At 51.4% G+C, this 111,983-nt stretch carries 118 protein-coding genes, 1 tRNA gene, 1 other RNA gene and 1 riboswitch (2 of these 121 running past the window's edge); of the genes, 87 read left to right on the forward strand and 33 right to left on the reverse strand.

Annotation, left to right across the window (positions count from 1 at the left end):
- The 7 genes in view from J1836_RS12015 to J1836_RS12045 are tightly spaced (at most 25 nt apart) and all read right to left on the reverse strand, a layout consistent with a single transcriptional unit that may run on beyond the window.
- Window positions 1–1,026, reverse strand: the 5' portion of a protein-coding gene (locus J1836_RS12015; protein WP_207251304.1) for an LbtU family siderophore porin. Its footprint begins 3 nt before the window's first position; the window shows 1,026 of its 1,029 coding nt (coding positions 1–1,026); the start codon lies at window positions 1,024–1,026; its stop codon lies beyond the left edge, outside the window.
- Window positions 1,027–1,051: 25 nt separating this feature from the next.
- Window positions 1,052–1,780: a DUF1513 domain-containing protein gene (locus J1836_RS12020; RefSeq protein WP_207251305.1), complete on the reverse strand. Its 729-nt coding sequence runs from the start codon at window positions 1,778–1,780 to the stop codon at window positions 1,052–1,054.
- A gap of 16 nt (window positions 1,781–1,796) precedes the next feature.
- Window positions 1,797–2,375, reverse strand: coding sequence for an imelysin family protein (locus J1836_RS12025; RefSeq protein WP_207251306.1), 579 nt, complete (start codon window positions 2,373–2,375; stop codon window positions 1,797–1,799).
- A 5-nt stretch (window positions 2,376–2,380) separates the two neighbouring features.
- Entirely contained in the window at window positions 2,381–3,670 is a 1,290-nt protein-coding gene (locus J1836_RS12030; RefSeq protein WP_207251307.1) for a di-heme oxidoreductase family protein, read from the reverse strand.
- Window positions 3,671–4,912, reverse strand: a complete 1,242-nt coding sequence (locus J1836_RS12035; RefSeq protein WP_207251308.1) for an imelysin family protein — start codon at window positions 4,910–4,912, stop codon at window positions 3,671–3,673.
- The gene (gene hemP / locus J1836_RS12040; RefSeq protein ID WP_207251309.1) at window positions 4,909–5,094 is read right to left on the reverse strand and encodes a hemin uptake protein HemP; all 186 of its coding nucleotides are present in this window, start codon (window positions 5,092–5,094) and stop codon (window positions 4,909–4,911) included. The genes J1836_RS12035 and hemP overlap by 4 nt, the downstream gene beginning before the upstream one ends.
- Complete coding sequence (locus J1836_RS12045; RefSeq protein ID WP_207251310.1) at window positions 5,091–5,303, reverse strand: (2Fe-2S)-binding protein; 213 nt, start codon at window positions 5,301–5,303, stop codon at window positions 5,091–5,093. Before J1836_RS12045 ends, hemP begins: the two co-directional genes overlap by 4 nt.
- A gap of 272 nt (window positions 5,304–5,575) precedes the next feature.
- Here J1836_RS12045 and J1836_RS12050 point away from each other — a divergent pair, with 272 nt between their 5' ends.
- Window positions 5,576–5,908, forward strand: a complete 333-nt coding sequence (locus J1836_RS12050; protein WP_207251311.1) for a hypothetical protein — start codon at window positions 5,576–5,578, stop codon at window positions 5,906–5,908.
- Window positions 5,909–6,111: 203 nt separating this feature from the next.
- Entirely contained in the window at window positions 6,112–7,257 is a 1,146-nt protein-coding gene (locus J1836_RS12055) for a cytochrome-c peroxidase (RefSeq protein ID WP_207251312.1), read from the forward strand.
- Window positions 7,258–7,296: 39 nt separating this feature from the next.
- Here the strand turns inward: J1836_RS12055 and J1836_RS12060 are convergent, their stop codons facing one another.
- Entirely contained in the window at window positions 7,297–8,508 is a 1,212-nt protein-coding gene (locus J1836_RS12060; protein WP_207251313.1) for an RNA-guided endonuclease InsQ/TnpB family protein, read from the reverse strand.
- Window positions 8,509–8,688: 180 nt separating this feature from the next.
- Between J1836_RS12060 and J1836_RS12065 the strand changes: the two genes are divergently transcribed.
- The 4 genes from J1836_RS12065 to J1836_RS12080 all read left to right on the forward strand — a co-directional run bounded on the left by J1836_RS12065 (window position 8,689) and on the right by J1836_RS12080 (window position 13,344).
- The gene (locus J1836_RS12065) at window positions 8,689–9,150 is read left to right on the forward strand and encodes a rhodanese-like domain-containing protein (protein ID WP_207251314.1); all 462 of its coding nucleotides are present in this window, start codon (window positions 8,689–8,691) and stop codon (window positions 9,148–9,150) included.
- A 261-nt stretch (window positions 9,151–9,411) separates the two neighbouring features.
- A complete protein-coding gene (locus J1836_RS12070) occupies window positions 9,412–9,975 on the forward strand; it encodes a TMEM165/GDT1 family protein (RefSeq protein WP_207251315.1) in 564 nt (187 codons plus the stop codon).
- Between the two features lie 333 nt (window positions 9,976–10,308).
- Window positions 10,309–12,489, forward strand: coding sequence for a catalase/peroxidase HPI (gene katG, locus J1836_RS12075; RefSeq protein WP_207251316.1), 2,181 nt, complete (start codon window positions 10,309–10,311; stop codon window positions 12,487–12,489).
- A gap of 6 nt (window positions 12,490–12,495) precedes the next feature.
- Complete coding sequence (locus J1836_RS12080; RefSeq protein WP_242632808.1) at window positions 12,496–13,344, forward strand: cytochrome-c peroxidase; 849 nt, start codon at window positions 12,496–12,498, stop codon at window positions 13,342–13,344.
- 67 nt (window positions 13,345–13,411) lie between these two features.
- Here the strand turns inward: J1836_RS12080 and J1836_RS12085 are convergent, their stop codons facing one another.
- The gene (locus J1836_RS12085; RefSeq protein ID WP_207251317.1) at window positions 13,412–15,589 is read right to left on the reverse strand and encodes a hypothetical protein; all 2,178 of its coding nucleotides are present in this window, start codon (window positions 15,587–15,589) and stop codon (window positions 13,412–13,414) included.
- Between the two features lie 209 nt (window positions 15,590–15,798).
- Between J1836_RS12085 and J1836_RS12090 the strand changes: the two genes are divergently transcribed.
- From J1836_RS12090 to J1836_RS12115, 6 genes are read left to right on the forward strand one after another with little or no spacing between them, the layout of a single operon-like run.
- Entirely contained in the window at window positions 15,799–16,854 is a 1,056-nt protein-coding gene (locus tag J1836_RS12090; protein ID WP_207251318.1) for a DUF6174 domain-containing protein, read from the forward strand.
- Window positions 16,851–17,744 (forward strand): ATP-grasp domain-containing protein, encoded by an 894-nt coding sequence (locus J1836_RS12095; protein WP_207251319.1) that lies wholly within the window; start codon window positions 16,851–16,853, stop codon window positions 17,742–17,744. The genes J1836_RS12090 and J1836_RS12095 overlap by 4 nt, the downstream gene beginning before the upstream one ends.
- Before the next feature lie 40 nt (window positions 17,745–17,784).
- Window positions 17,785–18,405 (forward strand): paraquat-inducible protein A, encoded by a 621-nt coding sequence (locus tag J1836_RS12100; RefSeq protein ID WP_207251320.1) that lies wholly within the window; start codon window positions 17,785–17,787, stop codon window positions 18,403–18,405.
- Window positions 18,402–19,028 carry a paraquat-inducible protein A gene (locus J1836_RS12105; RefSeq protein WP_242632809.1) on the forward strand — a complete coding sequence of 209 codons (627 nt, stop codon included), beginning with the start codon at window positions 18,402–18,404 and terminating at the stop codon, window positions 19,026–19,028. Before J1836_RS12100 ends, J1836_RS12105 begins: the two co-directional genes overlap by 4 nt.
- A complete protein-coding gene (locus J1836_RS12110; protein WP_207251321.1) occupies window positions 19,025–20,692 on the forward strand; it encodes a PqiB family protein in 1,668 nt (555 codons plus the stop codon). Before J1836_RS12105 ends, J1836_RS12110 begins: the two co-directional genes overlap by 4 nt.
- Before the next feature lie 2 nt (window positions 20,693–20,694).
- On the forward strand, window positions 20,695–21,276 hold the full coding sequence (locus tag J1836_RS12115; RefSeq protein ID WP_207251322.1) for a PqiC family protein: 582 nt from the start codon (window positions 20,695–20,697) through the stop codon (window positions 21,274–21,276).
- Here the strand turns inward: J1836_RS12115 and J1836_RS12120 are convergent.
- Window positions 21,273–21,848: a YceI family protein gene (locus tag J1836_RS12120; RefSeq protein ID WP_207251323.1), complete on the reverse strand. Its 576-nt coding sequence runs from the start codon at window positions 21,846–21,848 to the stop codon at window positions 21,273–21,275. The genes J1836_RS12115 and J1836_RS12120 overlap by 4 nt on opposite strands.
- A 107-nt stretch (window positions 21,849–21,955) precedes the next feature.
- A riboswitch (glycine riboswitch) is annotated at window positions 21,956–22,056 on the forward strand.
- Window positions 22,057–22,199: 143 nt separating this feature from the next.
- Between J1836_RS12120 and gcvT the strand changes: the two genes are divergently transcribed.
- From gcvT to J1836_RS12160, 8 genes are all read left to right on the forward strand, one after another.
- The gene (gene gcvT, locus J1836_RS12125) at window positions 22,200–23,282 is read left to right on the forward strand and encodes a glycine cleavage system aminomethyltransferase GcvT (protein ID WP_207251324.1); all 1,083 of its coding nucleotides are present in this window, start codon (window positions 22,200–22,202) and stop codon (window positions 23,280–23,282) included.
- A 17-nt stretch (window positions 23,283–23,299) separates the two neighbouring features.
- On the forward strand, window positions 23,300–23,686 hold the full coding sequence (gcvH, locus tag J1836_RS12130; protein WP_207251325.1) for a glycine cleavage system protein GcvH: 387 nt from the start codon (window positions 23,300–23,302) through the stop codon (window positions 23,684–23,686).
- Between the two features lie 17 nt (window positions 23,687–23,703).
- Entirely contained in the window at window positions 23,704–26,652 is a 2,949-nt protein-coding gene (gene gcvP, locus J1836_RS12135) for an aminomethyl-transferring glycine dehydrogenase (protein ID WP_207251326.1), read from the forward strand.
- Between the two features lie 151 nt (window positions 26,653–26,803).
- A complete protein-coding gene (locus J1836_RS12140) occupies window positions 26,804–27,130 on the forward strand; it encodes a hypothetical protein (RefSeq protein WP_207251327.1) in 327 nt (108 codons plus the stop codon).
- A complete protein-coding gene (locus J1836_RS12145) occupies window positions 27,093–27,713 on the forward strand; it encodes a nucleotidyl transferase AbiEii/AbiGii toxin family protein (RefSeq protein ID WP_207251328.1) in 621 nt (206 codons plus the stop codon). The genes J1836_RS12140 and J1836_RS12145 overlap by 38 nt, the downstream gene beginning before the upstream one ends.
- Window positions 27,713–28,030, forward strand: coding sequence for a hypothetical protein (locus J1836_RS12150; RefSeq protein WP_242632810.1), 318 nt, complete (start codon window positions 27,713–27,715; stop codon window positions 28,028–28,030). The genes J1836_RS12145 and J1836_RS12150 overlap by 1 nt, the downstream gene beginning before the upstream one ends.
- A gap of 574 nt (window positions 28,031–28,604) precedes the next feature.
- Entirely contained in the window at window positions 28,605–30,041 is a 1,437-nt protein-coding gene (locus J1836_RS12155; RefSeq protein ID WP_207251329.1) for a hypothetical protein, read from the forward strand.
- Between the two features lie 12 nt (window positions 30,042–30,053).
- Window positions 30,054–30,839: a hypothetical protein gene (locus J1836_RS12160; RefSeq protein ID WP_207251330.1), complete on the forward strand. Its 786-nt coding sequence runs from the start codon at window positions 30,054–30,056 to the stop codon at window positions 30,837–30,839.
- 167 nt (window positions 30,840–31,006) lie between these two features.
- Here the strand turns inward: J1836_RS12160 and J1836_RS12165 are convergent, their stop codons facing one another.
- The gene (locus J1836_RS12165) at window positions 31,007–31,339 is read right to left on the reverse strand and encodes a hypothetical protein (protein ID WP_207251331.1); all 333 of its coding nucleotides are present in this window, start codon (window positions 31,337–31,339) and stop codon (window positions 31,007–31,009) included.
- 229 nt (window positions 31,340–31,568) lie between these two features.
- On the opposite strand from J1836_RS12165, the gene J1836_RS12170 reads away from it, so the two are divergent.
- The 6 genes from J1836_RS12170 (at window position 31,569) to J1836_RS12195 (ending at window position 34,670) form a co-directional block, all read left to right on the forward strand.
- A complete protein-coding gene (locus J1836_RS12170) occupies window positions 31,569–31,730 on the forward strand; it encodes a hypothetical protein (RefSeq protein WP_207251332.1) in 162 nt (53 codons plus the stop codon).
- A complete protein-coding gene (locus J1836_RS12175) occupies window positions 31,715–31,966 on the forward strand; it encodes a UPF0175 family protein (RefSeq protein ID WP_207251333.1) in 252 nt (83 codons plus the stop codon). The genes J1836_RS12170 and J1836_RS12175 overlap by 16 nt, the downstream gene beginning before the upstream one ends.
- A 3-nt stretch (window positions 31,967–31,969) precedes the next feature.
- On the forward strand, window positions 31,970–32,431 hold the full coding sequence (locus tag J1836_RS12180; RefSeq protein WP_207251334.1) for a PIN domain-containing protein: 462 nt from the start codon (window positions 31,970–31,972) through the stop codon (window positions 32,429–32,431).
- A gap of 60 nt (window positions 32,432–32,491) precedes the next feature.
- Window positions 32,492–33,142: a YhfG family protein gene (locus J1836_RS12185; protein ID WP_207251335.1), complete on the forward strand. Its 651-nt coding sequence runs from the start codon at window positions 32,492–32,494 to the stop codon at window positions 33,140–33,142.
- 387 nt (window positions 33,143–33,529) lie between these two features.
- Window positions 33,530–34,096 (forward strand): putative adenosine monophosphate-protein transferase Fic, encoded by a 567-nt coding sequence (locus J1836_RS12190; RefSeq protein ID WP_207251532.1) that lies wholly within the window; start codon window positions 33,530–33,532, stop codon window positions 34,094–34,096.
- 37 nt (window positions 34,097–34,133) lie between these two features.
- Window positions 34,134–34,670, forward strand: coding sequence for a hypothetical protein (locus J1836_RS12195; RefSeq protein WP_207251336.1), 537 nt, complete (start codon window positions 34,134–34,136; stop codon window positions 34,668–34,670).
- Window positions 34,671–35,082: 412 nt separating this feature from the next.
- On the opposite strand, the gene J1836_RS12200 is transcribed toward J1836_RS12195, so the two are convergent.
- Window positions 35,083–35,751, reverse strand: a complete 669-nt coding sequence (locus tag J1836_RS12200; RefSeq protein WP_242632812.1) for an alpha/beta hydrolase — start codon at window positions 35,749–35,751, stop codon at window positions 35,083–35,085.
- Between the two features lie 142 nt (window positions 35,752–35,893).
- On the opposite strand from J1836_RS12200, the gene prfB reads away from it, so the two are divergent.
- From prfB to J1836_RS12220, 4 genes are all read left to right on the forward strand, one after another.
- A protein-coding gene (gene prfB, locus J1836_RS12205) for a peptide chain release factor 2 (RefSeq protein ID WP_207251337.1) occupies window positions 35,894–36,989 on the forward strand; the annotation gives its coding sequence in 2 pieces (ribosomal slippage) (window positions 35,894–35,965 and window positions 35,967–36,989; 1,095 coding nt in all).
- Between the two features lie 13 nt (window positions 36,990–37,002).
- Window positions 37,003–38,514: a lysine--tRNA ligase gene (lysS, locus tag J1836_RS12210; RefSeq protein WP_207251338.1), complete on the forward strand. Its 1,512-nt coding sequence runs from the start codon at window positions 37,003–37,005 to the stop codon at window positions 38,512–38,514.
- A complete protein-coding gene (locus tag J1836_RS12215) occupies window positions 38,514–39,578 on the forward strand; it encodes an alkene reductase (protein ID WP_207251339.1) in 1,065 nt (354 codons plus the stop codon). Before lysS ends, J1836_RS12215 begins: the two co-directional genes overlap by 1 nt.
- A 110-nt stretch (window positions 39,579–39,688) precedes the next feature.
- Entirely contained in the window at window positions 39,689–40,510 is an 822-nt protein-coding gene (locus tag J1836_RS12220) for a hypothetical protein (protein WP_207251340.1), read from the forward strand.
- A 50-nt stretch (window positions 40,511–40,560) separates the two neighbouring features.
- Here the strand turns inward: J1836_RS12220 and moeA are convergent, their stop codons facing one another.
- Genes moeA through trxB form a run of 4 tightly spaced genes read right to left on the reverse strand, consistent with a single transcriptional unit; the run spans window position 40,561 to window position 44,194 of the window.
- Window positions 40,561–41,766, reverse strand: a complete 1,206-nt coding sequence (gene moeA, locus J1836_RS12225; protein ID WP_207251341.1) for a molybdopterin molybdotransferase MoeA — start codon at window positions 41,764–41,766, stop codon at window positions 40,561–40,563.
- 24 nt (window positions 41,767–41,790) lie between these two features.
- A complete protein-coding gene (locus J1836_RS12230; protein WP_207251342.1) occupies window positions 41,791–42,447 on the reverse strand; it encodes a YceH family protein in 657 nt (218 codons plus the stop codon).
- A 25-nt stretch (window positions 42,448–42,472) separates the two neighbouring features.
- Window positions 42,473–43,222: a leucyl/phenylalanyl-tRNA--protein transferase gene (gene aat / locus J1836_RS12235; protein WP_207251343.1), complete on the reverse strand. Its 750-nt coding sequence runs from the start codon at window positions 43,220–43,222 to the stop codon at window positions 42,473–42,475.
- 9 nt (window positions 43,223–43,231) lie between these two features.
- Window positions 43,232–44,194: a thioredoxin-disulfide reductase gene (gene trxB, locus J1836_RS12240; RefSeq protein ID WP_207251344.1), complete on the reverse strand. Its 963-nt coding sequence runs from the start codon at window positions 44,192–44,194 to the stop codon at window positions 43,232–43,234.
- 117 nt (window positions 44,195–44,311) lie between these two features.
- Between trxB and J1836_RS12245 the strand changes: the two genes are divergently transcribed.
- Genes J1836_RS12245 through J1836_RS12260 form a run of 4 tightly spaced genes read left to right on the forward strand, consistent with a single transcriptional unit; the run spans window position 44,312 to window position 49,624 of the window.
- Window positions 44,312–46,861: a DNA translocase FtsK gene (locus tag J1836_RS12245; RefSeq protein WP_207251345.1), complete on the forward strand. Its 2,550-nt coding sequence runs from the start codon at window positions 44,312–44,314 to the stop codon at window positions 46,859–46,861.
- A 17-nt stretch (window positions 46,862–46,878) separates the two neighbouring features.
- The gene (lolA, locus tag J1836_RS12250) at window positions 46,879–47,526 is read left to right on the forward strand and encodes an outer membrane lipoprotein periplasmic chaperone LolA (RefSeq protein ID WP_207251346.1); all 648 of its coding nucleotides are present in this window, start codon (window positions 46,879–46,881) and stop codon (window positions 47,524–47,526) included.
- Window positions 47,527–47,543: 17 nt separating this feature from the next.
- The gene (locus J1836_RS12255; RefSeq protein WP_207251347.1) at window positions 47,544–48,803 is read left to right on the forward strand and encodes a replication-associated recombination protein A; all 1,260 of its coding nucleotides are present in this window, start codon (window positions 47,544–47,546) and stop codon (window positions 48,801–48,803) included.
- A gap of 53 nt (window positions 48,804–48,856) precedes the next feature.
- Window positions 48,857–49,624, forward strand: coding sequence for a hypothetical protein (locus J1836_RS12260; protein ID WP_207251348.1), 768 nt, complete (start codon window positions 48,857–48,859; stop codon window positions 49,622–49,624).
- On the opposite strand, the gene lepB is transcribed toward J1836_RS12260, so the two are convergent.
- Window positions 49,621–50,529 (reverse strand): signal peptidase I, encoded by a 909-nt coding sequence (lepB, locus tag J1836_RS12265; protein ID WP_207251349.1) that lies wholly within the window; start codon window positions 50,527–50,529, stop codon window positions 49,621–49,623. The two genes, J1836_RS12260 and lepB, sit on opposite strands and share 4 nt — an antisense overlap.
- Window positions 50,530–50,693: 164 nt before the next feature.
- Here lepB and J1836_RS12270 point away from each other — a divergent pair, with 164 nt between their 5' ends.
- From J1836_RS12270 to mnmC1, 4 genes are all read left to right on the forward strand, one after another.
- A complete protein-coding gene (locus J1836_RS12270) occupies window positions 50,694–50,813 on the forward strand; it encodes an HD domain-containing protein (RefSeq protein WP_207251350.1) in 120 nt (39 codons plus the stop codon).
- Window positions 50,814–50,890: 77 nt separating this feature from the next.
- The gene (locus J1836_RS12275; RefSeq protein WP_207251351.1) at window positions 50,891–51,121 is read left to right on the forward strand and encodes a DUF2281 domain-containing protein; all 231 of its coding nucleotides are present in this window, start codon (window positions 50,891–50,893) and stop codon (window positions 51,119–51,121) included.
- Window positions 51,106–51,357 carry a ParE family toxin-like protein gene (locus J1836_RS12280; RefSeq protein WP_207251352.1) on the forward strand — a complete coding sequence of 84 codons (252 nt, stop codon included), beginning with the start codon at window positions 51,106–51,108 and terminating at the stop codon, window positions 51,355–51,357. Before J1836_RS12275 ends, J1836_RS12280 begins: the two co-directional genes overlap by 16 nt.
- Before the next feature lie 27 nt (window positions 51,358–51,384).
- Window positions 51,385–52,587, forward strand: coding sequence for an FAD-dependent 5-carboxymethylaminomethyl-2-thiouridine(34) oxidoreductase MnmC1 (gene mnmC1 / locus J1836_RS12285; protein ID WP_242632813.1), 1,203 nt, complete (start codon window positions 51,385–51,387; stop codon window positions 52,585–52,587).
- On the opposite strand, the gene J1836_RS12290 is transcribed toward mnmC1, so the two are convergent.
- Together J1836_RS12290 and J1836_RS12295 are read right to left on the reverse strand one after the other, a co-directional pair.
- Complete coding sequence (locus J1836_RS12290) at window positions 52,584–53,048, reverse strand: hypothetical protein (protein ID WP_207251354.1); 465 nt, start codon at window positions 53,046–53,048, stop codon at window positions 52,584–52,586. The two genes, mnmC1 and J1836_RS12290, sit on opposite strands and share 4 nt — an antisense overlap.
- Window positions 53,038–53,481 carry a hypothetical protein gene (locus J1836_RS12295; protein WP_207251355.1) on the reverse strand — a complete coding sequence of 148 codons (444 nt, stop codon included), beginning with the start codon at window positions 53,479–53,481 and terminating at the stop codon, window positions 53,038–53,040. Before J1836_RS12295 ends, J1836_RS12290 begins: the two co-directional genes overlap by 11 nt.
- A 184-nt stretch (window positions 53,482–53,665) precedes the next feature.
- Between J1836_RS12295 and J1836_RS12300 the strand changes: the two genes are divergently transcribed.
- The 18 genes from J1836_RS12300 (at window position 53,666) to J1836_RS12385 (ending at window position 68,232) form a co-directional block, all read left to right on the forward strand.
- Window positions 53,666–54,358, forward strand: coding sequence for a c-type cytochrome (locus J1836_RS12300; protein ID WP_207251356.1), 693 nt, complete (start codon window positions 53,666–53,668; stop codon window positions 54,356–54,358).
- A gap of 397 nt (window positions 54,359–54,755) precedes the next feature.
- Window positions 54,756–55,120: a transfer-messenger RNA gene (gene ssrA / locus J1836_RS12305) on the forward strand.
- Between the two features lie 162 nt (window positions 55,121–55,282).
- Window positions 55,283–56,503: a tyrosine-type recombinase/integrase gene (locus J1836_RS12310; protein ID WP_207251357.1), complete on the forward strand. Its 1,221-nt coding sequence runs from the start codon at window positions 55,283–55,285 to the stop codon at window positions 56,501–56,503.
- A gap of 413 nt (window positions 56,504–56,916) precedes the next feature.
- Entirely contained in the window at window positions 56,917–57,108 is a 192-nt protein-coding gene (locus tag J1836_RS12315; protein WP_207251358.1) for a helix-turn-helix transcriptional regulator, read from the forward strand.
- Window positions 57,086–57,346 carry a hypothetical protein gene (locus J1836_RS12320; RefSeq protein WP_207251359.1) on the forward strand — a complete coding sequence of 87 codons (261 nt, stop codon included), beginning with the start codon at window positions 57,086–57,088 and terminating at the stop codon, window positions 57,344–57,346. The genes J1836_RS12315 and J1836_RS12320 overlap by 23 nt, the downstream gene beginning before the upstream one ends.
- Window positions 57,327–57,731, forward strand: a complete 405-nt coding sequence (locus J1836_RS12325) for a hypothetical protein (RefSeq protein WP_207251360.1) — start codon at window positions 57,327–57,329, stop codon at window positions 57,729–57,731. The genes J1836_RS12320 and J1836_RS12325 overlap by 20 nt, the downstream gene beginning before the upstream one ends.
- Window positions 57,732–57,904: 173 nt before the next feature.
- A complete protein-coding gene (locus J1836_RS12330) occupies window positions 57,905–58,477 on the forward strand; it encodes a hypothetical protein (protein ID WP_207251361.1) in 573 nt (190 codons plus the stop codon).
- Between the two features lie 679 nt (window positions 58,478–59,156).
- Window positions 59,157–59,324, forward strand: coding sequence for an Arc family DNA-binding protein (locus J1836_RS12335; RefSeq protein WP_207251362.1), 168 nt, complete (start codon window positions 59,157–59,159; stop codon window positions 59,322–59,324).
- A gap of 96 nt (window positions 59,325–59,420) precedes the next feature.
- Window positions 59,421–59,858, forward strand: coding sequence for a hypothetical protein (locus J1836_RS12340; protein ID WP_207251363.1), 438 nt, complete (start codon window positions 59,421–59,423; stop codon window positions 59,856–59,858).
- The gene (locus J1836_RS12345) at window positions 59,855–60,787 is read left to right on the forward strand and encodes a hypothetical protein (RefSeq protein ID WP_207251364.1); all 933 of its coding nucleotides are present in this window, start codon (window positions 59,855–59,857) and stop codon (window positions 60,785–60,787) included. Before J1836_RS12340 ends, J1836_RS12345 begins: the two co-directional genes overlap by 4 nt.
- Window positions 60,784–61,293: a hypothetical protein gene (locus J1836_RS12350; protein ID WP_207251365.1), complete on the forward strand. Its 510-nt coding sequence runs from the start codon at window positions 60,784–60,786 to the stop codon at window positions 61,291–61,293. The genes J1836_RS12345 and J1836_RS12350 overlap by 4 nt, the downstream gene beginning before the upstream one ends.
- The gene (locus tag J1836_RS12355; protein WP_207251366.1) at window positions 61,293–61,850 is read left to right on the forward strand and encodes a M23 family metallopeptidase; all 558 of its coding nucleotides are present in this window, start codon (window positions 61,293–61,295) and stop codon (window positions 61,848–61,850) included. The genes J1836_RS12350 and J1836_RS12355 overlap by 1 nt, the downstream gene beginning before the upstream one ends.
- Before the next feature lie 3 nt (window positions 61,851–61,853).
- Complete coding sequence (locus J1836_RS12360) at window positions 61,854–62,735, forward strand: hypothetical protein (RefSeq protein WP_207251367.1); 882 nt, start codon at window positions 61,854–61,856, stop codon at window positions 62,733–62,735.
- A gap of 95 nt (window positions 62,736–62,830) precedes the next feature.
- On the forward strand, window positions 62,831–63,622 hold the full coding sequence (locus J1836_RS12365) for a hypothetical protein (protein ID WP_207251368.1): 792 nt from the start codon (window positions 62,831–62,833) through the stop codon (window positions 63,620–63,622).
- Window positions 63,623–63,625: 3 nt separating this feature from the next.
- A complete protein-coding gene (locus J1836_RS12370) occupies window positions 63,626–64,867 on the forward strand; it encodes an FtsK/SpoIIIE domain-containing protein (RefSeq protein WP_207251369.1) in 1,242 nt (413 codons plus the stop codon).
- A gap of 130 nt (window positions 64,868–64,997) precedes the next feature.
- A complete protein-coding gene (locus J1836_RS12375) occupies window positions 64,998–65,198 on the forward strand; it encodes a helix-turn-helix transcriptional regulator (RefSeq protein WP_207251370.1) in 201 nt (66 codons plus the stop codon).
- A gap of 53 nt (window positions 65,199–65,251) precedes the next feature.
- On the forward strand, window positions 65,252–66,298 hold the full coding sequence (locus tag J1836_RS12380; protein WP_207251371.1) for a hypothetical protein: 1,047 nt from the start codon (window positions 65,252–65,254) through the stop codon (window positions 66,296–66,298).
- Window positions 66,295–68,232 (forward strand): DUF927 domain-containing protein, encoded by a 1,938-nt coding sequence (locus J1836_RS12385; protein ID WP_207251372.1) that lies wholly within the window; start codon window positions 66,295–66,297, stop codon window positions 68,230–68,232. Before J1836_RS12380 ends, J1836_RS12385 begins: the two co-directional genes overlap by 4 nt.
- 546 nt (window positions 68,233–68,778) lie before the next feature.
- Here the strand turns inward: J1836_RS12385 and J1836_RS12390 are convergent.
- Window positions 68,779–69,735 (reverse strand): hydrolase, encoded by a 957-nt coding sequence (locus J1836_RS12390; RefSeq protein ID WP_207251373.1) that lies wholly within the window; start codon window positions 69,733–69,735, stop codon window positions 68,779–68,781.
- A gap of 42 nt (window positions 69,736–69,777) precedes the next feature.
- Between J1836_RS12390 and hisC the strand changes: the two genes are divergently transcribed.
- The 9 genes from hisC (at window position 69,778) to J1836_RS12435 (ending at window position 77,672) form a co-directional block, all read left to right on the forward strand.
- Window positions 69,778–70,839: a histidinol-phosphate transaminase gene (gene hisC, locus J1836_RS12395; protein WP_207251374.1), complete on the forward strand. Its 1,062-nt coding sequence runs from the start codon at window positions 69,778–69,780 to the stop codon at window positions 70,837–70,839.
- Complete coding sequence (locus J1836_RS12400) at window positions 70,836–71,591, forward strand: Nif3-like dinuclear metal center hexameric protein (RefSeq protein ID WP_207251375.1); 756 nt, start codon at window positions 70,836–70,838, stop codon at window positions 71,589–71,591. The genes hisC and J1836_RS12400 overlap by 4 nt, the downstream gene beginning before the upstream one ends.
- Window positions 71,592–71,785: 194 nt before the next feature.
- A complete protein-coding gene (gene petA / locus J1836_RS12405; protein WP_207251376.1) occupies window positions 71,786–72,388 on the forward strand; it encodes a ubiquinol-cytochrome c reductase iron-sulfur subunit in 603 nt (200 codons plus the stop codon).
- Window positions 72,388–73,815, forward strand: a complete 1,428-nt coding sequence (locus J1836_RS12410; protein ID WP_207251377.1) for a cytochrome b — start codon at window positions 72,388–72,390, stop codon at window positions 73,813–73,815. Before petA ends, J1836_RS12410 begins: the two co-directional genes overlap by 1 nt.
- Before the next feature lie 11 nt (window positions 73,816–73,826).
- Complete coding sequence (locus J1836_RS12415) at window positions 73,827–74,591, forward strand: cytochrome c1 (RefSeq protein WP_207251378.1); 765 nt, start codon at window positions 73,827–73,829, stop codon at window positions 74,589–74,591.
- A gap of 84 nt (window positions 74,592–74,675) precedes the next feature.
- The gene (locus tag J1836_RS12420; RefSeq protein ID WP_207251379.1) at window positions 74,676–75,305 is read left to right on the forward strand and encodes a glutathione S-transferase N-terminal domain-containing protein; all 630 of its coding nucleotides are present in this window, start codon (window positions 74,676–74,678) and stop codon (window positions 75,303–75,305) included.
- Entirely contained in the window at window positions 75,302–75,823 is a 522-nt protein-coding gene (locus tag J1836_RS12425) for a ClpXP protease specificity-enhancing factor (RefSeq protein ID WP_207251380.1), read from the forward strand. Before J1836_RS12420 ends, J1836_RS12425 begins: the two co-directional genes overlap by 4 nt.
- A 5-nt stretch (window positions 75,824–75,828) precedes the next feature.
- Window positions 75,829–76,314 (forward strand): type 3 dihydrofolate reductase, encoded by a 486-nt coding sequence (gene folA / locus J1836_RS12430; RefSeq protein ID WP_207251381.1) that lies wholly within the window; start codon window positions 75,829–75,831, stop codon window positions 76,312–76,314.
- A 20-nt stretch (window positions 76,315–76,334) separates the two neighbouring features.
- Window positions 76,335–77,672: a dihydroorotase gene (locus J1836_RS12435; RefSeq protein ID WP_207251382.1), complete on the forward strand. Its 1,338-nt coding sequence runs from the start codon at window positions 76,335–76,337 to the stop codon at window positions 77,670–77,672.
- A 10-nt stretch (window positions 77,673–77,682) separates the two neighbouring features.
- On the opposite strand, the gene J1836_RS12440 is transcribed toward J1836_RS12435, so the two are convergent.
- On the reverse strand, window positions 77,683–78,567 hold the full coding sequence (locus tag J1836_RS12440) for a formylglycine-generating enzyme family protein (protein ID WP_207251383.1): 885 nt from the start codon (window positions 78,565–78,567) through the stop codon (window positions 77,683–77,685).
- A 591-nt stretch (window positions 78,568–79,158) separates the two neighbouring features.
- On the opposite strand from J1836_RS12440, the gene pilV reads away from it, so the two are divergent.
- From pilV to J1836_RS12470, 6 genes are read left to right on the forward strand one after another with little or no spacing between them, the layout of a single operon-like run.
- Window positions 79,159–79,701: a type IV pilus modification protein PilV gene (gene pilV / locus J1836_RS12445; protein ID WP_207251384.1), complete on the forward strand. Its 543-nt coding sequence runs from the start codon at window positions 79,159–79,161 to the stop codon at window positions 79,699–79,701.
- A gap of 9 nt (window positions 79,702–79,710) precedes the next feature.
- Entirely contained in the window at window positions 79,711–80,577 is an 867-nt protein-coding gene (locus J1836_RS12450; protein ID WP_207251385.1) for a PilW family protein, read from the forward strand.
- 10 nt (window positions 80,578–80,587) lie between these two features.
- A complete protein-coding gene (locus J1836_RS12455) occupies window positions 80,588–81,115 on the forward strand; it encodes a pilus assembly PilX family protein (protein WP_207251386.1) in 528 nt (175 codons plus the stop codon).
- A 30-nt stretch (window positions 81,116–81,145) separates the two neighbouring features.
- Entirely contained in the window at window positions 81,146–81,559 is a 414-nt protein-coding gene (locus J1836_RS21805; protein ID WP_207251387.1) for a type IV pilin protein, read from the forward strand.
- 22 nt (window positions 81,560–81,581) lie between these two features.
- Entirely contained in the window at window positions 81,582–85,556 is a 3,975-nt protein-coding gene (locus J1836_RS12465) for a PilC/PilY family type IV pilus protein (protein ID WP_207251388.1), read from the forward strand.
- 54 nt (window positions 85,557–85,610) lie between these two features.
- Window positions 85,611–89,510: a PilC/PilY family type IV pilus protein gene (locus tag J1836_RS12470; protein ID WP_207251389.1), complete on the forward strand. Its 3,900-nt coding sequence runs from the start codon at window positions 85,611–85,613 to the stop codon at window positions 89,508–89,510.
- Here J1836_RS12470 and prmC read toward each other — a convergent pair.
- The 3 genes from prmC to hemA are packed head-to-tail and all read right to left on the reverse strand — an operon-like array spanning window position 89,507 to window position 92,840.
- On the reverse strand, window positions 89,507–90,496 hold the full coding sequence (gene prmC / locus J1836_RS12475; RefSeq protein WP_242632814.1) for a peptide chain release factor N(5)-glutamine methyltransferase: 990 nt from the start codon (window positions 90,494–90,496) through the stop codon (window positions 89,507–89,509). The genes J1836_RS12470 and prmC overlap by 4 nt on opposite strands.
- The gene (gene prfA, locus J1836_RS12480; RefSeq protein WP_207251390.1) at window positions 90,489–91,568 is read right to left on the reverse strand and encodes a peptide chain release factor 1; all 1,080 of its coding nucleotides are present in this window, start codon (window positions 91,566–91,568) and stop codon (window positions 90,489–90,491) included. Before prfA ends, prmC begins: the two co-directional genes overlap by 8 nt.
- A gap of 6 nt (window positions 91,569–91,574) precedes the next feature.
- Entirely contained in the window at window positions 91,575–92,840 is a 1,266-nt protein-coding gene (gene hemA, locus J1836_RS12485; protein WP_207251391.1) for a glutamyl-tRNA reductase, read from the reverse strand.
- A gap of 25 nt (window positions 92,841–92,865) precedes the next feature.
- On the opposite strand from hemA, the gene J1836_RS21565 reads away from it, so the two are divergent.
- The gene (locus J1836_RS21565; RefSeq protein ID WP_242632815.1) at window positions 92,866–93,069 is read left to right on the forward strand and encodes a hypothetical protein; all 204 of its coding nucleotides are present in this window, start codon (window positions 92,866–92,868) and stop codon (window positions 93,067–93,069) included.
- Window positions 93,070–93,087: 18 nt separating this feature from the next.
- Here the strand turns inward: J1836_RS21565 and J1836_RS12495 are convergent, their stop codons facing one another.
- Window positions 93,088–93,666, reverse strand: a complete 579-nt coding sequence (locus J1836_RS12495; RefSeq protein ID WP_207251393.1) for an IS607 family transposase — start codon at window positions 93,664–93,666, stop codon at window positions 93,088–93,090.
- A gap of 176 nt (window positions 93,667–93,842) precedes the next feature.
- Between J1836_RS12495 and J1836_RS12500 the strand changes: the two genes are divergently transcribed.
- The 9 genes from J1836_RS12500 to ychF all read left to right on the forward strand — a co-directional run bounded on the left by J1836_RS12500 (window position 93,843) and on the right by ychF (window position 101,694).
- Window positions 93,843–94,943, forward strand: a complete 1,101-nt coding sequence (locus J1836_RS12500; RefSeq protein ID WP_207251394.1) for an RNA-guided endonuclease InsQ/TnpB family protein — start codon at window positions 93,843–93,845, stop codon at window positions 94,941–94,943.
- Window positions 94,944–95,038: 95 nt separating this feature from the next.
- Window positions 95,039–96,757, forward strand: coding sequence for a tetratricopeptide repeat protein (locus J1836_RS12505; protein WP_207251395.1), 1,719 nt, complete (start codon window positions 95,039–95,041; stop codon window positions 96,755–96,757).
- 27 nt (window positions 96,758–96,784) lie between these two features.
- The gene (gene lolB, locus J1836_RS12510; RefSeq protein WP_207251396.1) at window positions 96,785–97,420 is read left to right on the forward strand and encodes a lipoprotein insertase outer membrane protein LolB; all 636 of its coding nucleotides are present in this window, start codon (window positions 96,785–96,787) and stop codon (window positions 97,418–97,420) included.
- Entirely contained in the window at window positions 97,402–98,283 is an 882-nt protein-coding gene (gene ispE / locus J1836_RS12515) for a 4-(cytidine 5'-diphospho)-2-C-methyl-D-erythritol kinase (RefSeq protein ID WP_372447676.1), read from the forward strand. Before lolB ends, ispE begins: the two co-directional genes overlap by 19 nt.
- A 7-nt stretch (window positions 98,284–98,290) precedes the next feature.
- Window positions 98,291–98,365 (forward strand) — tRNA-Gln (locus J1836_RS12520).
- A gap of 32 nt (window positions 98,366–98,397) precedes the next feature.
- Complete coding sequence (locus tag J1836_RS12525) at window positions 98,398–99,354, forward strand: ribose-phosphate pyrophosphokinase (RefSeq protein WP_207251397.1); 957 nt, start codon at window positions 98,398–98,400, stop codon at window positions 99,352–99,354.
- Window positions 99,355–99,428: 74 nt separating this feature from the next.
- Complete coding sequence (locus J1836_RS12530; RefSeq protein WP_207251398.1) at window positions 99,429–100,001, forward strand: 50S ribosomal protein L25/general stress protein Ctc; 573 nt, start codon at window positions 99,429–99,431, stop codon at window positions 99,999–100,001.
- Window positions 100,002–100,012: 11 nt separating this feature from the next.
- Window positions 100,013–100,588, forward strand: a complete 576-nt coding sequence (pth, locus tag J1836_RS12535) for an aminoacyl-tRNA hydrolase (protein ID WP_207251399.1) — start codon at window positions 100,013–100,015, stop codon at window positions 100,586–100,588.
- An 11-nt stretch (window positions 100,589–100,599) separates the two neighbouring features.
- On the forward strand, window positions 100,600–101,694 hold the full coding sequence (gene ychF, locus J1836_RS12540) for a redox-regulated ATPase YchF (RefSeq protein WP_207251400.1): 1,095 nt from the start codon (window positions 100,600–100,602) through the stop codon (window positions 101,692–101,694).
- Here ychF and J1836_RS12545 read toward each other — a convergent pair.
- Both J1836_RS12545 and J1836_RS12550 read right to left on the reverse strand, forming a co-directional pair.
- Window positions 101,684–102,868, reverse strand: a complete 1,185-nt coding sequence (locus J1836_RS12545; protein WP_207251401.1) for a multidrug effflux MFS transporter — start codon at window positions 102,866–102,868, stop codon at window positions 101,684–101,686. The two genes, ychF and J1836_RS12545, sit on opposite strands and share 11 nt — an antisense overlap.
- Before the next feature lie 13 nt (window positions 102,869–102,881).
- A complete protein-coding gene (locus J1836_RS12550) occupies window positions 102,882–103,046 on the reverse strand; it encodes an oxidoreductase-like domain-containing protein (protein WP_207251402.1) in 165 nt (54 codons plus the stop codon).
- A gap of 83 nt (window positions 103,047–103,129) precedes the next feature.
- Between J1836_RS12550 and J1836_RS12555 the strand changes: the two genes are divergently transcribed.
- Window positions 103,130–103,729: a DUF938 domain-containing protein gene (locus J1836_RS12555; RefSeq protein WP_242632816.1), complete on the forward strand. Its 600-nt coding sequence runs from the start codon at window positions 103,130–103,132 to the stop codon at window positions 103,727–103,729.
- Between the two features lie 10 nt (window positions 103,730–103,739).
- Here the strand turns inward: J1836_RS12555 and J1836_RS12560 are convergent, their stop codons facing one another.
- Complete coding sequence (locus J1836_RS12560) at window positions 103,740–104,828, reverse strand: calcium:cation antiporter (RefSeq protein ID WP_207251403.1); 1,089 nt, start codon at window positions 104,826–104,828, stop codon at window positions 103,740–103,742.
- Between the two features lie 15 nt (window positions 104,829–104,843).
- Window positions 104,844–105,170: a heavy metal-binding domain-containing protein gene (locus J1836_RS12565; RefSeq protein WP_207251404.1), complete on the reverse strand. Its 327-nt coding sequence runs from the start codon at window positions 105,168–105,170 to the stop codon at window positions 104,844–104,846.
- A gap of 142 nt (window positions 105,171–105,312) precedes the next feature.
- Here J1836_RS12565 and J1836_RS12570 point away from each other — a divergent pair, with 142 nt between their 5' ends.
- On the forward strand, window positions 105,313–105,588 hold the full coding sequence (locus J1836_RS12570; protein ID WP_207251405.1) for a hypothetical protein: 276 nt from the start codon (window positions 105,313–105,315) through the stop codon (window positions 105,586–105,588).
- 74 nt (window positions 105,589–105,662) lie between these two features.
- Entirely contained in the window at window positions 105,663–105,917 is a 255-nt protein-coding gene (locus J1836_RS12575) for a UPF0175 family protein (protein WP_207251406.1), read from the forward strand.
- A gap of 103 nt (window positions 105,918–106,020) precedes the next feature.
- Here J1836_RS12575 and J1836_RS12580 read toward each other — a convergent pair whose 3' ends face one another.
- Window positions 106,021–106,191: a hypothetical protein gene (locus J1836_RS12580; RefSeq protein WP_207251407.1), complete on the reverse strand. Its 171-nt coding sequence runs from the start codon at window positions 106,189–106,191 to the stop codon at window positions 106,021–106,023.
- Between the two features lie 98 nt (window positions 106,192–106,289).
- On the opposite strand from J1836_RS12580, the gene J1836_RS12585 reads away from it, so the two are divergent.
- From J1836_RS12585 to J1836_RS12595, 3 genes are all read left to right on the forward strand, one after another.
- Entirely contained in the window at window positions 106,290–106,460 is a 171-nt protein-coding gene (locus J1836_RS12585) for a hypothetical protein (protein ID WP_207251408.1), read from the forward strand.
- A gap of 13 nt (window positions 106,461–106,473) precedes the next feature.
- A complete protein-coding gene (locus J1836_RS12590) occupies window positions 106,474–106,791 on the forward strand; it encodes an element excision factor XisI family protein (protein ID WP_207251409.1) in 318 nt (105 codons plus the stop codon).
- 94 nt (window positions 106,792–106,885) lie between these two features.
- Window positions 106,886–107,413 carry a hypothetical protein gene (locus tag J1836_RS12595; RefSeq protein ID WP_207251410.1) on the forward strand — a complete coding sequence of 176 codons (528 nt, stop codon included), beginning with the start codon at window positions 106,886–106,888 and terminating at the stop codon, window positions 107,411–107,413.
- A 37-nt stretch (window positions 107,414–107,450) separates the two neighbouring features.
- Here J1836_RS12595 and J1836_RS12600 read toward each other — a convergent pair whose 3' ends face one another.
- The 3 genes from J1836_RS12600 to J1836_RS12610 all read right to left on the reverse strand — a co-directional run.
- Window positions 107,451–109,703: a nitric oxide reductase activation protein NorD gene (locus tag J1836_RS12600; protein ID WP_207251411.1), complete on the reverse strand. Its 2,253-nt coding sequence runs from the start codon at window positions 109,701–109,703 to the stop codon at window positions 107,451–107,453.
- A 157-nt stretch (window positions 109,704–109,860) separates the two neighbouring features.
- Window positions 109,861–110,664, reverse strand: coding sequence for a CbbQ/NirQ/NorQ/GpvN family protein (locus J1836_RS12605; protein WP_207251412.1), 804 nt, complete (start codon window positions 110,662–110,664; stop codon window positions 109,861–109,863).
- Between the two features lie 80 nt (window positions 110,665–110,744).
- A protein-coding gene (locus J1836_RS12610) for a ribulose-bisphosphate carboxylase (protein WP_207251413.1) crosses the window boundary here: on the reverse strand, window positions 110,745–111,983 show its 3' portion. The gene runs 141 nt beyond the window's last position; the window shows 1,239 of its 1,380 coding nt (coding positions 142–1,380); its start codon lies beyond the right edge, outside the window — the gene reads right to left on this strand; the stop codon is at window positions 110,745–110,747.

A 111,983-nucleotide genomic window follows, 5' to 3' on the forward strand; every position in this document is an offset into this window, starting at 1 on the left:
AAATTCGTAAGCGATTTGTGCGGTGACGCTTTTACTCTTCAGGTCGTCGTAATCTGTTGCCTGCATCAGTTCCACCGCGCCTTCGATGCCTTTCATGATGGGTTGGCGGTAGGTGATGCCGTAAGATTTTTCAGCTAAATCCAGTTGGGTATCGGCATCCTTGGTTTTATTCCATGACATCGCTAGCGTGCGGTCATTATTCAGATCAATATCCGCTTCGATATGGGTGGCAGAGGGTTTCGCCGCAGCGGTCAGGCTACCGCCGTCCGCATCCGCCAAATCGCCTGTTTGGAAGGATTTGGTTGCCATGATGTGTTCACCCAATACCGTTACGCGCCCCAGTTTGGCACTGCCATGCACGGCTACACCGGGTACTACGTCGGTGGAATTATTTACATCAGCAAAGCCACCTGATTCCCCTAAGTTATTGATGTAATCAACGCCAGCGTGAGCCGTTTCGGTGTCGTAGCTGATGCCTATGCCGTAGCCTTGATCGTGTTTGCTGCCATCAGCCGTTTGGGTGGCTTCGGCGGCAAATGCAAAACCTGTGGCGGTGAGATTGCTTTGTTTGCTGGTCGCGGTGAGGGTTTTGTCGCGCCAGCCTTCGCCTAAATCCAACGTGAGCGGGTCGTGTACCATTGCTGTTTCGTATTTGCCGAAGGGTAAGTATTGATTACCCGCAGAAATATCGAGCTTGTCATCGGGTCGGGCGTGCCATGTGACGAAGGCTTGGTCGATTTCGGGATCGGTGACGACGCCATCAATCTCTTCTTCGTAGAGCGCGGAAATAGTGGCATCGACGTGTTCATTGGGCTTGTAAACTGCGCCCAAGGTGACGGCTTGGGCAGCGAAACCATCGACTTTTTCATTGCTGATATTGCCAGCGCCATCCTCTACTTCGCTATCGCGTGTGCCGTAGATGAGCTGAACGCCACCCGTGATTTCCATTTGCTCGTTGATATTGACTGCCCACGCGGGGTTGGTGAGGGCGGTTGTGATCAATAGTGCTAATACGGTTTTTTTCATGAGGTAAACTCCGATGTAGTAAAAATTAAGCTAAAACCAAGTGATTATCCCATAATGTCGCGGACATGTATTGCAACTTGGTTGCGCTAATTTCCGTCGGGCTTGCTGTAACCGTATGCAGTTCCCCTGTTGCACCGGAGACTAGGAATGTCTCAGTATTCGGCATGAACTGGATGCCGCTAGGTTCAGTCAGGCTGCTGGCAGACAAAAAGGTTTGTGTTTCAATGTTCCAGAAGGTGATGTGATTGCCGCGTGGTGAGGTGACGGCGAGAATTTTCTGGTGTGGATCATACGCAAGATCTGCCATATAACCGTTGAAGAGCTGAATGGCAGTTGGCTTAATGCCAAGTAGTTGCAAATCTTTACCGTGGGTTTGCCAGGCTACTAACGATTGCGGTTGACGTTGATACAGATCACCTTCGTATTGCAATGCCACCCCGACATCGCCCGTGGCGGTGACAAGTAAGTGGCGGATGCTCAAATGATGGTCGGGCAAACGGTATTCGTCGATTTTCTTGCCGCTGGCTGCGTCGACATACACCAAAGACGGCTGCATGGTGTCGAGGTTGAGCTTGCGCCGCCCGAAATCGGGGTGTTGTTCGGGTACGGCGCAAGATTGGACTTGCCCGCTTGCCATATCTAAGCGGGTTAGGAAGTGTCCGCCAGTGGGGTTGGCGCTGGCGGAGTAGAGGGTGGTGGAAGAGGGCGTATGCAATACGCCCCTACGGGATTCGGATTCGGTGGCGAGTTTCATGGCTTAATCCCCATCATTATCGTTGAAACCAAGTTGCACGCCGAGTGCTTTGATTGGCGCGGATGACTTGGATGGCATAGCCACTACGCCATGCTTCCAACTGATAGGCATTGGAGGTGTTCAGCACCTCTTGCTTGCCTTCTGTATTGAGGTCAATACCTTTGCCGAGCGCATTGCCGATGCGGTTTTTACTGAGTTTTTCGGCGGATTGGAATAACTTGCCGACCAGCAAATCCACCGCTTGGCGTGAGCTGGCGAAGGTGGTATTGCCTTTGTCAGCCGTGCGGAACGCGGTGGCGTAGCCGTTTTTGTCGTTGACCCAAGCTTCGGCAATGCTGTGCAGCGTGGTTTGCAATAGCTCGCTGGCGGCTTGCACGTAAGCACAGCGGCGTTTGCCGGTGTCACCCTGAAAGGCGGCAAGCTGGTCAGCATCGCTGTTATCGCGGTAGAGCGGGATGATTGCGCCATCGACGACTTGCACCAGCAATTTGTCAGCATCCGGCAGCGGGCTAGCAGGCGCAACAGTGGTTGTTTCTGCGCACAGCGTTATGGGGAACAGCAGCAGGCAGCATAAAATCTGTTTAAACATCATCATTCTCGTTACAGCGAGTTGAGGAAGCGTAGCAAGGCTTCCCGCTCTGGTTGGTGCAAGGCAAGCACGTGTTGCTTGGCGGGTTCGGCTTCGCCGCCGTGCCAGAGAATGGCTTCGAGCAAGTTGCGGGCGCGTCCGTCGTGCAAAAAGCGGGTATGTCCGCTGAGTGTTGCGGTGATACCGATGCCCCATAGCGGGGGCGTGCGCCATTCTTGTCCGCTGGCAGCAAATTCGGGGCGGTTGTCCGCCAAGCCTGCACCCATGTCATGCAGTAATAAGTCGCTGTACGGCTGGTGTGCTTGCGTGGCTAAGGCGGGGAAAGTGGGGACGTGGCAGCTCGCGCACCCGCTTTGCTTGAATAAACGTTCGCCTTGCAATACTTGCGGGTCGGTTACATCACGGCGTGGCGGTACGCTTTGCGCGTTAACGTGGAACACGACTTTATCCAGCAGGTCATCGGGGATTTCAGGTTTGCCGCCGTCGGGTAGGTGGTGGCAATCGGTTTGTGCTGCCGTGCAGGGCTGTTCGGGAAAACGGGTATTGGTAATGCCAATATCGTTACGGAAGGCATCCGCACTTTGCTGGGCAATATTGGGTTGGTTGGCTTTCCAGCTAAACCGCCCTAGCACGGTTTGCTGTTGCTCGATGTCCCACACCTGATTGGCTTTGCCAGAAATACCATCGCCGTTTTTATCGTCGGGGTCGGCATTGGCAAGGATCTCGGCAGCAGGGATGCTTGCTAGCAAGCCCATGCCAAATAAGGGCGGGGCAACGCGCACCGAATGCTGTACGTCGGGGTGGGTTGTGCCGTAATTCAACGCATCAAGGTGCAGCGTGGGTTGTTGCAGGGTGTAGGTTTCGCCATCGGCAAATTGCCCGTGGATGTCGGTGTAGCTAAAGCGCGGGGTGGCTTCGCCCTGCAAGCCTTTGTTGCCGAGCGGTTGCAGGTGGTCGCCGTAAGTGGGTTCGGGGGCAACGCCTAAGGTTTTGGCGACGGTCAATTGTTCGGCGGTGGTGGCGGGGATGCTGAGTTTCACCAGTGTGGACATGAACGGTTCGGTGGCGGTCAGCGGCGGATGCCCGCGCCCGTGTTGTACATGGCAGGCAATGCAGCTATTCGCTTTGAACAACGGACCCAGCCCATCGCGTGCGGTGGTGGACGTGGGCGCACTCACCCACGGTTGCTGGAAGAATGCGCCACCGATGGCGAAGTCTTCGTGCTGTTGTAAATTGTCATCGCTGTTGGCTAGTCCTGAGGTGAGTAATACACCAAGGGCAATGGCTAGGGTCGATTGCATTTATCCACCAAAGGAGTCGCTGCTCTCTGGGTTGAGGCTGTCCACACCGACGGCTTTGGCAGCCGCTTCGATGTCACCCGTTTGGCTACGCAATGCCGCAATCGTGGCTTTGATGCGTTTGTTACCGTCCTTGTTGTCGGGGGTAATTTGCTGGTCGAAATTTTCACCGTTTTTCGCCGCTTCTACAATGGCTTCGGCTTTTTGTTGGGTATCCGCGAGTTTGCTGACCAAGGTTTCGCTGGCTTTGGCATCTTTGGCGGCAACCAGTTGTGCGAGGCTTGCGCCTGCTACTTTTGTGCCATCGGTGCGGGTGTAGATGCCGTTGAAAATGTTTTGGATGCTGCGGGCATTTTCGGCAATGTCGTTGTGGGTGTTGTCGCTGAAGCAGGAATGTTTGTCTTCCTGTGAATGCGCCAGCAGTGCCACGTTCATGCGTTCGCCTGCGAGTTCGCCAAGGCTTAAGCTGCCCATGCCGAATAACATACGGCGTAAGGCTTCTTTTTTATCGAGTGCGAGGAAGGCACGGCGGTAGTTACCGGCTTTGCCATCCGCCCAGTCATCTGCCATTTTCTGCATGTCGGCAACCAGTAAATCGGTGGCGGCTTTCAGGTATTCAGCGCGGCGTTCGCAGTTGCCGTTGGTGCAAGCGTCACCTTTGGCGTAATCGGTGGGGGCGCGTGTGCCAGAATCTTTCGGGGTGGCATTGAAGTCTTGCCCCCATAACAGGAATTCGATGGCGTGGTAGCCGGTGGCAACGTTGGCTTCCGAACCGCCTTTTTCTTGCGAGGCTTTCAGCAGTTCTGCGTCGATTTTATCCTTGCCTGCAATGATATTGGCGGTGGCGAATTTATTGCCTTCTTCGCCTTCGTACACGTCGGTTTTGACGTAATCAATCAAGCCTTCGTCGAGCGGCCAGGCGTTAACTTGACCTTCCCACTCGTCTACATTGGGATTGCCGAAACGGAAGGCTTCGGTTTGGCTGTAAGGTTTGCGGGCGGCAAGCCATGCGTCTTTGGCAGCTTGTTGGGTGTCAGCCGTGGGGTTGGCAATGAAGTCATCGACTTTTTCCTGCAATACTTTGGCAGCGGCGAAGGTGTCGCTGAAATTGGCACTGGCAAGATTGACGTACTGTTCCATGACGGCTTTGGCTGTTACCGTGTCGGCGCTGGCAATCGTCGGTGTGGTGCAAAGTACCCCGCCCAGCAATAGGCTGCTGACAACTTGGCTGATGCGTTGTTTCATGGTTGTTTCCTTGGAGTAGTGGAGGTTGCGACGGGCTGTTTGTCTGCGTCATCATCTGCCGAGGTGAGGATCAAGTTGCCCCGGCGGGTAATGGTCAGGCAGTAGGGACGCTTGCCGTGCTGAAGGATGATTTTTTTGCAACCACGCATCAATTCTTCCAGATTGATAGCTCCAGTCATCATGCGAATGCACCTTGCATCAGGTTGAGGTTAAACAGGGAAGTTTCGGGGTTTAGTGTTTCTTCGATGACTTCGCAGGCATGACCTCGGCAGCGCCCACAGCATGTACCGACTTTCAACTCTTGCTGAATCGCTTCTAAGTTATCGTGACCTTGTTTCACGGCTTTCTTGATCGCTTTGTCGGTTACAGAGTGGCAAATACACACGTACATACGTCATCCCCTAAACAGTAATCATTCTTGATGTCAGGAGAATGATAACGATACGCATCTGTAAATACAAGTGGTTCTCAGTTATTTTTTGAAATGAGAAAAATTCTCAGAAAGTGCTTGACGATAAAAACAAGAATCATTAACATTTGTTGCATCTAACAGGTTCTTGCCCTCTCCTCAAAACGGCAACAAAGTAATCAAGCCAGTGTATGACTTTGTAACTCCGCACCAGCCAGATTATTTCTTATTTTCAAGGAATAATGAGGTGTGTTATGACGTTTTATGTAAACGCATGGCTGGATCGGGTTGACCCGTTTATCAGCTTGCACAATCGCCAGACGGGTGAACAAGTCGTCAGATTTGACAAGCAGGAGTTGCAGCAATGCCTTGAACAAGGCGATTTCTGTCTGAATGAGCTGTGTAACCCCTGTCAGCAAGTGCAGCACGAATTGGTAAAATGTTTGTTATTGGTTCGCTGTTCGCATGAGGTCAGCCAGCAATTGGAAAGCATTTACCACAGCTTTTTTCCGCGTCCACAGAGCGCCGACATTATTCCTTTCAGGTCAAAACTAACGGCTGTGCCAACACAGCGTGATTGTGCCTGAGTTAACGTGTGTACAACTTGTCGGGTTAGCCTTCATAAAAATAACTCTGGCCTGACAAGAATCCTGGTTCTTCTCTTGGAATTTTGAACCTTGCTAGGGGCGTAAGCCCCTTTATTTTTGCCTGTCTGTTGATCTATCTCAATTGTAATAGTAACTGTTCTCATTTATTCTTGGCAGCTTATTACTGGTTCAGAGAATTTGGCATGATTAAGGTTATCCTCCCACTTACGCTGTTGCTGTCAGGCATTGCACTTGCTGCTACGCCTGCGCCAACGCCGCTTTCCAGCAAGGAAATCTTGGGTGAAAAGCTATTTTCTGATGTTAATCTGTCGAAAAACCGCACTCAATTCTGTGCTACCTGCCACAATCCCGAACACGGCTTCGTGGATAATCGTGCAACCGTTGTGGGCAAGGCGGTATCGCTGGGGGACGATGGCAAATCGCTGGGGGACAGGAATGCGCCGACGGCGGCTTACGCCCAATTCAGCCCCGATTTTCACCAAAACAAGAAAACCCAGCGTTACGTCGGCGGGCAATTTTTCGATGGGCGCGAAAAGGATTTGCAAGGGCAAGCAGGCGGCCCACCCACCAATCCGGTCGAAATGGGAATGCCCGATAAAGCAACAGTCGTAGCGCGTTTGCAGGAAAATGCCGATTACGTGACCGGCTTCAAACAGCTTTTCGGGGAAAAGGTTTTCGAGACACCTGACAGCGCGTATGCCGCCATGACTGCCAGCCTTGGCGCGTTTGAAAAAACCGCACCATTTGCCCCGTTCGATTCCAAATACGACCGTTACCTCAAAGGCGAAGTCGAGCTGACCGATCAGGAATCACTGGGCGAATCGCTGTTTTTTTCCAATCAATTCACCAATTGTAACTGCTGCCACCAGTTGAAAACCTTTCCGGGCAGTGAGGGTGAAACGTTTTCCAATTACGAATACCACAACCTCGGCGTGCCACCCCATGAAGCGGTGCGGGCAGCCAATGGCAAGGGCAAAGCGTTTATCGACCACGGTTTGCTGGAACACCCTGACATCAGCGATGCCAAGGAAGATGGCAAGTTCAAAGTGCCCACCTTGCGCAATGTGGCGGTGACAGCACCGTACATGCACAACGGGGTGTTTGCTGATTTACGTACCGTTGTGTTGTTTTACGACAAATTTAATAATGCGCAACGCACGTTCAACCCGGAAACCGCTAAACTGTGGGCTGCGCCAGAGGTTGATAACAATCTGGCTTTGGAAACCGAGGAGTTTCAAGCATCTGCCTTGAAAGATTCAGAAGTGGATGCGTTAGTCGCCTTTATGAAAACGCTGACTGATCAGCGTTATGAGCATTTACTCAATTGACATCCTCCCCTCCCTGAAGGAAGGGGATTCCTACTGCCTTCAGCTAGATAGCTGATTTACTTCGGCGAGTTCCTGCTTCATCGAGGGGTGTAATACCCCATCTCCACAGGCTAATAAGCGGTGTCCCCGCTCTTTAACATTGATCGCGCCGACATGATCGGCGTGATTTTCGTAGCGACATTTCACACACACAAACCGCGCTTGCGTTTGGCGATTATCCGCTGAAACGTGATGGCATTCGGGGCATTCTTGACTGGTGTAATGCGGGGGAACGGCAAACAACATACCGCCATTCCATGCCAGTTTATAGTCGAGTTGCCGCCGGAACTCACCCCAGCCTTGGTCGATAATCGCTTTGTTTAAGCCGGATTTGGCTGCAACGTTCGTGCCGGGGTTTTCTGCCGTACCTGCCGCTGATTGGGACATATTCCGTACCTGCAAATCTTCGATGAACACGAGCGCGTGGTTTTGGCTGATCGTGGTCGTTGCTTTGTGCAGGAAATCGCGGCGAGCGTTGGCAATGGTGGTGTGGATTTTTTGAACTTTGGCTTTGGCTTTTTTCCAGTTATTGCTGAACTTCTGTTTGTGCGCCATACGCCGTTGATACATGGCGAGTTTCGCTTGTTGGGTTTTGAAGCTGTTGAGTGGGGCGATGTGGCTGCCGTCTGAGAACGTGGCAAAGCGGGCTATGCCTAAGTCGATACCGATGGCTGTCGTAACGGTGGATACGGGATGCTCTACTTCCCGTTGGGTTTGGATGCTGATGTACCACTTGCTGTTTTTGCCGGAGACGGTGACATTGCGCAATTCCCTCAACACCTCGCGGCTGTTGCGGTAGCGTATCCAACCCAGTTTTGGCAGGAAAATACGATTGTTACGTTGATCGAGTTTGATTTGCTTGGGATCAGGGTAACGAAAGCTGTCACCACTACCTTTGCGCTTAAAGCGTGGAAAATCGGTACGCTTGGCAAAGAAGTTTTTGTACGCTTTTTCCAAATCCTTCAGGGCATGTTGCAAGGCTTGTGAGGGCGTATCTTTTAACCATGCCAAACCTTGTTCCCGTTTCCAAACGGGAAGCCATGCCGCCATTGCCACATAGTTGATGAACTTTCCGTTGGCTGCATGATTGGCTTGTTGTAATGCGAGCGCCTTGTTGTAAACAAACCGACACGAACCCGCGTAACGGCGCAGGTTGCGCTGTTGTTCGCCGTTGGGCTTCAGTTCGTATTTATAGGCTTGAAATCGTTGCATGGTGCTAAGAATAGGCTAAAATCCCTGCTTTGTGTGCCTGAATCCACCGTAAATGTGGGTTTTAGCCGACAAATGGAAGAGAGGGGCGGCGATGCCACCCTCGCTCTGCATCCTCGCCCTGAAGGACGAGGTTTTACGCGAAAGAAGGATAAAACACGTTTACTTTGGAGCTTAGTAAGAATGTACGCAGTTAAATTTTTGGCATTGGCTATTGCCATTAGTACCGCAGCCAGTTTGGGGGCTTGCTCGAAGGCGGAGAGTCTTGGGACAAACAGTACGGTTGCGGCTGCCCAGCAGGGTGCGGTGAGTAATGTGTCGAATGCTGAATTGCAAACCTTGCTGGATCAAAAAGTCACGCTGGTGGATATTCGTTTACCGGAAGAATGGCAGGAAACCGGTATTGTGGCAGGTAGTCATCCGATTACGCTGTTTCAGAAAGATGGCTCGGTGGCAGCGGATTTTCTCGCAAAAATCCAGAAAGTTGCCCCGACTGACAAGCCAGTTGCGCTGATTTGCCGGACGGGCAACCGTACCCGTGCGGGGTCGGAAATGTTGGCGCAGGTGGGTTACAAGCAGGTGTATAACGTGACCCACGGGATTACTGGCTGGATCAAGGAAGGCAAGGCGGTTGTGAGCCAGTAAAGGGCAGACATCGGTGCGGGTGAGGGACAATCAAGCATAGGGAGTTATGCTAGACTGACCCCACCAGCACCATCATTAGCCTAATTTTTTATAAGATTGGCTTGCAAAACTATTTGCAGTCACAGATGTAACCATTTCCCTCAATCCTCTGTTCAGGCACACGCGGTCATTACGATGCAGCGCATTACCCAGGCAGGGATTTTTCACTAGACATCGCTTCTCGTCTTTGTTTGAATCAGCCGCTTTTACGGGATATTCGCTGTGGAAGCTTTTCTTGTCTCAACGGGCATTGTTGCCCTCGCTGAAATCGGCGATAAAACCCAACTGCTCTCGCTCGTTCTCGCGGCAAAATTTCGCCGCCCGATTCCCATTATCCTCGGTATTTTGGTTGCTACCTTGCTGAATCATGCAGGTGCGGGTGCAATTGGTGCATGGGTCATAACCTTGCTGGGTGAAAATGCCTTGCGCTGGATTCTGGGTTTGTCCTTTCTGGCAATGGCAGTGTGGATCATGATCCCCGACAAGCTGGATGACGACGATGTGAAGGTGGATGCTACGCACTACGGGATTTTCGGCGCAACGTTAGTGGCGTTTTTCCTCGCGGAAATGGGGGATAAAACCCAGATTGCGACGGTGGCATTGGCGGCGCAATACGCTTCTTTGTTTTGGGTCGTGGCTGGTACAACCTTGGGAATGATGATTGCTAACGTTCCGGCAGTATTGCTGGGGGATAAGATGGCAGGCAATTTGCCGCTGAAATTGGTGCATGGTATTGCCGCTGCGATTTTTGCCACGTTAGGTGTGGCGACGTTGTTGGCACTATAGGTATCGGGTAGAGACACAAGATTTTGTGTCTCTACGTCGGCTAACGCAATCGCTAATCGCCTGCCTGCCAGCGTTTGCGGGGCAGCAAAAGGCAATGCAAAATCCAGTTGCAAGCGTTGTTGTGTTGAAGTCATCTGCTGATTACCTCCAAGCGTTGATGGAAAAAGTGTAGCGTATTCCTGTGTTTTTATTGTCAACCCACCTTATCCATGATCTGTTCTCATTAAAAAAGCGATTGATACGTTCGTTTTAATCAACTGGATAGGTTGAAGCGAAAGGACTAAAACTATAAAGGAGAGTGAATAATACCAATTACCATAAGGAGATAACACCATGAGTGACATCAGCAAGTGTCCTGTTATGGGACATGCCACTATTCCCGCCGCGAGCCACGCGGGTCGTGGCACATCCAACCGCGACTGGTGGCCTAACCAGTTGAAACTCAACATCCTGCATCAGCACACCGCTAAATCTAACCCGTTGGGTGCGGATTTCAATTACGCCGCCGAATTCAAAAAACTCGATCTGGCAGCCATCAAACAAGACCTCTACGCCCTGATGACCGATTCGCAAGACTGGTGGCCTGCTGATTACGGTCACTACGGGCCAATGTTCATCCGTATGGCGTGGCATAGCGCAGGCACGTACCGGATTTCGGACGGGCGCGGTGGGGCAGGACATGGCAATCAGCGTTTCGCCCCGCTCAACAGTTGGCCGGATAACGTCAACCTCGACAAGGCACGGCGCTTGCTGTGGCCGATCAAACAAAAATACGGCAATCAGATTTCGTGGGCTGACCTGATGATCCTCACGGGCAACTGTGCGCTGGAGTCGATGGGTTTCAAAACCTTCGGCTTTGGCGGTGGACGCGAAGACATCTGGGAGCCTGAGGAAGACGTGTACTGGGGCAGTGAAGCCGAATGGCTGAGCGGCGACAAGCGTTACAGCGGCGAACGCGATTTGGAAAACCCGTTAGCAGCGGTGCAGATGGGCTTGATCTACGTGAACCCCGAAGGCCCCGACGGTAATCCTGACCCCCTCGGATCAGGGCGTGATGTGCGCGAAACGTTTGCTCGCATGGCAATGAACGACTACGAAACCGTTGCCCTCACCGCTGGCGGACATACTTTCGGCAAATGCCATGGCGCAGGCAGTGCCACCCACGTCGGTGCTGCACCCGAGGCCGCGTCCATTGAACAAATGGGCCTGGGCTGGAAAAACAGCTTTGGCAGCGGCAAAGGCGGCGACCAGATCGGCAGCGGTTTGGAGGGTTCATGGACACCAACCCCAACGCAGTGGGACAACAGCTATCTGGACATGCTCTTCAACAACGAGTGGGAGCTAACCAAAAGTCCGGCAGGTGCATGGCAATGGACACCCAAAACCGCAACTGAACAAAATCTCGCGCCAGCGGCGGCTGACTCCAGCAAGCGCGTGCCGATCATTATGACCACTGCTGACATGGCGATGCGCTTTGACCCGATTTACGAGCCGATTGCGCGGCATTTCCACCAGAATCCAGCGGAATTTGCCGATGCGTTTGCGCGTGCGTGGTTCAAATTGACCCACCGTGATTTGGGGCCACGTTCGCGTTACCTCGGTGCGGAAGTGCCAACGGAAACCTTGCTGTGGCAAGACCCGGTTCCGGCGGTTGATCATGTGTTGATTGATGCGCAGGACATTGCCGACCTCAAGGGTAAGTTGTTGGCATCGGGTTTGAGTATTGCCGAACTGGTGACTACCGCGTGGGCTTCGGCGGCTACTTTCCGGGGTTCGGACAAGCGTGGTGGGGCAAATGGGGCGCGTATCCGCCTTGCACCGCAAAAGGATTGGGCGGTGAATCAGCCTGCGCAACTCGCCAACGTGCTGAATGTTCTGGAAGGCGTTCAAAGCGCGTTCAATGCGGCGCAATCGGACGGCAAAAAAGTTTCACTGGCGGATCTGATCGTGCTAGGTGGTTGTGCGGCGGTCGAGCAGGCGGCAAAAAATGCCGGATTTGCCGTCGAAGTACCGTTTGCAGCGGGGCGCACCGATGCGACTCAAGAGCAAACCGATGTGGAAGCGTTTGCGGTGCTTGAACCCGTGGCCGATGGTTTCCGCAACTACCTCAAGGGCAAATACGCCGTTTTAGCCGAGGAAATGCTGCTTGACAAGGCGCAATTGCTGACGCTGACTGCCCCGGAAATGACCGTGTTGGTCGGTGGGATGCGGGTATTGAATGCTGCGTTTACCCAACGGCGTGACTCACTCACCACCGATTTCTTCGTGAATCTAATCGATATGAGTACGGACTGGCAGGCCACCGCCGATGACAATGTGTTTGAAGGGCGTGACCGTGCCACGGGTGCGGTGAAGTGGACGGGTTCGCGGGTTGACCTCGTATTTGGCTCGAATTCTCAGCTTCGCGCGGTGGCGGAAGTGTATGCGCAGAACGATGCCAAGGAAAAGTTCGTGCATGACTTTGTGGCAGCGTGGAACAAGGTGATGAACCTTGATCGGTTTGATTTAGCCTGATATTGCGTGAAAGCGGGGCGGTGTTACCTAGCAATTAACTTACAAACCTCCATCGGTGATCATTGGCAGCAAGGGCCGATCAATGCCCCAACTGTCCTCAATTCCAGTATGAACGTGGCTCAATTCTGGGATGGTCGCGCCAAAGACCTCAAAGCTCAAGCGGGTGGCCCGATTGCCAATCCCGGCGAAATGGCATTTACGCACGAACTGGCTATTCAGGTGCTGGATTCTATTCCGCAGTACAAAGAAGAGTTCAAAACCGTTTTCAGCAAAGATGCCATCGACATTGATATGGTGACGAATGCGATAGCTGCATTTGAAGAAACTTTGGTGACACCTGGTTCCAAATTTGACCAATGGCTGAAAGGGGACGACAAAGCCCTGAGCGAAAAAGAACTGACGGGTTACAAACTGTTTAAGGACAGTGGCTGCGTGGCTTGCCATAACGGTGCAGCGGTAGGCGGGGCAAGTTTCCAAAAAATGGGTGTGGTTGAACCTTACAAAACTGACAGCAAAGCAGAAGGTTTAGTTGCGGTGAGCAAACAGGATACTGATCGTTTCAAGTTCAAAGTGCCTACGTTGCGCAACGTAGAAATGACCTATCCTTACTTCCACGATGGTGCGGCGAAGACCCTAGAAGATGCGGTGCATACGATGGGGCAGATTCAGTTGGGCAAGAAGTTCAGCGATGATGAAACAGCCAATATCGTTGCCTTCCTGAAAACCTTGACTGGTAAGCAACCCGACATCAAGTTGCCAGTCATGGCACCATCCACTAACGATACCCCGCGCCCTGATCCGTTTGGCAAAGGTGATGCGCCTAAAACAGACGACGCTGCGAAAAAATCGTCATGAGTTGGTAAACCCATAAAAAAGCCCCTCTACCCTTGCGGGAGAGGGGTTGGGGTGAGGGGAATTCCCCTTACCAGTAAGTACCCTTACCACCCTGCTTCTGCGTTACCACTTGCGCCAGCGTGCTAACCACACCCGCTTTACGCATCAAATCCGCCAATTCGCGTTGCTGACTGGCATCCTGACACGCTGCGGTGGCTTTGGCATACAGACTTTCGGCTTTGCTGCCGTTGCCCCATTTTTGCGCCAGTTCTGCCATATACGCAAAGTGGAAATGATTTTGTGCTTTGGCTTCGCCTTTGTCCAAAATCATTTGGGCCTGAGCATCGTCATCCAAATGCTCTTTGACGGCTTTGGCGAGTTTGTTGTACTCGAAAGTGCTGGCGTTGCCGGAATCCAGCTTTGCCAGTTGCGCGGCATAGAATTGCTGCGTCCACGCTTTGCCAAACTCGGTGTCGCTGAGTTGCTTGCTGACGGTTTCGCCGAGGTTGCGCACTTGGGCAAAGGTATTGCTGTTGTTCGCGGCTAAGTCGAGCAAACGCGCTAACCAAGCCTTGTCTTTCACTAGATTGCCGACAGAGACGATCAACGGTTGGTAAGCGGCGAAGCTGAATGTACCTGCTGCCTGCATCTTTTCTTCTGCTGTCGTCAGCAATTGGCTGGCATAAGAGGTATCTTCCAATTCTTCCACTACCGCACCTGCCAGTGCAATGAACTGGTTGGGGCGTGTCAACGTTTTTTCCTGATTTTGGAATTCGGTGTAACGCGCTTGGCTGGCTTCGCGTTTGGTAAGTTTCGCACCGATACGCTCGTTGCGCTCGGCATCACCTGCCAGCAATTGCTTGGAAGCGTTCGCCAGTTTGCGCATTTCATCGAGTGAGCTAACGTTGGCTTCAGCTTTGTCGAGCGCTTGCACGACTACGGTGGTGTCGCCCGGTGTCAATTTTTGGGCGCGTTGTGCCACGTCCAATACTTGCGCGTTGGTATCGGTCAGCTCCAGTGCTTTTTGCAGGGCAGTGCCAGCCAATGCTGCATCGGTTGGGTTTTTCGCCAGTGCTTCGAGGATGCTGGTCGCGTCGGTGTAAACTTTGCAAGCATCAACCGCTTTGGTGTAGAGCGCATTGGTTTTGGCAGGGTCTTGCAACGCAGTATTCACTTCACCTGCGAGTGATACCAATGCCGCTGCCGTGGTCGCTTTGGCTTCGGCAGCTGCGTAAATGCTGGCAACGCGGTCTTTATCGCCGAGGTTGTCGTTGACGGCTTTTGCCAACATGGCCAAATCTGTGGGCGTATTGAGTTTGCTGGCGAGTTTGTCGTAAGCCTTGCCTGCAATGGTTTTGTCATCCATGTTGGCAGCAACCGCGCTAGCCAGTTTTAGCAAGTCTTCCTTGCCGCTGAATTCGTTCAGGGCAACGCCGTACATATCTTTGGCAGTAGCTTGGTCGTTCAGCAAGCTGGCATAACCCGTTGCCAAATCAAGGTTTTCTTCGCCACTCATCGCGAAGTTTTTGCCTTGTTCCAGCAAGTCTTCGGCTTTGTCTTTGTCGCCGAGCAGGTTCATGAAACCACCCGCGAGTACCACGAATTGCGCAGGGAACATGCAGTTACTTTCAGCGTCGGCAAGCGTTGCTGCGACTTCTTTATCATCGCCGAACAGGTCTTTCAAACCTTTAGCAAAGGTGACGACATCGGCCGTTTCGCTGCTGGATGGTGCAGCTTTTTTAAAGACCATCAGCGCGGTAGTGGGGTTACCGCTGTTTTTAATGTCGGTGGCAAGTTTTTGGTAATCGGCAATACTTTTACAGTTTGCAGTGACTTTGCTGAACAGTTTGTTGGCGAGCGCGTTATCTTGCAGCGCGTCTTGTACGTAGCCTGCGTAAGACAGCAATTCGGTGGTATTGGTGGTTTCGCTGATGGCTTCTTCCAATAACGCACGACCTTTGTCGCGGTCGCCGAGGAATTTGGCAATGCTGTAGCCGGTTTCAGCTTTTTCTTTGGCATCAAAGCACGCATTGGCAGCTTCGTCGTACAGGGCAGCGGCTTTGTCGTTATCACCTGCGGCAACATAGCCTTCCGCTACGCTGACGTAATGGGCAGGGAAAGAACAGTTGGATTCGCCTTTGGCTAGCAGCTCTTTGGCGTAATCCAGATCGGCTGGTTCGGCGGCTGCTTGTTTGGCAAGGGCTGCGTAAGAGGCTGCGTCGTTGCAGGCGGATGCTTGTGCGCTGAGTTCTTCCCGAGTGGCCATAGTTCCTCCAAAGGCGATTAATACAAAGTCATTAGGTAAGTGGTGTTGTAAAGCAAATCGGTGCTAGGTTCAAGTGTGCGGCTTGTCCTTTCCACTGATAAGGGAATATTGCCGTCTCGTCTGATGAATATCCATGTGTCTTGGAGACTTAGGGTAAAAATGCTTCGTGTCAAACTAGGTATAAACCCTATCAACAAGAGGATCTCAACATGACAGGCATAACACAAGGAAGTGGGTTTCGCGAAACCCAGACAAGTAGCCAGACAACATCTAGCAGTACAGCGTCGTCTGCGAGTACGGCTAGTACGACATTGCTCAAAAATGCCGTGGGCGGTATCCAAAATCAGTCTGGTCAATCATCGCTGGGTGGCAACAACACCGCATTGATTAATCTCATTCAACAATTAGTTGATCAAATCGGCAAGAATAAAGGCGGTTGTCAGCCACAACCGCAGCCGCTGACATTGAGCGCACAGCAGGATAAGGCGATTCGTGAGCGCTTCAATATTGGTGGTGCAATGAGCTATCAAGTCTTGGACAGCAAAAAGGATGGCAAGCTCAGCGCAGGTGATACGCTAGTGATGTCCGGTGGCATTACGGGCGGCGAAATTTCGCGCCAAAAACTGACTGCCAAAGACGTGAAAGCGATTAACAGCGGCAGTACTTCCACCCCGCAACAGCAATTGGATGCTAATCGCCAGAAATGGGATTCACTGGGGATCAGTGATTATTCATTTACTTTGCAGCGCAGTTGCTTCTGTACGCCAGATTCAACGCGTCCGATTACTATTCAAGTGCGTGGTGATAGCGTTACGTCGGCACGTTATGCCGATACTGGCGAGCTGATTCCTGATGATCGCCAAACCAATAAACAGTCCATTTATAATATGAATGCTGATGGCGTGTTCAATTTGATTGAGCAGGGTATCAAAAGTGGTGCGGCGCAAGTCGATGCGAAATATGACGCGCAATACGGTTTGCCCACGTCTATTTACATTGACCAGAATCAGCAGATGGCGGATGAGGAAATGGGTTACACGATCTCCAATTTCCAGCCTGAGCCGATGTTCACTACGATGATGATGGGTGAGGAAGATGGCGGTGGCCCGATTATTCAACCGCCGATTAAACCGCCCATTATGACTACGATGATGGTGGGTGAGGAAGACGGTGGGGTGCAACCATGCCCTGTTAAGCCGCCGATTGAGCCACCCATGATGACCACGATGGCATTGGGTGAAGAAGACGGTTGTGCCGCGATATGAGTCAACTTCCCCGCTTGTTATTAGCTGGTGGCGATACTGACCCACAGTTAGTACGCCTCTTGAAACGAGCCGCATTACACGGTATTCCGGTGCATTGCTTGCTCACGGGGCAAGCGGGGTCGCCGCGTTTGCATTGGGACATCCGCCAGCATCGTTTGTTGGATGATGCGGAAGAAGTCGCCGTTTCTGCCGCTTTCATCCGCCAAGACGTGTTTGCTTACCTCAAAAGCAATAACGCTCAGGACAATGCGAGTGCGCGTGAATGGTTCGTTAGCGTATCCGGCTGGCTACTAAGCTCGCCGGATATTCATGTCTGCAATCGCCCGTTTCTGGCGTGCGGTGGTGTCAACAAGCCGTATGTATTACGCTTGGCGCTGGAGCTGGGCTTTAACGTTGTCGATACCTATATCAGCAACGACATTCCCGCGATGGATGCGTTGGCGCAGACCGGAGAGTGGATTGTGAAACCCGTGACTGGGGGGGCGTATTGCACGCCGTTAACACCGCATGAAGGGCGTGGCAATAACATTCTGGCTTTCCCACAAACGGTGCAACAACGCTTGGAGCAACCGGAATTGCGTGTGTTCCGTGTCGGCGCGGCATGGTTTGGGTTTCAAGTGTTGTCTGATGTGTTGGATTATCGCACGTCATCAGCGACGCGTATGAAAGTGGTCGATGTACCGTCTGATTTGGTGGAAAAGCTCACGCTATTGTCGGATCGCCTTGGGCTGGATTTTGCGGCGGCTGATTTCAAGACCGATGTACACAGCGGTGAATTACAATTTCTAGAAATCAATACAAATCCGATGTTTGCAGGATTTGATCAAATGGCGGCTGGCGCATTAAGTGATGCAATATTGCGCCATTTAGGTGTATTAACTGCCGTGTGAAAACATACCGATGCGTGGGTGTGAGTGATACAATCACGTAATGTCTAACAGCGATTTTGAACCAATTGCTTGCCAAGAATGCGGTCAGTTGCACCGCTATCGTCCGGTTGCGTCCGGTAAAACCGCGTTGTGTAGCCGTTGTGGGGGCGTATTATACCGCAACCGTCCACAGATGTTGAATGAAGTGCTAGCACTCACGCTGGCGGGGCTGATGCTGTTCGTTTTAACCAATTTATTTCCACTATTAGGGCTGCGGGCGCAGGGAGCAGAGCAGGAGTTGCATTTATTCGGCGCAAGCGTGGCGTTTTGGGAGCAAGGTTATCATTTGGTGGCGGGGCTGGTGATCTTCACGATTGTGTTTTTCCCCTTGTTTGAATTACTGGCGGTGTTGACAGTGCTGTTGACGATTCGCTTTGGTTGGCAACCGCAACCAGCGATTTTTTTGTTTCGGTGGATGCGTGAATTCAAACCGTGGGGCATGTTGGAAGTCTTCATGCTCGGCGTATTGGTGGCGGTGGTGAAATTGGGCGATTTGGCAACCTTGATTGTGGGGACAGCGTTTTGGTCGTTTGCGGGCGTGGTAATTACGATGGCAGCGAGTACCGTGTTACTTGATCCGTTTGTGGTGTGGCGTGAATTGGGCAAGGGGTGTCTGCGGTGAGTGCGCGGCTGTTGCAATGCCGTACTTGTGGGTGTTTGAGCCATGCGCCGCCCACGTTAGCCCCTAGCGCGGCGCTGTTTTGCCCGCGTTGTGGGGGGCGGATACGCTTGCGGGAGCATTCTAATAGCATTGAGGTGACATGGGCATTGTTGATTGCGGCGATGATTTTGTATATCCCTGCGAATCTGATGCCCGTGATGAGCGTGTATATGTTGGGGGCGGGGCAGCCGGATACGATTCTCAGCGGGGTGTACCATTTGTTGGAAGCAGGGCAATGGCCGCTGGCGTTGATTGTGTTTGTGGCGAGTATTGTCGTGCCGTTGTTGAAGCTGTGTACCTTGAGTTTTTTACTGATCAGTATTCAGTGGCGCTCAACTTGGCGGCAAGCGGATCGGATGCGGCTGTATCGCATCACCGAATATGTGGGGCGTTGGTCAATGGTGGATGTGTTTGTGATTGCGATTCTGACGGGCTTGGTGCAGTTTGGTAATTTGGCGAGAGTGGATGCGAATGCGGGCAGCTTTTCGTTTGCGGCAGTGGTGGTATTGACTATGTTTGCAGCACGTACGTTGGATGAACACTTGATCTGGGATGTTTACCGCCAAGAGGAACATGGTGGATGAATAATAATACAGGGCTGGATGGCGATAGTTTGCCAGAGGTGACGGTGCGCGAACAACGCGGCCCGTCGGTGGTGTGGTTAATTCCTTTAGCCGCTTTACTGATTGGTATATGGTTATTGTTTCAAAACTGGTATCAGCAAGGTCCCACCATTACGGTACAATTTTCCAGCGCGGAAGGTATTGAGGCGGGCAAAACCGAAGTGCGTTACAAAGCCGTGACGGTTGGTAAAGTCAAAAAACTCAAACTTGATGATGAGCTGAAATACATTGAAGCGGTCATTGAGTTGAATAAAGAAATTGGGCGGCATTTGGGGAATGATGCGAGTTTTTGGGTGGTTCGTCCGCGTGTGAATCGTTCGGGCGTGTCAGGGTTAAGCACTTTATTTTCGGGGTCGTATATTGGCATGGATCCCGGTACGAATACGGATGATCAAAGTTTTTATGCGGGGGTCGAGCGTCCGCCTGTGCTTGCGCCTGCCGAAGATGGTAAACGCTTTTTCCTCGTGTCGGATTCGTTGGGGTCGGTGGATATGGGAGCACCGGTTTTTTACAAGCAATTGCAAGTAGGTGAGGTGATCAACTACGAATTGCTGCAAGATAAAGATCAGGTGCGTTTGGAAGTGTTTGTGCGTGCGCCGTATTTTCAGTATGTGCGTACCAATACCCGTTTTTGGAATGCCAGTGGGGTGGAACTCAATATGAATTCGGCGGGGGCGGAATTCCGCATGGAATCCTTGGTATCGGTATTAATCGGCGGGATTGCGTTTGAAACACCCAAAACGCTGGCGGCGGGGGATGTGAGCAAGGAAGGTGATGTCTTTACCTTGCACCGTAATTTTGCGGGGGCACAGGAAAAGCCTTACAAGGAAAAACTGTATTACGTGATGTATTTTGGTGGCTCAGTGCGCGGTATGGAAGTGGGGTCAGCCGTTGAGTTTAAAGGCATTCCGATTGGCAAGGTCGAAAAGATTGATATTACGTTGGATAAAGCCACTTTAGGCGTGCGCGTTCCAGTGCTGGTGTCGATTCAGCCGCAATATTTTAATGAAACGCTCACGGCTGCCGAAGGTGAGGTGGTGTTAAATAAACTGGTGGCAAAAGGAATGCGTGCCAAATTAGAAACCGTGAGTTTTTTGACGGGGCAAAAAGTGATTACCTTGAGCATGGAAAAAGACCCACCGCCTGCCACGATTAAAGTCACGCAGTTTTACAGTGAATTTCCGACCACGGGTTCAGCGTTTGAAGATTTGCCGTTAATGGCAACGGAAGTGATGGCGAGCTTGGATGAGGCGTTGGCAGGCATTAATAAGTTGGTGAATAGCGGCAAGCTGGATAAAACCGTGGATAATCTTAATGGCGTATTAGCGGAAGCCGAACAAGCCGTTAAAGCTGCGAAGGAAATGCTGAAAACGGTGGATGGCAAGACTTTACCCAGCGTGACGCAGGATGTGAATAAGATTACGGTGGAGTTGAGCCAAACCTTGCAGAAATTGCAAAGCTCGATGGGCAATGTTGACCGTCTGACTGCGCCGCATTCGCCGACGCAATTCCAATTGCAAGAAATGTTGGAAGAAGTGACCGCTGCCTCGCGGGCGGTGCGCAGTTTAACCGAAACCCTGCAACGTCAGCCTGCATCGTTGTTGCGTGGCAAACAAGGAGACTAACCATGCGTAAGGTGATGTTGTTGGGGGCGGTGGTGTTGGCGCTGTTGGGCTGTTCGAGCACGCCCACGGCGTATCATACGCTGGCGATGGATATGGGCAATCCGGCGGTCGCACCAGCGGTTTCGCAGCGTATTCGCAGCCTTGGGGTGGGGCCGATTACCTTGCCGACGCTGTTGGATCGCGAAGGGTTAGTAATTCGCCAAAATGCTACGACGTTAGCAGTGTCGGATACGCATTTGTGGGGTGGGCAGTTGGAAGATGAATTCCTCCATGCCCTCGCACAACACCTACAAACCCGCTTGCCGGTGACACGGGTGCAAACCATTCCGTGGGAACTGAGCCAAACGCCCCAGTATCAAGTGGTGGTGAAATTGGATCAGTTTGATGGCACGCCCCACGGCAAGGCGCAGTTACGCGGTTTGTGGCAGCTTCAAGCAGGGCAGGATGACAAAATTCTGAGCACTGAAGCCATCACGCTAACCCAGCAAACGACCACGCCGGACGTGGTAGGGCTGGTCACGGCGCAAAGTGTGTTGGTGGCGCAATTGGCGGATCACATCGTGCGTGGTCTGGCTACCCGTTAAGCTTTAGCCTTGGTAAACGTTAAGAAAAACGTGACGGGGACGGCATTGCTGATGCTGCTGAGCGAAGCAATTTCGCGTAGTGTCGTTAAACCGGCTGCCAGATTGAAGTCTTCCGCATTCAGCATGATGGGCGCAACGGTGGCGACGTGTACGCTATCGCCGACTTCAGTGACGGCCACGGTTGCCGCCAGTTCTTTTTTCATGCCGTGTAACCCGACGGCAACGTTGATGGTTTGAATGCCGGGTTTGATGCCTGTTTGCCCTAAATCCACGCTGACGTAGGCATTGGTAAAGGTTTGGGTTTCAAACAAATGATCACGAATACGTTGGTCACGAATATCAATATGGGTATCGACACTGGTGAGGTCAATGTTCAGTGAGCCTTGTCCTGCTGTGGTGATTAGCCCAGAAAGCGCTTTAAATGTGTGGGTTTCTGCGACGTGATCTTTCTTGATCGACACAAAATACAGGGCAGATTGACTGTTATCCAGCGTCCAATCCGCCCGTGCTATACCGGAGAGTAGCGCCAGTGCTAGCGCAGTTTTGCTGATAAACGTTAAGGTACGTTGCATGTTAGTCACTCCTCTTCATTGTGTGTTTATGGGGGCATTGTACCGCAACTCTGTGGGATTGGTGCTTTAGTTGTTGCACTGCATCGGCTACAATCGCCCGCATTCAGTAAACACTGGCAGGAGAGTGTTGCACACCGCAAGGTTGCTGCAACCGCCGAAGGCGCAATTCCGCCCGGAAACGCTCAGGCAAAAGGACTGGCAGTACTAGATCTGGCTCTGGAGAGTAGCGCGGCTGCGCTCACCGAAGGGTAGTAACCGGCAACGGGAATCTCTCAGGTAAACGGACAGAGGGGCGGCAAGCTTAGCGGCTTGCCGCCCTTTTTTTGTGCCTGTTAAACTGGAAGAACCCTAATGCAACGTACTGCACTCTACGCCAAGCACCTTGAATCCGGTGCGAAAATGGTTGACTTCGCGGGTTGGGAAATGCCCATTCACTACGGCTCACAACTGCAAGAACACCACCAAGTCCGCAACGACGCGGGCATGTTCGACGTATCGCACATGGTCATTCTCGACCTCGTGGGGGCGCAATCCAAAGCTTTCCTGCAATACCTGCTCGCCAATAACGTCGACAAGCTGAAAGATTCCGGCAAGGCGCTGTATAGCTGCATGTTGACCCCAGAAGGTACGGTGATTGACGATTTGATCGTGTATTTCATCACCGCCACCCAATGGCGCATCGTCGTCAATGCGGGCACACGCGACAAAGACATTGCGTGGATGCAAAAACAAATCGCCAACTTTGATGCCACTCTGACTGAACGGGACGACCTTTCCATGATCGCAGCACAAGGCCCGAATGCACGCGCCAAAGTGCTGGGCATTATGCCAGTGGATGAAGTGGCTATCGTCGAACCGCTGAAAACCTTTTACGGCGCATTCGTCAACGACTGGTTCATTGCCCGCACCGGTTACACTGGCGAAGACGGTTTTGAAATGATGTTCCCTAACGAGCAAGCACATAAAGTGTGGGATGCACTGTTGGAGGCGGGTATCAAGCCCATCGGCTTAGGTGCACGCGATACCCTGCGTTTGGAAGCAGGCATGAGCTTGTATGGCACGGATATGGATGAAACCATTTCCCCCCTCGTGGCTGGTTTGGGTTGGACAATTGGTTGGCAGCCGGAAGACCGCAACTTTATCGGGCGCAGCGCGTTAGAAGCACAGAAAGCCGCTGGTGTGCCGCAAAAATTTGTCGGGCTAGTGCTGGAAGGCAAAGGCGTATTGCGCAGTCACATGAAGGTGGTGTGTGCGGACGGTGACGGCGAAACCACCAGCGGTACTTTTTCGCCTACACTCGGCGTAGCGATTGCGCTGGCGCGAGTGCCTGCAAGCTGTGGTGAGACTTGCGAGGTCGATATTCGTGGCAAATTGCACCCCGCCAAAGTGGTGAAGCCTGTGTTCGCCCGCAATGGCAAATCTGTTTTGAATTAAGTTTTTAGGAGTTATTTATGAGCAATGTTCCATCCGATTTGAAATATACCAAATCCCACGAGTGGGTACGTGACAATGGTGACGGCACTGTCACCGTTGGGATTACTGACCACGCGCAAGAGTTGCTGGGTGATTTGGTACACATCGAATTGCCAGAAGTGGGTACTGAGTTTGGCGCGGAAGACGGTTGTGCAGTCGCAGAATCCGTGAAAGCAGCGTCGGATATTTACGCGCCCGTCCCCGGTGTGATTGTTGAAGCGAATGAAGCGGTGCAAGATTCGCCGGAACTGATCAATTCTGACCCTTACGGCGACGGCTGGATGTTCGTGATGCGCGTGGATGACGAAGACGCAATGGACGAACTGCTGGATGCAGACGCATACAAAGCGGAATGTGACGAGTAATTAAAGGCAGATACCGAATGACAACCTTGTACGAACTTGAACAACACGACGATTTTATTGCCCGCCACATTGGCCCCAACGCGGCGGATACCGCAGCAATGCTGCAAACCGTGGGCGCGGAATCGCTGGATGCGCTGATTGACAGCACCGTGCCTGCGAGCATCCGCCTGCCAGCACCGTTGGCAATCGACGGCAGCCGCACCGAAGCCGAAACCTTGGCTTACCTCAAGCAACTGGCGGGGCAAAACACCGTTGCCAAGTCGTACATCGGCATGGGCTATTACGATACGTTCGTGCCGCCTGTCATTTTACGTAATGTCTTGGAAAATCCCGGTTGGTACACCGCGTATACGCCGTATCAGCCGGAAATTTCCCAAGGGCGGCTGGAAGGCTTGCTCAATTACCAGCAAATGGTCATGGATTTGACGGGCATGGACATTGCCAATGCCTCCTTGTTGGATGAAGCGACCGCAGCAGCAGAAGCAATGACGCTGTGCAAGCGTTCCAATAAGCTCAAATCGGACAAGTTTTTTGTGGGTGACGATGTGCATCCGCAAACCATCGACGTGTTGAAAACACGGGCGGAACACTTCGGCTTTGAACTCGTGATCGGCAATCCATATAGCGAGTTGGCACAGCACGAAGTCTTCGGCGCGATGTTGCAATACCCCGGTACGACCGGCGAAGTGGGCGATCTGGAAGCCTTGATTAAGCAGGCGCACGCGCAAAAAGCGTTGGTGTGCGTGGCTTCTGATCTGATGGCGTTGGTGATGTTGAAAGCTCCCGGCGAAATGGGCGCGGATGTGGTCGTTGGCAACTCACAACGCTTCGGCGTACCGATGGGTTTCGGTGGCCCTCATGCGGCGTTTTTTGCGACTAAGGATGCGTTCAAGCGCACCATGCCGGGGCGTGTGATTGGGGTTTCCATCGACAGCCACGGCAAGCAGGCGTTGCGCATGGCGATGCAGACCCGTGAGCAGCATATTCGTCGTGAGAAGGCGACTTCCAATATTTGTACGGCGCAGGCGTTGCTGGCGAATATGGCGGGGTTTTATGCGGTGTATCACGGCGCGGCGGGCTTGAAGACGATTGCGGGGCGGATTCATCGGCTGACGAATATTTTTGCCAAAGGGTTGCAGCAGAAGGGTGTGACGCTGCTGAATGATACGTGGTTTGATACGGTGACTGTCGTCACCAACCCCCCATCCCCAGCCCTTCCCCCGCAAGGGGTGAAGGGGGCAAGACCCGTTAATTTCCGTCAGTTCGACAATGGCAACATCGGTATCAGTATTGACGAGCGCAAAACCCGCGCTGACATTGCCGAGCTGTTCGATGTGTTGTTGGGTGCTGGGCATGGCTTGGATGTGGATGCGCTGGATGCGGCGGTTGTCGCAGAAGGTTTCAGCGGTATCCCGTCTGGTTACAAACGTACCAGCGATTTCCTAACGCATCCGGTATTTAATTCGCATCATTCGGAATCGGAGATGTTGCGGTATTTGAAGCGCTTGGAGAATAAGGATTTCTCGCTGGCGCATGGCATGATTCCTCTGGGTTCTTGTACCATGAAGCTGAATGCGACCACGGAAATGCTGCCGGTTACTTGGGCAGAGTTTGCGGATATTCACCCGTTTGCGCCGCAGGAGCAGACCGTGGGTTATCGCGCCATGATCAAGGAACTGGAAGATTGGTTGGTGGAAATCACTGGCTATGATGCGATTTCGATGCAGCCGAATTCGGGGGCGCAGGGCGAATACGCGGGGTTGGTGGCGATCCGCCGTTATCAGGCGAGTATTGGGCAGGGGCATCGGGATGTGTGTTTGATTCCGAGTTCGGCGCATGGCACGAATCCGGCGTCGGCGGCAATGGTGAGCCTGAAAGTGGTGGTGGTCGAGTGCGACGCGAACGGTAACGTGGACGTGGCGGATTTGCGTGCCAAGGCGGAAAAACACGCGGCGAATTTATCGTGCTTGATGGTGACTTATCCGTCTACGCACGGGGTGTTTGAGCAAGACATCGTGGAAATTTGCGACATTGTGCATCAGTTCGGTGGGCAGGTGTACATGGATGGCGCGAACATGAACGCGCAAGTGGGCTTGTCGAAACCGGGCAAAATGGGGTCGGATGTGTCGCATTTGAACTTGCACAAGACCTTTGCGATTCCGCACGGCGGCGGTGGCCCTGGCATGGGGCCGATTGGGGTGAAGGCGCATTTGGCTCCGTTTTTGCCGGGGCATGTGGCGATTGGTGCTGATGCTTCCCTTCGGCTTCGCTCAGGGAACGGGCTTCGCTCAGGGAACGGGCTTCGCTCAGGGAACGGGCTTCGCTCAGGGAACGGGGCAGTGTCGGCAGCACCTTATGGGAGTGGGGCGATTTTGCCGATTTCGTGGGCGTATATTAAGTTGATGGGCGCGGCGGGTTTGCAGCGGGCGACGGAGATGGCGATATTGAACGCCAATTACATCATGCAACGCTTGGCTGAGCATTATCCGGTGCTGTTCCGGGGGGCGAACGGGCGGGTGGCGCATGAGTGCATTATCGACATTCGTCCGTTGAAGGCAGCTTCGGGGATTGATGAGTCGGACATCGCTAAACGCTTGATGGATTACGGTTTTCACGCGCCTACCATGTCGTTTCCGGTGGCGGGTACGCTGATGATTGAGCCGACCGAATCCGAGCCGAAAGAGGAGCTTGACCGTTTTTGCGATGCGATGATTGCGATTCGGGAAGAGATTCGCAAGGTGCAGGAGGGCGTGTGGCCTCTCGACAATAATCCGCTGGTGAATGCGCCGCATACGCTGGATGATTTGGTGAATGCTTGGGAACGCCCTTACAGCCAGACCGAGGCGGTGTTCCCGCAGGGTGTACACCCTACGGCAAAGTATTGGCCTACCGTGAACCGGATTGATAATGTGTATGGGGATCGGAATTTGGTGTGTTCTTGTCCGAGTGTGGATAGTTATCGGTAGATTCTTGTTCAATAGGCCGTTGATCCTGTTGGGTTAGCGGCCTTGCTCTTAAATTCTTGTTGTGACCACTTGAAGCAAAGATGGTAAAAAATGATTATAATTAAACACATTCATCCATGTGGCGGGGACGCAGATGATGACTGAAACAGCTATGAAACACCTGTTCTTTGGGCGTATTCGTAACAAGGGTTTGTTCTGGAGCTACGCGCCGGACATCACCTATGATGAAGGCAAAGACAATCTGCTGTGTGAAACTGTGTTGAAATACGGCGATATTGACGATATTCGTTACCTGTTGGTGCTGTACGGCGAAAGCAAAGTGCGTGAAGTGTGGGAACGCGATGTGAAGTCAGATGCCCGTTTCAAGCGCCTGAACTACTTCCTTGCCCGCGTATTTTTCCATCTGGATGTTGAAGCCAGCGACTTTGAGAATCTGCAACATGAACGACTCACCAAATTTAGACTACTTGCTGGTTAAGACCAAAGCCGTCTTGCTGGAGCTGATCAAGACCGCGCCATTCCTACAGGATTACGTACTGGTGGGTGGTTCTGCATTGGCTTTGCACCTGTGCCATCGGCAAAGCGAAGACCTTGATTTCTTCACTTATGCTGACAACTTCCAGAAACAAGACATCCTGCGTTGCCTCAAACATTTCAAGCAAGCCGAAGTGCTGAACGACAATGTTGACCAACTGGATTTGCTGGTTGAGGGTGTCAAGGTCACATTTTTCAATGCCAAGTGGGAATTCTTACGCCCTACCAACATCGGTGAGTTCAATGTAGCATCATTGCAAGCCATTGCCGCGATGAAGGCCAATACCTTATTCCTGCGTGCCAAATACCGCGATTACTATGACCTTTACTGTTTGGTCAAACATGGCATGAGTATCAAGGATATTTTTGCCGCAGCGCAAGGCGTGGTGGATGGGATTAGTTACAAGCTGCTGTGTATTGCGCTGCTCTATATTGACGATATTGAAGATGACAATATCGCCTATCTTCACCCCAAAGAGATGGTGAGCAAGCAGCAAATCAGGGCTTTTTTTGAGCAAAACCTATAATGCGGGCAGTGAATGTCGAATCCGAGCCGAAAGAGGAACTTGACCGTTTTTGCGATGCGATGATTGCGATTCGGGAAGAGATTCGCAAGGTGCAGGAGGGCGTGTGGCCTCTCGACAATAACCCGCTGGTGAATGCGCCGCATACGCTGGATGATTTGGTGAATGCTTGGGAACGCCCTTACAGCCAGACCGAGGCGGTGTTCCCGCAGGGTGTTAGCCCGACGGCGAAGTATTGGCCTACCGTGAACCGGATTGATAATGTGTATGGGGATCGGAATTTAGTGTGTTCTTGTCCGAGTGTGGATAGTTATCGGTAGATTCTTGTTCAATAGGCCGTTGATCCTGTTGGGTTTGCGGCCTTGCTCTTAAATTCTTGTTTCTTGATTTTCAAAGGGTTGCATACTTTTGAAAGTGTCCTGTGCCGCAAAAGTGCTAACTTGATGCAGTGTCGTTTTTTACAATAGAGGGTGGCGGATTTTTCTTTTCTGCTATGTTTCTGGTGAAGATATACACAACTTCTCTAAGTTTTTATATCACGCTTCGCGTAAGAAGAAATTATAACTCATTGATAATGAATAAAATAACCGGATGATGATGTTTCCTCTCTGGTGATGTTGTCGCTTGCCTGTAAGTTGACCTGAAAAGGAATGAATGGGGGAGGGATAGGAACGCACAGTGTTTTTTAAGTGATTGATAACGCTAAGGTAATTGTGGGACTACCTTACGCTTGGGTGTTGCTGATAGATAGAGAACGTATGCTGTTAAATTTCTTCTATGATTGTATGGTAATCCATCGGATGTTGGGTTAGGATTACTCTTGTTTGCATTGTCAAGAGATTAACGATGAATGGTTTAATCCCCAATTGCCTCATAGAGTCCAAGCTATCCTGTATGTCCAGACAGGAAGTTATCAGTAATTATATTAAATTTCTATCGGCAATTGTTATTCTTTTAAGTTTTACTTCTGGTTGTAAAGAAAGCATAGATTCTAATCAGTCTAAAATTAACTCATCTCAAACTACATTTCCACAATTACAAGAGAAAAGATACGGACATATTCAATGTTCTGGTAAAGAAGTTAAATATATAAAGCTATACGAAGTGGATGAAAACATCAACATACTGAAACTATATGGAGAGATGTATAGTGATTATAAAAAAATACATGTAGCCGTTGATATAAAAGAAATATTCTCTCCAAACTTATTAGCAGAGTGTTATGATAAAAATCTAAACATAACTAATAGAGCATTATTACATGTGGATAAAAATGAGCCTTGGGTAAGCCATAAACTTGATTTAATTCCCACGTATGTAGTATCTACGATGACTGATATTTATTATCGAGGATACAAAGCACTAGCATACACTAGTATAAGTGCTAATGAGAAACGGAATAAAGTTGAAAATGTTGTAAGAAAGATTTACAGTGATTTACCTAAAACATGGTATATAGGATATAACAATATACTAGATGATCAATATAACTCATATGTTGGAATATGGGAATCGCAAGTTGCCTTTATATATAATCATAAAGACTTGACATTGAAAGAAATCTTGAGCGGTATAGAAGATTTATTATTTTATAATAAAAGTGTAAATAATTATATAAAAGCCAATTACTCAGAAAACTCATTGAAGGTTATTGGAAATGAATATGATAAAAAATGGTATGAATCTAGATTCATTAATAGTAAGAATACAGGAGGGACTATTCAAGTAGTGAGGAAAGATAATAAAGAATATTTAATGATTGATTTTGAATCAAACCGAGAAAAAGATGGTGAGCAGTCAGCTATTTTTTTTAGTCAAGATATAGATATTGGAAATATTAGAAATAACATATATCTCGTGGCAAATATAGATAGAATTGAAGGATTAAGTGAGTTAACAACACTTGGAACCACAAACTGTAGTGCTGTTGCTGCAATATCTTTAACTTATCTTGATTATAATAATAACATGTTAGGGCATACAGTATTAGCTAATATGCAAGATTCTCTTGCATCAATAGTTGCATCAATAGGTGGTGTTTACGCAAATCCTAAATATTTAAGCAGCAATAATGAGCGGAATGTTATAAGATTAAATAACACAAGGTATAAAAGATTAATAGTTGATGTAAACCAAGAAATTGGAAAATTAAAAAGCATTAAAAGTTTAAGTCAAGTAAAAACAATATCACTGAAATTAGTTGTTGCAGATTTTTTTACTGATGGTGATTATTATCATTGGTTGGGATTTAGATTATCTACGCCATCTTGCAAGAAAGCGAAAGCATTTATGGAGGTTAGTGGTGTGGGTTTATATCAATTAACTAACTAGGAGATTTTTGAAATGTATAAAACAATACTGATTCTGTTAATTGTTTTTTTATCAAGTTGTAAGGAATTAGAATCCCAAACCAACCAAACCAACCAAACCAACCAAACCAACCAAACCAACCAAACCAACCAAACCAACCAAACCAATATGGAAACTAAGTTGGTCGTCTTATGCTCTAAAAGAGGTCTCGATGATTTAAAGATTTTCGGATTAAACTCTTTCTTCGAAAAAGTAAATTTATATGAAAATCAATACGAGAAAAATACTGTTTTTGGTAATTACAAATACAATGCTTTCTTTGAAATTTTTAAAATAAAGGAAGAGTATTTACTTGTTGAGTGTTATGAATATGCTGAAATAAAATACAGGGCATTATTCCATATGACTCACAAAGAATATTGGAACTATTGGTCTTATTATAAGAAGAATATAATTTATGCCAGTGACTATCAAAATCCAAGATTTAGAATATCATATCTTACTGAATTGTTTTTTAGAGGATACAAGTATCATATTTTACAAGGATACTCAATAGAAGAAGCTAAAAGAAAAACTACTGAAATTATAAAAAGATATTTCCCTCGCTATCCTTTTAACGAGATCGGATTCCATTCATCTGAGTCTGTTGAGCCTGAACTAATAGAAAATTATTTAAAGAAAATTGATGATAAATTTATATCAATAAAAAATGAAGGCAATGTATCGTCCGTTTATATACTAGATCAGTTAGAGCGATATTTTTTTTATAATGATCAATATATAGATGACAATATCAAAAGACATTTTTCATCTAATTAAACTAAATAATTTTCATAGAGTATATTCGATTGCGCCGTTGAATCGTTGGATTTTCAATTTATGAGTCATCAAGAGGTAAATGCGGTGATGATCCATATTTTTATTAAATTAAATCAATGATTTATAAAGCGAACCGGAAAAAGATTATTTTTAACAGGATTATGCTTCTATTGTTTCCTAAGGTAGTAGCTATAAGGTTTAGATACATCTATCCCTTTATCTTTTAGAGATTTCTTGTAGCGGTAATAAGTAGCTGCTGATAATTGTTGTTTCCATATATCAAGGCTTCCATCTTGCCAGTAAGCCAATAGTTCTTTTTCCCTTAAAGTAAGGTTGGGAATAATAGCTTCATTCAGTGGAGCATCACTAATGAGCTTATCCAGATGTGTCTTGAATATCTTTTCTAATAGGGTGCTATTCACTGTTGTCATGTCCCTTAGTCCTAGTTCTTTTGCTGCCTGATAGCGGAATCTAAATTCCACCCTTAGATGCTCAGGCATAAATTTGTGTTCCTCTGGCGTATACAAGTGGGCGGTATCTTTTGCCCAAACTTCTTCTTGCCTTTGGTATATCAGGCAAGATGTGCCTTTTCCCCTGTGGCGAATTTCACGATGATGACAGTCGTCTACTTGCTGGATGTAGGTTGATCAGGCGTTGCTTGCCAAAATATGGTAAAACTATTGCTATTCTGTTGCTTAACGCCTTGTCAGGCTATGCAGAGGTCTTATCATGGAACGTGCTTACGAAGAAGTCATTGATTTCATTGCTGGTGGCACGACACTCGCTGCAAGGAGTTCGACTTACATCAGTGCTGACCTGCGCCGAGAAGTCATGGTTCAAGTGTTGGCAAGAGATAATGAAGAGGAAAGAATGTCATGCAACTACAACTGAAGCCGGAATTTGAGGAAATACTCGAACCGTTGGGCGAGAACGCCGCCGTATTTTTCCTCGCTGCCAGTCTTTACTACGCCCACAAGGTCAGCTTTGCCGCTGCCGCCGCACTTGCCAACCTGAGTTTTAACGAATTTCTCTACCGTTTGAAAGAGCATTTCGGTGTGGGTTTCCAAGTGGCAGATGAGTCCGTGCTGGAAGACTTGCAGACTGTTGCTGATCTGACAGCAGGTTGACCCATGCAGATTGTAAGCAACACCAGTCCCTTGATATTTCTGTCAAAACTGGGCGCACTGGATTTGCTCCCCTTGTGTTTCGATGGCATCAGCATCCCGCAAGCCGTTCAGGAAGAACTGGGCGAATTCACACTGCCTGCTTTTGTGAATAGGGTCAGTATTTCGCCCTTTGGTAGCCGTCTTGTGGATGGAATGATCGGTAATTTACATCGGGGTGAATTGGAAGTGATGGTGTTGGCACAGGAAAGCCGTGCTGATCTTGTGTTGCTGGATGATCTTGCTGCCCGCAACAAAGCCAAGCGTCGTTTTGGTTTGAAAATCATGGGGACAGTCGGAGTAGTTCAACTGGCGTATGCCAAAGGGCATTTATCCCGCCAGCAAGCACATGACTACTACGATGAACTTGTGTTGCAACATGGGTTGTACTTGTCGCCAGAGATACTCCAGCATTTGAAGTCACTGTAAAACAAGGTGTTTCATACTGAATGACCATCGAACTGAAAGGTAACAAACCCGGAGTAAACGATGACCACGGTATTCCTGTCAGGCTCAATCACCATTACCCGTTTGAACAACGTCATACTGGCGCGTTTGCAAAACATCATTGATAAACAGTTTGTCATTGTGGTGGGTGATGCCAACGGCGCAGATAAGGCATTGCAAAAACACCTGACGACCTTGCAATATCCACATGTCACGGTATTTTGTGCCAGAAATGTTTGCCGCAATAATCTGGGTAACTGGTCTGTCAAACACATCAGTGTGGATGCCACTATAACCGGACGCGCCTTTTACACCCAAAAAGATAAAGCAATGGCGCAGCTTGCCGATTATGGTTTTGTGCTGTGGGATGGCAAAAGCCCCGGTTCATTCAATAATGTGCTGGCGTTTTTGAAACAGCGCAAAAAAGCCTTGGTCTATTTCGCTCCCGATAGCGCGTTTTACCCCGTTTCCAGCGTAGACGATGCCCGCACCTTATTGGACAAATGCGACCCGGCAGCCGTAACGGAAATAGACAAAAAGATCAAACTGACAGCCACCTTGCAAACATTGGATGGCATGGCACAAAACACCCTCAGCTTTGCTGCCCCATCGCCGGATGAGCGCAAACAGCGTTATTATGAGGCAACCCGCAACCACAATTACCGCGCCAGTTTGCGGCTGGAAGGGCTATAACAATTCGCATAGGACTTTATCATTTCAATCCAATCATCTCCAAAATAGACAGCTTCATCCCAATCACTCCTGAATTTTTCGTTAACATCGCCTACACTCTGGGCTGTGATTGACGGTGTTCTTGAACGTGTTTTGAGAAATAAGTCCGGTTGCTTCGGTACAATCACCTACGGCGAGTTACGCCGGATGTCAAGTCTGTGGAGAGGTCGTGAGACCTGGGGGAGCAAGCGGTCGCCTCATCAGCGTAAAGCCCCCCACTGAGGGGTTTTATTGGCGATAACCAAGCCGTTCCTCTGGGCAGCCTCCATGAAGCAGAAATTCAACACCAAATCTACTCTTGGGTAAGTTTGGATAGGTTTGAAATAACGGCTATCCTTACCGGATGACATTGACCCCGCCTGTTACAGCGGCACAAGCACGCTGGTCAACAAGCTGGGCTTGCAGGACAGCCGCACCTTGGCAGAGGCGGAAGCGGTGTTGAGCTACCTACGCGCTGAATCCTTCGAGACACGCTTGCAGGTATTTGATTTACCAGCCTTGCAAGCCATTCACCACCACCTGTTTCAAGACCTGTACCCGTGGGCAGGCGAATTGCGTTCCACCGACCTCAGCAAGGGCAATACCCGCTTTTGTGCTGCCGCTTACATTGAAACCGAAGCCAACAAGCTGCTGGGCAAACTGGCACAGGAAAACTGTCTGGTCGGTTTGCCACTACCCGAATTTGTGGAACGGCTGGCACATTACTACTGCGAACTGAACGTGATTCACCCTTTCCGCGAAGGCAACGGACGGTCGCAACGCCTGTTCTTCGATTTGCTGGCAATCAACGCCGGATTCGGGCTGGATTGGGCAAAGGTCGAGCGTAGCGAATGGGTGGAGGCGAATATCGTGGGGTATGCGGGTGATTTGCAGCCGTTACAAGCCTTGTTTGAACGGATTGCAGTGTCGGTGTGAATTTTTCACGGGGATTGGGTTTTTTGAGGACACACTCATGCCACTACAACTGAAGCTAGAATTTGAGGAAATACTCGAACCGCTAGGCGAAAATGCAGCCGCCTTCTTTCTCGCTGCTGGTTTGTATTTCGCACACAAAGTCAGCTTTGCCGCTGCTGCCGCGCTTGCCGATCTGAGTTTCAATGAATTCTTGTGCCGCCTACGAGAGCATTTCGGCGTAGGTTTTCAGGTATCGGATGACTCGGTGCTTGAAGATTTACAGACTGTAGCCGGACAACGTGTCGCGGATGATTTGGGAAAGGCACTACACGATAGAGCCACTCGCGGTTTGCCTCTATCAGACGAAGAACGAGCGCAGTTGCAACGCTGGTACGACGAACAAGATGCCGAAGAAGCTGCCATGTTGGGGCAGAGAGTCGGCGACTTAATCCAAAAGCTCAAAAACACGAGCCTTTCGCCCGAAGAACAAATGGAACTGGATTACTGCATGAAGTTGGAACACCAGATGCGCTTGTTTAAAGCCCACGCGCAACAACTCAAGTCGATATTCGATGATTGCCCTATAAAGCGTTAAGCCACCGCATACCCCGTATGCACCCGCACCGCAGGCGAACGGAAACCCAGCACAATATCCTTCCCGCGTCACCCCTGCCGCAGGTGTTGAATGGGCTAATTCTTGTCAGGTGTCATGGAAAGATACGGATATTTGTTAATTTTATATTAAGGTTGTTGAAACATGCGTAATTTTTGATATACAATCAGAAGTGTTAAGTAAACTTGTCTTGGCGAGGAATAAGTCATGGATTCTGTATCAACCAATACTGATGGGAAAACGGGAACATCCGTTCGCTGTCCTTATTGTGACAGCACGTTTATATTATTCCAGCATCGTTCATGGTGGCAAAAGCTCTTGCATCACAATAAAAGACTTTGTTATTGCCATGATTGCCAGAAAAAGTTCTATAAAGACTATCAGCACTGAATCATTATTGTTGCAACCACGCCCGCAAACACTGACCTATTGCCACAATCTCCGCCGCACACACATTATGCTCCATCGCGTATTCCGAATACGCCGCCGCATAGCCATGCTCACCCAACCAGCGCTGCGCCTTGTGTGCTAACACAATTTGCACCACCGTATCCTGCTTGCCGTGGAAAATATGGATCGGCAATGGCGCATTCGCCGCGCTCAATTCAAGCGTATCCGCCGTGGCAAAATACGTCGACAGCGCCAGCAAGCCCGCCAGCGGTTTGGGGTAGCTCAGTGCAGCTTGATACGCTACCGCGCCGCCTTGCGAAAAGCCTGCAATCACGATGCGTTCGCTGGGAATGCCGCGTGCGATTTCGCGCTCAATCAGTTTGCCCACTTCGCGTGCGGAGGCTTGCAATTGCACCACATCCACCTTGCGGTCGAGGCTCATTTCCAGAATGTCATACCACGCAGGCATGACATAACCACCGTTGATGGTCACGGGCATCTCAGGCGCGTGTGGAAAAATAAACCGAATCCCGTGGTCAGGCGGTAAACCCAATTCGGGGATAATCGACACAAAATCGTGCCCATCCGCGCCCAAGCCGTGCAGCCAGATGACCGCCGCCGTGGCGGGGGATTTGGGTTCAATTTCAACAGCAGGCAAATAATCCATCAGCATTCCTCGCACTTTTCGCGGTTAAGTGGGGGTGATGGTAGCACAAACGGGTGTGTACGCCGTGCTGCGTCGTGTATTTCACCGCTTTGAATATCCCCCGCTGGTTGCTATCATGGGCGGCTTTTCCCTGTGTTAGCGAAAGATCATGGAACTCAACCCCACTTATACCAAAATCAAAGATCTCCAAGGGCGCGTCGACGCTCTGAGGGGGTATCTTTGACTACGAAACCAAACACGAACGCCTAGAAGAAGTTACCCGCGAACTCGAAGACCCCAAAGTATGGGATAACCCACAGCGGGCGCAAGACTTAGGCAAGGAACGCGCCGTCCTCGAAGGCATTGTCGGCGGCATTGACAAGATCAGTTCTGGTCTTAGCGATGCGAAAGAATTGCTTGAACTCGCCGAAATGGAAGACGACGAAGACAGCGCAGAAGCCGTTATCGCTGATGTCGATGGCATCGAAAAGCACGTTGCCCAGCTCGAATTTGAACGCATGTTCTCCGGGCCGATGGATCGCAACAACGCTTTCCTCGACATCCAAGCCGGTTCGGGTGGCACGGAAGCGCAAGACTGGGCAGAAATCCTATTGCGCATGTATTTGCGTTGGGGTGAAGCCAAAGGTTTCAAAGTGGAATTGCTCGAAGCCAGCCCCGGCGACGTAGCGGGTATCAAAGGCGCGAGTATCAGCTTTGAGGGCCCTTATGCTTTCGGCTGGTTGCGTACCGAAACGGGCGTACACCGACTGGTGCGCAAATCGCCGTTCGACTCTGGCAACCGCCGCCACACCTCATTCAGTGGCGTTTTCGTGTCGCCGGAAGTCGATGACAATATTGAAATCGACATTAACCCTGCCGACTTGCGCATTGACGTATACCGCGCTTCCGGTGCGGGCGGTCAGCATATCAACAAAACCGAATCGGCGGTGCGGATTACCCATACGCCCACCAATACGGTGGTGCAATGCCAGAGCGGGCGTTCCCAGCACCAGAACAAAGACAACGCCATGAAGCAATTGCGTGCCAAACTCTATGAGCAGGAAATGCTCAAGCGCAATGCGGATAAGCAGGCGTTGGAAGACAGCAAATCCGACATTGGTTGGGGCAGTCAGATTCGGTCGTATGTTCTTGACCAGTCACGCATCAAGGATTTGCGCACGGGTGTCGAAACAGCCAATACTCAAGCGGTATTAGACGGCGATCTGGATAAATTTATTGAGGCAAGCCTGAAAAGCGGCCTGTGAGAGCGAGAATGTTATGAGCGAACACGAAACCCATCACGACCATCACGATGAAAACAAACTGATCACGCAACGCCGCGACAAGCTGGCAAAGCTGCGTGCACAGGGTAATGCTTTCCCCAATGACGTGGTGCGTGAACACAAAGCCGCTGATTTGCACAAAGAATACGGCGAACATGACAAGGAATGGTTTGAAGAACACGCCATCCCCGTGACCGTGGCGGGGCGCATGATGCTCCAGCGCGTCATGGGCAAGGCGAGTTTTGCGACGATTTCTGACGTGTCAGGGCGTATTCAGTTGTATACCCAGAAGAACGTGCTGGGTGATGAGATTTTCGACGATTATTGTCACTGGGATTTGGGCGACATTATCTGGGCATCTGGCATGTTGTTCAAAACCAAAACCGGCGAATTGTCGGTGAAGGTGCATGAAATTCGTTTGCTGACCAAATCGTTGCGCCCGTTGCCAGAAAAATTTCACGGCTTGACCGACCACGAACAGCGTTACCGCCAGCGTTACATCGACCTGATCATGAACCACGAGTCGCGGGAATCGTTCATGATGCGCTCCAAAATTGTCGGTTATATCCGCAATTTCTTCCTCCAGCGCGATTATCTGGAAGTGGAAACGCCGATGCTGCAAATCATCCCCGGTGGGGCAACCGCCCGTCCGTTTATCACGCACCACAACGCGCTGGATTTGCCGATGTATTTGCGGATTGCGCCAGAATTGTTTCTGAAGCGTTTGGTGGTGGGCGGTTTTGAACGTGTGTTTGAAATCAACCGCAATTTCCGCAACGAAGGGCTTTCCACGCGGCATAACCCTGAATTCACCATGATCGAATTCTATCAGGCGTATGCGACTTACCACGATTTGATGGATTTGACCGAAAGCCTGATGCGTGGCATTGCCAACGATGTCGTCGGTAGCAACGAAATTACCTACCAAGGTGAAGCCTTCGATTTCGACAAGCCATTTGCGCGGATGAGTGTGCGTAGCTCAATTTTGCACTTCAACCCCGAACTCTCAGCGGAACAGATTGATACGCTGGAAGGTGCGCGGGAAGTGGCGCGGAAACTGGGTATATTGCTCAAAGATGGCTACGGTTTAGGCAAGGTGCAGATCGAGATTTTCGAGAAAACTGTGGAACACCGTTTGATGCAACCGACCTTTATCACCGAATATCCGGCAGAAGTGTCGCCGTTGGCGCGTCGTAATGACAACAATCCGTTTATTACCGACCGTTTCGAGTTCTTCATTGGCGGACGTGAAATCGGTAATGGCTTCTCCGAGTTGAATGACGCGGAAGATCAGGCGGAACGTTTCATGCAGCAGGTGGCAGATAAAGATGCAGGCGATGATGAAGCCATGCACTTTGATGCCGATTACATCCGTGCGCTGGAATACGGAATGCCGCCGACAGCGGGTGAAGGGATTGGCATTGACCGCTTAGTGATGCTGTTTACGGATGCGCCTTCGATTCGTGACGTTATTTTGTTCCCGCATATGCGCCCGGAGTACGCTTGATGACTACCTTATTCGACAGCGCCCAATTGGGCGATCTCACCTTACGTAACCGCATTATTATGGCACCGCTCACCCGTTGCCGTGCGAGCGCGGGGCGTGTCCCGAATGCTTTAATGGCGCAGTATTACCAGCAACGTGCCAGCGCGGGTTTGATCTTGACCGAAGCCACGTCCGTCACGCCAATGGGGGTTGGCTACCCTGACACACCGGGGATTTGGTCGACGGAACAAGTCGAAGGCTGGAAATTGACCACGGATGCCGTACATCAAGCGGGCGGTTTGATCTTTTTGCAACTGTGGCACGTTGGGCGTATTTCCGATTCCAGCTATTTGAATGGCGAATTGCCGGTTGCACCGAGTGCGATGGCGGCGGAAGGGCACGTTAGTTTGGTGCGCCCGGAGAAAAATTACGAAGTGCCGCGTGCGCTGGCAACCGCCGAGATGGCGGGCATTGTCGCGGCGTACCGTTTGGGTGCTGAGAATGCCAAATTAGCAGGCTTCGATGGCGTGGAAGTTCACGGCGCGAACGGCTATTTACTCGACCAATTCCTGCAAGACAGCACTAATCAACGTACCGATGCTTATGGCGGTTCGCTGGAAAATCGGGCGCGTTTAATGCTCGAAGTGACCGATGCGGTGATTGACGTGTGGGGCGCAGGGCGTGTAGGAATGCACCTTGCGCCGCGTTGTGATTCGCACACCATGGGCGATTCCAACCCACTGGCGACGTTTGGCTATGTGGCGGAAGAGCTAGGTAAGCGCAAAATTGCCTTCATCTTCACCCGCGAAGCGCTGCAAGCAGACAGCATTAGCCCCGCGATGAAACAGCGTTTTGGGGGGTTCTTTATCGCTAACGAAGGTTTTGATGCCGACAGTGCGCAAACCGTGTTGGCAACCGGTACAGCGGATGCGGTGTCCTTTGGTAAAGCATTCATCACCAACCCCGATTTGCCACGCCGTTTGCAAGCAAATTTGCCACTGAATCCGCCCGATTTCAGCACGTTTTACGGTGTCGGTTTGGCAGATCCGGCGCAAGGCTATACTGACTATCCGTTTGCAGACTAAGCGATTGTGCGGAAACTTATTGCAATAAGAGGGATGCGGGGGCTACCATCGAAGCTGTTTTACACCGCAGTGCGGGATACCAATCGTTAGAGAGAGAAGAGGAAATAATCATGAAATACGCTAAAACAGCCTGTCTTATCGTAGGGCTTGCCATGTCTAGCTTGGCTTCTGCTGAGTTTACCGATGGCTTCGATAATGGCAGTGGCGCTGGGCAAGGCACGGGTTCTGGTCAAGCCAACACCAGTGGTTCAGGGCAAGGTTACGGCACAGGCGCAAGCGATGCCTCTGGCTTTGGGCGAGGTAAGGGTGATGCTGGTGGTGATGTTGACTTCACCATTACCATGAAAGGCAAAGGCAAAACCGATTTGGAAAGCGATGCTGCCGGAAATGGTCGCGGCAACGGTGCGAGCAATATGCAGGGCAACGGTTATGGGTATGGCGATGCGTACAACAATATGTACGGCTACAGCAATACCGCCAAAAACGGTTACGGTGGCAACAACGCTAACCCTTGGGGTGGGATGATGCCGAACATGATGCAGGCACAGCCGCCGATGCAGCAAGGACAAATGCCACAAATGCAACCGATGCAGCAGCCAATGGCAATGCAAGGTATGCCCCCGCAAATGATGATGCCGCCGATGCAACAAGCACCGAGTTTTGAGCAAATTTACCAAAAAATGTTGATGCAACGTGCGCAAGCCGATGCTTTCTTCAAGAAGGTCGATGAAATGCGTCAAGCCAGTGCTGCACGTCAAGCAGCTGCACAAGCAAATGCTGCACCGCCTGCACCCGCCGCTCCGGCTGCTGTGCCTACGGATACTGCCGCTGCTGCTACGCCAGCGAGTGCACCGTCCGCACCTGCCGTTGATATGCCACCCTCGCCGCCAGGTCCCGCAGCACCCATCGAGGCTGCACCCGCCGCTAAATAAGCACCGCAAGGTGTCTAGTTAAAAAGGGGCTGCTTTATGCAGCCTCTTTTTTACAGTAAACCATCAAACGGAATAATACTGACCATCGTTCCCGCCGCCACATTGCCCCATTCCTGTGGCAATACGATAAAGCAATTCGCCTGACTCATGGAACGTAAGACGTGCGACCCTTGCCCTCCCGTGCTGCTGACGCGCCATTGCCCGCTGGTATCACGCTCGCAAATGCCGCGTTGATAATCTTTGCGCCCAGCGGCTTTTGCCAGCGGGGTGTCGCAAATCGCGCTGTATTCGGGGGTTAGCGGGATGCTTTCGCCGCGCATCTGCAAAATTGCAGGGCGCACGAAGAGTAAGAATGTCGCCATCACCGACACCGGATTGCCCGGTAGTCCAAAGAAAAAGCCGTTGCCGAGTGTGCCGAAAGTCAGCGGTTTGCCCGGTTTCATGGCAATCTTCCAGAAGTTGACTTGCCCTAATTGTTTTAACGTGGTGGTGACATAATCGGCTTCACCCACGGAAACGCCGCCGCTGGTGATCAACATATCCGCGAGTTCCATCGCTTGCGTGAAGGCGTGTTCCACGGCGGTGGGGGTGTCGCGTACTATGCCGAGGTCGATGATTTCCACATCCAGTTTTTGCAGTAAGCCGTATAGGGTATAGCGGTTGCTGTCGTAAATATCGCCGGGTTGCAAAGTTTCGCCGATACTTTTGAGTTCATCGCCTGTGGAGCAGAAGGCAATGCGTGGGCGGCGCAATACTGTCACGTCACCAATTCCCAGCGAGGCGATTAAGCCTAGATCGGCTGCATTGAGTTTGCGCCCGCTGTCCAACACGTTATCGCCGATACGCATGTCTTCGCCGGGGTGGCGCACATTTTCACCCCGCGCAAGCGTGCTAGCAATGCGAATACTGTCACCCTCTCGCTGCACGTTTTCTTGCATGACCACGCTATCTGCGCCATCGGGTACAACTGCCCCCGTCATAATGCGCACGCATTCGCCCGCTTGCACGCTGCCAGCAAATGGATGCCCTGCAAACGCTGTGCCGATAACGCTTAATGCGGTGGCACTTGCCAGATCCGCGTGCCGCAGGGCGTAACCATCCATCGCGGAATTGCGGTGTGGTGGCACATCCAACGGTGCGGTGACAGGTTGCGCCAGAATGCGCCCTTGTGCTTGCCACACGCTGACCCGTTCTTGCGCTTGTAAGACAGGGATGCTGGCGAGGATGTGTGCTTGTGCCTGTTCAACAGTGATCATGTAACGCTCTCTTTGGTGCGATTTTTACAGTAATTGGCTTTCCAGCGAGGCGAGGCGCTGTTCCAGATCGGCTACCCGTGCTTCCAATTGGGCATACGCGTCTTGGCGCGGCGTGCTGCTGGAATGGCTAGGGGTATGGCTGGCAGGTTCGGTGGTTTGCAATTCGTCCAGCGTTTCTGTGCCGAGAGTGTGGAAATAGCGGTCTTCGCGACGTCCGCCACCGGCGGGTAAACGCACTGCCATGGGTTTGGTGGCAGCCATCCACGCCTCCAAAATGTCGCGAATTTCATCGGTGCTGGCAAAGTTTGCCATGCGTTCGGTGCGTATTTTGATTTCGTTCAAGGTTTGCGGGCGGCGTAGCAATAATACGCACAGAATCGCTTGTTGTTTGCGGTTTAACTTAAGGCAACGGTCGACTCTGTGTTCGACGCGTTGGGCGCGTTCGCTGTATTGAATCGCTGTCCAGCCGCCTTCGACCAGCACTTTGGCAGTATGCCCGACCACGCCTTCGGTCAGCGTCATCAGGGGTTCGCGGCTGCTTTTTTGGTTGCAAGCATTCATCAGTGAATTGAAAGTGAGTGGGTAGCTGGCGGGCGTGGTGAGTTGCTTTTCCATCAAACAGCCGAGGATGCGGAGTTCTTCGGCACTGAACGGTGGTCTAGGTTGTTCGTCGTCAAACATAATGTGTAGCCCTGTGTGTTGTTGTTTACGTTGGTTGTGGTTCCCAGCGTGACAGATCGACGTTAGGGTCAGCGACCCAATAGCGTGGCGGGGGAACGTGTAGATGGTTGTGTAAAATGTTCAGGTAAGCACTGCGCGGAATGTTTTCCGCGCCCATGCTCATTAAATGTGGGTTTTCGATTTGGCAGTCAATGACTTTGAAGCCCCAGTGTTGCACATGCCAAGCCAGTGCCACCATCGCAATTTTGGAAGTATCTGGTTCACGGCTGAACATGGATTCACCGCTGAATACACCGCCCGTGGCGACACCATACAAGCCACCAACCAACTCACCCGCCGGATTCCAAACCTCCAGCGAATGGGCAATGTCGTGGGCATGTAACATGCAGTACGCGGTGTGCATTTCGTGGGTAATCCACGTTTCGCTGGTGTACGCACGTGGCGCGGCACAGGCATCGACGACTTCCGCAAAGCAGGTATCAAACGTGATCCGATAACCCTTGTTACGCAGCGATTTGCGCAAACTGCGGGTCATGCGGACACGTTCGGGAAACAAGACCGTGCGTGGGTCGGGCGACCACCAGTAGATCGGTTCTCGCGGGCCAAACCACGGGAAGATGCCCGCACGGTAGGCATTTTTCAGGCGGGCAACGCTTAAATCACCGCCAACCGCCAGCAAACCGTTGGGTTCTACCCAAGCAATGTCTACAGGCGGAAAGGGTTCTTCCGACCACGTAGGGTTAAGTAAGGTTAGGCTCAGGGAGCGTGGTAACACACAGTTCCTTTATTTCGTTTTTGCCAATTGATCGAGGTATTTTTCCGCGTCGAGTGCCGCCATGCAACCCGTGCCAGCGGAGGTAATGGCTTGGCGGTAAACGTGATCCATCACATCACCCGCCGCAAACACGCCTTCGATGCTGGTTTGGGTGGCGTTGCCTTCCGTACCGCTTTGTACGCTCAGGTAGCCGCCTTTCATCGCCAATTGCCCTTCAAAAATACTGGTATTCGGCTTGTGGCCGATGGCAACGAATACACCGTGTACTGCCATGTCTTGGGTTTCGCCTGATTGGGTGTTTTTGACGCGCATTCCGGTTACGCCGGTTTTGTCGCCAAGGACTTCTTCAAGAGTGGTATTCCACAGGATTTTGACTTTGCCTTCTTCCACTTTCTCAAACAAATGTTTTTGCAAGATTTTTTCGGAACGCAAGGTGTCGCGGCGATGCACTAAGGTAACTTCGGAAGCGATATTGGCGAGATAAAGCGCTTCTTCCACTGCTGTATTACCGCCGCCGATGACCGCAACTTTTTGATTACGGTAGAAAAAACCGTCACAAGTGGCGCACGCGGAAACACCTTTGCCCTTGAATTTTTCCTCGGATTCAATGCCCAAGTACATCGCGGATGCACCCGTGGCGATAATCAGCGCGTCGCAAGTATATTGCCCACTATCGCCATTTAAGGTAAACGGACGGTTTTTCAGGTCTACACTATTAATGTGGTCGAAAATGATCTCAGTCTCGAAGCGTTCGGCGTGCTTTTGCATCCGTTCCATGAGCTGGGGACCCATAACACCGCTGTCGTCGCCCGGCCAGTTATCCACTTCGGTGGTGGTCATCAACTGACCGCCTTGCTGCATACCCGTGACCAATACAGGGTTTAGGTTAGCGCGTGCAGCATACACCGCAGCGGTGTAGCCCGCAGGCCCTGAGCCGAGGATGAGTAAACGGCAATGTTTCGTGGCATTCATGATATAATTCTCCATTTTCCGAATCGGGTAATGCTATGTGACATACCGAGCCGGGTAAAGTAGTAATCGGAAAAACAGGCCCTATAATCAGGGTATCAAACAGACAGGGATATTGGTTTGGCTAAGGTTATTCTCAATCAGAAAAAGCGTCTGGGCTTGCAACAAGCCAGTGTCATTATCTTCATGGGCATCGCTGCGGTTATTTTGTTAGCGTTGTTATCCTATAGTCCGGCAGATCCGGGGCCATTTCATTATAACGGAATGCACGTCGGCGCTTGTAAAAATCTGGCAGGCTGCAAAGGTGCGTGGCTCGCCGATTTCTTAATTGGGCTATTGGGCTATTTGGCGTATGCCTTGCCGCTGGTACTAGTAGTAATGGGGTTGACAGCGTTCCGTATAGGGCCGCATATGAAAAACCCCAATAACCCCGTGGGTGGTATCAACGACATTATTACCAGTGTCGGTGCATTGTTTACCTTGCTATCGGGCGCGGGGTTGGCGCATTTGCTGTTCGTGCCGTTCCCCGAAGGGATTGGTGGCGGTATGTTAGGGCAGGTGGTCGCTCGCTTGTTTACGGGCACATTCCTCGGCTTTTTCGGGTCGATTTTATTTTTGATGTCGTTGTTCTTAGGCAGTATCACCGTGGTGGCAGATATTTCATGGTCGCAAGTGACCGAGAAAGTCGGCGATTGGATGTTGCAACTGTTCAATAAATTGCAAGGCATTGAGATGCCCGCAGCGACAGGTGAGAGTGCTAGCAATAGCATTTTCGGGCGTTTTTCCGATGTCGTGAATCGCGGCAAAGGCTATGTGCAAGGCAGCGCAGGTGCGATGGACAAGGCGAGTGCGTGGATGAATCGTACCGTCGGCGGTGTGGGCGATGTTTTCGGTGGCAAACGTGCTGAGTCCGGCTTTGATGGCGTGGATGTAACCGATTTGCGGGCAAGCCGTTCCGCCGAGTCAACGCTGGCAACGCCGGATTTTGATGCTTTATCCCGTGGCATGTCAGCGACGACGGATGTGACTGCTCCTGTCGCGGCTGCTCCCGCTCCCGTTGCCGAACCCGTTAAAGTGGCGCAGCCAGAAGTGGTGAATGAGCCGAGCCGCAGTGTACCCGTTGCCGATGTGCATCCGCCCTTGAATAAAGTAAAAGGCAAGCCAGTTAGCCCGATTTTGCCGCCAATGAGTTTGCTGAGAGCGCCGCCGAAAGAGCGCGTGACGCAGCCGAAAGAACGTTTGAAAGAGCTTGCGGATAAGTTGATTGAGGCATTGGGTCATTACGGTGTCAGGGATAATGTGAGGGTGGTGGCGACCGAGCCGGGGCCGGTGATTACGCGTTTCGAGGTGCAATTGCCGGATGGCACGAAAGCGTCGAAGATTTCGGGTCTAGCCTCCGATTTAGCGCGAAATATGTGTGTTTCCAGCGTGCGCGTGGTCGAGGTTATCCCCGGTCGCCCGACCATTGGGATTGAAATACCCAACGATAACCGCGATGTGGTGATGATGAGCGAAATGCTGGCATCAGCAGTGTACCGCCACAATCCATCGCCGTTAACACTGGTGCTGGGTAAGGATATTGCGGGGCATCCGATTGTGGCTGACCTTGGGCGGATGCCGCATTTGCTGGTCGCGGGGACGACAGGTTCGGGTAAATCGGTGTTCATCAACGCGGTGCTCATGAGCTTGCTGTATAAAGCCACGCCTAATGACGTGCGCATGATTATGATCGATCCGAAAATGCTGGAATTGAGCAGCTATGAAGACATTCCGCATTTGCTTGCACCAGTTGTGACTGACATGAAGCACGCGGCGAATGCGTTGCGCTGGTGTGTGGCAGAGATGGAACGGCGTTATTTGCTGATGTCCAAGCTCAAGGTACGCAATATTGCGGGCTTCAATGAAAAAATCCGTGAGGCACACGACCGTGGTGAGGTGATTCTTGATCCGCTATTTGACCCGCTTACGTCGGTGGCGGGGCATCCTGAGCCATTGAAAACGCTGCCTTATATCGTGGTCATTGTTGACGAATTCGCTGATATGATGATGGTGGTCGGCAAGAAGGTGGAAGAGCTGATTGCGCGGCTGGCACAGAAAGCGCGGGCTTCTGGTATCCATTTGATTTTGGCGACGCAACGCCCATCCGTGGATGTGATTACGGGTTTGATTAAGGCGAATATCCCGACGCGGATTGCGTTCCAAGTCTCGACGAAGATCGACTCGCGCACCATTTTGGATCAAGGCGGCGCGGAACAATTGCTGGGTTATGGCGATATGTTGTATATGCCACCAGGGACATCACTGCCGCAACGTGTCCACGGCGCATTGGTGACAGACCGCGAAGTGGAAGATGTGGCAAATTACCTGAAGCTGCAAGGTGAACCAGATTATATTTTCGATGTCTTAGCTGATACATCGTCTGCTGCCGAGAGTGGTACAGGGACGGATATGATGGAACGGGATGGCGAATCTGACCCGCTGTACGATGAGGCAGTGGCGGTGGTGATCGAATCCCGGCGTGCATCGATCTCTTATCTGCAACGCCGCCTCAAAGTGGGCTACAACCGTGCGGCGCGGATGATCGAAGATATGGAAAGTGCAGGTGTGGTCAGCCCCGTGTTGAGCAATGGTTCACGCGATGTGCTGGTGAATGCGCCTGCGAAGGATTGAATGACATGAGGTTAACGATGAAAACAACGTTCAAAAAAACGTTCAAGAACACACTGGCGGTATGGGTGGCGACGGGCTTAATGAGTACCAGTGCTTGGGCAGGGGGGCGTGACAAGCTCGATGAATTTTTCACGCAGATCAATACGATGCAATCAGCGTTTACCCAGCAAGTGATTGATGACAAAGGCGCATTGCGTCAGTCCTCTAGCGGCAATGTTTACCTGTCACGCCCCGGCAAATTCCGCTGGGAATACGCCGCACCGGATAAGCACGAGATCGTGGCTGACGGCAAAAACGTGTGGGTGTATGACGTGGAACTCGATCAAGTCACCGTCAAACCGATGACACAAGCCTTGTCTGCTGCGCCTGTGGGAATGCTGACGCAGAAGCAGTCGGTCGATAAGCAGTTCAATGTGCAAGAAATGGAAGCCGATGGCAGCAAGTTGGAGTGGTTTCGGTTAACCCCGAAGAAAAAAGATTCGGATTTCACCACGATGGATTTGGGCGTTAGCACCACGGGCGTGGAAGAAATGATCTTAGGTGATAAGTTCGGGCAGCAAACGTACATCAAGTTTGAAGGCTTGCGTACCGATATTGACATCGACAGCAGCCGCTTTAGCTTCACCCCACCCAAAGGGGCAGACGTGATCGGCAAGGCTTCTTGATCCCACTCGCTGAACGTATGCGCCCAGCCACACTCGATGAGTACGCTGGGCAGCTTCACCTCCTCGCCGTTGGCAAACCGCTGCGGCGAGCGATCGAAGAATCCCGCCCACATTCGATGCTGTTCTGGGGGCCACCCGGCACAGGTAAAACCACGCTGGCGCGGCTGATTACGCATTATTGGAAGGCTGAGTTTCTCACCTTGTCGGCAGTGTTGGCAGGGGTGAAAGAGATTCGTGCGTCTGTGGAAGTGGCGCGCCAAAACCGCGCTCAATTCGGCAGTAAAACCGTGCTGTTTGTGGATGAAGTGCACCGTTTCAATAAGGCGCAACAGGATGCATTTTTGCCGCATATCGAGGACGGCACGCTGCTATTCATTGGTGCGACCACCGAAAATCCGTCGTTTGAGTTAAATAATGCGCTGTTGTCGCGGGTGCGGACGTATGTGCTGCGGGCGTTGACGGTGGCTGATATTACGGCGGTATTGCAACGGGCGCTGCTGGATAGCAGCAACGGCTTGGGTGAATTGCACTTGCAGGTGGGCGAGGGCGTATTGCCTGCGCTGGCGGCGGCGGCGGATGGTGATGCCCGCCGCGCTTTGAATTGGTTGGAGATTGCTGCTGATTTGGCGGAGGAAACCCCGACCGGTTTGCAGATTACTGATGCCACAGTGCAGGAAGTGGTGGCGGAATCGCTACGGCGCTTTGATAAGGGCGGGGATTTGTTTTACGAGCAGATTTCAGCCTTGCATAAATCGGTGCGCGGTACTGACCCCGATGCGGCGTTGTATTGGTTGTGTCGGATGTTGGATGGCGGTTGTGACCCGCTGTACATTGCGCGGCGCGTGGTGCGCATGGCGAGTGAGGATATTGGCAATGCTGATCCGCGAGGTTTGCAACTGGCGTTGAATGCGTGGGATGCATTTGAACGGCTGGGTAGCCCCGAAGGCGAGCTGATGATTGCGCAAGCGGTGGTGTATTTGGCGTGTGCGCCCAAAAGTAATGCGGTGTACACGGCTTATAAACTGGCGCGAGCCGATGCGCAGCAATCAGGTTCGCTGGATGTGCCGATGCACTTACGCAATGCCCCGACTAAGTTGATGAAGGCGTTGGATTACGGTAAGGGTTATCGCTACGCGCATGATGAAAAGGATGCGGTGGCGGTGGGGGAAAACTATTTTCCCGATGGGTTGAAGGGGCGGCGTTATTACGAGCCGGTCGAGCGTGGGCTGGAAATTAAGATTCGTGAGAAGCTGCGGGTGTTGCGCGGGTTGGTCTAAATTCGCCCGTTCTGTTGCTTGTATGTATCAGAATGCACTTATATACTCATGGTATGAAACATAATACTAAAAGCGCATTAGCGCACCAAGTGAATGTGGGATTGGATGTATTTGGTAATGCGATCCCCGAAGTTAGCCTTGCTGGTGTGGAAGGCACGGGCAAAACGTTACGGATTGTGAAACGCCATAACATGATCCTCAGACCTAGCCCTAAGCGGGTGCGAGCGGCTTCGCGCCTCAAAGGTACGACCTCTACCGCCTTGGTTGCTACTGCGCCACAGCTTTTAAAGCGTTTGTTGCCGTGGTGGGTTGCACCGAAAACCGCTCCCCCCGTGGAAGTCGTCAACGAACGTTTGGAATACGCATTCAAACGCTTGCACCAAGAATTCAACGCTCGCGAACAAGAACTCGATGCCAAAATGCAGGTGTTGCAGCAGGTACAGCAGAGTCTAGCTGTTGCAAAACCCAAGCGGCGGTTGTGGTTGGTGCCGCTGGTACTGGTTGCGGGCGCAGCAGGTGGCTATATGATGGTCATTATGAGCAGTATGCAGGCATCAATGATCAATATGTCGGGCAATATCAATACGATGAATGGGCACATCGGTACGATGGCAACCGATACGCAGACAATGGCGCAAAGCACTCAGTCGATGAATCAATCATTGTATTACATGAATAATAATGTCGCGTACATGAGCGGCAATGTGGCGCAAATGAACCAAAAAGTGGGCACATTGGCGCAAGCGGCTGAACCGATGGGCGAGGCTGCGTCAACCATGAATCCGTTCATGAAAGCCTTCAAGTCGATCATGCCGTTTTAATGCAACAGTTTGCCGATGCGTTCCCAGCGCACGCTGTTGCCTTGGGCTGAAAACCACACCTGACGCGCTTTGCCGACCACATCCTGCAAGGGGACTGTGCCGAAAAAGCGCGAATCGTTGCTATCCGTGCGATTATCCCCCATCACGAACACTTGCCCAGCGGGGACGCGTAGCTCCGTTTGCGGCAGTTGCAATTTGCTATTGTTCCAGAAGGTTTGCCAGCGGGTTTTGCCGTCGGTTTCGGTGACGAGTAAGCCGTTGCTGACGGGTGTGGTTTGCAGCATTAGCGGCTTGCCGTTGATAGACACGCTTGCGCCTTTGATGCTGATTTTATCCCCCGGTAGCCCGATGATGCGTTTGATGTAATACGTCGAGCGGTCGTTGGGGTAGATGAAAACGGCAATGTCCCCGCGTTGCACCGCCTGTTTTGCACCCACGCGGTTGTAGCGTTTGTCGGTGAAGATCAGGTCGTATTTCATGACGTTGGGTTCCATGCTAGAGGAGGGTACGAGCATTCCTTCCACTAGATGTTGGCGGATGTAGGCGGTGAGCAAGGGCAGGGCGGTGACACTGCATACCAGCAGTGCCAGTAGGTAGATGCCGCCGTTTTGCCAGTTTTTCGGCACGTAATCTTGTTGACAGCGAGCGGTGCGAAATGCGTTTGTCACGCCGTATAACCAAAGTATTACCAGTAATAATAAACCGCTGATTAGGGCGGGAAATGTCCAACTGATGGGCAAGTAGAGAGCGACGACCGCGATGGCGGGGACGGTAAGCAGCGCAAAACTTAAGATTAGCCAAAGGGCTTTGTGCCAATCGCCGTTATAGAGTTGCCCTAATCCGGGGAGGATGGCGGACATGAGCGCGGCTAGTAGGGGCTTGCGGGGTTTGGCATCGGTTTGCATGGTGGCTTCCTGTTATATTGGGCGTAAGTGTATACAGGGTTGGCGGGGAGGGTTATAAATTTTTGGTTAGAAGGCAATGCGTGGTTAATTTTTGTTGAAGGTGCAGTATTTAAGGTGAATAATCCATTTTCTTGGCATATTTCTATCGTTAATTGGGGCTGCGAATGGATGCTGAATTGCCGTATTTCAAGTATTGGGGTAAAGCCAAGCCGGGGCTGGATGAGGCGGGGGCGCAATGGCATTTGTTGCCGTATCATTCGCTGGATGTGGCGGCAGTGGGCTAATATTGTCCACCTACTGACTCATAAAGAGGCAGTTGCTATACTGATTTAGACAACACCATCGCAACAGGAGCAATCGCATGGGCATCATGACCACCGCCGAACTTCTAGCAGAACGAGTACGGCAATTACCGGAAGACCTCGCCTGCGAAGTTTTAGACTTCGTAGAATTTCTCAGCCTTAAACGCCAAAAAATCGCAGACGATGCATGGGATAACCAAATCCAAGCAGACGCAGAAAGCGGCAAGCTAGACGCGATCTTTGCCGCTGACATTCAGGCGTATGAGGCAGGTCAATGCCAACGGATCTAACCCACTACGCCCTGCCAGAAGCCATTCAACAGCTTGCCAAAAAACAATACCAGCTCCTCAAAGCCAACCCGCACCATCATTCCCTTCGCTTCCAACCCAAAACCGGCACACCCTACTGGGCGGCGCGAGTCAGCCAAGACTACCGCGCATTGGCACGCTACCAAGGCAACGGTAACTACTTGTGGCTATGGATAGGCACACACAGCGAGTACGAACGCCTCCTCTCCGGTAAATAACACAGTCCAGTTTGGGAGATGCTGCGAATGTTTGAGGTTGACCCTATTCCATCATGGTTTGCGCTACCGCAACCTTACCCCGTCGACCACGCCACCGTCATTGGCGGCGGCATCGCCGGTTGCCAAATCGCCCACGCCTTAGCAATACGTGGCTGGCAAATCACCCTGCTGGAACGCCATGCCCGCCTCGCCACCGAAGCCTCCGGCAATCGCGCTGGTGTGCTCACCCCGAAAATGACGGCAGAAGCCAGTTGGGGCGAAACCTTTTACCGCGAAGCCTTCTTGTACGCCATCCAGCAAATCCGCCAATTGGAAGCGGCAGGGCAGCGCATCGACTGGGCGCAATGTGGCGCGTTACAACTTGCCCACGAACCGCGTGAAGCAGCGCGTCAGCAAGCCCTACAAGCACGCGGTTTTCCGGAGGATTTCATCCAAATCCTCGACCGTGCCGCCGCCTCTGCGATTGCGGGAATTTCCCTGCCTACGGGTGCAAGTTATTTCCCGCAAGCCGGTTGGGTCAACCCCGCCAGCTTGTGCGCGGCATTGGTGACCCATGAGCGCATTGACGTGCAAACCCTGACGGATGTCACGCAATTGCCAACTTCCGGCATTACGATTATTGCCAGCGGGCGCGAAGCCAATCGGTTGGCGCAAAGCGCTTTCCTGCCATTTTTACCCGTGCTGGGGCAAACCAGCGTTGCGCAAGCCACACCCGCCAGTACCGCTTTGCGAACCACCTTGGGACATGAAGGTTATCTGACCCCCGCGATTCAGGGGCAGCACATTTTCGGGGCGACGTTTGTGCGCAATGTGCGTGAAGCGGTGGTGGATGCCGCTGCTGATCAGCTTAATGTGCAACAGCTTACCGAGCATTTACCCGCATTTGCGCAAACCTTAGGGACGGTTGCCAGTAGCCACGCGGCGATTCGCATGACCACTCCCGACCGTTATCCCATCGTGGGCGCATTGCCGGATGTGGCGTTTTTTCAGGAAGCCTACACCGCGTTACGGCATGGTAATAGTCGTGTGCAACAGGCGCTTCCCGCTGCGCAATACCAACCCAGTGTGTTTATCTTGGCTGGCTTCGGCTCACGCGGTTTAACCACCAGCGGTTTATGTGCAGCAATGCTGGCGGCGCTGATCAGTGGGGAGGCACTGCCCGTTGCGGCAACGTTGTACGCTAATCTGCATCCTGCCCGCTTTTTGATTCGCCAGCTTAAACGCGGTTAAGGCATGGGTGGTTTGGGCGGGCGCAGTTTGTTGATTTCGGTATTCAATTGCTGAGCAGTGGCATCGCCGGATTCGAGCGTGTGTTGTAAATGCGTGTTTTCCTGTTCGAGGGTTTGCACTTGTTGTAACACGTTTTGCAGGGATTGGCGCATCGCTTCGTAACGGCGGCGTTCGGCGGGGCTAAGTTTCGCGAGATCAGCATCACTTAAAGCGGGGACTAAGGTGGGCAACGGTAAGGTGTCGATAATGACCGATAGCAAGGGCGGCACGGGTTTTGGTGTAGCAGGTGTCGGCGGGGGCGCAGGTTTAACGGGCGGCAATTCCTTGAACGGGTTGATGATGACCGCTTCCTGAGGTTGCACGGGTTGAGGTGCAGGGGTTAAGTACAGCATCGCCCCGCCTGCACTTAATAAGACGGTCGCTAATACGCCTACTACCGTAATCGGGTCTTTAGTGGACATGGCTAAACAGTTTTTGCCACCAGCGACGGCGGTTATTCGGTTGCGGGAGCGCTGCCGGTAAGTTAATGGGCGGCATGTGCGAGAGAATCCAACCCGGCAGGGGTGGATTGCCACTAGAGCCGCAACTTGAACCTAAATTATTTGGGTCAAAGACCTTAATATAAGTCGGGTGTTGCAGGCTGTCCGCGTAGACGATACCGCAGTAATCTTCATCGTGTTCGTGGCGCAATAAGTCATCCAGCTCTTGCACGATCTTACGTAAAGCAGCGCTGTTGTGTGGTGTGGCGGGCGGCTCTTCGCCCACAGCGTAGACGTACCAGTTACTGGTGGGGTCGGCGAGTACTTGTTCCCACAGGGCATCCAGTTGATGCCAGCGTAGTACGCCAGAGAATGTGCCACGAAAGGCGTGTAGAAAAGGGTGTTCGGCGCTCATAAACACTTAGGATGATGATAAAAGTCGCCAGCATAATTCGCGTCTCAACGATACTCAAGGGCTGAGTGTTTTTTAGCGGGTGTAATTGACATGCTTATAGGTGTCCATTACGATATTTGCCCATTGATATTCCTTACACAATAATCAAGTACATTCCATCATTTTAAATCTAGGAGAATTAGTCATGAATAAAATCACCATCAGTATGTCGGCTCTGTTTCTGTCATTGGGTCTGCTGAGCGGCTGTGGCGAGAAGAAAGAAGAATCGCCGAAAGCTGAAGCGCCTGCTGCTGAGCAAAAACCTGCTGAACAAGCGGTTGCACCTGCTGCGCCAGCAAGCGCTCCAGTAGCGGCGGTGACTGATGCGGCTAACAGCGCTGTCGCGGCGGTGGGTGATGCGGCTAAAGCAGCCGGTGATGCAGCCACGAAAGCGGCTGATTCTGCGACGCAAGCGGTGGGTGATGCAGCTAAGGCTACGAGTGATGCAGCAGCGAAAGCGGCTGATACAGCGACTCAGGCAGTTGGCGATGCGGCTAAAGCTACTGGTGATGTCGCAGCGAAAGCGGCTGATGCAACCACTGCTGCTGCGACAGGTGCAGCCGCTGCGGTAGCGGGTGCTGCTGCCGGTGCAACGGGTGCTGTAGATGGCGAGAAAACTTACAAAGGTTTGTGCTTTAGCTGCCATGATATGGGCATTGCTGGCGCACCTAAATTGGGTGATAAAGCGGCATGGGCACCCCGTGTCGCTACAGGTGATGCACTTTATGTGTCTGCGTTGAATGGTAAAAATGCCATGCCAGCGAAAGGTGGCAACCCTGCATTGTCTGAAGCAGAAGTGAAAGCGTCTGTTGATTGGATGGTTGCTCAATCGAAGTAATATTGTTCACGCCTTGCGTTGACGTGAAAGAGCCCCTTAACGGGGCTTTTTCGTTGGCTGGTCTGATGCTTAGATCAAATGATATGCCATCGCGAGATTCAACATAGAAAGTGAAATAAGCAGCAAAATGAATTTATATTCAATATCCATCAGTCGTTCCTCCATTGTTTGTTTTTATTGATTAGCTTTATTTGCTGGTGTTTATTTATGACGTGTCCGATGTGTTTTGTCACCAGCGCGTTTGAGTGTATCGTTTGTTTAATTAATAATCGCTTAATAGTGGCAAATTTTACAGCTTGCCGTTGATCAGCTAAATTCGCTTCATCTCATGGAACTGCATGACAGTTGGACGTTCAAACGGTATACTGGGTCATTCAGCAGGTTTTGCAGAAACTTCGGGGGCGACTTGGCTTCGACGTGGATTACAAAGTCTGGGGAGCATGTAGTGGATGTGGTGACCACTTAAACACTAGTCACAAACAATAGTCGCAAACGACGACTCTTACGCTCTCGCCGCTTAATAACCGGTAGATAGCTGTCTGATCGCTACTGTGCTTATGCAGTACGAATATTCAGGCATCATCCAATCATAAGATCGTGCGGGAGGCTCGCCCAAGGCCAAACCACTAAACAGTATTGGGACAGCCTGTGAGCAGCCTGTCAGTTGGCGGCAATCGGGTTAAACAAATGACTGACTAAACATGTAGTAGCCTTCAGATGGAGGATTTGCGGACGCGGGTTCAATTCCCGCCGCCTCCACCAAATACCAATTTCATGCAGTATCATGAAGACTCACAACCCCTTACAGGCGGCAATCTGTAAGGGGTTTTTTGTTGCATGGTGTATCAATGGGTGTCATGACATCTTACGAATTTGTGGGTATTGTTGCGGGTATACCCGACTTTCAGAAAATGGATACCCACAATGAAGCGCAAACTTACCGACACAGCCGCAAAGAATGCCAAACCAACGCCAGACGGCAAGCCGAAGAAATACAGCGACGGGGGCGGGCTGTTACTGTTGGTAAATCCCAACGGTTTGAAGTACTGGCGATATGTCTACAGGATGGATGGCAAAGAAAAAACGCTATCCATTGGCAGTTATCCAGAAATCAGCCTGAAGGATGCACGGTTACTGCACGAAGAGGCACGCGCCTTGCTTGCCCGTGGTGTTGACCCATCGCAGCACAAGCAAGCCACCAAGGGCGCTAGGGTGGCAGAATCGGCTAACACCTTTCAAGCCGTGGCTACTGAATGGCTTGTGAAGTTCACAGCAGACCAAGTGCCAGAACACACCGACCGGCAGAAACGGCGGCTAGAACGTCACGTTTTCCCGTGGATAGGCGGGCGCATCATTGGGGAAATTGAGCCACCGGATATTTTAGCCGTGCTGCGACGTATCGAAGCGGCTGGAACGCTGGAAACCGCACACAGGGTTAAAACTATCATAGGGCAGGTGTTCCGCTATGCCGTGGCGACAGGTCGGGCGGTACGTGACCAAACCGCAGACCTGAAAGGCGCACTGCCACCCGCAAAAGGCAACCACTTTGCAGCGATCACAGACCCGAAGGAAATAGGGGAACTATTGCGGGCTATGGCTGGCTACCGTGGGGCTATTGAAACCTGCATAGCTTTGCAGTTGTCGGCTTACCTGTTCACCCGACCGGGCGAACTCAGACAAATGGAATGGGCAGAGATAGAAGGTGATGTGTGGACAATCCCAGCGGAAAAGATGAAGGCAGGGCGTGTGCATGTAGTGCCATTGTGCAAACAGGCATTAGCTTTGCTGGGAGAAATGCGACCGCTAACAGGTAAACGGCGCTATGTGTTCCCGTCCCGCACGGATACCAGCAAGCCAATGAGCGCTAATACAGTGAGGTCGGCACTGGTACGGCTAGGCTATGAAAGCGACACGATGACCGCACACGGATTTAGAGCGCTTGCTAGTACCCGACTGTATGAGATGGGCTTTCATTCCGACCTGATAGAAAAGCAACTAGCCCACAGTATTGGTTCTGAGGTTCGCAGGGCTTACGACCGCTCACAGCACCTAGACCAACGTACAGCCATGATGCAGCAATGGGCGGATTATCTGGACAGTTTGCGGGATGGTGCGCAGGTCATACCGATACGGCGGGCAAGTTAGCCAAGCTACATCAACAGAGAGCCGGGCATTGTTCCGGCTTTTTTTTGCCTGCAATTCAGTGAGTTAGCCAAGCTATGATGCAGCACACAAAAATATAAAATTAATTTTCTGTTGGGAACACTGAAATTCAGGGGTAACAGGGGTAACAGTAAGAAAAAGAGAGTTTGTATACATTCTTTTTCTTTTATATTCAGTGGTTTATCTTGTTACCCCTCTGTTACCCCGAAACGAAAAAAAGGGGTAACAGAGGGGTAACAGGGGTAACAGGCAAAGCAGCACACCAGCATGGCTAATCCTGAAAAGCAGGCATTCAACACCCAACGGCGAACCCTTCACAGTCAAAACCCATCTATTAATGTTTTGCATGGCGGAAATGCCGATTATGGCGCATCTCGTTTTTTAAGGATTCGCACATGCTGCCAATTAAGAAAGTTTCGGAAATGACCACCCTAGCGCCTGCATCAATCCGCAGGAAATACCGGGCTGGCACATTCCCTGCACCATTGAAACTGTCAGAACGGCGCTATGGATGGCGTGAAAGCGACGTACAAGGATGGCTCGACAAGTTGGAGGCTGTGACCAATGGCAACGAAATCCAGCCGTAAAAAAGCCGTCATTCAGGTACTAACTGCCTTGTTGCAACGTCCGCACAAGACAAGCGAACTCGACCAGCTTCTCAACTGGAGAAATTCACCACAAGCCGTGCTTGATTTGCGTCATCGCGGGTTTGAGATTTTGACCACTTACGATAGCGACAGACGCGGGATTTACAGCCTCCCGAACACCGAAAAACCCAAAGTTTACAAATTTCTAGGAGAACATCATGCCAGTTTTAAGCATTGAATTGACCGAAACCGAATACAGCCTTTTGTTGAATAAGGCGAACAGTTGCGATTTGCAGCAAGTCACCCGTGTTGCACTCGATCAATATTTTCACTCGCACCGCTTCACAGACGAAAACCTTCCGATCTTGGATTTGAGCGGGCATCGCAAGGCAGCAGCGGCGTTACAGGGTTCGCGTGTTGATCCTCGTTTGCCAGTCGCACCGAATCGCTACGAAACCGGGAATGACGGACGCTGTATTTACGAAGACGATGCAGCTTTTGACCGTGCGGTTTCCGCTCACCAGTGGATTCTCAAACGCCACAGCGCGGAAAAAGCCACATTTGCACGCAAGAGAAGCGAGGGCGTGGTTAACGCTTTCGGCGGCATTACTTGCACCCTATAACGTCAAATCGGCGGTAGTTTTGCCGAAACCTACCGTCAAAAACTACCGCTCCGTTTGCCACTCCAATTTCATGGTTAAGGCATTGTAAATTAATGGAAATTTACGATTATTTGCCGGAAAACCTTCCGATTTTTGACGTGTGGTTTCCTAATGATTTGTGCGAGTAAATGACAATGCGAAAAACGGGAAAAATCACCCTAGAAGACCTGTCAAAACGATCCATCAAGGGGCTTTCCAAAAAGATTGAAGCCGCCTTGAATGGGGCAACCGATGGCGCGTTTGAAGGCTTGCCCGTAGTGGCGACACGATGCAATTACGGCGGTTTGCGCTTCTGGTGGCAATGCCCGAAGTGTGGGCGGCGCGTTGGTGTCTTGTATGCGTTGCCTTGGAAGTTCAAGGAGTGGGCGTGTCGACATTGCCATGAAGCGGTTCATGCAAGCTCACGGGCTGGCAGGTACAAGCGCGAATATAACAAGGCGACAGGGCTTTATTTACGCTACAGCCGAAAGCGACCGGAAGAACTGCGACCCTTCGATTTCCTGAGCATGGATGACAAGCCAAGGCGAATGTCTTGGAAGCGTTGGCTAAAGATTTTCATCAAGCAGGCGACGGCGCGGAACAAGGCGCTCACATTTCATTTGAGTGCGCTGGATTGGGCGCATAGGGGCTGCATGAGCCATGAAGAAGTCATTCGGGAACTGAATCGCATCAGTGCAGCGCAGAGGGCGGCAACTCAGGGCGGATAAGCACCCCAAACCCGTGTTTTTGGGGTTTTGAGGCTTTCCGCGAATTCTCCCCGACCTTTCCCGACCTGAAAACTTAGGCGCGTGGTGGCGGATTGCAGCAAATCACCATTTAAGCCTCTGATGGTACTTGCATTATGGTGGTGACGAACCCCGAAACTGGGGCGCGTTTCTGCAAACGACACCTCTGAATATTAGAAAAAACTTATCTAGTTCCTGGACTAAATCACGCATCCTCATTTTGAGGAAATGGGCGAATCTTTGGGGCGATTGCCCGCGCAACTCTCAAAGAATCACGCACGTTTGCTAACTGTAAAAATCAGTCAAACTTTATTCAGGCTTTTTTTTATTGCCGTGTCTAGTTCCAGTCGTATCAATTCAATCACACGCGATTCAGTAAGGGGTGATTCATTCCCGCTTGTGCCTGCAAGCCATTCATCAAGCATCAAGACTATCTGAGCATTCAGCGACCTACCGTTAGCCTTGGCTAAGGTCTCAATCCTTGTCCGTGTTTCGGGTTCAAGGCGCAATGGGTAAGGTGTTGGTCGGGTTTCTGCATTCATTTTTAGATCATATCAATAGGACTTGTTTAGAGTCACTAAGTCAATGTGAGTCCATTGGACTCTTCAGTAAAAGAGTGTTATCATAAGGAATCAAAACAAGTCCATATTAGGAATATTACATGAGCAACCAAGCTAATAGACCAACGCCTTACCCGCTACGCCTTGAACCCGGACTTTCCGAATGGGTGAAGGCACGGGCAAAGGACAACGATAGAAGCATTAACGCAGAGCTTAACAGATTGATTAAGCAAGCAAAGGAGGCGGAAAAACAGGCTTACATGCCGTAGAAACGAAAACGCCCCAATGAAGGGGCGCTTAAGGACTGCAAGGTGTTGGAAGCACCAAACAGCCAATTACTGACCCACAATCAATAGGTAACAGCAATGTTAAATACTACCTCAAAACCGCCCAAAATGGGCAATATTCCACTTGCAGCAGTTCAGCAATGGATTGAAGCCGACGCGGAAAACACCCCTGAGTCATGGGGCTATGTTTCCGGCTTGTTAAGCGGCATTCTGATTTTCCGCCCTGACATCAGCGAAGAACTGATGTTTTTGCATCAAATCGCCACACAGCGCGGATTGATGGCAAGTCAGGCAACCGGCGGCAAATACTCGCTTCTCACCCCGAAAGAACGCATCGACGCTCTTTCTGACACCCTGAGCCGCATGAAGGCGCATTCGGTCATCTTGTCGCAATTCTTCACCCGACCGGCAACGAAACAAGCCGCGATTTCTGGCATGAATGCCGAAGTTGAAAACATGCTGGTTCTTTGGGAAAAGATCAAAGCAGACGTTGAAGAAATGGAGGTGCAGCAATGAGCAAATACGCACCTCTCACCCTACGCGCCATTGCAGCAATCACGTCTGCAACTTCGGCAGCAGCAGCATACCCAGCAGCGTCTAATCTGTTCGGCATGTTGCCCGGTGGCGTTATGGTCGCATCAAGCGCGGCGGTAATTTTTGGAGGCTGGCACATCGTCGCCACCTCAGGGGATACCGATCACCGCATTGTGTCCGGTGTTACAGCGGCGCTATTCGCTGGCGTGATGACCGTGGGCATTCATAGCAGTGGTCAACTGAAAACCGCAACACAAGCCACCAGCACGGCGGAACAAGCCGACACGCTATACATGAATCAGGAATCAACCCGCATGGCAACGCTGGCAACCGTGGCGGCTGAATTGCGGGCGACGCAGAAAAGCAAATACCCGGCGGAATATGCCGCGTTACAAGCGCAAGTCGACAAGCTTTCAACCCCAGCGGTTCGCACTCCTACCGCAAGCCAAGAGGCAACCGCAACAACTGGCAGCATTCAGCAATGGATTGCAGCGAGTGTGTTTGAAATCGTCACACCTGCATTGCTGCTATTGGCTGGCATGTTTTCGCACCGTAAACAGCGTGACAACACCGCGTTAACACCTGTTAACAGTGCGTTAACACAAGAAAAACAAGAGGTTGTAATTTCAGCGTTAACAGACCCGTTAACAGCGTTAACAGACGATAACACCGCGTTAACAGCCGCCGACAACGAGTTAACAGACCCGTTAACAGCGTTAACACGTCGCTCTATTGAGCCAACATCTGAGGGTTTCATCACCGCAAAACAGGTTATCAGTGCGACAAATTGCACCGATAGACAGGCGCGTGACGCAATCAAGCAAGCAACTGATGACGGCATTTTAGAGAGTATCGGTTCTGGCAACGCTACCCGCTACCGCTACAGCAACAAACTGAGGATTGTAAAATGAGCTTAATCCGCGCAACTAATAGCAGTATGCCCAACCTTGTGGGGCTTGGTTTATTGATCGGGGGCGGTGCATCTGCCCTATCTGTAATGGTGGGCGGCAATCCGATTTTGAACTTTCCCGGTAGAGAAGTCGCTGATTTTGCATTCGGTGCAGCAACAGCCGTTACAGGCTTTTTTGTACTGAAAGAAGGTTCAGCGGTAGCGGCATGGTTAGCCGGTGCTTTGGTCGCTGGCGCAATGGTTTACGCGGGTTTGAGCGTGGACACCGACCAAGCGGGGCGAATGCTCACAGCAACAATGAGTGCAGCGAAATCAGGCGCAGCCAGTGCAGCGGATAGCGTAGCGAATGGCACTAGCAGCACAAGCCAATACCGCGCAATTCGCCAACTGACAGCCGCAGAATCCGCAGAATGTGACGCTAACCTAAAGTGGACTCGCACCGATCAAGGGCGACTCAATTGCTCAATTGCCAGTGACGGCAAGCGTTATGTGTGGAGCGCGAACTAATGAGCCTAGCCACCTATTTTAGCCCTGTTGCTACATGGTCGATTTCCATTGCCTTGGGCGTGGCAATCATCCCGCCAATGTATCAGGGCTTTGTGTTTGGTGGCGGTGAAAACTTTCTGGAACAAGCGCGTCAAGAGGTCGCTTACCTGTTTTCGTGGGCATCACCTAGCGCAATCCGCAAGCCATTAGAGGGTGATGCGGTCATCACATCACCTTACGGAATGCGTAAACACCCAGTAACAGGACTGCAAGCCATGCATAACGGCAAGGATTACCGTTGCAACGTTGGGAAACCCGTGGGCGCTATTGCCGATGGCGTTATCAATTTTGCAGGCATGGCGGGGCATTCCGGCTTGCTGGTAGCAGTCGACCATGCTGATGGTATGCAGTCGCTCTATGCACATCTAAACGCCACAGATATGCAAGCGGGCAAGCAAGTCAGAGCGGGCGATGTTATCGGCGCGTGTGGCAATACCGGGCGTTCTACAGCACCACACCTGCATTTAGGCATAAAACAACACGGGCAATTCATCGACCCGACCACTAAAGGACTCTAAGCAATGGAAAATGAAGCCATTTTCAACAGAATTGATGCACGTCTTGACCGTATCGAAAAGCTCACCCGCAAAACCTACCGCCAAACAATGCCGGAAATGCCGTGGTTATTCGCGGCAATCGCAGGCGTGGCAGTGGTTAGCCTTGGCTATGTGCTCTATCCGCAACTGCCCACAGAGATTAAAGACGTAATCGAACCACGGGTAGACGTGGCACAAAACAAGTTTTACAGCATCGGGCAATGGTTTGCTGATTACAGCGGCAATGTTGACCGTTCATACACGCTACCCAGTGGCACGTTAACGATTATTAGCCTAACGCCTTTGCAGTCATGCCGGTGGCGTTCTGCATTGCTGGCGCGGGAATCCAGCGGCAACTATCAGCACACAGGCAACCAGTTTGGCTATTTTGCAGGTTATGCAATGGGGGCTGAATCACTGGCAATCGTCGGACTGGTGAAGCAATCCGCTTTTGATGATGCACCCCGCCATGTTCGCAACGGTACAGATCAAACCGCATGGCTCAATAACCCGCAAAACTGGCAATTGCGCGGCGGCAAACAAGCGTTTCTGCATGACAACCTCTTGCAAGACCGTGCCGTAACCGTGCTGGCTAATACCAACATTGCCGACGGATTCAAGAGCCGCGTCCTTCTCGAATCCCAACAAGAGAAAATCGCAGGGTTCGCAGCGGCGGCGCATTTGAAAGGGCTGACAGCGGCAATTTCTTGGTACGCAAGAGGGAAGGACTCCCACGACGCGAACGGTACAAACACCAGCGACTATGCCGCGATGGGTGAAGCATCCATTAACAAACGCTCGAATTTATGCGCGGAAAATACCAGACAAGTACCTTCATGGCTGAAGTGGCTGGAAGTGAAGAATTGAAGGGCGAACACGCGGCATTTCCCGTGATTTGCTAAGAAACACTTAAGAAACACCTAAGAAACGCTTATAAATTAGTCAAAAAGGTATTATCACCCATGACAACAGACATTAATAAACCAGACGATACAGAGCTACTACTGCAAAACATGCAGAGAAAATTAACTGAATCATCCTATCGTGACAATAAAGGGCGGGCAGCAATAGCCAAACTGCTGACCTCTGACAACGCTATCAGATTGATCGAATCCACAGCCGACAAACTGGGCATTGAGCCTATCACCGTGGGGCGTGGCTTAGCCTTGGCTATGTGCCAGTACCGCACCGGCTCACAGATCAACGTGACCGACCTAGGCAACGCAATCAACCCGGATGGCGTAGGTGTGCGTTTTGGCAGAGAAACCATTATCCCGCTTGCCATTGAACTGGGCTTTATCGTCAAGACCGGCGAACGCTCTACCGCGTGGGCGGCATACGACAAGATCGGACACAAGCCCGGTTTGCTGGATGGCATCAAGTCAGCATTTACAGCAACACCCGAAAAGCTGGCAGCAAAAGCGGAATCAGAACGCGCCTACGCTGAAAAGTGCAAGCTCGACACAGCACGGAAGGCTGAAGCATTCGCCCAACGTCGCAAGGAGGCGTTAATGCGTACCGTAAACGCTGCACAAGAGGCTGAAAAGCTGGCAACAAGCCTACCGGGGCAACCTGAAACCATTGGCGACAAGATCAAAGCAAACCCAGCGGCGGCGGTACTAATCGGCTTTCTTGCCGTTGGCATTGGTGCAGCGGTGATGACCTCAGAACCACAGCAACAAGCCTTAGCCCCATTGATTGCCAATGTAAACGGCTCACCCACACTCGACCCGCGTATTCTGGAAGGAGAATAAACCATGAGAATCGGAACGTTTGACTTAGATCAATTTTACCCTGAAACCCATTTGCAGACAGTGACAGCCGCAACCCTATTGACCGTGCCAGCATTGGCTACAGGTAGCTTTGTGGCTGGCGTTAGCGCGTTAGGGCTGGCATGGGTAGCGCGGCAATCCATAACCGCGTGGAAGCGTGACAATTGCTTATTAGGTAGTGACCTTGATGCAGAGGATACCCGCGAACATGCAGCAGTCAACACCAATAACGACGTTACCGCACGGCTACGCAAAGCAACTGGCAACCAAGACTTAACCGCTATCGAAAGCCGTTCTGCACAATATCGCCTACTCAGTGTTGCCAATGATGACCCCGCACAAATTGCCAAGGTATTACCGCGTATTGCCAGCGTGTTAGGTGTTGCCCCTGATGCACTGGGCTGGATACCCACAGCAGGGCGTGACCTGTCTATCATCCTTGCCCCATTGGAGCGGGCAGAGTGGCTACCCGTGCCGTTTAATGAATCCGCACTGACACAGGGTAAGTTGATCGGATACGTTGGGCGCGATGTGTTGGGAAATCACGTCACTTACAGCCGCCAAGATGCACCACACATGCTGATTAGTGGCACAACCCGCAGCGGCAAAACTGAGGCAATCCGCGCTGATCTTCAATCCATGCGCTTATCTGGCTTGCGTCCTGAGATTCACATTATTGACGCGAAAGGCACACTATGCCGTGAACAATGCGCAACATTCACCACGGATATGGGCGAAGGACTGGCAACCCTGCAAGCCATTGTTGAGCGGGCGCGTGAACGTATCCGGGAAATCGTGGCGACTGGTTGCGATAACTGGTTTCAGTACCGTGCAAAATGCCCTGATGTTTGTCCCGCTCCCATCATGGTGTACGTGGATGAATACCCACAGTTACGCAAGCAAGACAAAGAGGCGGTGGAAACCGTAGTGGGTGAATTAACCCGTGTTCATGCCGCGTCTGGCGTGTTTGTCACGCTTGGCATTCAAAAGCCCAAAGCCGACACCTTGCCGACTGAAATCCGCGATATGTTTGATATTCGCCTAGCGATGCGCGTACCCGATAGCAAAGCGTCAATGGTGGCAATTGATGAACCCGGCGCGGAAGGCTTACCCGGTGCTGGCGCGTTTATGTTTCGCAACGGTGGGGATTCTGTTGTACGTGGGCGTGGTGCATTGATCGAAGGGGCTGATAAAGCTTCTGGTGCAGAACCAGCGTCAACCGCGTGAAGGCATGATTTTTCAGGCGATCAATAAGAGTTATATCTGATTTTCCATATGTTTCAAACCACTCTATTACGGCGGCAAGTTACGGGGTGATGCAGCATGGTTGCACTTAAAACAGAAAGGACAAACTCACATGACAATTGACATTACCAACTGGCAAAGCCGCAAGCTCACAGATAAAGAGATGGCGGCAATCTATGGCGTATCCCGCGCAACTATATGGCGTTGGGCGAAAGCTGGGGCAATACCCAAGGCTCAAAAGATCGGCGCAAATACCGCAAGATGGGACGGGGCGGAAGTCGCTAAAAGCATGGAAAAAACAGCCACCCCATAAACAGAAATGCCCGATAGGTGAATCAGACCGTACCGGGCAGAAAGGATTTAAAAATGAAGCTTGATTATACCATATTCGATAGCCTGCATAACCCGCAAGGCGCAAAAAATACCGCATCATGGGCGGATGTATGCCGGATGCTGCAAGACGTGCCAGCCTACGCAAGCAAGGCAGAACAGCCACTTATCAAGATGGGCGTTTTTGAAGGAGATTCACGCGGGGCAGGGCATGGCTTGACCAATATTAGCGGAATTGAAATTGATTATGACGCGGGCAAAGTGACCCCACACAGCGCGGCTAAGTTATTGCGTCAAGCCGGTATTGAATGCGTGGTATGTAGCACGTTCACCAGCTCACCCGATTGCCCAAAATGGCGCGTATTCGCCCCCACAAGCCGCGAATTACCCGCAGAATTACGCGCCTACCTTGTTGCTGCACTGGATAGCGTTCTGTTAGGGATTGCAGCGCGTGAGAGCTACACCGCAAAGCAAACATTTTTCTTTGGGCGCAACCCTGAAAGCAATTACGTGTTCATGCACTTGCGGGGTGAGTTTGTTGACGTGGCATTAAAGACCATAGCAAACGCGGCGTATACAAAGGACAAGCGCGAAAAGGCAGAGCGGGAACAGTTAGCCGCTACTACTTGCCTCCGTGCCGAAACCCAACGAAACCGCAAAGCAGCGGGGCGACTCACTGAGGGGCAAATATCCCCGATTACAGCCTTTAGTGATGCGCATGACGTGCGGTCTATCCTCAAAGCGCACGGATACCGGGAATCAGGAAAGAAGTTTGTATCTTCGGCATCATCCAGCGGCATGGCTGGCGTGGTGATCCTGCAAGGTGATGATGGGCGGGAACGGGCATTCTCACACCACAGCAATGACCCCATAGCAGACGGGCTTGCACATGATGCGTTTGACCTGTTTTGCATTCTCGACCACGGCGGCGACGAATGGGCGGCGATACAAGCAGCGGCTAAGTTACTCATCACCGCCAACGGCGAAAGCCTGCACTCACACAATCGCAACGCTTACCGCCAAGCGCAACAAGCCGCAAAAGCACAAGCAGCACTCGACAAACTTAAAGGGGTGGCAGTATGACCGCTACAGCACAAACAAACCCGGTGAATGAGCTACTGGCAGAACTCACCACACAAGCGCAAGGCGTAACGCTGGCAACCTATCAGGATTTTCTGCACACAGTCGCCTTGTTGGTAGTCGATGGCACAATTGACCCCATTCAGCGGGAATCTGTCATTAAAGCACTGACGGGCAACGGTCACGAACTTGGGGGTAAACGTTTAATCACCAATGCTTTGACGGCAGCGGAAAAGCAGATTAAGCGCGATATGGAAACCCCACAGGGCGGTATTAAAGGCGGGCGGGGTTTGTACTCACTGAGAGATAACGGCGTGTGGTACAGCAAACCGACGAAAGACGGCTATTCAGAACCCGTGTTTATTTCACCTCACCTGAAGGTTATTGCTGAAACTTACGATACAGCAGACGGCAATAATGGGCGCTTCATTGAATTCAAAGATACGCGGGGCAGGCTCAAAACGTGGGCAATGCCTGCCATATTCGCGGCTGGCGACGGTACAGAGATTGCTAAATACTTGCGTAACGCTGGCTTGAACTATGTTTATGGATTCGACAAAGAGGTTATTGACTACCTGCTATCCTCAGAGGTCACAGACTTGATGACATGCAGCGACCGCACCGGATGGGTGAATGATGTGTTTGTCACACCGAAGATAACCTACGGCGAAAATGCAGAGAGCTACACCTACCAGCCAACTAGCGCGATTGATAACAAGATCGGGCAAGCGGGAAAACTGGCAGACTGGCAAGCCAATGTTGCACGGTATGCGCAAGGCAACCCGTTGATGATGGTAAACACATCTCAGGCTTTTGCGGGTACGTTGCTCAAAAAGGCGGGAATGATGGGTTTCGGTTTGCATGATTGGAGTAGTTCCACAGATGGCAAGTCAACCACCCTGAAAATTGCTTGCAGCGTATGGGGTAGCGAATTCTGGCAACAGTGGCTATCTACCTCAGTCGGGATTGAGGGCAGCGCATACGCCCACAATGATTTGTTTCTGGCGCTTGATGAAATCGGCGAAGCTACCGCGCAAACGGTTAGCGCCACAGCCTACGCACTGGCAAACGGCGAAGGTAAGCGACGGGGCGGGCGTGACGGTAACGCCAAAATAACGAAGAAATGGCGCGTGGTGTTTTTGTCTACTGGTGAAAAGTCGCTAGATACACTGATGAAGGAAGCGGGCATGGTTACAAGGGCAGGGCAAGAGGTGCGCATGATTAACGTGCGTAGCGATGCATGGAAGCATGGCGCGTTTAATGATTTGCACGGTATGGAAAACGGTTCTGTTTTCGCTGAAATGCTGGAAGCCAACACTAAGCGGTATTACGGCACGGCGGGCGATGCGTGGCTTTATGCGATCACGCAACCGGGCGGGATACCTGATGACATTAGCCAATCTGTTGACGCAATCCGGGAGACAATGCTACCCGAAGGCGCAAGCGGGCAAGTACGGCGTGTGGCTCGACAATTCGCCCTAATTGCTTACGCTGGCGAACTGGCAACAAAGCACGGTATTACCGGATGGAAAGAGGGAGATGCAACAGCAGCGGCTAAAGAGTGCTTTGACTTGTGGGTAGATGACTTCGGCGGCGCAGATGGCAAGCGCGAACACCGCCAAGTGCTAGAAGCCGTTGAATCATTCCTGTTTGCCAGCATTTCACGGTTTCATGATTTGCGGGTTTCTGACAATTCGATTTATGCCGTTAAAGATCGTGTCGGGTTCGTGCGTAGCGGCGTGGATGGCGGGCATGAATACCTTGTGCCAGCAACAGAGTTAACAAAGCTTGCAGAGGGGTACAGTAGAGAGCAAATCATTACCGCGCTACGCATGGCAGGAATGCTTAACGAACCCGGCAAGGATGGCAAAAGCGCGATAGTGTTACCCCGTGCAGTCGGTAAACAGATGAAGGGCTTTATCATCACCCCAAAATAACGCCACACAAGCGACCACCACAGAGAGCCGGGCATGTTCCCGGCTTTTTTGTGCCTGTTACCCCTGTTACCCCGAAAACACCCCAAGGGGTAACAGGGGGTAACAGCTTAAGCTATTGATAAATAACAGATAAAAAAGCCTGTTACCCCTGTTACCCCTGTTACCCCGAAATCACAGCAATAGCCAAGGAAAACAATATATTTTTTTCTTGTGTGTGGCTTGCCAGAGGTTTGCTTTTTGTTCGCTTTTTGTGGGTACGACTTGCGGCATGTTCCCGCAATACCCGCAACCATACCCGCATCCACTAATTTCACAGAATTAGGGCTTACCCTAGGGTGTGGCGTAATGGCGTGTTTCGGGATGGCGATAGACTCGCTGAAAACAGGGTGAACCATGAAGATGTGGGTATAATTGCGGGTATAAGTGAAAACGTGGCGGGTATAAACAAAGTAATATCATGATGTTACGCGCTGAGTGTGGTAGTCGCCGCCTCCACCAAACTCTAACCCCTTGATTTTTAAAGAAAAATTAAGGGGTTTTTTGTTTTTAGCGTAACTGAATTTGTAACCATTCGACAATCCGCGCTTCCAACCAATACTCCGCCCGCCATCGCCCACCCACAAATCCGACATGCCCGCCATGCGTTGTCAACTCTAGCGTCACGCTGTCACTCAGCATGGCTTCCGTTGGTACGGTTGTTGGGTACATAAACGGATCATCTTGCGAATGAATAATTAACGTGGGCGTTTGGATACGTGCTAGAAATTGCGCGGAACTGCTGCGGTGGTAATAGTCTTCCGCCCCAGCAAAGCCATTCAGCGGTGCGGTAATCTGGTCATCGAAGTGGAAGAGCGTGGTCAACTTGCCCCAATTTACGGTCAACGGGCTTGCCATTTGGCTGAATTTGCGGCGGTAAGAGGCTTTAAGTTTGCTGACCAAGTAACGCCCGTATATCAGTGAAAAGCCGCGCTCCAGCTTCTGGGCGCATTCTTGCAGTTGAAAAGGTACGGAAACGGCTATGGCAGCTTGCAAACCCGAATGCTCAGCCGTTTCACCCAAGTATTTTAAGATCAGGTTGCCACCCAGCGAAAAGCCGACGGCAGCATCGGGCATTCGTTGCGTTTGCCGCAAATGCGCTAACACTTCTGCAATATCGGCGGTGCGTCCCGAATGGTAGCTGCTCGCCAGCCGATTGTGTTCACTGCTACAGCCGCGTAAGTGCATGAACACGCCTTCAAATCCTGCTTGATGCAACGCCAGTAGCAAGGTTTGCGCGTAATGCGAGTGCAGCGAACCTTCTAGCCCGTGGATCACCAATACCCGTGGCGCAGCAGGGCGCGGATACCACGCCAAGTCGATAAAATCGCCGTCAGCAAGTTCCACCCGTTCGTGTTGCAAGGTCAAAGACGGGCGGTGGCGGAAAAATACTGGCCACAGTGTTTGCAGGTGCGGCGAGGTGAGCCACCATAAAGGGCGAAAGGTAGATTGCTGGATTCGTTTCATCGCTATATGATCACACGTTTATATTCCTAAGCGGAAGCACGCATGAGCCAATATTGGAGCAAGCTGGTACACGATCTCGACCCGTATACACCCGGTGAACAGCCGAAAGACCAGCGTTATATTAAGCTGAACACCAATGAATGCCCGTATCCGCCATCCCCACAGGCATTGGCAGCGATTCATGCCGCCGCCGATGAGCGCTTGCGTTTGTATCCCGACCCGAATGCGGATGAGCTGAAAGACGCGATTGCGGCTTATTACGGTGATGATGGCGTACAGCGAGCCAATGTATTTGTGGGCAACGGTTCGGATGAGGTGTTGGCACATGTTTTCCACGGGCTGCTCAAACACGATGCGCCGATTTTGTACCCAGACATTAGCTACAGCTTTTATCCCGTGTATGCGAATTTGTATCAGCTTGAGGCACAGTTGATCCCGCTGCGGGAAGATTTTCGGCTGTGTCTGGGTGATTACACTTGCACTAACGGCGGTATTATTTTCCCCAATCCGAACGCGCCGACCAGCATGGCGGTGGGGCGTGATGTGATTGAGGCGTTGCTGCAAGCGAATCGCGACTCCGTGGTGGTAGTGGATGAGGCCTATGTCGATTTCGGTGCAGAAACTGCAATTCCCTTGATAACGCACTACCCGAATTTGTTGGTGGTGCAAACGTTCTCCAAATCACGCTCGTTGGCGGGTTTGCGCGTCGGTTTTGCAGTGGGGCATCCTGATTTGATTGCTGGGTTGGAGCGGGTGAAAAATTCCTTCAATTCTTATCCATTGGGGCGCATGGCGATTGCAGGCGCGGCGGCGGCCATGCGTGATCGTGATTATTTTGCGTCGACTTGCCAACAAATCATGACCACCCGTGACATGACGGTGCAAAAACTCACTGAGTTGGGTTTTAGCGTATTACCGTCGGCTGCCAATTTTGTGTTTGCCCGCCCACCGGCTGGGAACGCGGAAGCCTTGTATCTGGCGTTGAAACAGCGCGGGGTGTTGGTGCGTTATTTCAACAAGCCGCGCATTAACGAATACTTGCGGATCACCATCGGTACGGATGCGGAAATGCAAACGTTCCTGCACGTTCTGGCTGAACTATGAATCTCTACGCATTGGAAACGTATCTCAACCAATTGCTGAACGTGAGCAAGTTTCGCGATTATGCACCGAATGGCATTCAGGTTGAGGGCAGGGCAGAGATTAAGCGCATTGTGACGGGTGTTTCCGCGTCGCAAGCCTTGCTGGATGCGGCGGTAGAGCAGGGCGCAGATGCGATATTGGTGCATCACGGGTATTTCTGGAAAGGTGAGTCTCCGGTGATTCGCGGCATGAAAAAGCGGCGGCTCATGACTTTACTCAAACATGATATGAGTTTGCTGGGGTATCATCTGCCATTGGATGCACACCCTGAATTCGGTAATAATGTACAATTAGCGCAGTTATTGGGAATTCATGTTGACGGTGTGATGGATGCGCGTGAATTGCAAGGTGTCGGCAATATCGGCACAGTGGCGCAGCCGTTGTCGCTGGTTGCGTTTGGACAGCAGGTTGCTAGCGCATTGGTGCGTGAGCCGCTGTTGATTGCGGGGGGTGAACACCCCGTGCAACGGATTGCGTGGTGTACTGGTGGGGCGCAAGGGTATATCCAACAAGCATTTGAGTTGGGTGCAGATACGTATTTGAGCGGTGAGATTTCTGAGCATACCGTCCATTTTGCGCGTGAAAACGGTATTCACTATATTGCGGCAGGGCATCACGCCACGGAGCGTTACGGTATTCAGGCATTGGGTGAACATCTGGCACAACAGTTTGGCTTGGAACACCTTTTTCTGGATTTGAATAACCCGGCATAAGTCAGGTTATTGTGTGTTTTCGCTTGATTTTGTGTGGCGTTTGGGACATCCTACCGTGCGTTTTAGCCTGTGCTAATATAGGCTGCTGATTCGGGCAGCCATAGATAAAATTCAACATTTTTGCAACCTTTATGTTTTCTATCGTTTGCAGGGATGTATCAGTTATGTTTTGAATGATTGGGAGAGTGCAAGCGATGGTAGATACTGGAGTAGACAAAAACCGTCGCCGCGTCTTGATTGCAGCTACGTCAGTCGTGGGTGCAGCAGGTGTGGCAGCGATCGCAACGCCGTTCCTTTCCTCATGGTCTCCAAGTGCGCGGGCGTTAGCCGCAGGCGCACCCGTGGAAGTGCCAGTGGGTAAAGTAGAACCGGGTCAGCAGATTCGTGTTATCTGGCGGGGTAAGCCGGTATGGATTGTTAACCGTACTGAAGAGATGCTGGCGGGTTTGCCAAGCAATGATGGTAACTTGAAAGATCCAAATTCGGATGACATCAAGCAACAGCCTGAATATGCTAAAAACCCTGCGCGTACCCGCGAAGGTAAAGAGAAGTATTTGGTTCTGGTCGGCATCTGCACGCATCTCGGTTGCTCACCGACATACCGTCCAGAATTATCCCCGGCTGATCTGGGTGCTGATTGGAAGGGCGGTTGGTATTGCCCATGCCACGGTTCTAGGTTCGATTTGGCTGGACGTGTGTTCAAAAACGTTCCAGCTGGAGCTAACTTGCAAGTGCCGCCGTACTATTTCAAAGACGATAACACGGTGTTGATCGGTGAAGATGGAGGTAAAGCATAATGGCAGAGCGTCCCGCACATAATTACACGGGTTTCTTAGGGTGGGTCGAAGACCGCTTCCCGATGATGGAAACCTGGCAAGCGCATTTGGCTGGTTACTATGCGCCTAAAAACTTTAACTTCTGGTATTTCTTCGGTTCACTGGCGATGCTGGTGCTGGTTATCCAGATTGTGTCTGGCTTGTTCTTAGCCTTCCACTACAAACCGGATACCGCTCTGGCGTTTGCTTCGGTTGAATACATCATGCGTGACGTGCCGGGTGGTTGGTTTATTCGCTACATGCACTCCACGGGCGCGTCCGCGTTCTTTATCGTGGTTTACTTGCACATGTTCCGCGCCTTGATCTACGGATCTTACAAAGGTAAGCGCGAACTGATCTGGTTGATCGGTATGGCAATTTATCTGGCACTGATGGCAACGGCTTTCATGGGCTATTTGCTGCCTTGGGGTCAGATGTCTTATTGGGGTGCACAGGTTATTATCAACTTGTTTAACACCATTCCCGTGATTGGCGAAGGCTTGTCTACGTGGATTCGGGGTGACTTCGTATTGGGTGATGCAACCCTGAACCGTTTCTTTGCACTGCACTTCTTCCTGCCTTCTTTGGTTCTGCCTGCACTGGTGTTTGTTCACATCGTGGCACTGCACGCGGTTGGTTCCAATAACCCTGATGGTGTTGAAATCAAGCAAGGCCCTAAAGGCAACCGTTGGAGCGATACTGCGCCTAGTGATGGTATTCCTTTCCACCCTTACTACTCGGTAAAAGACATTTTGGGTGTTGTGGTGTTCTTGATCGGTTTCTTTGCGATTCTGTTCTTTATGCCAGAAGGTGGCGGTTACTTTCTTGAGCAGCCTAACTTCGAGCCTGCGAATGCGATGAAAACCCCGCTGCACATTGCGCCAGTTTGGTACTTCACCCCGTTCTACACCGTACTGCGTGCGATTCCTGACCCGTTCTTAGGAACGTTGGCGATGTTTGGGGCGATTGCCGTGCTGTTCGTGTTGCCGTGGATTGACCGTAATCCGATGAAATCTTGGCGCTACCGTAATACCGCTCACAAAATCAACTTGCTGCTGTTTGCTGCGGTGTTTTTTGTGTTGGGCTGGATGGGTGTTGAAGCGGTTACGCCTGCATTCAAAGAGCTGGGCACGCGTATGACGCAAATTTACTTCATCTTCTTTGTGGTGTTGTGGATTCATAGCACACCGGCGAAAGCTAAGTATGTCATGTGGTTCGGTATCCTGCTGGCAGGCGTTGTCGCGTATGACATGATGTTCCGTTATATTCCAGGCGATGCCGAAGCAACAAGTCAGATGTTGATTCAGTTTATCTGGCCGGTAGCTTACTTGGCATTGACGCTGTTGTTGCCTGCTTTCAAAGCAAGCTGCAATGCTGAAAAGCCAGTTCCTGATCGCGTGACAGGTTGAGGTGTGACAACATGAAAAAATTGATCGTAAGTGTAATGTTCGCACTGTCAGCAACGTTGCTGACAACCACCGCGATAGCTAATACAGACACGGTGGCGTTAGAACATGCAAACGTGGATATTAGCAACAAGGCTAGCCTGCAACGTGGCGTAAAGTATTACGCGAATTACTGCATGGGTTGCCACTCGTTGGCATACAGCCGTTACAACCGTATCGCCACGGATTTGGATTTGACGAACGAGCAAGTCGTTAAAAATCTGATCTTCACGCGTAATGCGGATGGCGAGCCGGAAAACCCCGGTGCGTTGATGAAGAACGCGATGTCGCCGAAGCATTCTGCGGAATGGTTTGGTGCGCCGCCGCCAGATTTGACCTTGGAAGCGCGTGTACGTAGCCCGGATTGGATTTACAGCTATTTGAAAGCGTTTTATCTTGATCCAACGCGTCCAATGGGTGTGAACAATACCGTGTTTCCGAATGTTGGTATGCCGCATGTACTGTGGGAACTGCAAGGTTTGCAGGAAAAGCATTGCACTAAGGAAGGCGAAGGCGCTCACGCTGTCGAGCATTGCGAAATGAAAGTAGTCAAGCAGGGTTCAATGACCCCGATGGAATACGATCAGATGGCGCGTGACATCACCAACTTCCTCGCGTATGTGGGTGAACCCGCGCAAAATACCCGTAAAGGTTATGGTATCGCGGTATTGTTATTCCTCAGTTTGTTCGCGGTTGTCGCGTACTTCTTGAAGAAGGAATACTGGAAGGACGTGCATTAATCCTTCATCGGTATAACACCTTGAAGCCACTCTAGTGTACTATAGAGTGGCTTTTTTGTTTTCAGTCCAGGGAGTTCCGCTTATATGGCTTCGCTTTCCAGCCGAAGATCTGTGATGACATTATTTTCCGCCCCCGACTGCGCAGACAGTCATCGGGTGCGTATTGTTCTGGCGGAAAAAGATATTACCGTCGATATTCTCAACATCAACCCCGATAACAAGCCCGAAGATCTCGCGGAGTTGAACCCATACAACACCACGCCCACCTTACTTGATCGTGATTTGGTGCTGTATGATGCCCGTATTATCATGGAATATTTGGATGAGCGTTTCCCACATCCACCGTTGATGCCGGTTGACCCCGTGACGCGTGCCCACTCACGTTTAGCACTGTTCCGTATCGAAAAAGACTGGTTCTCACTAGTCAGTGACATTGAACACGGCGATGATGCTAGTGCATCACAAGCCCGTAAAATCCTGCGTGAAAGCGTATTATCAGCGGCAGAAGTCTTCTCAGTGAAGCCTTACTTCCTAAGTGATGAGTTCTCTTTAGTGGATTGCACCATTGCCCCGATTTTGTGGCGTTTGCCGAAATACGGTATTGATGTGCCCGAAAAGCAGGGTAAGCCTATCCTGAAATATATGGAACGCGTCTTCTCTCGCGATGCTTTCCAGCAATCGTTGAGCAAGGTTGAAAAGTCGATCCGCCCATGAGTCAGCCTAATCCTCCTGAATTTATTGCCACGCCGAAACGCCCTTATTTGTTACGGGCGTTTTATGAATGGATCGTGGATAACGGCATGACGCCACACATTATGGTCGATGCGCGTTCGCCTAAGGTGAAAGTGCCGCGTCAATTCGTCAAAGATGGCAGCATCGTGCTGAATGTGAGCATGACCGCTGCCAATAATTTGCTGATGGATAACGATCAGGTCACGTTCAATGCCCGTTTCGGCGGTAAAGCCATGTCAATCTGGTTGCCCATGTGGTCAATCATGGCGATTTATGCGCGTGAAACCCAAGACGGCTTGAATTTCCCGCTGGAGGAATACGCCGAAAGCCTAGCGCTAGTCACACCGGAAGCGGCGACCCCACGCCCTTCGTTGGCGAGCGTGTCGGGTGCAGCGGTGAGTGACAGTGATACCCCTGAGGCAGGCGACGCGGATGATGATGAACCACCGCCGCCAACAAAACCCACCACACGCCCCTCATTCTTGCGGGTGGTGAAGTAAGACCTATGTTGTCTTTGATTGCAGCAATGGCACACCAGCGGGTGATCGGGTGCGAAGGTCACATGCCTTGGCACTTGCCCGCTGATCTTGCTTGGTTCAAACACAATACCTTAGGTAAACCCATTATTATGGGTCGCAAAACGTGGGACTCCATTGGACGCGCCTTGCCGGGGCGACGTAATTTAGTGATTTCTCGCGACACGATATTCCAACCGCTCGGTGCAGAACGCATGGCGTCACCTGAGGCGGCACTCGCAGCGGTGCACGATGCACCCGAAATCATGATTGTGGGTGGAGCGCAAATCTACCAACATTGCTTAGCGCGTGCCGACCGTCTGTATTTAACCCTGATTGATGCTGATTTTTCCGGTGATACATTTTTTCCCGACTATAATCAACATCAATGGCGTGAGTTAGAACGGATTAATCATCCGGCTGACGCCAAAAACCCCTACCCCTATTCCTTTCTGGTTCTTGAACGCGAATCTTAATTCCGAGGAGATTCCTCCCCATGAGTTCACTGCTGATTGTTAACGCAAATCTGGTCAATGAAGGTCAGATAACGGCAGCCGATGTGCTGATCCGTAACGGGCGTATTGAAACCATTGGTCGCGATTTATCCGCACCGGGTGTCGAAGTGCTGGATGCCGCTGGGCGACATCTGTTGCCCGGTATGATTGATGATCAAGTGCATTTCCGCGAACCGGGCATGACCCATAAAGCCGATATGGTCACAGAAAGCCGCGCCGCTGTAGCGGGTGGTATCACCAGCTTTATGGATATGCCGAATACCATTCCGAATGCGTTAAATTCTGCCTTGCTCAATGATAAGAAAGTCTTGGCGGCAGGGCGTTCGATGGGTAATTTTGCGTTTTATTTAGGTGCATCCAATGATAATTTGGAAGCGATTAAAGCGCTCAACCCAAAAGATGCGTGCGGCGTAAAAGTGTTCATGGGCGCATCCACCGGCAATATGTTGGTGGATGACCCTGAAGTACTGGAGCAAATTTTCCTCCATGCCCCGACCCTACTGGCGGCACATTGCGAAGATACGCCTACCATTATCGAAAACGAGGAAAGTTACCGTAGTATCTACGGTGACAATATTCCGTTCCACCTGCATCCGGTGATTCGTAGCGAAGCCGCTTGCTACAAATCGTCATCAATGGCGATGGAATTGGCCAAGCGTTGCGGTACACGTTTGCACATCTTGCACATTTCGACCGCGAAAGAAGCAGAAATGTTCTCCGATCTTGATCTGAAAGATAAGCGTATTACGGCGGAAGCCTGCGTGCATTTCTTGCATTTTGCCGATGAAGATTATGCGAGCAAAGGGGCGTTGATTAAGTGCAACCCCGCGATTAAAACCGCCGAAGATCGCGCTGGAATTATCCAAGCCTTGCTGGACGGGCGCTTGGACGTGATCGGTACGGATCATGCGCCGCATACGTGGGAAGAAAAGCAAAACCCCAGCTATTTCAAAGCGCCCTCCGGCTTGCCCTTAGTGCAACACGCCATGCAAACGGTGTTAGAGCATTACCAAGATGGTATTTTCACGCTGGAATTTATTGTCGAAAAGACCAGTCACGCTGTTGCACAAATGTTCAATATCAAAGACCGAGGCTATATCCGTGAAGGTTATTGGGCGGATTTGACCTTGGTAGACTTGGATAAGCCGCACATCGCGACCCACGCGAACAGCCTGTCGAAATGCGGCTGGACACCGTTTGATGGTTATGAATTCCGCTCCAGCATTGCCGCCACCGTGGTGAATGGGCAACTGGTGTGGAAGGACGGCAAGCTGTTAGACGTTGCACCGTTGGGCATGGCGCTGGAATTCGACCGTTAAGGTGCGCGGCTTATAGCTCGCGTACCACGCGGAAGCCAAGGTTCGTATCCATTTCATCCAGATAACGTTTTTTGCGAGCAGCACTCCTTGCGCGTGCTGCGGGGTCAAACCATGACCCACCTTTGGTGACATACCAATGTGTGTTTGCAGAAGCAGACGGGCGACCATCGCGATTGGCGTAAAGGTGCGAAGTTGTCCAATGATCTTGCGTAAATTCCCACACATTGCCGTGCATATCATGTAACCCCCACGCGTTGGCGGCGTGCAAGCCGACTTCGCTGGCTTTTGGGCTGGGGAAGCAGCGTGGCATGTACCAGCGACGTTTATCCAGCTTTTCCTTGTACGGAAACAACGGGTTGAAATGCACGTCCTTGCAACTCACATCCTCACCGTGGTGGAAGGGCGTAGTTGTGCCAGCGCGGGCGGCGTATTCCCATTCGGCTTCAGTCGGTAGGCGATAGGTTTGCCCTGTTTGCAAACTTAACCATGCCAAATACAGCTTAACGTCGTCGATGCGGATATTGATGGCGGGGTAACGCCCTTCGTGCCAAATGAGTTCGGGGCGTAAAAACCATTCCGTATCTTTGCGAAACTGCCGAAATTCTTCGCCCATGATCGGGTAAACGCCCAGCGCGAATGGCTGGGTGATCATGGTGAGATGGCGTGGGGCTTCATCGGGTTGATGCCCAATTTCGGTGCGTTCTGATCCCATCTCAAAGCGTCCGGCGGGAATCACCGCGAGTTGTGGGCCGTTCGTACCGGCTTTCAAGGTATCATGAAAATGCGGAGCAAGCCCGTAATGCTGTGCTGTATTGTGCTGTAATTGACTGATTTGTTGATGGTCTAGTTCATCGACGAACAACAGGCGTGCTTCCGGTGACGGTGTTTCCAGCATGGTTATCCTCAATCAGGAACAGTTAATATACTAAAGTTTGGCATTATCCTTAAACCTAGTCGAAAGACAACACAGAAAGTCTATTTTTACGCTATATTTAGTACCGAGGGTTAGTACTAGTAGTTAGTAATGGGGTGTGTAAATGAGTAGACGACTTATAGTTCGGGGCAACGATAGGCAACGTAGTTCAGCGCAACAGTTGCTTGATGGGTTAATTATCTACCGTCAAGATTTGGGTGATCTAGGTAAACAATTAGAACGTATGCTGCGTGAGGGCGGTTTACGGTCAAGTTTAGATCCGGCTTTCTCCATGCGACTGCATTGAAAAATTATCAACAAACTCATGAACCTTACCGCGCGATACTGCGACTAGCAGGATAACGCATATGCGTCATAGTCATGAGTTGAGAGTTCTAGCCCCAGCTACACGCTGGGGTTTTTTTTGTATCTCAGCAGCACATCTTGCCGAGCCACTCATACCCAAAACATAACAGCTTATCGGTATGATTTGTATTATCTCACCATAAGATGCACTTTTCAGTATAATAGCCATAACTATAAGCCCCAATCATAATATTAATAGGTGGCACTATGCCGATACGTTCATCATCCCTCCGTCAACAGGCTGGTTTAAGCCTGATAGAAGTATTAGTCGCTACCGTCGTATTGTCGACAGGGTTGCTTGGTTTGGCTGGTTTACAGATTGCTGGCATGAAAACCACGCACAATTCTTACCAGATGCAGCAAGCCACTTGGCTGGTACACGCTTTATTGGAAAATATGCGAGCTAATCGCCCTGCTGCGTTGGCTGAGCAATACAACGTGGCAACGCCCTGTGATACGCCGCCTCCTGCGTGCGCCACGGGGACGTGTTCAAGTGAGGATATGGCGAAATATGACCTATTCCGGTTGCGTTGCGGTACAGATGTCAGCATCAGCACGACGTTAATTAATGGGGTGCTGGCGGTGAACTGTTTTGATGTCGATCCGCTTGCCGCTCCACCACCGGATTGCAAGCAGGGTGTTACCTTAAATCTGCAATGGGATGAGCGTAACGCGACGCAGCAGACCGACTTCGATGGCAATACCGATGGTGTTGAAACCTTCACTATTAATCTCAACGCAATTCTGTAAGGCACTACCATGCAATATGCGCAACGCCAGAAGGGTCTATCCCTGATTGAATTAATGATCGCACTGGTGATCAGTTTGGTCTTAGTGGGTGGGGTTAGTACGGTTTACATCAGTAGTAAACGCAATTATCAAGCACGCGACCAATTATCGTTGATGGATGAAAGTGCGCGTGTCGCGTTGAATGCACTCACGAAGCATTTGGAGCACGCGGGTTACGCAACACCTGCCAAGTTGCCGTTAGGGGATTATATGTATGCACTAGGAGATACTGCTCCACAGAAAAAGTCTTGTGGCGGTCTGGATACAGGTGTGCATAACGGTTTAAATTTAGTCACGTTTGCGGGGCGTGCGGCGCAAGATGATTACAAGCCGGATGGCACGACGGTGACGGGGGATACCATTAGTATCCGTTTTCTAGGCGATCCCTTATTGTTTACGGATTGTTCAAATAGCGGCTTACCTGCCAGTTGTCAGGTGGGCAATGCACCTAGTATGGAAGCTGCTCTCATTTACAACACGTTTTTTGTGGATGAGAGCAGTGGACAACCAAGCTTAATGTGTTCGGGTTCACGTAATCCGGCTGTGGTACAGATTGCACCGGGAATTGAAAATATCCAGTTTTTGTACGGGGTGGATGCGAATACCGATGCCGCCGTTGATCAATACATGACGGCGACCGAGGTAACAGCCGCTGGACATTGGCAACGGGTGATCAGTATCAAAGCCGGTCTGTTGGTACGGTCGTTAGAGCCAGTATCGCCCTCGGCTGAGTCGCGCACGTATAACGTGTTAGGCGTAACGTTGACGCGCAATGATCGTTACCAGCGGGCGGTGTACACGGCAGTTATTCAGTTACGCAACGTGGTTGATGGTTAGAGGTAACACAGTGAAAACAATAAGATCTCAAGAACGCGGTGCGGTATTGGTGTGGGGGTTAGTTATCTTGCTAACCTTGACCGTGATTGGTATTGCGGCAACGCGGATGTCGAGTATTGATAACCGTATTGCTGGCAATCAGATGATGTACATGCTCACCTTTCAGGGGGCGGATTCGATGCTGAACAAGTCCATGAGTTTGTATGAAGTCATGATGACAGTTGAAAAGGGAACTGCGGAAAACGGCGTGCATCGGGTACGCAAAATGAATGACATGAGCGCGGCGGTTGATGGCACTTGGAATGATGGTTACACCGATAATACCAACGGCGTGGCAGTAACCGGTGTGTCGTTAATGGGCGAAGAATCCGGTTGCCCGCCCTTGAAAGGCATTGCGATGACCACGGAAATGACACCGGATGCGGGCGGTATTGCCTGCCGCGTCTTTACGACGGAAGCGGAGGCATCATTATCAGGCACGGGAGCACGCAGCCAGCATTCCGAAGGTGTCTTGAAGCCTGTGCCAAAAATTCATTAAATTCAGCAATAGCATAATAGGTTAATAACAATGAAAACAAATCACCACCAACGCGGTTTCACCTTGATTGAGCTGATGATCAGCGTCGCCATTATCGGCATTCTGGCGGCGATTGCGTACCCCAGTTACACGCAGCATGTGCAAAAAAGCCGCCGTGCCGTCGCGCAAGTCGCGCTAATGGAAATCGCCCAACGCGAAGAAAGCTATTTCCTGCGCAACCGTAGTTATGGCGACACGACTGCGTTGGGCTACAGCACGACTACCAGTGACGGCAATTACACCTTATCGGTTACGGCTGATGCAACAACGTTCACCGCAACGGCGACGGCTGCCAGTGGAAAACCACAGGCACACGATGCCCCTTGCCAAGTGTTAACCCTGAATAACCGTGGCGTTAAGGCAGCCAAAGATAGCGATGATGCGGCTTCCACGGTTTGTTGGTAATTCAAGAATAAGAAGGTACACCATGAAACGTTTGTTTGGTCGCTTATTACCTGCCATCCCGCTGCTATTTTCCGCTGTACTCATGGCGGATGATGCGGAAATCTACTACTCGCAAGGCGTGAGTGTGAACCCCAACATTTTATTTGTGTTGGATACCTCACTGAGCATGGAATGCAAAGCCGATAGTAACGGGCTATACGATAAGCCGGACACAACGTGCGTTAATAAAAATACCGTCCCCGATAGTGGCGGCAAAACACGGATGCAGGTGATGCAGGAGGCGGTCAGCGCAGTATTAACCTCTGCCCCTAGCAACCTGAATATCGGGTTGATGCGCTACGGCGGACACGGCGAAAATCAAGCTAACGGGGTGAGCTTTCCCGTTAAACCCATTGATTTAGATAAGGATGGTAACGGCAGTGTTAAAGCCATCATCGAAGCCAGTATCCCAATGGGGCAAGACAATTTACCCAATCCTACGGGTGCTACCCAGCCAGTACGGGCATTCTTACAAGACGTTGCCAATAGTTGGAGTGCGGGCGGAAATACGCCTATCGTGGATGCCTTATACGAGGCTAGTCGTTACTACCGTGGCGAATCGGTGGATTTTGGGAATTTAGCGCCGGATCAAGTACGCGCAGCGCATCCTTCGACTTATGTTAACGATACGACCTTAAATTGCCAGACTAACCAGTGGTCGTGTAATAACACCGCCAAGGAATGCAATACTGCTTTGCCTACCACCGATTGCAAGTCCCAAACGCACACGGTCTGTAAAACATACAAAACTGAGACATTGACGACTTCCGTGGCGAATCAATGTTGTGGTTGGGAAACCGTGCAGGAGGCGAGTACCTGTCAGGATTGCAAAACCATCAAAGAACCCGGCATGTGCCAAGACTGTAAAACAGTTAAACAACCCGGTATGTGCCAGACCTGTACCATCAGTGGTTACGATGAATCCGGTCAGCCGATTAATAGTTGCACGGAAACCGCTTGCATGAAGGATGTGCAACAATGCACCGAGGTTGCTTGCATGAAAGATGTGCAGCAATGCACGAATGTCGCCTGTACTAAGGATGTGCAGCAATGCACGGGTGGGTTCACTTGTTCCACTCCGACCACCACTACCCAAAACGTTTGCGTAGAAGAAGAGGTGATTGAGGAGGAAATCTGTCAGCAGCAGCAAACCGTGTGTGGCGGTGAAAAGCGTTATATTTCACCAATTGAACACGAATGCCAAGCCAACTACGTGGTGCTCATGTCGGATGGTCGCCCCGAATACGCAGGCAGTGCCAGCAGTGGCGGCAGTATTAACCAATACCCGTTACGCAAAAATGAAGTGCAAACCCTGACCGGTAAGGACACGAATTGTGACAACGATGCGCCGAATGGCTATAAAAGCGGAACGTGCGGCGCTGAATTAACCCACTTTCAGGCGAATAGCGATCAAGCAACCAGTATTGATGGCAAACAGTCGATTGGGACGTTCACCGTAGCGTTTGGGGTGGAAGATACGGCGGGTACGGAATACCTTGCCAGCCTTGCCAATATGACGGGCGGGGCACTGGCAGCAAACGATACTGATAGCCTGAAGCTGGCGTTTGATCAAGTGATTCGCAAGGTAAGCAAAATCAAGGGCGAACCTGTTGCCTCGGCAAATGTGGCTTACCAAGCGCAAGATTATACCGTTGCCAAACCCGTGGCGCTGGCACAGCAACCGAACCTGCATGAACGTCTATTCGGCGTGCTGGGGGCGGGGATTGAAATGGCTGAGGTGCGGGCGGATGTGTGGGAAGTGCTGAATCCAGTGTCCTATTTACGCAATTTGGCGGCAGTGAACAGTGGTGCATTCACGGCGAGTAACTTGGAGGACTTGACCAAGAGCTTTAATAGCATTTTGGATAAAATTGATGCGGTGTCGTCATCGTTCAGTTCTCCGGCGTACAGCGTGGATAAAGACAGCATGTTAGCGCACGGTGACAATGTATACATTCCGGTGTTTGAGCGCAGCATGTTGCCGCTGTGGTCGGGTAATCTGAAAAAATTCAAAGTGGCTAAAACGCCGCTTGATGCCGATAGCGATGGTGTGGTGGATATTAAAAAAGGACAAATCTACAGCACGAAAAACAATAAACCTGCCGTGGATGAGAAGGGGCAATTCACCGATGCAACATGGGATGAATGGTCAACGTCTGCTACTGCTGATGGTAAAACCGTGCAAGCAGGCGGTGCGGCGGCGTTATTGAATCCTGCCAGTCGTCAGTTGTATACCGATGCGGGTGGGGTGTTGGGGGATCTTGATATTGCCAATACCGCGATTACCAAAACAGTGCTGGGTGATGCGGGGATGGACGATGCTTTGCCCGCCAGCCTATTGGCGTTTGCACGCGGCTATGACAAGGATGGCACGACCGTGCGCCACCATATCGGCGATATTATGAACAGCAAGCCGGTGGTGCTGGATTACATTGACGGTAAAAGTTACGTGATGGTGGGCAGCAATGAGGGTTTCCTGCACGTCTTTGATACCGCCGACGGTGCGGAAAAATGGGCATTCATGCCGCAAACCTTACTGAAAAATATCCGGCATTTCTACGACAACAACCAAGAGAAAACCCATTTCTACGGCGTGGATGGCGCGTTAGTGCCGTGGACGTTGGATAAAAACGGTGATGGCAAAATTGATGCGAGCAACGGTGACAAAGCCTATTTGTTCTTTGGGCTGCGGCGCGGTGGCAATGCTTATTACGCCTTGGATATTACGGATGTGGCTGTACCGAAACTGGCGTGGACGGTGACAAATACCACTACGGGTTTTGCTGAATTGGGTGAAAGCTGGTCAAAACCGGCATTGGCTAAAATGCGTACCCAAGCCAGTGCAATTGATCCGGTGGTATTGCGCGATGTACTGGTATTCGGGGCAGGCTTTGATGTGGCACTGGAAGAAATCGACCCGACGGCACGGCTGGCGGATGCGATGGGGCGTGATGTCTTCATTGTGGATGCTTTATCGGGCGCAAAGCTGTGGTCGTTGCGGGATGATGTGAGTGGCGCGAGTGCGTTATTGAAGCACAGCATCCCCAGTGATATTCGTGTGCTGGATATGGATCGCAATGGTGCGCTTGACCGCCTGTATTTTGCTGACACAGGTGGCATCGTGTGGCGTGTTGATATGGATACGGATGTGCGCGATGGCGATGCGGGTTTGTATGACTACGCGGATGCTACCTTGACCGCTTTGGCTGATTTGGGCGGCATGGGGACGGATAAACGCAAGTTTTTCTACGAACCGGATGTGGCGTTGATGCAGCATCAAGGGCAAACGGTGCTGACGCTTGCGATTGGCAGCGGCTACCGTTCACACCCGCAAGACGCAGGGATTAAAGATCGCTTTTATGTGTTGCGGGATGAATTTGTCTATGCACCTGTGCCGGAGTCGTTTGTGACGCTAACCGATACGGATTTGAGTGAAGCAGATGCGTTGGCGAATGCAGGCAAGACTATTCTGACGCTTGCGGAAAAAGGTTGGTATTTCGACTTGCCGAATACGGCGGAGAAGGTGTTGTCACCGGCAGTCTCGTTCCTGAATAAAGTGGTGTTTACCACGTTTGCGGCGGATGGCGATACCGAAAATCCATGTGAAGCACCCGCGAACAGTGCCCGCGCTTACGTGCTGGATTTGTTTAATGGGCAAGCCGTGGCGGATTTGGATCGAGATGGGGTGATTGACCCTGTGAAGGATAAGTCGGTCGTTGCTGGGGTGAATGAAATTCTCAGCGGTGCGCAGATTGTTTTCCTTGACCCGATGGCGAGTAATGGCGTGGATAAATGCACAGCGGGCGATTGCAAGCAAACCGTGGATATTCGGGTGGGCAAGATGCTGTTACCCGTGATGGATAGTACGAATGCTTTGGGTAGTGGTGTGGCGGGGAGCGTGGATTTGTCCGATATTTTGCCTCGGACGTTCTGGCGCGACCAGAATGTTTCCTATTAGTATGGGTTGTTATGCCATTAAATAAATAAATTTATTAATTCGATGTAAAAAATCATGAAAAATACGCATCACCTCGGTAGTTGGTTCTGGTTGTTAGCCGTCTTTGCGTCGTTGCCGTTAATGGCAGATGAAACAGAAATTTACTTCGCTGATAAAAGCGATGAAATAGCACCCAACGTCTTATTCTTGATTGATGCCTCTGGGAGCATGAGCCAAACCGTTACGGGTACAGAATCGCGCATGGATGTGCTGAAAAGTTCCTTCCAAAGCGTGATGGATACTGCGCCTACAAACTTAAACATTGGGCTGATGCACTACGCGAATCACGGTTTGGGGCGGAATTATCAGTGGAGTTCTGTTAAAGGGGTGAATTTTCCGATCACACCAATTGATGGCAAGATTGGTGATACAGTCGCCGATGGTGGCGCAGGCATGACGACTGCCTACGAAAATATCTACCAATTAGCTGCTCCACAACCCGCCTTGACGACCCCGGTGCGCTCGTTTTTATCTTCTTTGGTGAACAGTTGGCAGGCTGACGGTTATACGCCTATTGTGGATTCCTTGTATGAGGCGGCGCGTTATTATCGGGGCGATAGCGTGGGCTGGGGTAAGGATTTACCGAGTTTGGGTTGGGCGGCACACCCGCTTACTTATAGTGATTCGCTCACTTGTAAATCTTATAATTTGGCTGATGGGAGTAAATCACCTCCTGACAGTATCCCGCCTGTTTCTCCCAATAACCCGAAGTGCATTAAGGAGTGGGGCGAGTGTAAAGGGGATATAGTGCCGAATACTTGTTCGGAAGAGACATGGTTTCAGGTAGATGGTACGCCCCCCGTTACTTTGACGGCGTGCGAATATTTATCCTGTGCGGATTACGATACGAGTACGGTGATTAAATATAAATCGCCTATTCAGTACAGTTGTCAGGCAAACTATTTGGTGCTGATGTCAGACGGTAAACCCGAATACCCGTATTACCCCGGTATGGGTGAGGTGGATGGTACGCCTTATTATCCGCCGTCTTCTGAACGCTATCCTAGTACTACGGGATATGCCGCCGATAAAAGCAGCGAGATCAAGGTTAACCCGCGTTTGGAAGATTACATGGGCTTAGCCGATTGTACTGACGGTGCAGCGATGAAAGATGCCACGGGTGCGGACATCGGTTATAACAGCGGTGTGTGTGGCCCCGAACTCACGGAATGGTTGGCGACTAACGACCAAGATGGCGACACCACCAATGGTGATCAAGTCGTGAAAACTTTCACCGTTGGGTTTGCCTTGAATGCCGATGCGTCTGACAAAGGGGAGGAGTATTTGCAGTTGCTGGCACAGAAAGGCAAGGGGCAATATTTCCCCGCTAATAATGCAACCGAATTGGCAGGGGCGTTCAAAACCATCTTAAACTCCATCAGTGCGGCATCGTCTTCATTCAGCTCACCGACTTATACGGTGGATGCGAATAACATGTTGGCGCACAGTGATGAAGTGTACATCCCCATGTTTGACCGCAGTGATAAACCGATGTGGTCAGGTAACTTGAAGAAATTCAAACGCGTTGAAGAAAAGCAAGCGGATGGTACGTTTGTCAGCAAAATCGTCGATAAAAACGGTAATCCAGCGGTCAATAGCCGAGGCGAGCTAGTCGATAAAGATGCCAAAGACGATAGCGGCGCGGCATTTACTTACGATGCCCAAGATTTTTGGGGTGCGCCGAGCGGTAATAATGTGGCAGCGGGTGGTGCGGCTAGCCAGTTGCCCGCACCTGCTGATCGCAAGCTGTATACCGATGTCAGCACACCTACTTTTCCTATGGATCTCACCGCGACGACCAATGCGCTGAAGACAGAAAACACCACGCTCACGAATGCCATGCTGGTAGGTGGGACGAGCACCACGACAGATGCCAGTAAATTGTTTGATGGTAATGCAGCAGACTTAGCCGCCATGTTGGCTAAATATCCAACTTTGTCAGCTTGGGCAGCCAATCTGGATCTTACCAAACTGGGAACGCCCTATGACGGTATCAGTTGTGCCGGTAGCTATACGGATTGCACGGGTAAGAAGAAAGTGGTGTGGAGTACGGATGGCACTAAGTGTGTCAATATCGCCGCCGTAACCACTTGTTCAACGTCCACAACGAGTTTGACACAGGTCGAGCGTGACGCATTACTGAGCTTTGCACGCGGGGATGCGAATCCCGATCCTTTGGTGGTTACACCCAGTAAGCATATTGGTGACATGCTCAATACCAAGCCAGTCGTGGTGGATTACGGTACGGCGGGAAAACGTATTTTTGCAGCAACGAATGAAGGTTTTTTGCATTCGATTGATACCGATACGGGCGCGGAGCAATGGGCATTCATGCCCAAAAGTTTGCTGCCAAACATCCAAAAATTCATGGCAAATCTGCCATCGGAAGAACACGTTTACGGTGTCGATGGCCCGTTAACGCTGTGGGAAAATGATGTCAATAAAGACGGTAAGATCGAAGGTGCTGGTGAGCAACGGATACTGTTCTTTGGCTTGCGGCGTGGTGGCAAGGCGTATTATGCGTTGGATATTACCTCGGCGGATGCGCCCAAAATTCTCTGGAAAAAAGAAAATACCACGGTTGTGGATGATGCCGCTTGGCATGAACTTGGCGAAACATGGTCAAAACCCACGCTGGCAAAAATGCGCATCGGTAGCTCAACCTCTAGCAAAATCCACGATGTCGTGGTGTTTGGCGCAGGTTATGACGCGTTCAAAGACGAGCAAAATGTATCAGCACGTCCCTCTGATGAAGTCGGCAGCGATGTCATGATCGTGGATGCGTTAACGGGTCAATTGCATTGGTCATTGCAACGTTATTTGTATAACAACGCTGCCACCGCAAATCCGATCAAACACAGCATTCCGGGCGATATTCGCGTGATGGATATGGATCGCAATGGTACTCTCGACCGGCTGTACTTCGCGGATACCGGCGGCAATGTCTGGCGCGTGGATATGGATCACGACCTACGCGATACCGATGCCGATATGTATAACTACGGTGATGCGATTCTCACCCACATCGCAGAACTCGGCACGGATGGCGACTACGGCACAGACCCACGTAAATTCTTCTATGAGCCGGATGTGGCGTTGATCCAGCACAATGGCAAAGTATTGATGACGATTGCGCTGGGCGGCGGCTACCGCACTCACCCGTTGAACACGAATACCAATGACCGCTTTTACGTATTGATGGATCCTAACGTGTATAACGAACCGCCGAAGGCAAGCGATACGCCGACTCCCCCTAATCCTTTCAGCAAAATCACCAATGCAGACTTAATCAATGCACGCGGAACGTTAGGTGAGGCAGGTAGTTTTGATACGGCGGGGGATTCTAGTGGTTCGGTGGATAGTTTGCTGAGTACTAATTACAAAGGTTGGTATTACGATTTTGACCACACGGGTGAGAAAGTGCTTGCGCCAGCCGTGAGTTTCTTAAACAAGGTGATATTTACGACGTTCGCGCCGGTGGATGTGACGGGTGCGGGGCTTGATACGACTGACCCTGATTTCCTGTGCAAAGTGTCGCCCAACAGTGCGCGGGCTTACGTGCTGGATTTGTTCACGGGCCGAGCGGTGGCTGACCTTGACCGTAAATCCACGACCAGTTCTGACAGCAGTACAGGCGGCAAAGACGATTTCGTGGTGGCGGGTGTCAATGAGATTCTCGATGCTGCCAAAATCGTGTTCCGCAGCCCAATGGCAGCGGATGGTGGCGCTTGCGAAAAAGGCGATTGCCAACAAACCGTGGAAATCCGTGTCGGCAAAATGGAAATGCCCGTGATGGACGATTCCAATAGCGCTAACGGCACGACAGGCACCAGCGTGCAAGACATTGCGGCGAAAACCGACTTAACCGACATTATGCCGCGCATGTTCTGGCGGGATCACAATGTGTCGGACTAAGCGCTTGGCCATTGCCCAAGGCTAACGCGGTCGTTGCCGCCCAAATCGGGTAGGCAACACACTTGCTGAAAGCCCGCGTTGTGTAACAGCGTAGTGACGACTTGCCCTTGGTTGTAGCCGTGTTCCAGCAATAGCCAGCCGCCAGTGACTAGCCAATGTGGCGCGGTGGTGATGATGTGGTGAAGGTCGTCCAGCCCGTCTTGCCCTGACGTGAGAGCGCTGCGCGGTTCAAAACGCACATCGCCTTGCGTGAGGTGTGGGTCGTTGGTTTCGATGTAGGGCGGGTTGGAAACGATTACATCGAAACGTTGCGGGGGCAGGGCACTGAACCAGTTGGAGTGGATGAACTGGACATTGTGAATAGCGTTGCTGTGGGCATTTTCTGTGGCGACAGCGAGGGCGGCGGCGGAAAAGTCGCAGGCGGTAAACTGTGCGTCGGGGCGTTCGTGGGCTAAGCTCAAGGCGATTGCGCCGGTGCCAGTGCCGAGATCTAAAGCGCTGACGCACTTATTACCCCCCTTCCCCAGCCCGTTCCAGCCGCTTGAACGCGGCGCTTCGCCCCCCGCAAGGGGTGAAGGGAGCAAAGAAAGAGCGGTTTCGACCAGTAGTTCGGTTTCGGGGCGGGGAATGAGGGTGTCGGAAGTGACTTTCAGCGTCAACGTCCAGAATTCGCGTTGTCCGGTGAGGTGTGCAATGGGGACACCGCGCAAACGTTCTGCCAACAACCACCGAAAAGTTGCTTCGGTAGTGCTATCAACTTCTTTTTCCGACCATGTATACAAATACGTGCGAGATTTTTGCAGGCAATGTGCCAGCAAAATTTCCGAATCCGCCCGCGCTGAGTCCGATGTGCTTTCTAGTTGATAAGCCGCTTGCCGCAAAATGTCTCCCACTCTTGCTCCCTGCCCCTCTTGCGGGGGGCGAAGCGCCGCGTTCAAGCGGCTGGAACGGGCTGGGGAAGGGGGGGATTCTTCTTTCTTACTCACCCGCCAACGCCGCCAACTGATCCGCTTGATATTCGTTGATCAGCGGTTCAATCACCTGATCAACACTGCCCACCAAAATCTCATCCAGCTTGTACAACGTCAGGTTAATGCGGTGATCGGTGACGCGCCCTTGCGGGAAATTGTAGGTGCGAATCCGTTCCGAACGATCCCCCGACCCGACCAGATTTTTGCGGGTTTCGGCTTGTTCGCTGGCTTGTTTCTGGCGTTCACCTTCGTAAATGCGGGATTGCAACAAGCCCATCGCACGGGCGCGGTTTTTGTGCTGCGACCGTTCATCCTGACATTCCACCACAATGCCGGTCGGTAAATGGGTAATGCGAATCGCGGATTCGGTTTTGTTGATGTGCTGCCCACCTGCACCGGAGGCGCGGTAAGTATCCACCTTTAAATCCGCTGGATTAATGTCCACGGCTTCAACTTCATCTAGCTCCGGCATGACCGCGACGGTGGCGGCGGAGGTGTGAATGCGCCCTTGCGATTCGGTGGCGGGGACGCGCTGCACGCGGTGTGCGCCCGATTCAAACTTCAGCCGTGAATACGCACCTTGTCCAATGATGCGGGAAATGATTTCTTTGTAACCACCGTGTTCGCCTTCGTTTTGGCTGATCACTTCGATTTGCCAGCGGCGCGTTTCGGCGTACCGCGCATACATGCGAAACAAGTCACCTGCAAAAATCGCCGCTTCGTCGCCACCCGTACCCGCACGGATTTCGAGGAACACATTGCTGTTGTCGTGCGGGTCTTTAGGCAAGAGCAGTTTTTGCAGGTCGATTTCGAGGTCGGCGCGACGCGCTTTGGCTGCTTCGATTTCTTCTTGTGCCATGTCCCGCATTTCGGGGTCGGCGAGCATTTCTTGTGCGGTTTCGATGTCGTCTTCGGTTTGTCGGTAGGCGTGAAAGTTGTGTGCCACCGGTTCTAACTGGCTGTATTCAATCGAGAGTTTGCGGAATTGGGTTTGGTCGCCAATCACGTCCGGCTCGCCCAAGAGGGCAGCAATTTCGGCGTAGCGTTCGCTTAAAGTTTCGAGTTTTTGCAGGATAGATGCTTTCACAGTTTTTCAGCCGTTATCGTCAGGAGTGGAAAGGTTAAACAGAGTGCGAGCATGTTCCAGTAGCGTATGGTCGCCGTTGCGGGCAGCGTGGTTCATGGCTTGGGTGGCATCGTGCGAGAGTTTGTTGGCGAGTGTGTGTGCCAGAAATTGCAAGGCTTCTTCGGGGCTTTTGCCGTGGTGTAATAAGCTGATGGCTTTGTCGAAGGTTTCTTGGCGGATGCTGTCGGTGCGGGCGCGGTAGGCGCGAATCGTTGCCATGTGGTCTTGGGCGCGTAGCCATGCCATGAAGCTGTCGACTTCTTCCAACACCATGCCTTCGGCTTGTTCGGCAGCGACGCGGCGTGATTGCAGGTTTTCTTCGATCACCGATTGCAGGTCGTCGACGGTGTAGAGGTATACGTCGTCGAGCTGGGCGACTTCTTGCTCAATATCACGCGGTACGGCGATGTCGACCATGAACATCGGGCGGTGTTTGCGGATTTTCAGGGCGCGTTCTACTGCCCCTTTGCCGAGAATGGGGACAGGCGAGGCGGTGGAGGAAATAATGATGTCCGCTAGTGGCAAATGGTCAGCGAGTTCGGGTAAGCCAATGCCTTTGCCGCCGTATTCTGCCGCGAGTTTTTGGGCTTTATCGACGCTACGGTTGGCAACGATAATCTTGCCAATATGATTGGTAGCAAGGTGTTTGCCGACCAGTTCAATGGTTTCGCCCGCGCCGATCAGCAAGGCAGTTTGCTTTTCCAGCTTGCTGAAGATTTGCTTGGCAAGGCTGACCGCTGCGAAGGCGACGGAGACAGGGTTTGCGCCAATGCTGGTTTGGGTGCGCACGCGTTTCGCGGTGGAAAAGGCGTGCTGCATCAGGCGGTTCAACTGGTTGCCCGTGGTAGCGTTGTCGCTGGCGGCTTGCAGGGCGGTTTTGAGTTGACCAAGGATTTGCGGTTCGCCCAGCACCAGCGAGTCTAAGCCACAGGCGACGCGCAAGGTGTGGCGCACGGCGGCATCCTGTTCGTGGATTTGCAAATACGGTTGCAGTTGTGTGACGGGGATATTGTGCCATGCCGCCAGCCATTCGATGAGCGTTTCCACGGTTTGCTGCGGATGGGCGGCAGCGTATAGCTCGGTGCGGTTACACGTCGAGAGAATCAGGCATTCTGGCGCAACCCGATGCGCCGCTTGCAACGCGTGTGGCAAGCTGTCAGGTGAAAACGCAACCTTTTCCCGGATGGAGACAGGGGCGGTTTTGTGATTGACTCCAACGATCAGGATAGACATTCAGTAGGATACCAACAAATTAGCCTTGGATATTCTGGAAATATGTCGTTTGGGTAGTGCCATGACGAACTTGTCAGTTTTCCAAATCAGACGGGAATTTATTAAGGTTTCCGGTAAAGACTCACCAAAACGTAAGCCCTTACCGGAAGCAGTTGGGGAAATTCCATTGGCTTTGATTGCTGATGACCAGATGAAATTGATTGTCCAGTTGAAAACGAAACGGGAATGATCTAGCCAGTAGTGGAATTCATTTGCCTGCTGTTGGGTTGGATACAGCTTCACTAACCTGCTGTTTATAATGTCGGAGTTCGTGCATTCGACAGGAGAATACGTGGAGGATATTGAGCAGGTCTTTGGTAAGTTCTTGTTTGGGCGAGAGAGAATCTTCACTGAGAACCACGAGTTTTCCACCATTGAACTCGATAACTTGTCGGATAACATCGTGACCGAATCGCGCCAATCTGTCGCGGTGGGCAACCACCAGTATGAGCTTATCGCCGCGCATTGCGCGTTCCAGAATGGCTTTAAGACCTTTGCGCTTGAAGTTGAGTCCACTGCCGATGTCTTTGACAATTTCGGCTTGCGGGTAGTGTTCTTGCATGAAGCTGATTTGTCGTTCGAGGTCGTCTTGTTGCTTGTGACTGGACACACGACAATAGCAGATGGTTGACTGCTGTTGTTGCAATCCAAGGTAGGTCTCGACGTTGTAGCGTCGTTGCCCTGATACCCTGATTGTTTCAATGCGTCCATCATCTGCTAATTTCCGTAATGTGTTATGGCATACGCCAAGAAGTTCACAAGCCGCATTACCTTTGATGTATTTCATATTTACCCATAAGTATTTGTAGCTTATGGTAGGTTATGGTGGGTTATAATTTTCTATGTGTCAACCTCTGCTCGTGGGTGCGGGCGAGGTAGTTAACGTTCAGACAGTGCATTAATCCACGCCACTGACACGGTTTCTTGGTTGTCAGCGGCGGCTAAACGGGGCATCATGCTGCCATGAGTATCCCACAAACTGCCATCAAAACGCTATCCGTCAGAGTCCGTGACAAACACGCGGCGGTTCTGTCACGTATGGCGTTTGAGGCGAATCAGGTCTGGAATGCTGCCAACGCCGAGACCGCCGAATGGTGTTCTATCGCCGTACCGGAAGTGGGTTGGATACGCACTAACCTCAGCGCATTTGACCTGCAAAAGCAGCTCAAGAGCATTAAGCAAGAACGTAGCTTCATCATCCATTCTGCCACCGTGCAGGAAGTTATTGCGGTTCATGCCAAGTCTCGCAGGCAGTTTAAAAAGGACAAATTGCGCTGGCGAATCAGTAGCGGAACTAAACGTTCATTGGGCTGGATTCCCTTCAAATCCGGTACTGCGCAATGGAAAAATGGACAAGTACGCTTTGCCGGATACCATTTCAAGGTATGGGACAGCTACGGGCTGTCACAATACGCCTTCCGTGCTGGCTCGTTTTCAGAAGATGCGCGGGGTCGTTGGTATTTCAATGTGGTGGTTGAAGTCGCCATTGAGAAAGTCAGCGGCACAGAACACATCGGCATTGATTTAGGCTTGAAGGAAACCGCTACGAGCAGCAATGGCGACAAGCTAGAATGCGGCAACTTCTACCGCAAACTCGAAGCAAAGCTAGGCACTGCCCAACGCGCCAAACAGAAAAAGCGCGTGAAAGCGATCCATGCCAAGATCAAAAATCGGCGCAAGGACGCGCTGCACAAATTCACCACCAAGCTGGTGCGTGAGAATGAATTCATCGTTGTCGGCGATGTTAGCAGTTCCGCCTTAGCCAAAACCAAGCTGGCAAAAAGCGTCTTGGATGCAGGCTGGTTCATGCTAAAAACCCAACTGAAATACAAAGCGCTAGCGCGGTCAGTGGTGTTTCTCGAAGTCAACGAGGCGTACAGTACCCAAGCTTGTTCGCACTGTGGAAGTATTTCCGACAGTAGTCCGAAAGGTAGAGCAGGACTTGGAATAAGAGAATGGCGTTGTCCCGACTGTAGGACGCTGCATGATAGAGATGTCAATGCAGCCAGAAACCATCTCGCGGCTGGATATAGCCGTCTCGCAGGAGGAATCTCCGTTCTTTAAGAGCGGGGAGGATGTCAAAAGGTAATTCGTTGAATATATCCTTAAAAGCACTTACATCATTACACGATCAGGTATCACGTATACCGGAGAGATTCATGCACAGCACTCGTTTGCCGCGCCGTTTTGTTAGCCTCACCTTGGCTTTGTTAGTGGGTGGGTGCACATTGGGGAACTTTACGTTTGCGGATCAACAGGTCAGCAATGTCGCTACTTTCAGCAGTCCGCTCAGTTACCAAGTCTACAATATTTTGGCGGGCGAGATGTTTATCAAGCAAGGCAACCCTGATCAGGCGGCGTTGCACTATGTCGCAGCCGCGCAGCAAACCACTGACCCAGCCGTTGCGGAACGGGCGGTGGAGCTGGCGATGGGGGCAAATGATGGCGCTTTAGTGAGTCGTGCTTTGGAACGTTTACTCAAGTTATCCCCCAACTCTGCTGATGCGATACAGTATCGTGCATTAGAAAATATTCGTGCAGAGAAGTACGAGGCAGCGGTTAACGATTTGGTGACGATCCGCGATACCGTGGAAAAAGAAGAAGGGCATGGTTTTGAATTTATTGTGTCACTGCTGTCGTTAGAGCCGGAAACCAAGAAATCTTATCAAGCCTTCCAACGGTATGTACAAACAGCCGATAGCTCGGTGCGGGCGCAACTCGCCTTGGCATCGTTAGCGTTGAATGCGGATCAATTTGACGAGGCGTTGACGGCAAGTAAAGCAGCGAAGGAAAAGGGCGATAAAGTTCAACAAGAACAAGCCTCACGTTGGATAGCGAAGGCATTGGTGGGGCTGGAAAAATTGCCGGAAGCGATTGCTGAATTAGAGGCAGCCAGTAAAACCAGCAAAGACACCGAATTAAAGTTGGATTATGCGCGTTTGCTGATTCTGGCAGATCGGCGTAAAGAAGCGACCCCGATTTATCAACAGGTTTACGCGGCTTACCCCGATAATATCGATGTGTTGTACACGCTAGGATTGCTGCATCTGGAGCAAAAAGAGTTCAAGGCGGCTGAGCCGTTGATCAAAAAATTACAGGCTGTACCTGAGCGTGCCGATGAAGCCAGCTATTTTATGGGGCAAATTCACGAAGGTCAGCAGCAACCCGTTTTAGCCATTGAGGCGTATCAACGTGCTAGTGCGGGGCGTTATGCGCGGGAAGCGACGGTGCGTATTGCCTCGTTGCTGAAAGAGACTCAGGATTTGTCCGCTGCTCAAACGTGGTTGGCGGAACAGCGTAAAGCCAGTACGGATGATGCACGCAAACGCTTGCTGTTACAGGTAGATGGTCAGTTATTGCATGATGAGGAACAGTATACGGCAGCAATGGCGCGTTTCGGCGAGGCGTTGGCGATCAAAGCGGATGACGCGGATGTGCTGTATTCACGGGCGTTGAGTGCTGAAAAAGCCGGTAATTTCGAGGCCGCTGAAGCGGATTTGCAGGCAGTTATCAAGTTGCAGCCTGATAATGCGACCGTCTTGAATGCACTCGGTTATATGCTGGCGGTGAATACGCAGCGCTTCCCTGAAGCGGCTGATTTCGTTAATAAAGCGTTGAAAGTTCGCCCTGATGATCCTGCCATTATGGATAGCATGGGTTGGATCTTGTTTCGCACGGGCAAGCTAGCAGAAGCTGAAAGTTGGTTACGTAAAGCCTATGCTGTCTTAGCAGAGCCGGAAGTGGCGAGCCATCTGGTGGAAGTCTTGCTAGCACGCGGTAATAAAACCGAAGCCAAGACCATTCTGGACGCTATGCTGGGCAAATTTCCTGATGATAAACGCTTGCTCCCGCTCAAAGCAAAATTGGCAGATGCCTAATATTCTTTTTACCTCAGGACGACCTCTATGAAACAACGGATGCTCATTACCGCCTGCTGCCTCGTCATGCTGGGCGGTTGCGCGACGCAAACCAAAGTCCCCGCGTCTGCGGAAACCCTGATGAAGCCTGTGAGTGCGCAAGCGGCTTGGCAACAACGGCAGGCTGATTTTGCCCGCATGATGTCTTGGCGTTTGCAGGGCAAAGTTGGGCTGCAATTCAAGGATCAAAGTGCTTCGTTCAATCTGTCGTGGCTGCAAAACGGCACTGATCAGTATGAGATGAACATCAAAAATCCACTGACAGGTTCGATCATGGCGTATCTCAAGGGCAACCGTTCTGATGTGACCTTGCAAGCGAATGGCAAAACCTACAAGGATGCCAGCGCGGAACGTTTGTTGCACGGGCAGCTCGGCGTATCGTTGCCGTTAGAGGGCATGAAATATTGGGTGCGCGGCGTGCCATCACCCGATTCGCCGGTGGAACAGGTTAAGTTGGATGCGCTGGGTAGACCCGAAATGTTGCAACAAGCCGGTTGGTTGGTGGAATACACGGGTTGGAAGGGCAACGACTGGAAAGCTTTACCTGAAAAAATCAACCTGAGCCGTGCGCCTGACAATACCAAGGTTAAGGTGATTGCTAAAGATTGGCAAACGCGGTATTGATGGCGATGCAAACCCTTACCTTACCCGCCCCCGCCAAGCTCAACCTGTTTTTGCACATTACTGGCAGGCGAACCGATGGCTATCATTTGCTGCAAACCTTGTTTGTGTTCCTTGATTTTGCGGATGAGATTACCCTGACGGTGCGTGAGGATGGGGCAATCTCCCGACCCACGGGGGCGGCGGATGTGCCCGCAGAGGCTGATTTGACGGTGCGGGCAGCACGCTTGCTGCAACAGGTCACGGGGTGTCGGCGCGGCGCGGATATTCAGGTGCACAAACGCATTCCGATGGGCGGCGGTTTGGGGGGCGGTAGTTCAGATGCGGCGACGGTGTTGCAAGGCTTAAATTACCTTTGGCAATGCGGCTTGAGCGATGATGCACTGGCGGCGTTAGGGTTACGTTTAGGGGCGGATGTGCCAGTGTTTGTACGCGGTCAGGCAGCGTGGGCGGAAGGGGTCGGTGAGCAATTAACGCCCGTAGCTGTGCCGGATAGCTGGTACGTGGTGATCCATCCGCAGGTTCATGTGCCAACTGCCGAACTTTTTTCATCGCCGGACTTGACACGCAACTGCCCTGCGATTACATTAGCGACCTTCCACGGCGGGGCAGGCATCAACGTCTTCCAACCAGTCGTGGAAAAGCGTTATCCTGAAGTAGCTGAAGCGATAAGTTGGCTCTCTAGGTACTCAAACGCAAGGTTGACAGGTTCAGGCAGTTGCCTGTTCGGATCAGTAAACAGTCGGCATGAAGGTGAAACAATCCTAAAAAGCCTACCGGATAAATGGTTCGGGTTTATCGCACAAGGTGTTAGTCTTTCACCTTTGCAACAAAAGCTAGCAACATTGCCAACGCTTTACAATTAGTTTCAGAAGGGCCGTCGCCAAGCGGTAAGGCACTGGATTTTGATTCCAGCATTCCCAGGTTCGAATCCTGGCGGCCCTGCCATTTTCTTCCCCTCCACTCAATGCGGATATGTCATGGCTGACGATAAAATGATGGTGTTTACAGGTAACGCTAATCCTGGACTCACCGAAAAAATCGTCGATCACCTCGGAATTCACCCCGGAAAAATCAAAGCAGAACGCTTCAGCGATGGCGAAGTGCATGTTGAGATTTTGGAAAACGTGCGTGGTCGTGATGTTTTCATCGTGCAATCTACCTGTGCGCCTACCAACGATAACCTGATGGAATTGCTGATCATCGCTGATGCGTTGTATCGTGCGTCTGCGGGGCGAATCACTGCTGTCATTCCGTATTACGGTTATGCGCGGCAAGATCGACGGGTACGCTCACGGCGAGTGCCGATTTCTGCCAAATTGGTTGCTGATATGATTGCGACAGGTCACGTTGATCGTGTCCTGACTATCGACTTGCATTCAGACCAAGTACAAGGCTTTTTCGATTTGCCGGTCGACAACGTTTACGCCTCTGGCGTTCTGATCAACGATGTGCTGTCTTGCGAGATGGATAATATCATGGTGGTTTCACCGGATGTTGGCGGCGTAGTCCGCGCCCGTGCCTTGGCAAAAGGTCTGGGTGAGGTCGAGCTAGCCATTATCGACAAGCGCCGTCCTGAACCCAATAAATCTGAAATCATGAATATTATCGGTAACGTCGAAGGACGTAACTGCATCTTGATTGACGATTTGATCGACACGGGCGGTACATTGTGCAATGCCGCTGTCGCACTCAAGCAGCATGGTGCACTCAGTGTGCGTGCGTATGCGACACACGCGGTTTTTTCGGGCAAAGCGGTCAGCAATATCGAAAAATCGCAACTGGATGAAGTGGTCGTCACTGACACTATCCCATTAAGCGACGCTGCCAAAAACTGTGTTAAGATCCGCCAGCTTTCAGTAGCAGGCGTGCTAGCCAAAACCATTTTACGCATCAATCAGGACGACTCCGTGAGTTCTCTGTTTGAAGGCTTATAAGTTTTAGTCCCCGTTCGCGGGTTTTTTCGGTGGCTGTCCGGTCGCGTTCAGTTGCCATTAGTTTGGAGTTAAACATGTCAAAGAACTACGTTTTGCAAGCGCAAACACGTGAATTGCAGGGTAAGGGTGCGAGCCGCCGCCTGCGTCATACTGGAATGGTACCTGCCGTTATTTACGGTGCAGGTGGTGAAGCACAATCCATCATGTTGCGTCATAATGAAATGATCCGCAACTTGCAGGAAGAAGGTTTTTACTCACAAATCATCACGGTTGACTTCGGTGATCGTAAAGAGCAAGTGATCCTGCGTGACCTGCAACGTCACCCAGCTAAGCCAATCATCATGCACGCTGACTTACAGCGCATCAGCGATGACCAAGAAATCAACGTCCACGTCGCACTGCACTTCCTCAACGAAGATGTATCCAAAGGTGTGAAAGAGCAGGGTGGTACCGTTAGCCATTCCATTTCTGAAGTTGAAGTGTCTTGCTTGCCTAAGAACCTGCCTGAATTCCTCGAAGTTGACATGCTCAATGTCGAAAAAGGTCAGATTCTGCATTTGTCAGACATCAAATTACCAGAAGGCGTGAGCCTGCCAGCATTGGCACTGGGCGAAGACCACGATAACGCCATCGCGGCGATTCACTAAGGTCGATACCGATGGGAAACCCTATTCGCCTCATTGCAGGCTTGGGCAACCCCGGTAGCCAGTACGACAAAACCCGGCACAATGCTGGGTTTTTGTTTGTGGATGAACTGGCAAGGCGCTATTCCGGCAAATTTGCTGTCGAGAAGCGTTTTTCCGGTGAAGTCTGTAAACTGCAAGTCGGCAGCGCGACGGTATGGCTGATCAAGCCTATGACCTTCATGAACCGCAGCGGGCTTGCCGTCAAGCAATTGGCGAGTTTCTACCAAATTCCGGTAGAACACATTTTGGTTGCGCACGACGAGTTGGATATTGCACCCGGTGAGGTTCGCTTGAAACAAGCGGGTGGTCACGGTGGACACAACGGTTTGCGCGACTGTCATGCGCATTTGAGCGCAGAGTATTGGCGGTTGCGACTGGGTGTTGGACATCCGGGCGACCGTAACAAAGTGGTTGATTACGTGCTGTCACGCCCTTCCAGTGATGATGAAATTGTTATCGCAAGGGCTATTGATAAGGCGGCCGACCAGATTGAATTAATTTTACAGGGTGACATGCAGAAAGCGATGAACGCGCTGCACACCAAATAAAGGTACGACTCATGGGATTCAAGTGCGGAATTGTTGGTTTGCCAAACGTGGGTAAATCCACCTTGTTTAATGCGTTGACCAAGGCGGGCATTCAGGCAGCGAATTACCCGTTCTGTACGATTGAGCCGAATGTTGGCATCGTCCCTATGCCTGATCCGCGTTTGGATGCGTTGGCAGCTATCGTTAAACCCATCAAAATTTTGCCGACCACAATGGAATTTGTGGACATCGCAGGCTTGGTGGCTGGCGCGTCGCAAGGTGAAGGCTTGGGCAACAAGTTTCTGGCGCATATCCGCGAAACCGACGCGATTGCGCAAGTAGTGCGTTGCTTTGATAACGATGACATTATCCACGTTGCAGGCAAAATTGACCCCGCGTCTGACATCGACACCATCAATACCGAACTGGCGTTAGCGGATTTGGATACGGCTGAAAAAGCGGTGAACCGCCTGACCCGTTCCGCCAAATCTGGCAGCAAAGATCTGGTGGCGCAAAAAGTCTTGGCAGAACGTTTGTTTGCACACCTGTCTGAAGGGCATTCAGCGCGTTCAATGGACATGACAGCGGAAGAGCGTGCCTTGGCAATCCGCGAATTCCATTTGATTACCATTAAGCCCTTGATGTTTATCGCGAATGTCAGCGAAGACGGTTTTGAAAACAACGCGTATTTGGATAAAGTGCGTGAAATTGCCGTGCGTGAAAACGCTGTGGTTGTGCCAGTGTGTGCGGAAATGGAATCCGAATTGTCGCAATTGGATGATGTCGAACGTGACGAATTCCTTGCTGGCATGGGGTTGGATGAACCGGGTTTGAATCGTGTGATTCGTGCAGGCTACGATTTGCTGGGCTTGCAAACCTATTTCACCGCAGGCGTGAAAGAAGTGCGGGCGTGGACGATTCCGAAGAAAGCGACTGCGCCACAAGCGGCAGGCGTAATTCATACCGACTTTGAACGTGGCTTCATTCGTGCACAAACCATTGCGTATGAAGATTTCATTGCTTACAAAGGTGAGCAGGGTGCGAAAGAAGCGGGAAAAATGCGGGCGGAAGGTAAGGAATACATCGTCAAAGATGGCGATGTATTGAATTTCCTGTTTAACGTCTAGAGAAGATAGCGGTGCTTGCCACTAGCCCCAGCAGGAAAAACCCGCTGATGAGTGGTAGCACCGTATTGTCGTAGGCTTGCCCGATCAACGTTCCTAACGGAATGGCGATCAGGGTAGACAGCGAGCCAATGACTGATGCGCCGATTCCGGCAATATGCCCCAGCGGTTCCATTGCCAGCGCGTTTAGATTGCCGAATAACATGCCTAATGCCAAAAATGCCAGCATGAAATACGCCATCAACAGTGCCAACGGCGGATGCCCCGCTGTGCTGTAAGTGACCAGCCAAAACGCACCCGATAGCAGCGTGAACAGCAGCAAGGCTCGCTTGGAGAGCCAGTGCATTCCATAATGCATCACCAACTTCGCATTCAGTAACGATGCTCCACCAATTGCCAACGCCAGCAAGGCAAAATACAGCGGGAAACGTTCCCCCAGCTCGTATTGAATTTGCAGGATTTGTTGCGCCGAACTCAAATAGCCCAGAAATGCGCCAAACACGATGCCGGTGGTGAGCGTGTAAATCATGCTGGTGCGATTTGTCACCACCTCGCGGAAGGCTAGCCAGAACTGCCGAAACGTGAATGGGCGGCGCTTGGCGGCTGGCAAGGTTTCCGGCATTCGTAGCCAAAACCAGCTTGCCACAATGACTGCTAACACTACAAAGACGCTGAAAATACTGCGCCAACCTGCCAGTAATAAAATACCTTGCCCTAAGGACGGTGCAATCATCGGTACGAGAATGAAAATACTCATGGTAAATGACATGACCCGCGCCATCGCCCGCCCTTCATAGCAATCGCGTACCAGCGCTATGGTTAGCACACGCGGCGCAGATGCGCCCAGCCCTTGCAAAAAACGTCCGATTAGCATGTGGGAAAAATCTTGCGCCAGCATCGACACGAGACTGCCGAGCATGAAAAGACCTAAGCCGACGTACATCAACGGCTTGCGTCCGGTTGCATCCGACAGTGGGCCAAAGAAGATTTGCCCACTGGCTAGCCCTAAAAACAGCGTGGAAATAACGAGTTGCGCATCGTTGTCATGCGCTACTCCCAAGTCTCGCCCGATGGTGCTCAGGGCGGGGAGCATCGCGTCGATGGCGAAGGCTGTCAGGGAACTGAGCAAGGCAATCAGGGCGATGAATTCGCCGAAACGGGGGAGTTTAGTGGGCATTTGGTGAGTGATTTCAGGTGGCGGGTTGAGGCGTGGTGGATTGTGGAGCTTGCTGCGCTTGCTCCCATTTCTGTAATTCTGTGCGATAAATGTCCCATACGCAGGGGGCACAACCGCTTTCGCAGCATTCGTTGGGGGCGGGTGGTTGGGGTTTGTCGTTGAGGGGTGGTGGTTGCATGAGTCATTCTCCTGATACTGTTGGCGAAACATAGCAATTTGATGTCAATAGAGCTACTTTTTTACCGAATTAGGACAATTTAAATGATGTTAACGAAACCTTTTTCTGAGGCGTGCGAAGAGAATAAAGCGCCTATTTTGGCGGTGCTTGCGCCGTTGTTATGGGATTGCCGTGCGGTGCTGGAAGTGGGCAGTGGTACGGGGCAACATGCGGTGCATTTCGCTGCCGCCATGCCGCAGTTGGTTTGGCATACCAGCGATGTGGCGGCGCATCACTCTGGTATCCAGATGTGGTTGGATGAGGCCGGTTTGCCGAATACCCGTGCGCCGCTGGCTTTGGATGTGGTGCACGATGCATGGCCTGTATTGGCGGTGGATGCGGTGTATTCTGCCAACACGGTACACATTATGGGCTGGACGGAAGTGGAGGCGTTTTTTGCCGGGGTTGGTCAGTTATTACCAGCCGGTGGTTTGTTTGTGTTGTATGGCCCTTTCAACTATGACGGGCAATACACCAGCGCGAGTAATGCGCGGTTTGATCAGTGGCTGAAGCAGCGCGATCCGCGTAGTGGGATTCGGGATTTCGCCGACCTGAACCGGCTGGCGGAACAGGCGGGGATGGCGTTTCAGCATGATTATACGATGCCGGTGAATAATCGACTGCTGGTGTGGCGACGGCGGTAGGGCGCTTGCGTTAAGGCACTATCGTCATGAATAAATACGTCAGAAAAATCACAAGATGCACCGCGCCCTGCATAACAGTGACGCGGCCTGTGCTCATCGACATCGACGCAATAAAGAGTGTCAGTAGTAGCAAGATAATGGATTTGGTTTCGAGACCCAGAAAAAGTGTCATATCCATCGTGATCGCCACTACCGCTACGACGGGAATGGTGAGACCAATCGTCGCGAGTGCTGAGCCAAGCGCCAGATTGAGGCTGGTTTGTAATTGATGGTTCGCCGCCGCCCGTAATGAGGCGAAGCCTTCTGGCATCAGCACAATCGCCGCAATAATAATCCCAACCAATGCTTCGGGTGCGCCCCATGCGATGACGTAACTCTTGACGGAGGGCGATAGCAGCTTGGCAGTTAATACCACACCGATGAGGCTGAGGATTAAGAAAAGGCTACTGATAATGAGCGTTTTAATCGGCACATCAGGCTGCGGTTCGGCGGCTTTGTGAGAGGGATTAACAAGGAAATAATCACGATGCCGCACGGCTTGGACGAACACAAATACGCCATACAGCACCAATGACACAATTGCCACAAAGCCCAATTGGCTATCGGAATAGCGAGGCCCCGGTGTGCTGGTGGTGAAATTGGGCAGAATCAAGCTAAGCACCAAAATGGTCGCCAAGGTCGTCAGGGCGGTGCTGACACCCGGCAAAATAAAGCGTTGCTCACCAAAACGGTAACACCCGATTAGAAAGCTCAAACCAATAATCAGGTTGAGGATAATCATCACGGTGGCAAACACCGTATCCCGCGCTAATACGGCAGCGCCCGTTTCCGCAACCAGCATGATCGAGACAATTAACGAGACTTCAATTACCGTAATCGCTAGGGCTAAGACCAGTGTTCCTAACGGTTCACCGATGCCATACGCAATCATTTCGGCGTGATGCACCGCTGCCATTATGCTCAAGATTAAGCCGACACCCAGTATCATGCTGTACACGCCGGTAAGTTCGAGCGGGATCAATTGCCCAGCCAGCAACAATAACGTGAAGATTGGCACGAGTAGCGCCCACAAGGGCGAGCGGTGCAGGGGTTTCGTCATGGCTTAGGGCGCTCCTCAGTCAACTTTCACTGCTGTGCCGCTCACCGTGACCATCAACATACCACCGCTATTCCCCATCGTGATGTTTTCGTAGTCAATGTCGATACCGACGACGGCGTTTGCGCCTAGGCTTTGCGCTTGGGCTTCCATTTCGGCAAAGGCGATTTCACGGGCTTTACGCAATTCCTTCTCGTAGGCGGCGGAACGTCCGCCGATAATGTCACGGATTCCGGCAAAAAAGTCTTTGAAGACGTTTGCGCCCAGAATGGCTTCGCCGGTGACGACGCCGTAGTATTGGGCGATGCGTTTGCCTTCAATGCTGGGGGTGGTGGATTGGATCATGGGACACTCCTATTTTGCAGTGATTCTTTGCGTAGATGATACAACAGTTGCAGAGAATGGCGTGTTCAGCCTTATCTGGATAGGGGTTAAGGCTGATACAATTGACCACAAAATGGTTGGTTAGAAATGGGTTAGTGATTATATGCAGCATTCCGATTTTCAAATTGGCACGGAGTTTTTTACCGCAGCCGGACGCTGGCGGTGCACTGATGTTGGCACTCGTGTGATTGTGGCGATTTCGCTAGAGCCAAGAGAAACAGTGCGTCTGTGGACGGATGCGGCAGGGGAGCGGGTGCAAGAAACCTTCATCAGTGATGACCCGCGTGACCTTATCGGGCCACCGTATAGTGTGGCGGAGTTGGTGTTTGATGAATACGATTTGGATGGTTGTTCCATTGACCCCGATGATTTTCTCTGACGGAGGCAGGGATACCATTTGTTTGAGTTTGCTATACTGAGCCATCGACATCACAGCCTGTGAGGAAATAACGTATGACAACGGTAACAATCCAAGTGCCTGATTCTGTGCTGCCTTCGCTGCACCTTGATCCGGCTGGTTTTGTGCGTGAGATGCGCCTTGCTGCTGCTATCAAGTGGTACGAATTGCGGCGCGTATCGCAGGAAAACGCTGCTGAGATTGCAGGCGTGAATCGTGCGGATTTCATCACTGCATTATCACAGGCACAGGTTTCCCCCTTTCAGTTGAACGAAGCAGAATTGCGTGAGGAGCTGCATGGACTCTGTTAAGCACAACTACACAGACAAGCGTCAGCAATGGTTGGGTGATCCGACATTGGAAGAAATCAGAGAGCGCGGGCTGGAATTGCTACGTAAAGCAATAAACGAATAATTAACCAGCTACCAACTCATCGCCCTCACACGGCTCTTGTCCACCTTGACGAGTCAGAATGCGTTTGAACGCATCCCTATCTGCTCGCTGTTGCCGTTCGTTGAAGAATTTGAGCGTATCCTCCTGAGTCGTGGGCGAAGGCAATGGGTAGGTAGCAGTTTGTTGTTCCATATACAGATTCTCCTTGTCTCGTTGCTGATGCTAGATGAAAATCCTTGAAAAATCTTGTTTTTTGGTATCATCTTTCTCAGTCACTTGGAGGTTAAACCATGATGGATGATCCAATCGTTGAAGAAGTACGCAAACATCGGCAAGCCCATGCCGCCAAGTATAACAATGACCTGAAAGCCATTTGTGCGGCATTGAAAATCCGTGAGCAGCAATCCAGCCGCAAGGTTGTTAACCGCAGTTCTCGCTTGCTGCTGAAAAAAGTCAGCTAAAGGTCAGACTCAAATGGATACGGAACACTACCGAGCAGCGGTAAAGCACGTCATTGAAACTTACGCCAGATTTCGCCCTTCTCACGGCAACATTCGGCTGGATACTGTGTTTGATGAAATTCACGACCGTTACGCACTCATGCAAGCGGGCTGGGACAGAGGCAGACGAGTACGTGGCAACCTGATCTACATCACCCTTCAGGATGGCAAAGTAGTGGTTGAATACGACGGCATCGAACACGGCATCACCGATGACTTGATCCGCCAAGGGGTAGAGGAAAAAGACATCGTGCTGGCGTTTTTGGAAGAGCGATATATTACAGCCGTCTGATATAAATTCTTGACATAGAGCAACTCTATAGATTTTGTTTTTTATATACTGGAAAGGTGGATGTCACCACATTCAGTCTCTAAAGGAGTAATTTATGGAAAGGCGGAGTTTTTTACGAATTTCTGGTGCGGCAATGCTACTGTCTCTCTTTTCCTCTAATTTGCAGGCCACTAATAGTCTATTGAATCATGGAGATATGGTTTATTTAGAGTGCCAAGGGGATGTGCCGGGAAACAAGTGGCTAGATGGCAGAACTGCCAACGGCACAGTAGGTCTTGCTCCTAACACTTCTTCGCCTTATACAGGTACAAAGTGGAAAGTTTATGAGGTCGACGATGGTATGTTTGCTTTTAAATGTATGGGCAATGTGGATGGTTCTAGGTGGTTAGATGGTAGGACGGCGGATGGTTCTGTTGGTCTCGCCCCAAAAACAAGCCAACAATTCACAGGTACGAAATGGCAAGTTTTTGAAGTCGATGATGAGATAGTCACACTTAAATGTATGGGTGAGATAGAAGGTTCTAGATGGCTTGATGGTAGGACTGCTAATAGCACGGTAGGTCTCGCTCCAAAAACAAGCCAGCAATTTACTGGTACAAGATGGAAAGTGGTAAAAGCATAAGGATCCTATGAGACGGGGTGGAAAAACCAGATTAAACTCACCCCGTCAACGCCACAAACACCTGCATCATCCTTTCCGGCAACCGCTGCACATTATCCACCACGGTAACGCGCTTGCCGAAAATATCCCGCACATATTCATCCGCTCGCGGATCAAGGCTAATGCAATAGCTGTAAATGCCTTTCTGATCCAATTCCTTCACCGCTTGCCGCGTATCTTGCGTCAATAATTGCGGGTCATCCACGTCAATATCCGACGGTTCGCCATCGGTTAAAATCAGCAGCAGTTTTTTATCCGCCTGTTGATGCTCCAGATAATGCGCCGCATGACGCACCGCCGCACCCATCCGCGTCGAATACCCCGCCTGCATGGCCGCCAGTCGCCCCTTCACCTCATCGTTCCAATGTTCCTTGAAACCCTTGATGTGCTGGTAACGCACCTCATGGCGCGTATTGGACGCAAACCCCGCAATCGCAAACGGGTCGCCCAACGCCTCAATCGCATACGCCAGCAACGACACCGCTTCCTGACTCAATTCCAGAATGCTTTGGGTCGCGCCTTCCGGCACTTCGCTGATCGAAGCCGACAAATCCAGCAACAGCATTACCGCGATATTGCGCCCGTCATGCTTGTGGCTCATATTGATGCGCGGATCAGGGTTCGCCCCGCCCTTGAAATCAATCAGGGAACGGATCGCCACATCCAGATCCAGCTCGCTGCCTTCTTCCTGATAGCGTACCCGCGTGTAATTTTGCGGCTTCAACAAATCCACAATCTGCTTCAAGCGCTTCGCCAACGCCGCGTGTTTCTGCAACAGCGCATCAATCACTGCCGGATTACCCGCCGGATGCAAACTTTCATACACGCTCGTCCAATCTGGGCGATAGGTCTGCGTGCTGTAATCCCACTCAGGGTAATGGCGTGGCGGCAAGCCCGATTGCTCGTTTTGCTGCTGGGTTTGCTTGTGTTCGTCGAAGAACTCTTCGTCGTCACTTTCCTCAATGTACTGCCACAAATGGCGGTTATCATCGCGGTAAGGAATGGCGGTATTGTTGAAATACACGCTCGGCAACTGGTCAGTTTGCAAGCGCGTCTGCGCTACAAACGAAATCGCCACAGACACCATATCCGCAGTCGTCGCGTTGCCTTCCGCCATTTTCGCGTGGAACTTGCCCGCAAATTCATTGATCTTCGCGTTCTGATAGCCATGCGCCGGATTCAAAATCGCCCAAGACAACATCGCCAACCGATGCCGGAAACACGATTCGGTCTTGGAATCGCACTCGTTTTCCAGCGGAACAGGGTGCAACGCGGTGAAAATCCGCCGCAAACCGGGGTATTCCTGCATTGCCAGATATTCCACGCGACTGTCTTCCAGCCGTTCAATAGCAATGCGCTGTTGCGGGCTGAAGTTATCCGCCACCACTTTGTGTGTCCAGCGTTGATGCGCCGCCATGTGCGCCAACACCGCGCGGTAACGGTCAATCCCTGTCACGCCATGCGCATCGTCGAACACGTCAGGAATACGCATCCCGAACTCGTCAAAATATGGCTGTTGCTCGCGCATATCGCGGAAATCCACCGAATACGGCACGAGGTATTCGTGACTTTCCCAGCAGGCTTGCAGGTACAAATTCAGCTTGCGCTCGTGGTGGGTGAATAGCGTGCCGTGGCGTTCATGCTGCAACATCGCCTTGCTGTCGGCGGATTCGAGGTTGAAATATTCCTCTTGCCGATGCGGGTGTTTACCGTAGTTGCGGATGCCGTATTCGATCCAGTTCTTCAAGCCACCCAAGGCTAACTGGCTCATTAAATAAGGCATTTGCGCCAGCAATTTCGGCAAGCCGGGGCTGGGAATAGTGGTGTGGAAACCGTGAATCGACCCCGTGGTACGATCCATCATGTCGAACACGATGGCGATATAGTTTTCCACCAACTCGGCACTACCAAAACGGCGGCTGGCTTCTGGCAAGGCTTGCAGGAACGCGGGGATGGAACGCCCGTTCGGGGTACGCGACATTTTCCACACCGCTTGGCTGACTTGCGTGAGCAAACCTTCGCCGAGACGATGTGCCAATACCGGCATTTCTTCCAGATAAGTCAGCACGGGGTCGAAACCGCGCCCGATTTTGCACACCAACGACGCACCGTCGAGGTAATCCTTGATGCCTTCCTCACTCAACAGGGCGAGTGCGTCCTGCATACAGGCGGCGAAGGCTTCATCAAGCTGCTTGAAGTTGCAGCTTAGTTGGGCGCGGTAACGGGCGATGACTTCATTTGGTTCTGACATGGTGACTCCGAGATTTACCTGCATCCTCCGAACCTCCCCCCTCCCTAACCCTCCCCCCGCAAGGGGTGGAGGGGACAAGAAACTTTCTCTTCTTCTATCTTGCTCCCTTCACCCCTTGCGGGGGAAGGGCTGGGGATGGGGGGAATGTTCGGAGTGTTTACCCAAAAATCGCGTCAATCGCGTGGTTCAGCGTGCTGCGAATATCCGCATCATCGGTAATCGGGCTAACCAGTGCCATGCGGCAAGCGTCACCCGCTGCAATCCCATCGCGCATCAAGTTGGCGGCGTATACCAGCAAACGGGTGGAAATGCCTTCATCCAGCCCATGCCCTTTCAGGTTGCGGGCGGTGTGGGCAATTCTCACCAACTTATCCGCCATTGCCGCGTCCACGTTGGCTTCTTGCTGCAAAATGGTGGATTCAACATCGGCGGCGGGGTAGTCAAAATCGAAGGCCACAAAGCGTTGCTTGGTGGACTGTTTCAAATCTTTCATCAGGCTTTGATAGCCCGGATTGTAGGAAATCACCAACTGAAAATCGGGGTGCGCCTGCACTAGTTCGCCTTTTTTATCCAGCGGCAGAGTGCGGCGGTGATCCGTCAACGGGTGAATCACGACGGTAGTATCTTGGCGTGCCTCAACGATTTCATCGAGGTAGCAAATCGCGCCAATGCGGGCGGCGGTGGTCAATGGGCCATCCAGCCAGCGTGTGCCATTGGCTTCGAGTAAATAGCGTCCGACCAGATCGGAGGCAGTCATATCTTCGTTACAAGCTACGGTAATCAGTGGCTTGCCGAGTTTCCATGCCATGTGTTCGACGAAACGCGATTTACCACAACCCGTCGGGCCTTTCACCATTACCGGCAAGCGGGAACGGTACGCGGCTTGGTACAGTTCGACTTCGCGTCCGGTGGCTTGGTAGAAGGGTTCGTGTTGGATAGTGTATTGGGTAGCGTCGGTCATGGGTGGAATTCCTGACAGAGAGATTGGGAGAAGTGGGCAGTGCGAATGCACCACCCACCTTTACTGTGGTTGCTTGCGGCTTACTTGTGAACGCCCAGCTTTTCGCGCCAGCCTGGGAACAGCTTGTCAGCATCGCCAGGGAATGACTCGAATGCGCGAGCAAATTCTTTGTGCTCTTTCGCAAATTCAATCGGGTCTGCGCCCGCTTTCCAGCACTCATAGGATTGACGCAGGGAAATCGCGCCAGCCGCTGGGCTGTCAATGTGACCGTAAGAACCGCCACCGGACGTGTTGATAACGTTACCGTGACCCAAGTTCTCGAAGAAGCCCGGCAGACGCAGTGCGTTCATACCGCCAGAGATGATTGGGGTAGTTGGCTTCATACCGTGCCATTTTTGATAGTAGACAGGCCCTTGGCACTCGTCACGTTCAATCATGTACGCGATGATTTTGTCATCGGAACCGCCTTCCATTTTGCCGAAGCCCATTGTGCCGACGTGGATACCGGAAGCACCTTGCAGACGCGACATTTTCGCCAATACAAACGCCGTGTAACCACGCTTGGAAGACGGGGAAGTGATCGCGCCGTGACCAGCACGGTGATAGTGCAGGTACTGGTTAGGGTACTGGCGACGTGCGGTAGTGATCATGCCAGGGCCGCCAACGTAACCGTCAACCAGGAATGCTACTTTGTCCGCATCTGGGCCAAACGCTTCGAGGATGAAATCAGCACGAGCGCACATTTCGTAATGGTCGTCAGCGGTGATGTTCGCAGAGAACAGTTTCGCTTGACCGGTTTCGTCTTGCGCACGTTTCATTGCGTCGTATACGAGTGGGTAAACTTTTTTCGCTGGGCAGAATACTTGGTTGCCTTGTGGTTCATCGTTCTTGATGAAGTCGCCGCCGAGCCAGAATTGGTAAGCCGCGTGAGCGAATGGCTCAGGGCGCAGACCCAGCTTAGGCTTGATGATAGTACCAGCGATGTAACCACCGTTGTTAACATCACGACCCAGAATACGCCACATGTCAGAAATGTCTTTCGCAGGACCATCGAACAACTGGATAGCGCGTGGTGGCATGAAGAAGTCGATCATTTGCGCGTGTTCAATGTCGCCCATGCCTTGGTTGTTACCGATAACCAGTGTCAGGAAAGACACCAGCATCATACGGCCATCCGTGATGTTGCGGTCGAACAGGTCAATCGGGTAAGCGATACGCATGTCTTCAGTGGCTTCGTCGATGTGGTACACCAGCGCGTCAACGCCCTTGGTGAAATCATCGGTGGTGCAAACTTCAACGTTAGTACCGGTGGAAGATTC

This window comes from Thiothrix fructosivorans (genome assembly GCF_017349355.1).
Lineage (GTDB): Bacteria > Pseudomonadota > Gammaproteobacteria > Thiotrichales > Thiotrichaceae > Thiothrix > Thiothrix fructosivorans.

Bases quoted from the DNA above. Each gene is read 5' to 3' on its own strand.
- J1836_RS12020 (WP_207251305.1), bottom strand. From the start codon at position 1,780: ATGAAACTCGCCACCGAATCCGAATCCCGTAGGGGCGTATTGCATACG.
- J1836_RS12025 (WP_207251306.1), bottom strand. From the start codon at position 2,375: ATGATGATGTTTAAACAGATTTTATGCTGCCTGCTGCTGTTCCCCATA.
- J1836_RS12030 (WP_207251307.1), bottom strand. From the start codon at position 3,670: ATGCAATCGACCCTAGCCATTGCCCTTGGTGTATTACTCACCTCAGGA.
- J1836_RS12035 (WP_207251308.1), bottom strand. From the start codon at position 4,912: ATGAAACAACGCATCAGCCAAGTTGTCAGCAGCCTATTGCTGGGCGGG.
- hemP (WP_207251309.1), bottom strand. From the start codon at position 5,094: ATGATGACTGGAGCTATCAATCTGGAAGAATTGATGCGTGGTTGCAAA.
- J1836_RS12045 (WP_207251310.1), bottom strand. From the start codon at position 5,303: ATGTACGTGTGTATTTGCCACTCTGTAACCGACAAAGCGATCAAGAAA.
- J1836_RS12050 (WP_207251311.1), top strand. From the start codon at position 5,576: ATGACGTTTTATGTAAACGCATGGCTGGATCGGGTTGACCCGTTTATC.
- J1836_RS12055 (WP_207251312.1), top strand. From the start codon at position 6,112: ATGATTAAGGTTATCCTCCCACTTACGCTGTTGCTGTCAGGCATTGCA.
- J1836_RS12060 (WP_207251313.1), bottom strand. From the start codon at position 8,508: ATGCAACGATTTCAAGCCTATAAATACGAACTGAAGCCCAACGGCGAA.
- J1836_RS12065 (WP_207251314.1), top strand. From the start codon at position 8,689: ATGTACGCAGTTAAATTTTTGGCATTGGCTATTGCCATTAGTACCGCA.
- katG (WP_207251316.1), top strand. From the start codon at position 10,309: ATGAGTGACATCAGCAAGTGTCCTGTTATGGGACATGCCACTATTCCC.
- J1836_RS12085 (WP_207251317.1), bottom strand. From the start codon at position 15,589: ATGGCCACTCGGGAAGAACTCAGCGCACAAGCATCCGCCTGCAACGAC.
- J1836_RS12090 (WP_207251318.1), top strand. From the start codon at position 15,799: ATGACAGGCATAACACAAGGAAGTGGGTTTCGCGAAACCCAGACAAGT.
- J1836_RS12095 (WP_207251319.1), top strand. From the start codon at position 16,851: ATGAGTCAACTTCCCCGCTTGTTATTAGCTGGTGGCGATACTGACCCA.
- J1836_RS12100 (WP_207251320.1), top strand. From the start codon at position 17,785: ATGTCTAACAGCGATTTTGAACCAATTGCTTGCCAAGAATGCGGTCAG.
- J1836_RS12110 (WP_207251321.1), top strand. From the start codon at position 19,025: ATGAATAATAATACAGGGCTGGATGGCGATAGTTTGCCAGAGGTGACG.
- J1836_RS12115 (WP_207251322.1), top strand. From the start codon at position 20,695: ATGCGTAAGGTGATGTTGTTGGGGGCGGTGGTGTTGGCGCTGTTGGGC.
- J1836_RS12120 (WP_207251323.1), bottom strand. From the start codon at position 21,848: ATGCAACGTACCTTAACGTTTATCAGCAAAACTGCGCTAGCACTGGCG.
- gcvT (WP_207251324.1), top strand. From the start codon at position 22,200: ATGCAACGTACTGCACTCTACGCCAAGCACCTTGAATCCGGTGCGAAA.
- gcvH (WP_207251325.1), top strand. From the start codon at position 23,300: ATGAGCAATGTTCCATCCGATTTGAAATATACCAAATCCCACGAGTGG.
- gcvP (WP_207251326.1), top strand. From the start codon at position 23,704: ATGACAACCTTGTACGAACTTGAACAACACGACGATTTTATTGCCCGC.
- J1836_RS12140 (WP_207251327.1), top strand. From the start codon at position 26,804: ATGAAACACCTGTTCTTTGGGCGTATTCGTAACAAGGGTTTGTTCTGG.
- J1836_RS12145 (WP_207251328.1), top strand. From the start codon at position 27,093: ATGAACGACTCACCAAATTTAGACTACTTGCTGGTTAAGACCAAAGCC.
- J1836_RS12150 (WP_242632810.1), top strand. From the start codon at position 27,713: ATGCGGGCAGTGAATGTCGAATCCGAGCCGAAAGAGGAACTTGACCGT.
- J1836_RS12155 (WP_207251329.1), top strand. From the start codon at position 28,605: ATGTCCAGACAGGAAGTTATCAGTAATTATATTAAATTTCTATCGGCA.
- J1836_RS12160 (WP_207251330.1), top strand. From the start codon at position 30,054: ATGTATAAAACAATACTGATTCTGTTAATTGTTTTTTTATCAAGTTGT.
- J1836_RS12165 (WP_207251331.1), bottom strand. From the start codon at position 31,339: ATGCCTGAGCATCTAAGGGTGGAATTTAGATTCCGCTATCAGGCAGCA.
- J1836_RS12170 (WP_207251332.1), top strand. From the start codon at position 31,569: ATGGAACGTGCTTACGAAGAAGTCATTGATTTCATTGCTGGTGGCACG.
- J1836_RS12175 (WP_207251333.1), top strand. From the start codon at position 31,715: ATGCAACTACAACTGAAGCCGGAATTTGAGGAAATACTCGAACCGTTG.
- J1836_RS12180 (WP_207251334.1), top strand. From the start codon at position 31,970: ATGCAGATTGTAAGCAACACCAGTCCCTTGATATTTCTGTCAAAACTG.
- J1836_RS12185 (WP_207251335.1), top strand. From the start codon at position 32,492: ATGACCACGGTATTCCTGTCAGGCTCAATCACCATTACCCGTTTGAAC.
- J1836_RS12195 (WP_207251336.1), top strand. From the start codon at position 34,134: ATGCCACTACAACTGAAGCTAGAATTTGAGGAAATACTCGAACCGCTA.
- J1836_RS12200 (WP_242632812.1), bottom strand. From the start codon at position 35,751: ATGCTGATGGATTATTTGCCTGCTGTTGAAATTGAACCCAAATCCCCC.
- lysS (WP_207251338.1), top strand. From the start codon at position 37,003: ATGAGCGAACACGAAACCCATCACGACCATCACGATGAAAACAAACTG.
- J1836_RS12215 (WP_207251339.1), top strand. From the start codon at position 38,514: ATGACTACCTTATTCGACAGCGCCCAATTGGGCGATCTCACCTTACGT.
- J1836_RS12220 (WP_207251340.1), top strand. From the start codon at position 39,689: ATGAAATACGCTAAAACAGCCTGTCTTATCGTAGGGCTTGCCATGTCT.
- moeA (WP_207251341.1), bottom strand. From the start codon at position 41,766: ATGATCACTGTTGAACAGGCACAAGCACACATCCTCGCCAGCATCCCT.
- J1836_RS12230 (WP_207251342.1), bottom strand. From the start codon at position 42,447: ATGTTTGACGACGAACAACCTAGACCACCGTTCAGTGCCGAAGAACTC.
- trxB (WP_207251344.1), bottom strand. From the start codon at position 44,194: ATGAATGCCACGAAACATTGCCGTTTACTCATCCTCGGCTCAGGGCCT.
- lolA (WP_207251346.1), top strand. From the start codon at position 46,879: ATGAAAACAACGTTCAAAAAAACGTTCAAGAACACACTGGCGGTATGG.
- J1836_RS12255 (WP_207251347.1), top strand. From the start codon at position 47,544: ATGCGCCCAGCCACACTCGATGAGTACGCTGGGCAGCTTCACCTCCTC.
- J1836_RS12260 (WP_207251348.1), top strand. From the start codon at position 48,857: ATGAAACATAATACTAAAAGCGCATTAGCGCACCAAGTGAATGTGGGA.
- lepB (WP_207251349.1), bottom strand. From the start codon at position 50,529: ATGCAAACCGATGCCAAACCCCGCAAGCCCCTACTAGCCGCGCTCATG.
- J1836_RS12270 (WP_207251350.1), top strand. From the start codon at position 50,694: ATGGATGCTGAATTGCCGTATTTCAAGTATTGGGGTAAAGCCAAGCCG.
- J1836_RS12275 (WP_207251351.1), top strand. From the start codon at position 50,891: ATGGGCATCATGACCACCGCCGAACTTCTAGCAGAACGAGTACGGCAA.
- J1836_RS12280 (WP_207251352.1), top strand. From the start codon at position 51,106: ATGCCAACGGATCTAACCCACTACGCCCTGCCAGAAGCCATTCAACAG.
- mnmC1 (WP_242632813.1), top strand. From the start codon at position 51,385: ATGTTTGAGGTTGACCCTATTCCATCATGGTTTGCGCTACCGCAACCT.
- J1836_RS12290 (WP_207251354.1), bottom strand. From the start codon at position 53,048: ATGTCCACTAAAGACCCGATTACGGTAGTAGGCGTATTAGCGACCGTC.
- J1836_RS12295 (WP_207251355.1), bottom strand. From the start codon at position 53,481: ATGAGCGCCGAACACCCTTTTCTACACGCCTTTCGTGGCACATTCTCT.
- J1836_RS12300 (WP_207251356.1), top strand. From the start codon at position 53,666: ATGAATAAAATCACCATCAGTATGTCGGCTCTGTTTCTGTCATTGGGT.
- J1836_RS12310 (WP_207251357.1), top strand. From the start codon at position 55,283: ATGAAGCGCAAACTTACCGACACAGCCGCAAAGAATGCCAAACCAACG.
- J1836_RS12315 (WP_207251358.1), top strand. From the start codon at position 56,917: ATGCTGCCAATTAAGAAAGTTTCGGAAATGACCACCCTAGCGCCTGCA.
- J1836_RS12320 (WP_207251359.1), top strand. From the start codon at position 57,086: ATGGCAACGAAATCCAGCCGTAAAAAAGCCGTCATTCAGGTACTAACT.
- J1836_RS12325 (WP_207251360.1), top strand. From the start codon at position 57,327: ATGCCAGTTTTAAGCATTGAATTGACCGAAACCGAATACAGCCTTTTG.
- J1836_RS12330 (WP_207251361.1), top strand. From the start codon at position 57,905: ATGCGAAAAACGGGAAAAATCACCCTAGAAGACCTGTCAAAACGATCC.
- J1836_RS12335 (WP_207251362.1), top strand. From the start codon at position 59,157: ATGAGCAACCAAGCTAATAGACCAACGCCTTACCCGCTACGCCTTGAA.
- J1836_RS12340 (WP_207251363.1), top strand. From the start codon at position 59,421: ATGTTAAATACTACCTCAAAACCGCCCAAAATGGGCAATATTCCACTT.
- J1836_RS12345 (WP_207251364.1), top strand. From the start codon at position 59,855: ATGAGCAAATACGCACCTCTCACCCTACGCGCCATTGCAGCAATCACG.
- J1836_RS12350 (WP_207251365.1), top strand. From the start codon at position 60,784: ATGAGCTTAATCCGCGCAACTAATAGCAGTATGCCCAACCTTGTGGGG.
- J1836_RS12355 (WP_207251366.1), top strand. From the start codon at position 61,293: ATGAGCCTAGCCACCTATTTTAGCCCTGTTGCTACATGGTCGATTTCC.
- J1836_RS12360 (WP_207251367.1), top strand. From the start codon at position 61,854: ATGGAAAATGAAGCCATTTTCAACAGAATTGATGCACGTCTTGACCGT.
- J1836_RS12365 (WP_207251368.1), top strand. From the start codon at position 62,831: ATGACAACAGACATTAATAAACCAGACGATACAGAGCTACTACTGCAA.
- J1836_RS12370 (WP_207251369.1), top strand. From the start codon at position 63,626: ATGAGAATCGGAACGTTTGACTTAGATCAATTTTACCCTGAAACCCAT.
- J1836_RS12375 (WP_207251370.1), top strand. From the start codon at position 64,998: ATGACAATTGACATTACCAACTGGCAAAGCCGCAAGCTCACAGATAAA.
- J1836_RS12380 (WP_207251371.1), top strand. From the start codon at position 65,252: ATGAAGCTTGATTATACCATATTCGATAGCCTGCATAACCCGCAAGGC.
- J1836_RS12385 (WP_207251372.1), top strand. From the start codon at position 66,295: ATGACCGCTACAGCACAAACAAACCCGGTGAATGAGCTACTGGCAGAA.
- J1836_RS12390 (WP_207251373.1), bottom strand. From the start codon at position 69,735: ATGAAACGAATCCAGCAATCTACCTTTCGCCCTTTATGGTGGCTCACC.
- hisC (WP_207251374.1), top strand. From the start codon at position 69,778: ATGAGCCAATATTGGAGCAAGCTGGTACACGATCTCGACCCGTATACA.
- J1836_RS12400 (WP_207251375.1), top strand. From the start codon at position 70,836: ATGAATCTCTACGCATTGGAAACGTATCTCAACCAATTGCTGAACGTG.
- petA (WP_207251376.1), top strand. From the start codon at position 71,786: ATGGTAGATACTGGAGTAGACAAAAACCGTCGCCGCGTCTTGATTGCA.
- J1836_RS12410 (WP_207251377.1), top strand. From the start codon at position 72,388: ATGGCAGAGCGTCCCGCACATAATTACACGGGTTTCTTAGGGTGGGTC.
- J1836_RS12415 (WP_207251378.1), top strand. From the start codon at position 73,827: ATGAAAAAATTGATCGTAAGTGTAATGTTCGCACTGTCAGCAACGTTG.
- J1836_RS12420 (WP_207251379.1), top strand. From the start codon at position 74,676: ATGGCTTCGCTTTCCAGCCGAAGATCTGTGATGACATTATTTTCCGCC.
- J1836_RS12425 (WP_207251380.1), top strand. From the start codon at position 75,302: ATGAGTCAGCCTAATCCTCCTGAATTTATTGCCACGCCGAAACGCCCT.
- folA (WP_207251381.1), top strand. From the start codon at position 75,829: ATGTTGTCTTTGATTGCAGCAATGGCACACCAGCGGGTGATCGGGTGC.
- J1836_RS12435 (WP_207251382.1), top strand. From the start codon at position 76,335: ATGAGTTCACTGCTGATTGTTAACGCAAATCTGGTCAATGAAGGTCAG.
- J1836_RS12440 (WP_207251383.1), bottom strand. From the start codon at position 78,567: ATGCTGGAAACACCGTCACCGGAAGCACGCCTGTTGTTCGTCGATGAA.
- pilV (WP_207251384.1), top strand. From the start codon at position 79,159: ATGCCGATACGTTCATCATCCCTCCGTCAACAGGCTGGTTTAAGCCTG.
- J1836_RS12450 (WP_207251385.1), top strand. From the start codon at position 79,711: ATGCAATATGCGCAACGCCAGAAGGGTCTATCCCTGATTGAATTAATG.
- J1836_RS21805 (WP_207251387.1), top strand. From the start codon at position 81,146: ATGAAAACAAATCACCACCAACGCGGTTTCACCTTGATTGAGCTGATG.
- J1836_RS12465 (WP_207251388.1), top strand. From the start codon at position 81,582: ATGAAACGTTTGTTTGGTCGCTTATTACCTGCCATCCCGCTGCTATTT.
- J1836_RS12470 (WP_207251389.1), top strand. From the start codon at position 85,611: ATGAAAAATACGCATCACCTCGGTAGTTGGTTCTGGTTGTTAGCCGTC.
- hemA (WP_207251391.1), bottom strand. From the start codon at position 92,840: ATGTCTATCCTGATCGTTGGAGTCAATCACAAAACCGCCCCTGTCTCC.
- J1836_RS12495 (WP_207251393.1), bottom strand. From the start codon at position 93,666: ATGAAATACATCAAAGGTAATGCGGCTTGTGAACTTCTTGGCGTATGC.
- J1836_RS12500 (WP_207251394.1), top strand. From the start codon at position 93,843: ATGAGTATCCCACAAACTGCCATCAAAACGCTATCCGTCAGAGTCCGT.
- J1836_RS12505 (WP_207251395.1), top strand. From the start codon at position 95,039: ATGCACAGCACTCGTTTGCCGCGCCGTTTTGTTAGCCTCACCTTGGCT.
- lolB (WP_207251396.1), top strand. From the start codon at position 96,785: ATGAAACAACGGATGCTCATTACCGCCTGCTGCCTCGTCATGCTGGGC.
- J1836_RS12525 (WP_207251397.1), top strand. From the start codon at position 98,398: ATGGCTGACGATAAAATGATGGTGTTTACAGGTAACGCTAATCCTGGA.
- J1836_RS12530 (WP_207251398.1), top strand. From the start codon at position 99,429: ATGTCAAAGAACTACGTTTTGCAAGCGCAAACACGTGAATTGCAGGGT.
- pth (WP_207251399.1), top strand. From the start codon at position 100,013: ATGGGAAACCCTATTCGCCTCATTGCAGGCTTGGGCAACCCCGGTAGC.
- ychF (WP_207251400.1), top strand. From the start codon at position 100,600: ATGGGATTCAAGTGCGGAATTGTTGGTTTGCCAAACGTGGGTAAATCC.
- J1836_RS12545 (WP_207251401.1), bottom strand. From the start codon at position 102,868: ATGCCCACTAAACTCCCCCGTTTCGGCGAATTCATCGCCCTGATTGCC.
- J1836_RS12550 (WP_207251402.1), bottom strand. From the start codon at position 103,046: ATGCAACCACCACCCCTCAACGACAAACCCCAACCACCCGCCCCCAAC.
- J1836_RS12555 (WP_242632816.1), top strand. From the start codon at position 103,130: ATGATGTTAACGAAACCTTTTTCTGAGGCGTGCGAAGAGAATAAAGCG.
- J1836_RS12560 (WP_207251403.1), bottom strand. From the start codon at position 104,828: ATGACGAAACCCCTGCACCGCTCGCCCTTGTGGGCGCTACTCGTGCCA.
- J1836_RS12565 (WP_207251404.1), bottom strand. From the start codon at position 105,170: ATGATCCAATCCACCACCCCCAGCATTGAAGGCAAACGCATCGCCCAA.
- J1836_RS12570 (WP_207251405.1), top strand. From the start codon at position 105,313: ATGCAGCATTCCGATTTTCAAATTGGCACGGAGTTTTTTACCGCAGCC.
- J1836_RS12575 (WP_207251406.1), top strand. From the start codon at position 105,663: ATGACAACGGTAACAATCCAAGTGCCTGATTCTGTGCTGCCTTCGCTG.
- J1836_RS12580 (WP_207251407.1), bottom strand. From the start codon at position 106,191: ATGGAACAACAAACTGCTACCTACCCATTGCCTTCGCCCACGACTCAG.
- J1836_RS12585 (WP_207251408.1), top strand. From the start codon at position 106,290: ATGATGGATGATCCAATCGTTGAAGAAGTACGCAAACATCGGCAAGCC.
- J1836_RS12590 (WP_207251409.1), top strand. From the start codon at position 106,474: ATGGATACGGAACACTACCGAGCAGCGGTAAAGCACGTCATTGAAACT.
- J1836_RS12595 (WP_207251410.1), top strand. From the start codon at position 106,886: ATGGAAAGGCGGAGTTTTTTACGAATTTCTGGTGCGGCAATGCTACTG.
- J1836_RS12600 (WP_207251411.1), bottom strand. From the start codon at position 109,703: ATGTCAGAACCAAATGAAGTCATCGCCCGTTACCGCGCCCAACTAAGC.
- J1836_RS12605 (WP_207251412.1), bottom strand. From the start codon at position 110,664: ATGACCGACGCTACCCAATACACTATCCAACACGAACCCTTCTACCAA.